The following is an 86,961-nucleotide window of genomic DNA, read 5'->3' on the forward strand; positions in this document are numbered from 1 at the left end:
GTCGGCACCGTGCTCGGCCGTGCCGAGGACCGGGCCGACCACCGCGTGCGAGCCGTCACCGGCGAGGCCGTACCGGCCGGGGCGCAGCGCTGCGAGATCCCGGGTGAGGGTGATCTGCCCGGCGGCGGTGCCGTGCACGGTGAGCCGGGGTTCGGTGGGCAGGGGCCGGCCGGGGGATGCCTTGAGCGCGACGTCGGCGGCGAGCCGGCCGGCGACGACGCTCGCCGCTCCGGCCGCCAGGGCTGCGGTGACGGCGGCGGCCGTTGCTGTGACAGTGCGCATGGGGCCAGTCTCCTGGTGGAGTCCTCGGGCGGCCAGTGGGCGGGCGACGGGGGGTGACGAGCCCCGCCGGGGGCCGCCGGCACGGCCGGGAGCCATGAGTCGGTCCTGCTGCCGATACCCGCGAAGCCGCGGGGTACGCGCCGCATCGGAACACCGGAGGCGGGTTCCGAACCGGAACGGGGAGGGCCGGAGGCCGGAGCCCGGAGCCCGGAGCCCGGAGCCCGGAGCCCGGAGCCCGGAGCCCGGAGCCCGGAGCCGGGGCCCGAAGCCCGGAGCCGGGGGCCCAGAGCCCGGAGCCGGGGCCCGAAGCCCGGAGAGCCCGAAGCCCAGAGCCCGGAGCCGGGACCCGGAGGCCGAAGCCCGGAGAGTCCGCAGGCCGAAGAGCCCGGAGGCCGGGAGAGGCGAGGGCCGCAGCGGCTGAGGGCCTGTGGTCCGTGGCCCCTGAGGCCGCGCGCGGGCAGCCGTTCGGCGGCCGGTGCTCGCGCGGGGTCCTCGGCCCGGGCCCGGCGCCCGGGACGGCCGCCCCGGCGCTGCCGGGGTGGTCGCGGCAGGAGGCGCCGTTCGTCAGCCCCGCTGCCCGTAGCCCCGGAGCCGTTCCGTCACCTCGGCCAGTTGGTGATCCGTCAGCAGTGACGGTGTGCGGCCCGGCAGCGAGGAGGCCGTCAGCCAGAGGTGGCACATCCACTCCAGCTGGGCCGTGCGGTCGTACGCCTGGTCCAGGGAGGCGCCGTAGGTGATCGTGCCGTGGTTCTGGAGGAGGCAGCCGGTGCGGTCGGTGAGGGCGTCGAGCATGTTGCGGGCCAGTTCGCCGGTGCCGTAGGTCGCGTAGGGGGCGACCCGGACCGGGCCGCCGAGCGCGGCGGTCATGTAGTGGACCGGCGGGAGCTCGGGGACGAGGACCGAGACCGCCGTCGCGTGCACGGCGTGGGTGTGGACCACGGCCCGGGCGTCGGTGGCGCGGTACACGGCGAGGTGCATGGGCAGTTCGCTGGTGGGCGCCAGCGTGCCGAGCACCTGCCGCCCGTCCAGGTCGACGCCGGTCATGTCGTCCGGGGCCAGACGGTCGTAGGGGACACCCGTGGGAGTGACCAGCACCGTGTCGTCGACGCGCACCGAGACGTTGCCGGAGGTGCCGACCACCAGCCCGTCCGCCACTGTCCGCCGGGCTGTCGCGACGAGCGCCTCCCAGGCCGCCTCCCTGGCCCGTTCCTCGTCGCCGCGCACCTCTGTGACCCGCGAATACGTCACATTCACCGTCTCCTTCCGGGCCTCGTGAGCCCCCCGCCGCACCGCCGCCGACCGGCCTCGCGGCGATCCTGCCAGGCACGTCTCCGGAGAGCATCGGACCGGGCACACAGAGGGAGGCGGCGGCACCGGTTCCGGTCACCGTGACGCCCTGCCGAGTTCATCTTCCGTTCACTCTGGTTACCTACGTTCGTCCAGCCAATGACCTCGAACGATTGCCTGGGTAAATGGAAAGCTTCTCGCTGATCCTCGCGATTGTGGTGGTAACCGCACTCGCGTTCGATTTCACGAACGGTTTCCACGACACCGCGAACGCGATGGCAACGACCATTTCGACCGGTGCGCTCAAGCCCAAGGTGGCGGTGGCGATGTCCGCCGTCCTCAACCTTGTCGGCGCCTTCCTCTCGGTGGAGGTCGCCAACACGATCTCCAAGGGTCTCGTCGACGAGACCGGCATCCGTCCCGAGGTCATCTTCGCCGCCCTGGTCGGCGCGATCCTCTGGAACCTGCTGACCTGGCTGGTCGGGCTCCCCTCCAGCTCCTCGCACGCCCTGATGGGCGGCCTGATCGGTGCCGCGGTCGCCTCGGCGGGCGTCGGCGCGGTCAACGGCGACGCGCTCGTCACCAAGGTACTGATCCCGGCGATCGCCGCCCCGATCGTCGCGGGCGTCGCGGCGCTGCTCGGCGCACGGCTGACGTACAAGCTCGGCCGCAAGGCCGACGGCAAGGCCGCCGCGAAGGGCTACCGCGCCGGGCAGATCGCCTCCGCCGGGCTGGTCTCACTGGCCCACGGCACCAACGACGCGCAGAAGACGATGGGCATCATCACCCTCGCCCTGGTCGCCGGCGGCTCCCTCGCCCCCGACTCCGACCCGCCCCTGTGGGTCATCCTCTCCGCGGGCGTCGCCATCGCGCTCGGCACCTACCTCGGCGGCTGGCGCATCATCCGCACCATGGGCAAGGGCCTGACCGACCTTCAGCCGCAGCAGGGCTTCGCCGCCCAGACCAGTGCCGCCACGGTCATCCTGGCCTCCTCCCACCTCGGCTTCTCCCTCTCCACCACCCACTCCGTCTCCGGCGCGGTGATGGGGGCGGGCCTCGGCCGCAAGGGCGGCGTGGTGCGCTGGTCCACGGCCACCCGGATGTTCGTCGCCTGGGGTCTGACCCTGCCGGCCGCGGCCCTGGTCGCCGCGATCGCCGAGTGGGTCTGCGGCCTGGGTGACTGGGGCACCGCCCTCGTCGCGGTCTTCCTGATCGCGTCCAGCGCCGCCATCTGGAAGATCTCCCGGCGCGAGGTCGTCGACCACACCAACGTCGTCGCCGAGCCCGAGCCGTCCGGTGTGGTGACCACGGCGATGGCCGCCGTGTCCCCGCCCCCGGCGGGCGTGACCGAGGACCTGGCGGCCGCCGCCCCGTCCTCCGCGTCCGACTCCAAGGCCCCGTCGGCCACCACCACCGTCTGAGCCCGCGCCCCGGGTACGAAGGAAGCGAACCTCCATGAGCATCGACTGGGCAGCTCTCGGCTCCGTCTTCGGGGTCAGCCTCGTGGCCACCGTGGTCCTGGTGGGCCTGTTCACCCTCGGCATCACCGGCCTCTCCCGCCAGGAGCGGGCCGCCGCGCAGGGCGGCTCCGCGACCCTCGCGGTCACCGGCGCGTACGCGTGCTTCGCGGCCTGCGCGGCGGCGGTGGCGTACGGGATCTATCTGATCGTCGCCTGACCCACGAGCATCATCTGGCTCCACGAGCATCACCTGACCCACGAGCATCACCTGGCTCCACGGGCATCACCTGACCCATGAATCTCACCTGGTGCCGTGAGCGCCACTGACCCATGGCGCCACTGACCCATGGCGCCACTGACCCATGGCGCCACTGGTCCCATGAGCGCCACCTGACCCGTGAGCTCAACCGGGCCCATGAGACCCACCTGACCCACCTGACCCACGAGCGTCGTGCGACCCGTGTACGTCACCTGACCACGAACGTCGCACGGCTCTCGGCGCGCAACCTGAGGCGGGGGGGGGGGGGGGGGGGGCCCGCCCCCCCCCCCCCCCCCCCGCCCCCCCCCCCCCCCCCACCCGCGCGGCTGGGGGGGGGCCACCCCACCCCCCCGGCCCCAACCTGGGACGCTCCGCGCCACCACTGGCCGCGGGGCGCGCTGGGGGGGGGGGGGCCCCACAACCGACAAGCCCTGCGCCCCGCGCGGGGCCCCCGGCGCGGGCCTCTCGTATGTCCCGGCAGTCCCTCGCCTCAGTCGCGCAGCAGGTCCGGCACCCCGGCCGCGTCCGGCTCGTCCCGCTCGCAGGAGACGACCGTCAGCTGCTGGGTGGCCCGGGTCAGGGCGACGTACAGCACGCGCAGCCCGGCGGGCGACTCGTCGGCGATCTCGGCCGGGGAGACGACGACCGTGGCGTCGTACTCCAGGCCCTTGGCCTCCAGGCTGCCCAGCGCCACCACGCGGTCGCCGAGCCCGGCCAGCCAGCGCCGGGCCTCCTCGCGGCGGTTCATGGCGACCACGACGCCTACGGTGCCGTCGACGAGGTCCAGCAGCCGGGCCGCCTCCGCCCGGGCCGACTCGGCGAGGGAGTCCCGTACCACCGCGAAACGCGGCTCCACGCCCGTCGAGCGCACCGCCGTCGGGGACTGGGAGCCGGGCATGGCGAGGGCGAGCACCTTGGCCGCCAGCTCGGCGATCTCCGCCGGGTTGCGGTAGTTGACGGTCAGCTCGAAGCGGCGGCGCGGGCGGGTGCCCAGGGCCTCGTCGCGGGCCGCCGCCGCCTCGTCGGGGTCGGACCAGGACGACTGGGCCGGGTCGCCGACGACCGTCCACGTGGCGTGCCGGCCGCGGCGGCCCACCATCCGCCACTGCATCGGGGTGAGGTCCTGGGCCTCGTCGACGATGACGTGCGCGTACTCGGTGCGTTCCTGCGCGAGGCGCTCGGCCCGCTCCCACTGGGTCTCCTCGCGCTGCGGCATCAGCTCGTCCAGGCCCGTGAGCTGGTCCAGCGGGTCCAGCTCACGCCGCTTGCGGGGGCGGGCCGGGGTACCGACGATCGCCTGGAGCTCGTCGAGCAGGGCGATGTCGTGCACGGAGTGGCCCTCGCGGCGCAGCGAACGGGCCACCTTGCGGACCTCGCCCGGGTTGAGCACGCGCCGCGCCCAGCGGCCCAGCCTCCGCTCGTCCGCCATGGCCGCCAGCACGGCGCCCGGGGTGAGCTCCGGCCACCAGGCGTCGAGGAAGGCGGTGAAGGAGTCCTCGGAGCTGACGTCCTCGTCGAAGGAGGAACGCAGTTCGGCGGCGAGCTCGGGGTCGCTGTGCCGGGTTCCGGCGCCCGACTTGGCGTACAGGGCGTCCAGGAGCAGCCGGCGGGCGCGGGGGCGCAGCAGGTTGACGGGGGCGGTGCCGCCGAGGACGGTGCGGCGGATGCCGGCCAGTTCCTCCGCCTCCAGTTCGAGGCGGCGGCCGAAGGCGACGACCCGCAGCAGGGTCGGCGAGTCGCTCGGCTCCAGCGCCCCCCGCGCGGCCCGGCGCAGCACCCTGAGCATCCGGGAGGAGCCCTTGGCGCGTGCGGTGGCCGGGGAGTCGTACAGCGTGGCCCCGGCGCCGTCGACCAGCGAGCCGATCGCGCGGATGGCGACCTGCCCCTCCTCGCCGAGGGAGGGCAGCACGCCCTCGGTGTACGCCACCAGGAGCGGGGTCGGCGAGACGATGAGGATGCCGCCCGCGTACCGGCGCCGGTCCTGGTAGAGCAGGTAGGCGGCCCGGTGCAGGGCGACGGCGGTCTTGCCGGTGCCGGGGCCGCCCTCGACGTAGGTCACGGAGGCGGCGGGGGCGCGGATCACCAGGTCCTGCTCGGCCTGGATGGAGGCCACGATGTCCCGCATGGAGTGCGTACGGGCCTGGCCGAGGGCGGCCATCAGGGCGCCGTCGCCGACGACGGCCAGCTCCTCGCCGTCCAGGCGGGCCGTGATCTCGGGCCGCATGAGGTCGTCCTCGACGCCGAGGACGCGCCGCCCCTTGGAGCGGATCACCCGGCGGCGCACGACCCGGCCCGGATCGACCGGCGTGGACCGGTAGAAGGGGGCCGCGGCGGGCGCCCGCCAGTCGATGACCAGCGGGGCGTAGTCCTCGTCCAGGACGCCGATGCGGCCGATGTGCAGGGTCTCGGCGATGTCGGCGGTGTGGTCGGGCCGCAGGGCGCCCTCGGCGGGCTCGACGGCCGTGTACGCGCCGTCCGGGCCCTTCTTGCCGTCCTTGCCGAGGAGCAGGTCGATGCGGCCGAAGAGGAAGTCCTCGAACTCGTTGTTCAGGCGGTTGAGGTGGATGCCGGCCCGGAAGACCTGCGCGTCGCGCTCGGCCAGCGCGCCGGGCGTGCCGACGTGGCCGCGCTGCGCGGCGTCGTGCATGAGGAACTCGGCCTCGTCGATCTTCTCCTCGAGGCGGCGGTACACCCGGTCCAGGTGTGCCTGTTCCACGCTGATCTCTCGGTCCCGTACGGAGTCGTGCGCGGCTTGTGCCGCGGCGCCGTGAATCGAGTCGACCGCTGAGTCCTGCTGAGCCTGTGCGGCCACCGGGCCCCCTTCTGACGTGCTGGGCAGCCGTCAAAGGTACGCCACGGGGGGCCCGGAAGCCACGGCGCGTGCTTCGGCGGTGCTACGCGTCCACTTCCACCAGACGCTTGCCGTCGAAGGTCAGGACCTCGAAGTGGTCGATCTCGTTGGGGGCGAAGGCGGCGCCGCCCTGGACGTAGAGGGGCTTTCTGCCCTTGTCGGCGGTGGCGTCCGGAATGCCGTAGCCCCAGTCCGGGACCGACCAGGAGGTGACCGTCTCGCGTGCGCCGTTCTTGCCGACGGCGATCAGGGAGCACTTCTCGGGGCCCTTGAGGTTCTTGAGCTCCAGGACCGTACCGGTGCCCCAGGGCTTCTCCTCCAGGGCCACGGTCGCGCTGACCTCGGTGGACGGGTCGGTCGCCGTGACCCGGTCGGGCATGGCGGCGAAGGCGGACTCGGCGGTGCCTGCGGCCGGCTGCGCCGCCTCGGTGCTGCGGCCGGCGCCGTCGTCACCGCCGTCGCCGCCCGTGGTCGCCACGGCGGCGAACGGCCCGCCGATGATGAGCGCGGCCGCGGTGCCCACCAGGTAGAAGTTGCGGCGGCGTTTGCCCGCGCGGCGTTCGGCGACCTCGTCGACGAGCCGCTCCGCCAGCCGCGGGCCCGGCTTCGCCGAAAGCGACTCGGCGATCGCGGGCGTCCCGGTCCCCGGCAGGTCCGCGAGCGCGGCCATCATCGGCTCCATCCCGGCCAGCTCGTCGAGCTGCTGGGCGCACCACTCACAGCCGGCGAGGTGCGCCTCGAAGGCGGTCGCCTCCGCGTCGTCGAGGATGCCGAGGGCGTAGGCGCCGACGGTCTCGTGCTCGTTCGGCGCCGGTGATCCCTGCATGGGGGCAGAATTACCCGGATCACCCGGGCCGAATCCCCCGCCGAGTCCCTGAGCTCCCCCGTACCCGCTCATCACGCCGTCACCCCCCGCTCCTCCAGTGCCAGCTTCATCGAACGCAGGGCGTAGAACACCCGGGAGCGAACGGTGCCGCTGGGTATGCCCAGTGTCTGCGCCGCCTCATTGACGGTACGCCCCTTGAAGTACGTCTCGACGAGGACCTCCCGGTGGGCCGGGGTCAGGTCGTCGAGCGCGTCCGACAGCGTCATCAGCCACAGCGCCTTGTCGATCTCGTCCTCCGCGGGGATGACCTCCAGCGGCGACGGATCGACCTCCTGCGGCCGGGCCTGCCGGCTGCGGTGGCCGTCGATGACGATGCGCCGGGCGACCGTCACCAGCCAGGGGCGTACCGATCCGGTCGCACGGTTGAGCTGACCGGCGTTCTTCCAGGCACGGATGAGCGTCTCCTGGACGACGTCCTCGGCGCGCTGCCGGTCCCCCGCGACCAGTCGCAGCACGTACGCCAGCAAGGGGCCGGCGTGCTCCCGGTACAGGGCGCGCATCAGCTCCTCGTCGGGTTCCGAGGACGACCGGGACATGCGATGTCGGGCCCTCGCACCACGTTCACCGGCCACGACGGAATCCTTGCGCACGCCCACCTCCGATGTCCGGGGGTTCCCCCAGTCGATCGCTCGCCCATTCGGTACGGACGCGAAGTGCGGGGTGTTCAAAGGGAGATGACAGTTTCCCGGAAGCGGCGTGACGAACGGCGCGCGGGCGTACTTATCGGGCGAGGGCGGCGCGGCGGCGGTGCCGGGCGACGCGCTCCCGGTTGCCGCAGAGCTCACTGGAGCACCATCGCCGGCGGCGTCCGCGGGAGGTGTCCACGTACACGATCGGGCAGTTGTCGCCCTCGCACTGGCGCAGACCGGCCCGTGCGACGGGGTCGGTGAGCAGTTCCACGGCGTCCCGGGCGAGGGCTCCGAGCAGTGCCGCGCACTGCGGCGGGCCGGTCAACTCCCGCACCAGTGCGCCGTCCTCGCCGCGGACCGCGCGCGGGGCCGGGGGTGCGGCGACGGCGAGTCCGTTGACGCGGGCGAGCGCGAGGCCGTAGGGGTGGGCGCCGCTCACGGTCCTGGAGCGGATCAGGCGGGCTGTCTGGGCGCGCAGTTCGCGGAAGCCGGCCAGCCAGGAGGCGTCGGCGTGGGCCAGCGGGGTGCCGGGCGGGACGAGCCCGGAGCCGGTGATCCAGGCACGCAGCGCCTCGACGGATCCGAGCCGTTCCATGGGGTGGGTGGTGGCGATGAGGTCCAGGCAGACTCGCCCGGTGTCGAACCGCAGCTCGTACGGGTCGGTGGCCGTACCCAGTGCCATGTTCCTGTCACCGCCTAGGGGTTGCCCGGTGGGGTGCGGGCCGGGGAGGAGAGCGGGTGGACCGCTCCCTCTACAGTGCCTGCCCGCTCCCGTGCCCGGAACCCCTCGTACCGCCTCCGCCCGGAAGCCCGCGTGTGCGCCCGTGCGGCGGCTGTCCGGCGCCGCGTGTCATCCGTCCGTGTACTTGGCGTCCGTGGCCGGGTCCAGGGCCAGGCGGTAGCCGCGTTTCACCACCGTCTGGATCAGCTTCGGCGCGCCGAGGGACGTGCGCAGGCGGGCCATGGCCGTTTCGACGGCGTGTTCGTCACGGCCGGTGCCCGGCAGGGCGCGCAGCAGCTCCGCGCGGGGGACGACCCAGCCCGGCCGCCGGGACAGGGCCCGCAGCAGGGACATCCCGGCGGGCGGCACGGCCTTGAGCGCCCCGTCGACGAGCACCGCGTGCCCGCGGACCTCCAGCCGGTGCCCGGCGACCGGCAGGGCGCGGGCGCGGGCCGGCAGCTCCTGGCACAGCAGCTGGACGAGGGGGCCGAGCCGGAAGCGTTCGGGCTGGGCCGTGTCGACGCCGTGCGCCTGGAGCGGCACCGCGGTGACCGGGCCGACGCAGGCCGGCAGCACGTCGTGCCCGAGGGCGGCGAGCAGTCCGGGCAGCATGCCGCGTTCCTCGGCGCGGGAGAGGAGGGACGCGGCGGCGGGCGCGCTGGTGAACGTCACGGCGTCCACGCCACGCGAGACGGCGGCGTCCAGCAGCCGGTCCACGGGCCCGAGGTCCTCCGGCGGCAGCCACCGGTAGACGGGCACGCCCACGACCTCCGCGCCGCCCGCCCGCAGCGCCTCCACGAACCCCGGCAGCGGCTCACCGTGCAGCTGTACGGCGATCCGGCGGCCGTCGACGCCCTGCTCCAGCAGCCGGTCCAGTACCTCGGCCATCGATTCGGAGGCCGGCGACCACTCCTCCGTCAGTCCGGCGGCCCGGACCGCGCCCTTGACCTTGGGTCCGCGCGCGAGCAGCTCCACCGCGCGCAGCCGCTCCAGCAGGGCCTCGCCGAGTCCCCAGCCGTCGGCGGCCTCGACCCACCCCCGGAAGCCGATCGCGGTGGTGGCCACGACGACGTCCGGCGCCTGGTCGATGAGCTGCTTCGTCGCGGCCAGCAGCTCGCTGTCGTCGGCGAGCGGCACGATCCTGAGCGCCGGCGCGTGCAGGACGGCGGCACCGCGCCGCTGGAGCAGCGCGCCCAGTTCGTCGGCCCGGCGGGCGGCGGTCACGCCCACGGTGAAACCGGCGAGGGGGCCGTGGTCGGGTCGCTGCTGTTCGTCGTCCATCACTCTCGTCCCGATCGTCCCGGTCGTCGTACTGCCTGCACGACGACCGAGCCTGTCAACGGTGCGTGACAGGCTCGGTTCCGCTTCATGTCACCAGTGTTACGTCATACCTCGGCGTAACTGGGCCGCGCCTTCGTCCGTGCCGGACCGGCCGGGTCGTCCGGCGTCCCCGCGGCCGGACGGCGAAGGTATACCGCCCAGGTGACGGCGAAGCAGACCGCGTAGTAGGCGAGGAAGGCGACGAAGGCGCCGGTGCCCGAGCCGACGGAGAGGAAGGACTGCCGGAAGGCGAGGTTGATGGCGACGCCGCCGAGCGCGCCGACCGCGCCGATCAGCCCCATGGAGGCACCGGAGAGCCGCCGCCCGTACGCCACGGCGTCCTCCCCCGTCAGCCCCTTGGCGAGCGCCTTGTTCTGGAAGATGCCCGGGATCATCTTGAACGTCGAGCCGTTGCCGAGCCCGCTGAGCACGAACAGCACCACGAACACGGAGACGAACAGCCCGAGCGACTTCGCCATGCCGGCCGCGACGAGTGCGGCGGTGGCGGCGGCCATCGCGACGAAGTTCCACAGCGTGATCCGCGCGCCGCCGTACCGGTCGGCGAGCCTGCCGCCGAGCGGCCGGATCAGGGAGCCGAGCAGCGGGCCGATGAAGGTGAGGTACGCCGCCTGGAGCGGGCTGCGCCCGAACTGCACCTGCAGCACCTGCCCGAAGGCGAAGCTGTACCCGATGAACGACCCGAACGTGCCGACGTACAGCACGGCCAGGATCCAGGTGTGGGCGTCCCGGGCGGCGTCCTTGGCGGCGCCGGTGTCGTTCTTCACGGAGGCGAGGTTGTCCATGAAGCAGGCGGCGAGGACGGCCGCCACCAGGATCAGCGGGATGTAGATGCCAAGCAGCACCCTCGGCCCGCCGCTCGCCCCGATGATCGCGAGCGCGGCCAGCTGGATGACCGGCACGCCGATGTTCCCGCCCCCCGCGTTGAGACCGAGGGCCCAGCCCTTCTTCCTGAGCGGGAAGTAGGCGTTGATGTTGGTCATGGACGAGGCGAAGTTGCCGCCGCCGATGCCGGCCAGCAGCCCGACGAGGAGGAAGGTCGAGAAGGACGTCCCCGGCTCCATGACCGTGAACGCCGCGACGGTCGGCACCAGCAGCAGCCCGGCCGAGATGATCGTCCAGTTCCGCCCGCCGAAGACCGCGACGGCGAAGGTGTAGGGCACCCGCACGACGGCCCCGACGAGCGTCACCACGGACGTCAGCAGGAACTTGTCGGCCGGCGTCAGCCCGTACTCCGGCCCCATGAAGAGCACCAGCACGGACCACAGCGTCCAGACCGAGAACCCGATGTGCTCGGAGAGGACGGAGAAGAACAGGTTCCGCCGGGCGATCCGTTCCCCCGTCTCCTTCCAGAAGGTCTCGTCCTCCGGATCCCAGTGCTGGATCCAGCGGCCGCCAGGGACAGTCATGACGCCTCCACGCGCTCCGGGGCTCGGTTGCACCGAAGGTAGGAACGACGCGTTTCGGCCCGGTGGGGCTACGGGTGACCGGCAGGGAACGTTGCTCTCACCCGGCGCCGGGGCGAGGTGAGAGGTCACCGCCACGACCGCGGCCCGGCATCCGTGACGCCGACGGCACGGCCCGGGCCGTCGTGGACCGAGGCGGTGCCGGACAGGACGTCACACCGACATCGCAGCGGTGTCGGCGGCCGGTATCCATCCCCCCTCCGGGATACGGAGCCAGCCCTCCTCGGCCGCGACCTGGGACGCCGCCCGGCGCAGCGCGTCGAACGCGGGGTGCACCAGCCCCTTCCGCCAGACCAGCGAGACCGGCGACAGCGGTACGGGGTCGACCAGCGGGCGCACCACGGTCGACCCGATGGCCGGAAAGCTCACCACGGCGAGGATCGGATTGCGCGCCTTGTCCATGATCCGCTGGAACTCCTCCTCCCCGACGGCCAGCGGGGCGGGCGCCGCCACCTCGATGCCGCGCCCCTCGAACAGGCGGTGCGCGAGGTCGGTCCACTCCGGCGTCCGCGGATTGCCGGCCCCGGCGTACACGGTCTCGCCCTCCAGCGCGGCGAGCGGCACCTCCGTCAGCCGGGCCAGCGGATGGTCCTCGGGCAGCAGCACCGCCATGGGCTCGTAGCGGACCGGTTGGTGGCCGAGCCCCGCCCGCAGCGCCGGGGCGAGGCCCACGAACCGGCCGAAGGAGACGTCGAGGCGGCCCGCGAGGAGTTCGGCGGCGGCGCCCGTCAGTCCGCTCTCGTAGCGCGCCATCAGCTCCTGTTCGGGCGCGAGTTCGCGGGCCCGTTCCAGGACCAGGCGGCCGGTGACCAGCCCCGGGGAGTTGAGGTCGACCAGCAGCGGGCGGGCCTGTCCGAAGGCGGCCAGGAGGTCGTCCTGCGCCTGGAGGACACGACGGGCGTACGGCAGCAGCCGCTCGCCGTCGGCCGTCAGGGTCACTTGCCGGGTGGTCCGGACGAACAGCTCGGCGCCCAGCTCCCGTTCCAGGCGCCGCACGTCCCTGCTGAGCGCCTGCTGGGCGACGTACAGGCGGGCGGCGGCGCGGGTGAAGTGCAGCTCCTCGGCGACGGTGACGAAGGCGCGCAGGAGGCGGGGCTCGAGGTGGGCGGGTGCGGGCATCCGACGAACCTACAACGGGAGTGCGTGAACGGGTACGGAGAAGGTGTTGGACCTCCCGATCGCCTCCGGGCGACTGTGAGGGCATGCCGCAACCGACCTACGAACGCCCGTCCCCGCAGAGCACCGTCCTCGCCGTCACCGCCGACGCCCTCGTCACCGCCGACTTCCGTCCGCGCACCCGGCGCCGGCCGCCCGGCCCGTACCGGAGCCTCCTCGCCGTACCCGGCGCCCGGGCGTTCACGGCCGGGAATCTCATGGCGCGGCTGCCCATGGGCATGTTCAGCGTGAGCGCGGTCGTGATGATCGCCGGCACCCGCGGTTCGTACGCCCTGGCCGGCGCGGTCACCGCGACGGGGCTGGCGGCGACCGCGCTGGTCGCCCCGTGGACGGCGCGCCTCGTCGACCGGCACGGGCAGGCCAGGGTGGCCGTGCCCGCCACCCTGGTCGCCGCGCTGGGCTCGCTCGCCCTGCTGCTGTGCGTGCGGTTCGACGCGCCCGCCTGGACCCTGTTCGCCGCGTACGCCGCCACCGCGACGACACCCAACACCGGCGGCATGGCCCGCGCCCGCTGGGCCCACCTGCTGAGGGACGGGAAGGGCCCCGTCGACGCCCTGCACACGGCGAACTCCTTCGAACAGGCCGCGGACGAGCTGTGCTTCATGCTCGGGCCGGTTCTCGCGGCCTTCCTGTGCACGGCGTTGTTCCCGGAAGCGGGCACGCTCGTCGGTGTGGTGCTGCTGGTGAGCGGCATGCTGGTGTTCACCGCCCAGCGTTCGACCGAGCCGCCGGCCCGGCCGCGCCCGACGGCGAGGGCGCCCTTCCGCGTCCCGGGCATCCCGCCGCTGCTGGTCGTGTGCCTGGCGATGGGCGGGGTCTTCGGCGCCATGGAGGTCGTCACCATCGCGTTCGCGGACGCACAGGGACATCGTGCGGCGGCCGGTGTGGTCCTCGCGCTGCAGGCGGCCGGTTCCTGCGCGGCGGGTCTGCTGTACGGCGCGATGAAGCCGGCCGGGCCGGCCGAGCGCCGCCTGCCGTGGTGTGTCGCGGCGATGACGGCGCTGCTGACGCTGCCACTGCTCGCGGCCTCCCTCACCGGCTCCCTGCCGCTGCTGGCGCTCACGCTGCTGGTCGCCGGGGTGGCGACCGCCCCGACGATGGTCACCACCATGACGCTGGTCCAGCACCGCACCCCGCAGGACCGCCTGAACGAGGGCATGACCCTGGCGGTGACCGGCCTGCTCGGCGGCATCGCCTGCGGCAGCGCGGCGGGCGGCTGGACGGTGGAGCACGCCTCACCCACGGCCGCCTACGGCGTACCGGTCACGGCGGCCGCGGTGGCCCTGCTGCTCTCCCTGGCGCCGGCTGGGGGCTCGGCGGGGCGGCCGCGGGCATGACGAAGGCCCCGCCGCTCAGCGCGACGGGGCCTTCGCCCACATGGGAACTGTGGAGATGGCGGGAATCGAACCCGCGTCCAACGGTGCGGAATCAGGGCTTCTCCGTGTGCAGTCCGCTTCGATTTTCTCAGCCCCGGAGATCACGCGGACAAGTCTCCGACGGGCTCAGTCACTGTTTGGTTTCCCTCTTCACCCCGTGACCGGGATCAAGGTTTAGTCCCCTAGCTGATGCCAGGATCCGGGTCGGGAACAGCCCCGGGCTGACACTCCCTTTAGTAGGAGGCTCGCTTCGCTACCTGAGATCAGGCAGCGAGGGCGAAGGCCTGCTGGGAGGAATCGCGCTTGGTGTTGGCGATTATTTTTTTCGGCCTGTGGTTTACGAGATCATGGCCGCTTCCTCGACACGCTTCCCCTGCTTCGACATCCGCTGTCGAAACCGATCATCCCCATGTTGATTTTTCAATCAGCGCACCCGCCCGGGGTGCTTTCACCATCGTACGTGACCAACGCACGCGGGTGCCAGCCTATTCCCCCGAGGGGGAAGCCCGGTCTCGCCCCGGGTCAGGCCCGCTGCTTGCGGCGGATCGCCGAGATCGTCCGCTCCGCCTCGCGGCGGTCCTGCTTCTCCCTCAGGGTCTGGCGCTTGTCGTACTCCTTCTTGCCGCGCGCCAGCGCGATCTCGACCTTGGCCCGGCCGTCCTTGAAGTACAGCGCCAGGGGCACGATCGTGTGACCGGTCTCCTGGGACTTCGACTCCAGCTTGTCGATCTCCACGCGGTGCAGCAGCAGCTTCCGCTTGCGGCGGGCGCTGTGGTTGGTCCAGGTGCCCTGGCTGTACTCCGGCACGTGCACGTTGTGCAGCCACGCCTCGTGCCCGTCCAGCTGCACGAAGCCGTCGGCCAGCGATGCCCGCCCCTGGCGCAGCGACTTCACCTCGGTCCCGGACAGGACCAGGCCGGCCTCGTACGTGTCGAGGATCTGGTAGTCGTGCCGCGCCTTCTTGTTCTGCGCGATCAGCTTGCGCCCTTTTTCCTTAGCCATAGTGCAGCCCATTTTGGCACTACGGAGGGGGTCCGCGGGAAGCCGATTTACGCGGGGTGCCGCTACCGCCCCACTCCGCTCAGCACCGTCCGCGCCCGGTCCAGGGCGGCCGGGTCCGCCGGGTCCACCTCCAGGTCGGGCGTGATGCCGGTGCCGTCGACGCCGCGGCCCGAGGGGGTGCGGTAGTGCCCGACGGTCAGCTCGGCCACCGAGCCGCCGGGCAGCCGGCTCGGCATCTGCACCGAGCCCTTGCCGAAGGTGCGGGACCCCAGGACGACCGCCCGCCCACGGTCCTGGAGGGCTCCGGTGAGGAGTTCCGCCGCGCTCATCGTGCCACCGTCGACGAGCGCGACCAGGGGTCTGGTGGTGTCGCCGCCGGGTTCGGCGTGCAGGGCCCGCTGGGCGCCGTCCACGTCGTACGTGGCGACCAGGCCGCCGTCCAGGAAGGCGGCGGAGGCGGTGACGGCCTCGGCGACCAGACCGCCGGAGTTGCCGCGCAGGTCGAGGACGACGCCGGTGCCGGACGGCAGCCGCTCCACGGCGCCGCGCACCTGTTCGCCGACGCCCTTGGTGAACGAGACGACCTTGACGACGGTGACGCCGTCGGCGAGCGTACGCACGGTCACGGGGTCCGTGGACAGCCGCGCCCGGCGGACGGTCTCGGTCCACGCGCGCGTGCCGCGTTCCAGGCCGAGCCGGACGGCACTGCCGGCGGGCGCCTGCTCGGCGTCGCCGCGCAGTATGGAGACGACCTCGGTGACAGGGCGCCCGTCGACGCGCTCCCCGTCGACGCTGCGCAGCCGGTCGCCCTCGCGGATCCCCGCGTCGGCGGCGGGCGAGCCGGAGCGCACCCTGGTCACCTCGATGCGGCCGTCGCGTTCGCGGCGCGCGGAGAGCCCGACGCCGGTGTACCGGCCGTCGAGGGCGTCCTCCAACTCCTCGTACTCACCCGAGGAGTAGACGGCGCCCCAGCGGTCCCCGCTGCGGCTGACGGCGCGTTCGGCCGCCTCCACCGGGGACTTGCCGTCGGCCAGCGCCTCGGCCGCCGCCCGCGCGACGTCCTCGCGCCCGCCGTGCCGGCCGGCGGGGACGGCCGGACGGGCCGTGTCGGGCGTGGGCTCCCGGTCGGCGTCGGGGAGCGAGCCGGTGGCCGCGCCGGCGACGAGCACGCTCGCGAACACCAAGGTCAGGGCGGCCCCGTGGCGTGTGCGACGGGGCTGACAGAACAGGGCACGACCTGACATGCCGGTGAGTCTAGGACAACGCGTAAGGGCCGCACGGTCGCTCGCCCGTGCGGCCCTCTTGGCATGTGTCACACCTTCAGGTACTTGCGCAACGCGAAGAACGCGGCCAGCGCGGGCATCAGCAGGCTGGTGGCCAGGATGAGCGGCAGCTTCGTCAGCAGGGCGTCCCAGCCGATGAAGTCGATCAGGGCCAGCTTGTCGGCCAGGGCGAGTCCGTGGTCGATGATGAAGTACCGCGCGGTCACCAGGAAGCCGCAGGCGACCACACCGCCGATGAGACCGGCGACCGCCGCCTCCATGATGAACGGCGCCTGGATGTAGAAGCCCGACGCGCCGACCAGCCGCATGATGCCGGTCTCACGCCGCCGGCTGAACGCCGAGACGCGCACCGTGTTGACGATCAGCATCAGGGCGACGACCAGCATGAGCGCCATCACCGCTCGCGCCGCCCAGTTCATGCCGTTGAGGAGTTCGAAGAGGTTGTCCAGGGTCGCGCGCTGGTCCGCCACGGACTGCACGCCGTCCCGGCCGTCGAAGGCGGTCGCGATGACCTGGTACTTCTCCGGGTCCTTCAGCTTGATCCGGTACGACTCCTGCATCTGGTCCGGCGTGAGCGAGCTGGCCAGCGGCGAGTCGCCGAACTCGTCCTTGTAGTGCTTGTACGCCTCGTCCTGCGACTCGTACGTCACCTTGTCCACGACCGACAGCTCTTCGAGGTCGGCGAGGATCTGCTTCTTCTGGTCCTCGGTCACCGCGCCCTTGGCGCAGGCGGGGTCGGACTTCGCGTCGCTCTTGTTGCAGAGGTAGACGGTGACGTTGACCTTGTCGTACCAGTAGCCCTTCATGGTGTTGACCTGGTCGCTCATCAGCAGCGAACCGCCGAACAGGGCCAGGGACAGGGCGACGGACACGATGACGGCGAAGGTCATCGTCAGATTGCGGCGAAGACCGACACCGATCTCCGAGAGCACGAACTGGGCGCGCATGGCGTCTCGTTAAGCCTTTCCGTTCCTCGTCAGTGCTGGTAGCCGTAGACGCCGCGCGCCTGGTCACGGACGAGGCGGCCCTTCTCCAGCTCGATGACGCGCTTGCGCATCTGGTCCACGATGTTCTGGTCGTGGGTCGCCATGATCACGGTGGTGCCCGTCCGGTTGATGCGGTCGAGCAGCTTCATGATGCCGACGGAGGTCTGCGGGTCGAGGTTGCCGGTCGGCTCGTCGGCGATCAGCAGCTTGGGCCGGTTGACGAAGGCGCGCGCGATGGCGACACGCTGCTGCTCACCGCCGGACAGCTCGCCCGGCCTGCGGTCCTCCTTGCCGCCGAGCCCGACGAGGTCGAGCACCTGCGGCACGGACTTGCGGATCTCGCCTCGGGACTTGCCGATGACCTCCTGGGCGAAGGCGACGTTCTCGCCGACCGTCTTGTTCGGCAGCAGGCGGAAGTCCTGGAACACCGTCCCCAGCTGGCGCCGCATCTGCGGCACCTTCCAGTTGGAGAGGCGGGCGAGGTCCTTGCCCAGAACGTGCACCTGTCCGTGGCTGCACCGCTCCTCACGGAGGACCAGCCGCAGGAAGGTGGACTTTCCGGAGCCGGAGGACCCCACGAGGAAGACGAACTCGCCCTTCTCGACCTCCAGGGAGACATCCCTGAGGGCTGGGTGGTTCTGTTTGGGGTAGACCTTGGACACGTTGTCGAATCGGATCACGGATGCACCACGGGTCGCCGGGGGTAGATGTGCGTGACCATACGCGAAGCGGGGAGCGGACCGCAGTCACCGGTCGGGGTTGCGTAGCAGTTGCGCGTTTTGTCCTCACCCGGTCCGGGTCCGCGGCGTGGCCGGTGCCCCGGGATCCCGCCCGGGGGTAAGGCGCGCGGGGCCCTGCGGAACCTGGCACAGTGGAAGGGGGAACGTTCGCGCCGGCGCGGGCGTTGTTCTGACGGAGCCGGCGGCAAGGAGGGCGAGCGCATGACATACGACCGGTTGGTGTGCGCCAACTGCGCGGCGCCCGTTAGTGAGGGCAGGTGCCCGGTGTGCCGGGCGAACCGCGAGCGGCTGCAGCAGGGGAACTTCCTCGCCGGGCTGAATCCGATGACGCTGGTCGCGCTGCTGGCGGTGCTGGTCGCGGCGGTGGCCCTGTTGGCACACCAGACCGCCTGACACCCGTCGAGGGCCCCGCGGGGCCTCCCGGGACGCGGGTGCGAGCACGGACACCGACGCTGACACTGACACTGACACTGACAACGTGAAGGGGCCCGGAGCGTGGTGCGCTCCGGGCCCCTTCACGTGCGTAGCGGTGCGTACGCGGTGCGTACGCGCGCGGCTACCGTCAGGCAGCAGCGCCGCCACGGCCGTTCATCAGGCGCGGCAGGAAGCGGAAGCCGATGCCGCCGGCGATCATCGTGGCGGCGCCGACCAGCAGGAACGTGGTCTGCGCGGCACCGGTCTCGGCCAGCTCCTCACCACCGCCCTGGGCGGTGGTGTCGGAGACCTGGGCCGCCTCACCGGTGTCGGTCAGGGCCGAGGAACCCTGGTCCTGGGTGACGTTGTCGTTGCTGCCGCCGTCGGGGTTGGCGTTGTTGCCACCGCCGTTGCCGCCGCCGTTACCGCCGTTACCGCCGTTGCCACCGTTGCCGCCGCCGTTACCCGGGTCGGTCGGGTCCGTGGGGTCGGTGGGCTCGGTCGGGTCCGTGGGATCCGTCGGGTCCGTGGGATCCGTCGGGTCCGTGGGATCCGTCGGGTCCGTGGGATCCGTCGGGTCCGTGGGATCCGTCGGGTCCGTGGGATCCGTGGGATCCGTCGGGTCCGTCGGGTCCGTGGGATCCGTCGGGTCCGTCGGGTCCGTCGGCTCGTTCGGGTCCGTCGGGATGGTGGGCGGGTCCGACGGCTCCTTGTCGTCGCCTTCGACAGTCACGCCGAGGTCGACATTGGTGTCGCCGACGCCCGCGCTCACACCGAAATCGAGCGCCGAGGCGGCGCCCGCGGCGGTCAGCGAGGCTCCGGCCGCGATCACGGCACCGGCCGCTATGCGTGCGACACGGATCCGCGTCTTCTTCGTCATATGGTTGCTACCCCCAGTAGCCGAATCGTCAGAGAGGCCGCGCTCGGGGCCGTGATCGACGGAGGTGGCTGCGCTGAGGTCCCCCGGTTCACATGCGCCCCAGAAATACGCATGCCGCGCCTCACCCTTACGAATGTTCAAAGCAACGTCAAGGCCATTGCGTACGCGATGTCCGGGTAAGGGACGTATGCCGGACACAAAGGGTGTGAGTGTGATGTAAAACCCAGACATCACCGGCGGATTCGGGGAAGACAAAAGGCAACCGCCGCCGGAAGGGCGGCAGTTGCCTTGTCGACAAAGCTGCGTTTCTGCTTCGCGTTACTTTTCCTGCTGCTTGCGCCAGCGAATGCCGGCCTCCAGGAAACCGTCGATCTCACCGTTGAACACGGATTCGGGGTTGCCCACTTCGTGCTCCGTGCGCAGGTCCTTGACCATCTGGTACGGGTGCAGCACGTACGAACGCATCTGGTTGCCCCAGGAGTTGCCGCCGTCGCCCTTGAGGGCGTCCATCTTGGCCTGGTCCTCCTGGCGGCGCCGCTCCAGCAGCTTGGCCTGGAGGACGTTCATCGCGGTGGCCTTGTTCTGGATCTGGGAGCGCTCGTTCTGGCAGGAGACCACGATGCCGGTGGGGATGTGAGTGAGCCGCACCGCGGAGTCGGTGGTGTTGACGCCCTGGCCGCCGGGCCCGGACGAGCGGTACACGTCCACCCGCAGCTCGGACTCGTCGATCTCGACGTGGTCGGTCTGCTCGACCACGGGGAGGATCTCGACGCCCGCGAAGGAGGTCTGGCGGCGCCCCTGGTTGTCGAACGGCGAGATGCGCACCAGCCGGTGCGTGCCCTGCTCGACGGAGAGCGTGCCGTAGGCGTACGGCGCCTGCACGGCGAAGGTCGTCGACTTGATGCCGGCCTCCTCCGCGTACGACGTCTCGTAGACCTCGGTCTTGTAGCCGCGCTGCTCGGCCCAGCGCATGTACATGCGCTGGAGCTTCTCGGCGAAGTCGGCGGCGTCCACGCCGCCGGCCTCGGCACGGATGTTGACGAGCGCCTCACGGGAGTCGTACTCGCCCGAGAGCAGCGTGCGGACCTCCATCTCGTCCAGCGCCTTCTTGACGGCCGTGAGCTCGGACTCGGCCTCGGCACGGGTGTCCGGGTCGTCCTCCTCCTCGGCCATCTCGAAGAGCACCGCGAGATCGTCGATCCGGCCGCGCAGGGCCTCGGCCTTCCGCACCTCCGCCTGGAGGTGCGAGAGCTTGCTGGTGATCTTCTGCGCCGCCTCCGGGTCGTCCCACAGGGAGGGCGCGGCCGCCTGCTCCTCGAGCACGGCGATGTCTGCCCTCAGCCTGTCGAGGTCCAGGACGGCCTCGATCGACTCCATGGTCGAGGAGAGGGACTTCAGCTCTTCGGATACATCGACGACTGCCACGCATCCAGCGTAACGGCTCCGCCAACCGGCGTTCGCCGGGTCGGTACGGGCCGACGGCCGAGCGGTGTGCCCGGCGTCACGGGAGACGGCGCCGGGCGCGTGGAGAGGCCGGTGCCCGGTTCACGGGGAGGCAGGCGCCGAGTTCCGCGTGTCCTGGGGCCCCGCGCCGTCCTCGTCACCGCTCGTGGCCAGCCACGTACCGACGCCGATCGCCGCCACCAGGGCGACCGCGCCCGCGCCGACAGCCAGCCGGCGGCGGCGCGCGGTGGCGCGGTTGCGGGCCGAGCCGGGGCGCGGGGCGCCGGACGCGCGCGGGGCGCGGGCGGTGCCGCGGGCACCGCCGGCCAGCTCGTCGGGCGCCGGTACGCGCATGGAGGTGTGCGTGTCCCGGTTGGAGTCGGCCGGCTTCGGCCCCGGCACCAGCGGCACCGCTCCCCGGCGCCGTACCGGCTCCCCGGCGGGCGCGGGGGACGCCGGGAGCTCCTCGGGCGTGTCCTCCTCCTGCTCCGCGCCGGGCTCGTCCACGTCCAGCGGGCCCATCCCGGCCAGCATCGGCAGCAGCTCGCGCAGCCGGGCGCCCAGCTCGGAGGCGCGCAGCCGGGAGGCCGGCGCCTTGGCGAGGCACTGCACGAGCAGCTGCCACAGCTCGTCCGGGATGCCGGGGAGGGGGACGACCGTCTCGGTCACATGACGGCGCAGCACCGCGCCGGGGTGGCCGCCGCCGAACGGTGTGAAGCCGGCGAGCAGCTCGTACAGGACCGTGGCCAGGGCGTAGATGTCCACCGACGCGCGCGGGGGCAGGCCCTCGACGATCTCCGGGGCCAGGTAGTCCGGCGTACCGATGATCTTCGTGGCGCGGGTGCGCCGCGGGGTGTCGATGAGCTTGGCCACCCCGAAGTCCGTCAGCAGGGCCGGGTGCGAGCCGCCGGGGCCGAGCGGGCCCCGCATGTCGAGCAGCACGTTCTCGGGCTTGACGTCGCGGTGCACGACCCCGGCGGCGTGCGCGGCGGCCAGGCCGTCGGCGACGTCGGCGACGATGGCCACGGCGGCCTCGGGTGCCAGGCGCCGCTCCCGGTCGAGGCGGGTGCGCAGGTCCGTACCGCGGATCAGGTCCATGACCAGAGCGAGGTCGTTGCCGTCGACCACCAGGTCGCGAACGGAGACGACGTGGGGGTGCTCCAGGCCGAGCAGGGCGGTGCGCTCCTGCACGAAGCGCGAGACGAGCTCCTGGTCCGACGCCAGGTCCTCGCGCAGCAGCTTGATCGCGACGGGTCCCTCGGGCCCCTCGCCCAGCCACACCGTGCCGGCGCTGCCCCGCCCGAGGATCTGGTGGGCGGTGTACCGGCTGCCGATCTTCCGTGCCAAGACTGCTCCTACCGACGCGTGTTGCGCTTAAAAGTACGCGTCCGAGGAGCCGGCCTTCACAGGGGAGGCCGAAATCACCCGCTGGGTGTCGACAAATCTCCAGACTCGTCGTCGGGAACCGTCCCGGAGTCGGGCGGAGCGCGGTCCGTCGGCGGCTCAGTTGCCGGTCGAGGACCCGCCGCCGCCCAAACCGCTTTCGCCGCCGCCGAGCTCCCCGATCCAGTCGGTCGCGGTGGTGAACCAGTCGCTGAGCTGCGCCCAGTAGCCCTTGCCCGTGCCGATCCAGTCCTGCAGCGGGCTCAGCTCCCAGATCAGCCAGCCGGCCACGAACAGGATGACGACCGTGACCAGGCATCCCTTGAGGCAGCCGAGACCGGGGATGCGCATGGGGTTGGCGCTGCGCTGCCGCGGCGGCCGGGGCTCACGACGGGGCGGCTGGGGCTCGGGCGTGGGCGGCGGGGCGTAGCGCTGCGGCTGGGGCCGGGGCGGCCGCTGGGGCTGCTGGGGCTGCGGAGTGGCGTACCGCTGCGGCTGTTGCTGCTGCTGCTGCTGCGGATAGCCGTAGCCGGGCTGCTGGGGCGGCGGGCCCTGCGGAGCCTGGCGGGGCTGCTGCTGCGGGCGGGAGACCTGCCGCTGGGGGCGGCGGCGCAGCGGGTCGTCGTTCGGATCGATGTACTGGACCTGCGTCTGCTCGTTGCGGTCGCGGGCGGCGCGCAGCTGGTTCTGCCACGGGTGCGGGTCCTCGGGTCCCCCGGGCTGCCCCTGCCCCGGCCCGCCCGGCTGTCCCGGCGGCACCGGGGGCATCACGGCGGTCGGGTCGGCCGCGCCGCGGTTCGGGAGTACGGCGGTGGGGTCGGCGGCGCCCGCGGGGCCGCCGGTGTGCGGCAGGACGCTGGTCGCGCCGTTCGGGTCATGGGCGCCGGGCGGGTTCTGCGGGAGGACCTGCGTCGGGTCGGCGGCGCCGGGAGCGCCCGGGACCTGCGCGGGCGCCGGGTCGGGCGCGAGCAGCGCGCCCACGTTCTCGGCGGCGCCGATCTGCGCGCTGTTCGCGTGCACGCCGATGCCCTCGGCGACGACGCGCAGGCCGCGAGCGAGGTTCTCGGCGCTGGGGCGTTCGTCCGGGTTCTTGCGCAGGCAGCGCTCGATGACCGTCCACAGCGGGTCGGGGACGGTCGAGGGGCGGCGCGGTTCGGCGCTCAGGTGCTGGTGCAGCACCTCCAGGGCGGAGCCCCCGCCGAACGGGGGCCGGCCGGTGACCAGCTCGTACAGCAGGATGCCGGCGCCGTAGACGTCGACGGCGGAGGTCTGCGGGCGGCCCTCGGCGGACTCCGGCGCGACGTACGCGGGCGTACCGACGAACTCGTGGGTGCGGGTCAGGCCGGGTGAGTCGGCGAGGCGGGCGATGCCGAAGTCGGTGAGCATCGGGTGCATCTCGCCGCCGGTCTGCTTCAGCAGGACGTTGGCCGGCTTCAGGTCGCGGTGGACGACGCCGTCGGTGTGGCTGGCGGCGAGGGCGTCGGCGATCTGCGCGGTGAGCAGGGCTGCGGCCACCGGGGTGAACGGCCCGTTCTCCCGCAGGTAGCGGTGCAGGTCGGGACCGTCGACGAGGTCCATGACGAGCGCCAGCAGCTCGCCCTCGACGACCAGGTCGCGGACCCGGACGATGTTGGGGTGGGTCAGCCGGAGCAGGACGGAACGCTCCCGCAGGAAGCGCATCACGATGTCGGGGTCGCTCGCGAGCTCCTCCTTGAGGACCTTGATCGCGACGGTCTCGCCGGGCTGTCCGGCCACGGCCGCCTCGGCGCCCGCGGTCTCCCGCTGGCGTGCGCGCCAGACGGTGCCCGTGGCACCGCGACCGAGGGGCTCCTCGAGGAGGTACTTGCTGCCTACCGGCCGCACGTCATGCACTCCCTGTTGCTTGCCGACTGTTCCGCCCCACTGTAGTGCCGCGCTCCCGGCACCGGGCTGTCGTCGTCCTGTGGTTCCCATTGGTCCGCCGGTGTGCCTTACGTTCCGCTTCCGGCGCGCGTTCGAAGGGAAGACGCTCGACCCGGTCCGTTGGTTGCCGGGCCCGGACGTGACCGATCTCAAGCGGACGCCATTCGATCACCGCTGTGTCACCTGTCAGGCACTTTTGCGGGCAGAGCCGACCAATCAAGATCATTTGGCAGCGGGCGACGGGCGCGTTGTCAGTGGCAGGTGCAAGGATGCGTGCAGTACTGGCCGACGTGCTCGTGTGGCGGTGGGGGAAGTCCGCGGTGGGGGACCGTGGTAGACGGCTTCTGTCCCCGGCGCGCGGGCGCCCGCGCGAAGGGACCGCTGACGGCGATGCAGATCCGGCTGACCGTCGTAGACCCGCTGGGCCCGCATGCTTCGGTGGGGGGCCGCGCCGCGAGCTGCGACGTGCTGGTCACCGCGCCGGCCGGCACGGCCCTGGCCGCGGTCGCCTCCGCGCTGGCCGCGGCGCTCCCCGGTGGTGAGGCCCCGGGCTCCGGGCAGGTGGTGCTCTACGCCGGCGCGCAGCGGCTGGACGCCCAGCGCAGCACCCTGGGCGAGCCTCCGCTGATCGACGGCGCCGTGCTCTGCCTGGGCGCCCCGGGCGAGCCCGACCCGCACTCCGAACCGGCCGACGTCCCGGCCCAGCTCCACGTGGTCGCCGGTCCCGACGCGGGCGGCGTCCATCTGCTGCACGGCGGCCAGGTCCGGCTCGGCCGCTCCGCCGACGCCGACGTCGCGCTCGACGACCCGGACGTCTCCCGGACGCACTGTGCCGTGACGGTCGCCTCCGACGGCCGCGTCTCGGTCGCCGACCTCGGCTCCACCAACGGCACCACCCTGGACGGCACCCGAGTGGGCAACCGTCCGGTCCGCTTCGCGCCGGGGGCGTTGCTGCGGATCGGCGAGTCGGCCCTGCGGCTCGTACCGGTCGCCCAGGGGGCGACGGCGCGGGTGGCGACCACACCGGACGGGGAGGGGCACGTACGGCTGTCCGGTGCGGTGACGCCCCCGTCGCGGGGCGCCGGGACGGGCGCCGGGGACGAGTCGGCGCACGCGCGCGTGGCCGACGGGGCGGAGGGCCACGCCGGCGCGGGCGGTTCCACACGCGCGGGCAGTGTCACGGACGGCACCGCACGCCCCGCCGGCGGAACGGACGGCCTCCCGCGGACCGACGGGCCGGCGGACGGCCCGGCACACAGGGCCGACGGGCGGGACGGTTCTCCTCGCGGATCCACCACCGGGACGGCCGGGAGCGACGGGGCCGACTCCGCCGGCCGGCACCGCCCGGCCGGGCGCACGCACCACACCCACGGCATCGGGGGGCCCGGCACCGGCGTGGCGCCGCCCGAGCCGCTCCAGGCCCCCGGGCAGCGCGGCGCACCGCGCGCCGAGAGCCACGGCGCCGGTCCCGCGGCGGGCGTCCCCCGGCCGGCTCCGGCGGGAGACGAGACGCACGGGGGCGCTTTCGGCGCGACCACCTACGGTGCGGGCGCGCTCGGAGCAGGCGCGTCCGGCACCGGCACTCCCGGAGCGGAGGCGTACGGGACGGGCACGCCCGACGCCGGCGCGTACGCGGCGGGCGCCCTGGGAGCGGACACCCACGGACGGGACACCCACGGACGGGACGCCTTCGAGACGGCTCCCTTCGGTGCCCCCGGTGAGACCGCCGGTCCCGCCGGGGGCACCGGCCCGGACGGCGGCACCGGGCGCAAGGGCACGCCCCTGCGCGGCACCGACGTGCCCCCGGGCGTGCGCAGGCGCGGCGGCCTCGGCGCGTGGGCGCGGCGGCTGACCGGGGGCCGCGGCGGCACGCAGGACACCACCGGGTCCGGCGCGTACGCGTACGACGAGGTGCCGGCCGGACCGGCACCGGCGGCCCCGGCCGGCACCTCCCGCGCGCCGGAGACCTGGCCGGATCCCGCCTCGTTGCTGCTGACGGCGCTCGGCCCGGGGCCACGGCTGTGGGAGCGCGGCCCGGGCCACCCGGAGACGCTCACCGTGCGGCTCGGTACGGCTGACCGGGTGGCGCCCGGCGGTGACGTGCCGCTGCCCGCGGTTCCGGTGACCGCCGGACTGCGCGAGGTCGGGGCGCTCGGGCTGGCCGGCCCGCGCGCGCGGCTGGCCGGGCTGGCCCGCGCGGTGCTCGCCCAGCTCGCCGCGCTGCACTCCGCGGACGTCCTGGAGATCGTTCTGATCAGCGCGGACCGCTCCCGTCCGCTCGCCGAGCGGGCCGCCGAGTGGTCGTGGCTGGGCTGGCTGCCGCAGCTGCGCCCGGGACACGGCCAGGACTGCCGCCTGCTGCTCGCCTACGACCGCGAGCAGGCCACGGCCCGCGCCCAGGAACTCCTCCGCCGCCTGGAGGACCACCTGACGGACACCCGGACCGGAGCACGGCCGCCGGCCCCCGCCGGCACGATCCCGGCCCAGCCGACGGCTCCCGCCCAGGACACGCGACAGGACCCACGACAGGCCGCCACGACCGGCGCCCGGCATCCCTCCTGGGCACGGGCCGACGACGGAACCGGCCCGGCGGGCGGCTTCGCCGGGCCGTACACCGTGGTCGTCGTGGACGGGGACCCCGGCGGTGCCGACGTGCGCGAGGCGGTGGCGCGGCTGGCCCTGGAGGGCCCGCGGGCCGGCATCCACGTCCTGTGCCTCGCCGAGACGGCCGCCGCCTCTCCGACGTCCCCGGTGACGGAGACGTACGAGGCCGCCTGCGCGGTGTCGGCCGTGTTCCGGGAGTGCGGTGCCGTGGCGCTGCTCAGCGGAGACGTGGCGACGGCCCTGCGCCTGCTGCGCATCGCGCGCACGGGCGCCCCCCAGGGCGCTCCGGCCGGCCCGGTCGGGCACGGCACCCTCGGCACGGTCGACGCCGTCTCCCTCGCCTGGGCCGAGCGGTTCGCGCGCGCCCTGGCCCCGCTGCGCACCGACGGCGCGGCCGGCGACCGGCACGCGCGCGTGTCCGCGCCGCTGCCCCAGGCGGCCCGGCTCCTCGACGAGCTGGGCCTCGCCCGGGCCACCCCGGCCTCCCTGATGGCCCGGTGGGCCGACGCCGCCGACGACACGGAGGCCCTCGGCGGACGCGCGCAGGGCGTCCTGGGCGCCGGACCGCGCGGCCCCGTCACGTTCGACCTCGCCGCCGAGGGACCGCATCTGCTGATCGAGGGCCCGACCGGCAGCGGCCGCACCGAGCTGCTGCGGGCGCTCGTCGCCTCGCTCGCCTCCGCCGAACGCCCCGACCGCCTCGGAATCGTCCTGATGGACGGCCGGGACAGCGTGAGCTCGGGCGGCGGGCCCGGAGAGGGGCTGCGGGTCTGTACGGACGTACCGCACGTCACCACCCACCTCACCGCCAACGACCCCGTCCGCATGCGGGAGTTCGCGCAGTCCCTGAGCGCCGAGCTGAAGCGGCGCGCCGAACTGCTCGGGCGGTCGGACTTCGCCGAGTGGCACACCGGGCGCGAGGTGTCGGGCCGACTGGTCGCCCAGCGCACGCCGGCGGGCGGGGGCAATCCCGTCCCCGCGGCGATATCCGACACCGGGGACGTCGACTCCCCTCCCAGCTCCACACTGCGGCTGCGACCGGGCGCGGCTCGGCGCCGGGCGGGGGCGGCGCCCCCGCTCCCCCGCCTCGTCGTGGTCGTGGACGACCTCGACACCCTGGTCACTCCCCCGCTCGGCTCACCCGGGCGGCCCGCGGCGGGGTCGGTGATGCGGGCGCTGGAAGCGGTCGCCCGGGAGGGCGAGCGGCTGGGGGTGCACCTGGTGGCGGCCACCACGCCCGGCGGCCGCACGGCCCAGACGGAACCCGCGCTCCGCGCCACCCTGCGCGTCGCTCTCGACACGCCGGCGCCCGGACCGGACGAGCCGATGCCGGGGCGTGGGCGGTTGACCGGGCCGGACGGACGCACCGTGCTGTTCCAGGGCGGCCGGGTCACGGGCCGCATCCCTCGCACGGCGACCCTGCGGCCCACGGTGGTCCCCCTGGAGTGGCACCGCATGGGCGATCCGCCCACCCGGCGGCCCGTGCGCGAGCTGGGGAACGGGCCGACGGATCTGGCCCTGCTGGCGAGCGCGTTGGAGCGGGCGGCGCGGGAGGTCGCGGCGGCGGAGGTGCCGTCACTGCTGTGACGCCGGGCACGGCACTGCCCGTCGGAGGCGCGCCCTCCGCAGGAGCTCGGGGACGAGACCGTTGGCGCCGAGGCCGGCCGGGGTCCGGAAGTGACCGCCCCGGGGCCCGGGACCGGCGGCCCCGGGCCCCGGCCTCGGCAACCCCCGACGACGCCCGCACCAGCACCGCCCACCCGGTCACGACGCGGTCACGATCTCCGTCCTGACGCCGGACGCGCTCTTGCCGCCCTCACCCCCCTGGCGTACACCAGAGCCCACGGGACAGCGCCGGACGTTCGACGAGGAACGAAGAACGGGGCAGTGATGCGCACGAGCAGCACCATGCGGACACGCAGGACCGTCAGGAAAGTCACGAACAGGGCCGCGAACAGGGCCGCGAACAGGACCGTGAACAAGGCCGCGAAGAGGTCCACCCGGGCCGCCGCCGCCCTCGCCGCGGGAGCCCTCGCACTCTCGCTCACCGCGTGCGGCGGCGACGACGACAACGGCAGCGACGACAAGGGCGGCCAGGGCGACGGCGCCAAGCAGCCGGCCGCCACCGTCACCCTGCCCAGGCTGGACGGGGAGAGCCTGGAGGTCGCCGCCGTCTGGACCGGCGCCGAGCAGGAGAACTTCACCAAGGTCCTCGAGGAGTTCGAGAAGCGCACCGGCGCCGAGGTGACCTTCGTGCCCGCCCAGGACCCGATCATCAACTTCCTCGGCTCGAAGATCGCGGGCGGCGCCCCGCCGGACGTGGCGATGCTCCCGCAGCCCGGCGCCATCAAGCAGGCCGTGGAGAAGAGCTGGGCCAAGCCGCTGGGCGCGGAGGCCACCAAGGAGCTGAAGGAGAACTACTCGCAGGGCTGGCAGGACATCGGCAAGGTCGCCGGCAAGCAGTTCGGCGTCTACTACAAGGCCGCCAACAAGTCCCTGATCTGGTACAACGCGCAGGTCTTCGAGAACGCGGGCGCCGCCGAGCCGGGGACCTGGGACGAGCTGCTCACCGCCGCCCAGACGGTCTACGACTCGGGCGTCACGCCGTTCTCCGTCGGCGGCGCGGAAGGCTGGACCCTCACCGACTGGTTCGAGAACGTCTACCTCTCCCAGGCCGGACCGGAGAAGTACGACCAGCTCGCCAGGCACGAGATCAAGTGGACGGACCCCTCCGTGAAGGAGGCCCTGACCACCCTCGCCGAGATCTGGGGCAAGAAGGACTACGTGGCGGGCGGCGCGGCCGGCGCGCTGCAGACCGACTTCCCGGCCTCGGTGACGCAGACCTTCACCGGCGGCGACCAGCCCAAGGCCGGCATGGTCTACGAGGGCGACTTCGTACAGGTCAACATCGGCGGGACGGACGCGAAGGTCGGCACGGACGCGAAGGTGTTCCCGTTCCCGGCGGTCGGCGACACCGCGCCGGTGGTCTCGGGCGGCGACGCGGCGGTGATCCTGGAGGACTCGAAGGCGTCGCAGGCGCTGGTCACCTGGCTGGCCTCCCCGGACGCGGCGGCGATCCACGCGAAGCTCGGCGGCTACCTCTCGCCCAACAAGAGCTTCGACACGTCGGCGTACCCGAACGAGGTGCAGAAGAAGATCGCCGAGGCGCTGATCGCGGCCGGCGACGACTTCCGCTTCGACATGTCGGACCAGGCCCCGCAGGCCTTCGGCGGCACGCCGGGCAAGGGCGAGTGGAAGGCGCTGCAGGACTTCCTGAAGAACCCGAAGGACATCGCGGGCGCGCAGCAGCGGCTGGAGGCGGACGCGGCCGCCGCCTACGGGAACTGACGCGATGGCGTCGGCCACGGCGGCAGGAGCCCCTCGAGGAGCCTCACCGGCCCCTGCCGCCCCCAAGTCGCGCAAGAGCGTGACCGGCACCCGCAAGACCGTGGCGGCCCTGTTCCTGCTGCCCGCCCTGGTGCTGCTCGGCGCGCTCGTGGTCTACCCGATCGGGTACTCGCTGATCCGCAGTTTCTACGACCAGTCCGGCGACTCCTTCGCCGGATTCGACAACTACCAGGCGCTGTTCACCGACGACGGCATCCGCACCGCCCTGAAGAACAACATCATCTGGGTGGTGTTCGCGCCGACGGTCGCCACCGCGCTCGGTCTGATCTTCGCGGTGCTGACCGAGCGGATCCGCTGGGGCACGGCGTTCAAGCTGGTCGTCTTCATGCCGATGGCGATCTCGATGCTGGCGGCCGGCATCATCTTCCGCCTGGTGTACGACCAGGACCCGGACAAGGGCGTCGCGAACGCGGTGTGGGTCGGGGTGCACGACACGTTCGCCGAGTCGTCGGCGTTCCCGAAGGCGCACCCGGGCCGCGAGTCGCCGCTGGAACCGGCCGGCGGGGGCGCGTTCATCACCAAGGAGCCGGTGAGCGCGGGCGGGACCGTCGTCCTCCCCCTCGTCGGCGTCGCCCCGGACCTGATGCCGGACGGCGCGGACAACGCCGTGCGCGCGCAGCCCGAGGACGGGAGGATCACCGGCACCACCTGGCAGGACTTCACCCGCGGCAAGGGCGTCGGGACACTCAACGGCGTCGACGCGGCCGAGCTGGGCTACGCCGGGATGAGGATCGAGGCGGTGAAGGACGGCAAGGTCGTCGCCAGGACCACGGCGGCCGGCGACGGCACCTTCACGCTCCCGGCCGCGGCCGACGGAGCGCGGCTCAGGCTCCCCGCCGGCAACTTCGAGGAGCCGTACAACGGCCTGAGCTGGCTCGGCCCCTCCCTCGTCACCCCGGCCGTCATCGGGTCGTACGTGTGGATGTGGGCGGGCTTCGCGATGGTGCTGATCGCGGCCGGGCTGGCCGGTGTCCCGCGCGAACTCCTCGAAGCCGCCCGGGTCGACGGTGCCAACGAGTGGCAGGTCTTCAGACGGGTTACGGTCCCGCTCCTGGCGCCGGTCCTCGCGGTCGTCGTGGTCACCCTGATGATCAACGTGCTGAAGGTCTTCGACCTGGTCTTCATCATCGCCCCCGGCTCCTCCCAGGACGACGCGAACGTGCTCGCCCTGGAGCTGTACCGCAAGGGCTTCGCCTCGGACCAGCCGGGCATCGCCAGCGCCATCGCGGTGTTCCTGCTGCTCCTCGTGATCCCGGTGATGTGGTTCAACGTACGGCGGCTGCGGCGGGAGGTGCGGCGATGACCACGGACGCGGGCTCCCTCACGAAGACGGTGCCGACGCCACCCGGCACGGCCCTCAAGGCGAAGCGGTCGCTGGGGTCGCGGCTCGCCGAGGGCGTCAGCGGCGGACTGGTCCGGGTGTTCCTGATCGTCGTGGGCCTGTTCTGGCTGGTCCCGACCATCGGCCTGCTGCTGTCCTCGCTGCGCACGCCCCGGGACATGGCGGCGAGCGGCTGGTGGGAGGTCTTCACCAAGCCGTCCCAGCTCACCTTCCAGAGCTACGAGGAACTGCTCGAGAACGGCGACATCACCTCCTCCCTCCTCAACACCGCGCTGATCACGGTCCCGGCGACGGTCCTGGTCGTGGTCATCGGTTCGCTGGCGGCTTACGCCTTCGCGTGGATGGACTTCCCGGGCCGCGACTGGTGGTTCCTGGCCGTGGTGGGGCTGCTCGTGGTGCCCGTCCAGGTCGCGCTGATCCCGATCGCCGAACTCTTCGGCAAGATCGGCCTGTTCGGTTCGGTCCTCGGCGTGATCCTGTTCCACGTCGGCTTCGGCCTGCCCTTCGCGGTGTTCCTGCTGCGGAACTTCTTCGCGGAGATCCCGAGAGAGCTGCTGGAGGCGGCCCGGCTGGACGGCGCGGGTGAACTGCGGCTGTTCGTGCGGGTCGTGATGCCTCTGGGCGGGCCCGCGATCGCGAGCCTCGGCATCTTCCAGTTCCTGTGGGTGTGGAACGACATGCTGGTCGCGCTGATCTTCTCGGACTCCGGGAGCCAGCCGATCACGGTCGCCCTGCAGTCGCAGGTACGGCAGTTCGGCAACAACATCGACGTACTGGCACCGGGGGCGTTCATCTCCATGGTGGTTCCGCTGGCCGTGTTCTTCGCGTTCCAGCGGCAGTTCGTCTCCGGCGTCATGGCGGGCGCCGTCAAGTAGCCGCCGCGACAGCACCCTTGAGGGGCGGGCCGGACACCGGTCCGCCCCTTCCCGCGTACGGGTGCCCGCCGCGCGCGCGGGGTCCCCCGAATGCCGCAGGGAACGTAACCAAGTCACTCCGGCGGCCGTTCCCGGGCCGAACGCCCGCGCCGACCCCGCCGACCCATGGATGTCCCCGTGCCCAGGTTCAGTGTCATCGTTCCCGCGTACCAGGTTCAGGCGTATCTGCACGCGTGCCTGGAGTCGGTGCTGTCCCAGTCGTACCCGGACCTCGAACTGATCGTCGTCGACGACTGCTCACCGGACGCCTGCGGTGCGATCGCGGACGAGTTCGCGGCCCTCGACCCGCGCGTACGCGCCGTGCACCTGCCCGGGAACCAGGGCCTCGGACCCGCCCGCAACGCCGGCATGGAGCGGGCCGGCGGCGACTACCTGGTCTTCCTCGACGGCGACGACACCCTCACCCCCCACGCGCTGCGGGCCGTCGCCGACCGGATCAAGGAGACCGGGGAACCGGACGTCCTGGTCTACGACTACGCGCGTACCCACTGGTCGGGCGAGGCGGTCCGCAACCAGGCCGCCGCGCACCTCACCGAGGAGGGCCCGGCGCCGTTCCGGCTCACCGACCGGCCGGGGCTGCTGCGGCTGCTGATGGTGGCCTGGAACAAGACGGTGCGGCGGGAGTTCGCCGAGCGCGCGGGCCTCACCTTCCCGCCCGGCTACTACGAGGACACCCCGTGGACGTACCCGGTGCTGATGACGGCCCGGTCCATCGCCACCCTGGACCGGGTCTGCGTCCACTACCGGCAGCGCCGGCGGGGCAGCATCCTGGGCACGCCGAGCGAACGGCACCTCGACGTCTTCGCGCAGTACGACCGCGTCTTCGCGTTCCTGGAGTCGGACCCGGAGCTGGCCCGCTGGCGGCCGGTGCTGTTCCGCCGCATGGCCGACCACCTGACGACGGTGTTCACCCGCCCCGACCGCCTCCCGCGCTCCCTGCGCGGCGAGTTCCTGCGCCGGGCCCGCGTCCACTGCCGCCGCTACCGGGTCCCCGGCGCCCCCGCCCCGCTGCCGGTGCGCCTGCGCCACGCGCTGCTCCGGCTCGGCCTGCGCCGCACCTACGAGGCCCTGCGGCTGGCGTCGGCCCTGCGCCACCGGACGGTGAAGGGCACCGCCAGGCTGCTGCGCACCACGCGTGGCATCACCCTCCGCCTGCACTACCGCGTCCAGCGCCGCCTCCCGCTGCGCGCCGACCGTGCCGTCTTCGCCGGTGACGGGGACCGGGGGTACGGCTGCAACCCGGGCGCGCTGGAGGAGGCGTTCCGCAGCTTCGCGCCGCACGTGCGCACGGCGTGGGCCGCCGACCCCGCGCACCACCACACGATCCCGCCCGGCACGCGCCGCCTGGTCCCCGGCACGGCCGCCTACTGGACGGCGCTGGCCCGCTCCCGGTACCTGGTGCACCACACCGGTTTCGACGCCGGCCTGGTCAAGCGCCGGGGCCAGGTGCTGATCCAGACGCAGACCGGGACGCCCCTCAAGCGCATGGGCCTGGACCTTCAGGAACGCCCGGCCGCCGCGGCCGGCACCGACTTCGCCCGACTGCTGCGCGACGTCGACTCCTGGGACTACGTCGTCTCCGCCAACCGCCACTCCACCCTGACCTGGGAACGCGTCCACCCCGGCGGGTACCGCACCCTGGAGTACGGCCAGCCCCGCACCGACGTCCTCCAGCGGGCGACGGCCGCGGACGTGGCGCGGCTGCGCGAGACCCTCGGCATCCCCGCGGGCACGGTCGCGATCCTGTACGCGCCCACCCACCGCGACTACCGCCGCGCCCAGCGCGCCGCCCTGGACCTGGAGCGCGTCGTCACCCGTCTCGGCCCCCGCTTCATGGTGCTGGCCCGCGCCCACCCCCGCCACGGCGGCCCGCTCGCCGAGTCCGGCGGTCGTGTCCTCGACGTCAGTGACCACCCGAGCGTGGAGTCGCTCTGCCTGGCCTCGGACGCCCTCGTCACCGACTACTCGGCACTGATGTTCGACTACGCGGGTCTGGACCGGCCGATCGTGATCCACGCCGACGAGCCGGAGGCGTACGAGGCGACCCACGGCACCTACTTCGACCTGCGCTCCTTCCCGCCGGGCGCGATCGCACGGGACGAGGACGAGCTGATCGGCGTCTTCGCCGACGGCCACTGGTGCGGAATCCGGTCCGACCGGCTCAGGGCCGCCTTCCGCGAGCGGTTCTGCCCGTACGACGACGGCCGCGCCGCGGAGCGCGTCGTACGCCGGGTGGTGCTCGGGGAGACGGACCTGCCGCCCGTCGTGCCGCTCGCCGAGCGCCGGCCGGCACCCTCCTTCCCCGCTCCAGGCCTCGCCCGGGCGGGAGGACCCCCGTCCGCGGCTCTCATCCCCACCCCGCTGGCCACCGTGCCGAAACCCGCTGGGCTCCGCACCGTCACCGACAGCCTCTGATCGCCGTTTGTCCTCTGGGAGTTCGCATGCCCCGCAACTCGTCGCGTCCCACTCCGACCCGGCCGCCCACCTGGCGGCCGACCGGACGGCCGGGCCGCCGGACGGCAGGAGCGGCGGGGGGTGGCTTCGGCCGGACCGGCGGCTCCCGTCCGGCGGGGGGCTTCCGCCGGACGGAGGACTTCCGCCGGACGGACGGCTCCCGTGCGACCAGGAGAACGAGAGAAAGAGCAGTATGCCCCGCTTCAGCATCATCGTCCCGTCCCATGGGGTCGCGGGGCGGCTGTCCCAGGCGCTGGACTCGGTCCTCGCCCAGTCCTTCGGCGACTTCGAGCTGATCCCCGTCCGCGACACCCCGGACCGCGCCGAGGGGGACGTCGTGGAGGAACGCGCCGCGCGGGACTCCCGGGTGGCCCCCGTGCACTCGCCGCCGTCGGCCGGGCTCGCCGGAGCGCGCAACACCGGGATGCGGGCGGCGACCGGCGCCTACCTGCTGTTCCTCGACGGCGACGACGTCCTCGCCCCGGGCGCGCTGGCGGCGCTGGACGCGCGGCTGGCGGACACCGGCGGCGTCGACGTGCTGTACGTCGAACACGAGCGCGTCCCCTGGTGGGAGGGCGAGGCGACCAATCCGGCCGCCCCCCTGCTGGCCAAGGCCCCGGACGGTGTCTTCGCCCCCGGCCACGCCCCGCATCTCACCGGCGTGCTGCTGCCCGCGTGGAGCGCGGTCTACCGCCGCACCTTCCTCACCGAACGCCGGCTGGCCTTCCCCGACGGGCACTTCACGGACGTCGGCTTCGGGGCCCTGGTCGCGGCACGCGCCGAACGCGTGGCCGTGCTGCGTTCCGTGGTCGTACGGCATCTGGTGCGGCGGCAGGGCAACCGGCTGCACCTGCCCGGCGAACACCACGCCGACCTCCTCGACCAGGCCGAACTGGCACTCGCGCACGCCGCCGAGCGGGGGCTGCCGGCCGAGCGGCGCGGTCCGCTGTTCGAGCAGCTCTTCGCCGCGATCCTGAAGACCGCCACGCACCCCCGGCGTCTGACACGCCAGGGCCGCCGCGTCTTCTTCCGCCGGGCGAGCCACCTCTACCGGCGGCACCGCCCCGCCGGTTTCCGGCCCCCGGGCGGCCGGCTCGGCGTGCAGCACCGGCTGCTGGCGTCCGGATCGTACGCCGCCTTCCGCGTGCTGCGCGCCGCGAACCGGGCGGCGACCGGGGTCCTGCGTCGCCTGCCGCGCCCGCACGGACTGCGCACCCGCCTGCGCTACCGCCGCCGGCTGCGCCGCCCGCTGGACGCCGGTCTCGTCGTGTACTGCGCCTACTGGGGCCGCGGCTACGCCTGCAACCCGGCGGCGATCCACGCCAAGGCCCGCGAACTCGCCCCGCACCTGCGGTCGGTGTTCCTGGTCGAGCCGGACCAGGCGCACACGGTCCCCGAGGACGTCGACCACGCCGTCATCGGCAGCGCGCGCTACTGGGAGGTGCTCGCCCGCGCCAAGTACCTGGTCAACAACGCCAACTTCGCCGACGAGGTCGTCAAACGCCCCGGCAGCGTGCACCTGCAGACGCAGCACGGCACCCCGCTGAAGACGATGGGCGTCGACCAGTCGACGTATCCCGTGGTGGCCGCGGCCAGCGGCAGCTTCACCAAGCTGCTGGGCCGCGTGGACCGCTGGGACTACAACCTGTCCTCCAACCGCCACTCCACCCAGATGTGGGAGCGCGCCTTCCCCGGCTCCTACGAGCACCTGGAGTACGGCTATCCGCGCAACGACGTCTTCTGCACGGCGACCGCCGAGGACGTCGCCCGCGTCCGGCGCGAGCTGGGCGTACCCGAGGGGGCGACGGCCGTGCTGTACGCGCCCACGCACCGGGACTACGAGGCCGGCTTCGGCGCCGGCGGCCTGGACCTGGAGGCGTTCTGCGAGGCGGCCGGCGAGGACGTGGTGGTGCTGCTGCGCGCCCACTACTTCTACGACCGGGGCGGCGCGCGGAGCACCGGCCGGATCATCGACGTCACCGCGCACCGCTCCTCCGAGGACGTGTGCCTGGCCGCCGACGCGCTGGTCACCGACTACTCGTCGATCATGTTCGACTACGCCAACCTGGACCGGCCGATCGTCGTGTACGCCGACGACTGGGACGTCTACCGGGAGACCCGCGGCGTCTACTTCGACCTGCTGGCGGCGCCGCCCGGCCCGGTGGCGCGGACGCCCGATGAACTGGCCCGCGTCTTTCGCGACGGCTCGTACGCGGGGCCGGAGTCGGCGGCGCTGCGGGCGGCCTTCCGGGAGCGGTTCTGCGAGTTCGACGACGGCCGGGCCGCCGAACGCGTCGTACGCCGGGTGCTGCTCGGCGAGCCGCCCGAGGCGCTGCCGCCCGTGATCCCGCTCGCCGAGCGCGTCCCCGCCCCCGCCGCCGCCACCTTCGCAAGGAGCTGATTCCGCAGTGCCCCGCTTCAGCGTCATCATCCCCTGCTTCAAGGTGCAGGGCTTCCTGCGCGAGTGCCTCGACTCGGTTCTGGACCAGTCCTACCGGGACATCGAGGTCGTCGCCGTCGACGACTGCTCGCCGGACGGCTCGGGCGCGATCCTCGACGAGTACGCCGCCCGCGACGAGCGGGTGCGCGTGCTGCACCTGGAGGAGAACGTGGGCCTCGGCCGGGCCCGCAACGCCGGGCTGCCGCACGCCACCGGCGACTACCTCTTCTTCCTGGACAGCGACGACACGCTCACCCCGGGCGCCCTGCGCGCGATGGCCGACCGGCTCGCGGAGACGGCCGACCCGGACGTCCTGGTCTTCGACTACGCGCGCACCTACTGGTGGGGCGGCACCCGGCGCAACGTGCTGGCCGGGGTGCTGGCCCAGGCCGGCGACGGCACCTTCACCGCCGCCGAGCACCCCGCGATCCTCGACCTGCTGATGGTGGTGTGGAACAAGGTCTACCGGCGCGACTTCGTGGAGCGGGAGGGCTTCACCTTCCCACCGGGCTACTACGAGGACACGCCCTGGACGTTCCCCGTCATGTTCAGCGCCGGGCGGATCGCCACACTGGACCGCGTCTGCCTCAACTACCGGCAGCGCCGCCAGGGCAACATCCTGTCCACCACCAGCCGCAAGCACTTCGACGTGCACGCGCAGTACGAGCGGGTCTTCGCGTTCCTCGACGCCCGTCCGGAGCTGGCCCGGTGGCGGCCGTTCCTGCACGCCAAGATGGGTGAGCACTGCCTGGACATCCTGTCCAAGCCGGACCGGCTGCCCCGGTCGGACAGGGCCGAGTTCTTCCGCCGCACCGCCGAGATGTTCCGCGCGTACCGGCCGGAGGGCGCCGAGGTCCCGGCCGAGCTGCAGGTGCTGAACGGCGGGGCCCTCGGGTATTCGGCCTACCTGTTGCGGCGGCAGTCCGGGCGGGCCGGCCGGGAGCTGGAGCGGCGGGCACGGCAGGCGCGCGGGGTGGCCGCCGGGCGTGCGGGGCGGCTGCGGACCGTGGTGAACACCCGCCGCGCGCTCGACCCCGACCTCGTCGTCTACTCGGCGTTCTCCCACCGGGGCGTGCTCGGCGACCCCGCGGCGATCCACCGCAGGGCCCGCGAGATCGCCCCGCACCTGCGCGGCGTGTGGGTGGTGCGCGACGAGGAGTGCGCGGCGGACCCGGCCGTGCTGCCGCCGGACACGGAGCACGTGGTCCTCGGCAGCGCGGCCTACCACCGGGTGACCGAGCGGGCCACGTTCTTCGTCAACAACGTCAACTGGCCGGGCGCCGTGGCCAAGCGCCCCGGCAGCGTCCACATCCACACCCACCAGGGCACCCCGCTCAAGTACATGGGCGCCGACCTGCTGGACCGGCCCGGCGCCCGGCACGGGCTGGACGTGCCGCAGATGCTGCGCCGGGCCGACCGCTGGGACCACAGCCTGGTCGCGAGCCGGTACGCGGAGCGGGTGTGGCAGCGGGCGTACCCGTGCCACTTCGCGTCCGTGCGCACCGGCAGCCCGCGCAACGACGTGCTGGTGGGCGCCGGCCCGGAGGACGGCCGCGCGGTCCGTGAGCGGCTCGGCGTCCCGGACGGCCACACCGTCGTGCTGTACGCGCCGACCCGGCGTGAGTACCGGCGGGGCGGGCACGTCGACCGGATCGACCTGGCCCGTCTCGCCTCCGACCTCGGCGACGGCCACACCCTGGTGGTCCGGCTGCACCCGTCCCTCGCCACCGGGCCGGCGCGCGGCATGGGCCTGACCGAGCTGCACCGGCGGGGTGTCCTGGTCGACGCGACCGACGAGCCGCACGTCGAGGACCTGATGCTCGCCTCCGACCTGCTGATCACCGACTACTCCGCCCTGATGTTCGACTACGTGCTCCTGGACCGGCCGATCGTCATCCACGCCGACGACTGGGGCGCCTACGCCGCGAGCCGCGGCGCCTACTTCGACATCACCGCCGAGGCGCCGGGTCACGTCTCCCGCTCCTACCGGGAGCTGGCGTGGCTGCTGGCCTCCGAGGCGTGGCGGGACGAGGAGGCGGCACGACTGCGGTCCGCGTTCCGGGCGCGGTTTTGCGAGTACGACGACGGGCGGGCCGCCGAGCGGGTGGTCCGGACGCTGATGCTGGGCGAGGCGATGCCCGGCCCCGGGTTCCGGGGCATCCCCGGGGCCCGCACCGTCCCGGCCGGACACGATGCGCTGACCTCATCGTGAGGCCGCGCACCTGGGTGCTGGTCCTGGCCGCGGCGTTCGCCCTGCTCCAGCTCGCGAACGTCACCGGCCGGGACACGCCCGACACCAAGAACTACCTGTCGTACGCCCTGAGCCTCGGCGGCGGCAGCGAGCGCGAGGTGGCGACGGCCACGATCGACTACGTGTGCGCGAGCCGGGCGTCGACGGCCCGCCGGGACCAGAGCGTGCACGTGGTCCGCTTCCACCGCCCCGACCCCACCGAACCGGTCATGGCCGAGTGCCGGGAGCGGGAGTGGCGGGCGGTGGAGCCGCGGCTGGCTGCCGGGCCGGCCGGCGGGCACACCGTGCCGTTCATGCCGGAGCGCTTCATGCGGATCTTCGAGGCGCGGCCGGGTTACCCGGTGTTCCTGGTCCCGTTCGTCATGGCCTTCGGGGTGACGTGGGGCCTGTGGGCGGCGAGCGTCGTCATCGTGTGCGCGGGCGGCGTCCTCGTCTTCCTGATCCTGCGCACGCTGTCCGCGGGGGTACCGCTCGCGCTGGCCGGGCAGGCGCTGTACTACGTGCTGCCGTGCGGGACGACGGCCATGCGCCCGATGGCGGAGGGGCTGCTGATGACGCTGACCCTGGCGGCGGTGTGGGGCTGCGCGCTGGTGCTGCGGGCGGGGCGCGCGCGGGCCGGGCTCGCCCTGGTCGCCGGTTCGCTGCTCGCGCTGTTCACGGTCAAGCACTCGCAGGCGCTGTTCCTCGGGCTGTGCCTGGCGGCGGCGGGCGGGTTGATCGCCCTGCGACGGCACCGGCGGGGCCGGCCGCCGGGCCGGTACGTGCCGGCGCTCGCGGCGGTCGGCCTGGCCGGCGTCGTCGTCACGCTGGCCCTGGCGCGGCTGCTGCACTACCCCTCCGAGACCGACAGCCTGCAGGACCTGCTCACCGACCACTTCGCCCGGCCCGACCGGGAGCGGCCGTGGGCGGAGTTCTGGCAGCTGCAGGGCAACTTCTGGGTGGAGTGGCTGCGCCGGCAGGCGCGGGAGCCGCTGTTCGTCGCGGCCCTGGCCGCCGGGGCGTGGGGCGCGCTGCGGCGCGGGGGCGCGGCCGGCGGTTTCCTGGTCGCGGCGGCGTTCACCGGGATCCTCACCCAGGCCGGGCATCCGGACATCAACATCTGGGGCGAGCGGCTGATCGTGCTGGCGTGGCTGCTGCCGGTGGTGGGGGTGCCGCTGCTGCTGGAGCCGGTGGTGCGGGGCCGGGTGGCGCTGCCCGCGCAGGGGCATGCCGACCGGGCTCGGGCGGTCGGCTGAACACCGCCCCGGGCGACCCGCTGAACACCATCCCCGGCGCCCCGCTGAACACCACCCCGGGCGTCACTCGATGAGGTGATCTGAGGTCATGTCGTTGTCCCGGAGGGGAATATACGGCAAATGCCTCGAATGTCCCATCTCGCCTCTCTTCCGTGAGCACCGGCGTCCTCGTCCGGCGGTCCGTGCGCGGCGCGACGGCGCTGCGCGGCGGCCGCTCCTGGCGTCCCACCCCGTACCAGGCCGTCGGTTTCCTGTTCTTCCTGCTGTTGTCGCTGGCGTACTGGGCGGTGCCGCTGTGCTGCGACGCCGGCCAGCACGCGGCCGTCGTCGAGCGCCTGAAGGCCGACCTCCTGCACCCCCGCCACCCGATGGCCGACCTGCCCGGCGCGGGAAGCGCCTACTACTCGCCGTACGCGGTGGCGCAGGGTCTGTTCGCCCGGCTGACCGGGCTGGGCGGCTGGGAGGTGGTGCGGCTGGCCGGGCCCGCGAACCTGCTGGTCCTGCTGACCGGCCTCGGCCGCTTCGTGCGGGTGCTGTCCCCGCGGCCGTGGGCGCCGGTGCTGGCGCTGGGCGCGATGACGCTGCTGTGGGGCACCGAGCGGGCCTGGTGGAGCGGTTACCTCGGGCTGATGTCGATGACGGGCAACCTCGGCTACCCGTCGGCGTTCGCGATCGGGCTGACCTTCTGGGCCTGGGCGCTGACCGGGGCACGGGCGCGGGACGCGCGCCGGGTGCGGTACGTGGGGCCGAGCGGACTGCGCGGCCTGCCCGGGTACGCGGGACTGGGCGCCCTCTACGGCCTGGTCCTCCTCGTCCACCCGATCACGGCGGTGGCGGCGGTGCTCGGCGCGGTGGCGCTGGTGGCCGGATGGCAGCGCGGATGGCGCGGGGCGGTCGCCGGACGGTGGGCGCTGGCGGGCGGCGTGGCGGTGGCGACGGGCGCGGTGTGGCCGTACTTCGACGTGTACGCGCTGGCCGGCGACGACAGTGTGGACGGGATGCACCGGATCCTGTACCTGCACCTGCCCGGGGAGTTCTGGCTGGCGCTGCTCGGGCTGCCGGCGCTGTGGCTGCGCGGACGCCGGTCGCCGCGCGATCCGCTGGTGCTGATGTTCGCGCTGGACTGCGCGGTGGTGGCGTACGGCTGGTTCAGCGGTCACTACACCTACGGCCGCATCCTCGGGCTCACGCTCGTACCGCTCCAGTTCGCCCTGGCCGTGGAGCTGGCGGCGCCCCGGCCGTGGGCGCGGTGGCGCGCGGCGCTGGCCTGGACCACGGCCGCGGGGGCGCTGCTGGGCTTCCTCACGGTCCACGCCGGGGCGGTCGTGCCGCGCCCGCTGGACCCGGTCGGTTTCGAGCAGCCGCCCGACTGGCCGACGTACGAATGGGCGGCCCGGCACATCGGCCCCGGCGAGGTCGTGATCACCGACGGCTACTACGCCGGGCACTCCATCGCCGGGTACGGGCCGAACCTCGCGGCGCCCGCCTGGCCGGACCCGTCGCTGGACGAGCGGGAACGCCGGCGGCGGGTGGCCGACGTCGAGGCGTACCTCGCGCCCGGCTCGACCCGCGCCGAGCGCGCCGCCGTCGTCCGCCGCCACCACGTCCGCTGGCTGCTGCTGACCCGCTGGCGGCCGGTACCCGAGGAGGCGGTGGTGGTGGCGTGGAGCGAACGGACGGGTGAGGTGCTGGCGCGGGTCGGGTGAGCGCCCGTCCGACCGCGGCCGCTCGACGACGAGTCGGCGGCGACGACGGCGACTACTCGATGACGAGGTCGACCGGGATGTTGCCGCGGGTGGCGTTGGAGTAGGGGCAGACCTGGTGGGCCTGCTCGACCAGCTTGCGGCCGGTCTCCTCGTCCACGCCCTCGGGCAGCTCGACCCGGAGGGTGACGGCGAGCGCGAAGCCCTCGCCCTGCTTGCCGATGCCGACCTCGGCGGTCACCGCGGCGTCGCTGACGTCGACCTTCGCCTGCCGGCCGACGAGGCCGAGGGCGCTGCCGAAGCAGGCGGCGTACCCGGCGGCGAACAGCTGCTCGGGGTTGGTGCCCTCCCCGTTGCCGCCCAGCTCCACGGGGGCACCGAGCGCGAGGTCGAGCTTGCCGTCCGAGCTGACGGTGCGGCCGTCGCGGCCGTGGGTGGCGGTGGCGGCGGCGGTGTAGAGCGCGTCCATGGGGAAACCGTCCCTCTTGATCCGAGCGGAAGCGTCGTGGCGACGCCTGACGACGACAAGTAGAGCACGCGATTAAGTTGTGCACAACTTAATTGCGTGCAAAGACCGTCGGTTACCCTGAAGCACATGACCACGCCCGCGACGGACTGGCTCCGCCTGGACCAGCAGATCTGCTTCTCCCTGAACGCCGCCTCGCGCGCCTTCAACGGCGTCTACCGCGTGATCCTCAAGGAACTCGGCCTCACCTACCCGCAGTACCTGGTGATGCTGGTGCTGTGGGAGCACGGGCAGCTGCCGGTGAAGAAGCTCGGCGAGCACCTGCGGCTCGACTCCGGCACGCTCTCGCCCCTGCTCAAGCGGCTGGAGACGGCCGGTCTGGTCCTGCGGGAGCGCAGCGCGCGGGACGAACGCTCGGTGGAGGTGCGGCCGACCGCGCAGGGCGCGGCGCTGCGCGAGCGGGCCGTCGAGGTGCCGCGCCGGATCGCCGCGGCGACCGGCCTGGACCTCGGGGAGGTCCAGGAACTGCGCTCACGTCTCGACCGGCTCACGACCGCCCTGGACGCGTACGCACCCAAGGCCACCGCCGAGTCCTGACGGGTGCGGTGCCCACCGGGCGCCGGATGCCCGATCATGGCTACCGACGACCACTGACGAGGGGACGGCCACACATGACCTGGCTGATCACCGGCGGCGCCGGATACATCGGAGCGCACGTCGTTCGGGCGATGACCGAGGCGGGCGAGCGAGCGGTCGTGTACGACGACCTGTCCACCGGCATCGCCGAGCGCGTACCCGACGGTGTCCCCCTGGTCGTGGGCTCGGTCCTGGACGGCGAGCGGATCGCGCGCGCCCTGACCGACCACGCCGTCACCGGCGTCGTACACCTCGCGGCGAAGAAGCAGGTCGGCGAGTCGGTGGACCTGCCGCTGCACTACTACCGGCAGAACGTCGAGGGCCTGCGCGTCCTGCTGGACACGGTCACGTCGGCCGGCGTCCCGTCCTTCGTCTTCTCCTCCTCCGCGGCCGTGTACGGCATGCCCGACGTCGACCTGGTCACGGAGGAGACACCGTGCCTGCCCATGTCACCGTACGGCGAGACCAAGCTGGCCGGTGAGTGGCTGGTCCGCGCCACCGGCCGGGCGGCAGGCCTGTCCACGGCCGCCCTGCGCTACTTCAACGTGGCGGGCGCGGCGAGCCCGGAACTCGCCGACACCGGCGTCCACAACCTCGTCCCGATGGTCTTCGAGAAGCTGACGGAGGGCGCCGCCCCGCGCGTCTTCGGCGACGACTACGCGACGCCGGACGGCACCTGCGTCCGCGACTACATCCACGTGGTCGACGTGGCCGAGGCCCATGTCGCCGCCGCCCGCGCCCTGGCGGCCTCCCCCGGGCGCGCCCTCACCCTCAACATCGGCCGGGGCGAGGGTGTCTCCGTCCGCGAGATGATCGACCGCATCAACACCGTCACCCGCCACGACCACCCCCCGACGGTCACTCCCCGCCGCCCCGGCGACCCGGCCCGCGTGGTCGCCTCGGCCGACCGCGCCGCCGTCGAACTGGGCTGGAGGGCCAAGTACGACGTCGACGACATGATCACGTCGGCGTGGGCGGGGTGGGTACGGCTGCATCCGGGGTCGGCGCGGGACTGAGACGTCACGGCGATGAACCTTTCCCGCTCCGAACGCGCCCTCGGGGCCGTCATCGGGTCGGCCGTCGGGGACGCCCTGGGCGCGCCCTTCGAGTTCGGCCCGGAGGGCGCCTTCTCCGCCCGCTTCCCCGAGCCGGGCCAGGGTGGCGAGATGTGCGGGGGCGGCGGCTGGGACCCGGGCGAGGCCACGGACGACACCCAGATGGCGGTCCTGGTCGCCGAGTCCCTTCTGGAGCGCGGCGGGCTCGACCTGCCGGACGTCTTCGGGCGGTTCCGGCGCTGGGCCGCCGCCGACCCGAAGGACATCGGCCTGCAGACCGAGGCCGTCCTGGGCTCCGGCGACGCCTGGGACACGGCCGCCGCCCTCCACTTCCAGACCAACGGGCGGGGCGCGGGCAACGGCGCGCTGATGCGGGCCGCCCCGTCCGCCGTCCACTTCGCTCCCCGGGGCCGGGACGCCACCATGGACGCCGCCCGCCGCATCTCCGCGCTCACGCACGGGGACCGCGCGGCCTGGGAGGGCACGGCGGTCTTCCATGAGCTGGTGCGGGTCGCCCTGGCGGGCGACGACCCGCTCACCGCCCTGCCCGGCACCCTGCACGCGGTCCACCCCGACCATCGCGCCCGCTACGCCACCGTCCTCGCCCCCGACTGGCACCCCGACCTGGCGACCGAGTTCAACGGCGCCGTCTGGCCCTGCCTCGGCTCCGCCGTCTGGGCGCTGCGTACGACCACCTCCTACGAGGACGCCGTGCGCGCCGCGATCGACCTCGGCGGCGACACCGACACCGTGGCCGCCGTCACCGGCGGGCTGGCCGGGGCCGTGCACGGCATCACGGCCGTCCCCGCCCACTGGACCGAGGCCCTGCACGTACCGCTGCCGGGGTTCACCGGGCGGGTGCTGCGCACGGCGGAACTGGCCGGTCTCACCCGACTGTTGAGCGGCTGAGAGGCGACGCCCACGATCACCCGGGAGTAAGGACCTGTTCGCGCACGCATTGTGGACCGGGGTTGACATGCGGCCGACCCGCCACGAGGAGAGTGGGCACGGTCTCATTGCCACCGTTGGCTGATCACACCGCTGCTGCTCCAGCCGAGTAGAGCCGCCGGTGACCAACGCCGACGCTCAGACGGACGATTCCCGCTCCACGGGGAAGCGGAATTCGTCGGTGCCCCTCGTAGCCGACCGCGGGTACTGTTCTGGTGTCGAAGCAGAACAGGAGCCAGTATGCACGCTCTGCCTCAAGACCACACCGGCGCCCGGATCGCACGCCTGCGCCGGGAGCGCCACCTCACCCAAAGAGCCCTTTCCGACCTCGCAGGGGTCCCCTACAGCACGCTGACGAAGACGGAACAAGGAGTCCTGCCCGCCACTCCACACATCGTCGCCGCGTGCGCGCGAGCCATGCGAGTGGAGGTCGCGACGGTCATGGGCCAGCCCTACGTGAGTGAGCTGCGCGCGGACGAACTCGACGTCCTGATAAGGCCCATCCGGGAAGCACTGGACGTCTACGACCTCGGCCCCGATCCGGACATCCGCCCCCGCCGTCCCGAGGAGTTGCTGAACGATGCGGAGGCGCTGTGCGCCGCCGTTCGCGCCGGTGAGATCAAGCGGGCCGCGACCGACGTTGCCGGCCTCATCGAGGAGGCAACGACCGCGGCTCACGCCAACGGCACCACAGAGGGCTGGCTCACCCTCGCATCCTTCTACCGGACGGCATACGACGTCGCCGCGAAGCTGGGCTTTCCAGACCTTGCGCAACTGTCTCTGACCCGCGTGGACTGGGCCGCACAGCGCGGGTCCGACGGTGTCCTCGGCGGCATGTACCAGTACCTTCGCGCCCTCACCTACTTGCGAGAGGGCAAGTACCGCACTGGTCAACGGCTCGTGTCACTGGGCCTGTCCACACTGCGGCAGGCGGAGGAGTCCCGGGCGCGGGAGGTCGTCACAGGGCAGTTGCACCTCGGCGCGGCGGTCATGGCCGGCCGGGCGCACAACGAGTACCAGGCTCTCGAGCACCTGGGCGAAGCCGAACGGATCGCCGCCGGGACGGGAGAGTCGGTACAGGTGCACTGGCTCGCCTTCGGACCGACGAACGTGAAGGTCCACCGCGTCTCGGTTTTGACCGAACTAGACAAGTACGGTGAAGCCGTCGAGGCAACGGACGGTCTGTCCATCCCTGGCGACTGGCCCAAGTCGCGCACCAGCCACCACTTCGCCGAAGTCGCCCGCGCCCAGATGTGGACGGGCAAGATCGACGCATCCTTCAAGAGTCTGCTCATGGCCAGGAAAACGGCTCCGCAACAGGCCAAATACCACCCGACTGTGCGGGAGACCTACGCCGGTCTCGAAGCCGCTCACCGTCGGCTTCCCGAGAGCTTCCTCTCGTACGGTGCTTGGCTCGGACCTCTGACGTCACACTGAACAGCCTCAGAACTCACCGTCACCCTTTGGCCCCGACTATCACCAACTCGTGATAGTTGGGGCCTAGTTGTGTCAGCACCATGTCGTCACTGCCCATTTCGACATGGAGCCGACCATGACGACGACACCTGGGGTGGCCCACGAGCGCACCTGTCGACGCGCTCTTGCCGACACTGCCCCCAAGCAGCGAGTCATCACGACCTACCGCCCGGGCGGTGAGGTGATGAACGAGCGATTCAAGGTGGCCCTCCGTCGCGGTGATGAACCGCCCCGTCGTGAGGACGCGTGCCGGGTGGGCGCCATGCGCCGCGTCGCCGCCGCACGGCTGAGGTACTGCGGTCTCCAGGCCATGACGAACGACGTCGTGATCATCGTCTCGGAGCTGCTGACCAACGCACTACTGCACAGCGGTGCCTCGGAGATCAGGCTGACCATCACTTTCGTCAATGATTCGCTGCGCATCGCAGTGCACGACGGCGTGCCTGGACAGGCCACACCGAGAGCGGCGGACCACGACAACGACGAGTCCGGGCGTGGCCTGGTTCTCGTCGACGCTCTGGCGAAGGAATGCGGCGGTGAGTGGGGGACCAGTGACGCCGGCGCAGAGACCTGGTGCCACCTCCCCGTGTCCACCGAGGAGCGGCCGTGACCGCCTTGGCCACCGTGCTCCGGACCCGGTGCGCCCCGCCCTCGGCGGCCGTCAAGGGCATGAAGGAGGCAGCGTGACCGTGCCACCGCTCCCGTACAGCCCGTTCGGGAAGACGAGAGACAAGCGTCCGTTCCTGCACACCTCGTCCGCATACGGCCTGGTCCCCTTCATCACGCAGCGGGAAGGCGAGGAAGAGGCACCGGACAACCTCGTCATCCGTGAACACGCTCCCGGCCGGCGTCGCCTGCATTACACCGACGAGGATCCGGCTCGGGACCGGGACATGCGCGGTGTGCTGGTGGCGCGGTGCTCGTTCAACCCGTGCGACGAGGGCGGACGGATGACGGGCGAGCCTCAGTGGAAGATGATCCACCCGCACCGGCAGATCATGACGATGCAGAACATGCGCTGCCAGGTCTGCGCCGAACCCGCACGGACCCGTCTCGGTTACATCTTCCTCGCCGGCCCCAAGGACCACGACCCGGAAGCGCCGACGGTTCTGACGAACCAGCCGCCGGTCTTCCTGAAACACGCCCGTGCCGCCGCCGTGCTCTGTCCGCACCTCGAAAGAAACCCGATGGTGTTCCTGGCCCGGAGCGCGCCGCTGTACGGAGTCCAGGGCACGCTCTACGGTCCCGGAGCCGACGGGGTGCATGCCGTGGCCCGGCCCGCCGATCCCGTGCCGTACGGGCATCGGAGCCTGTCGACCTTCCTCGCATCGCAAGTGATCCGTCGCCTCGGAGCGTTCCGCGTCGTCGACCTGCGGCAACTGCTCCGCAGTCTGAGGACGGCCTGCTAGTCACCGTCCGAGGGGCGGAGCCTCGGCACGTCTCGAAGCGCCGCCCCGAACCAGCAGCTCGGCACCTGCCTGGCCGAGCTGTATCACGCCCATCACCCACAACCCCCTCCAGGAGCCATAGTGACGACCACTGCAGCGCAACTCACTGCCGTCCGCCCGTGGGGAGCCGGCCGTCTCGCGCCGTACCCGACCACCGTCCGCCGCCCGCACGCCACAGTCGTCATCGACCCGACCACGCAGCTCGGGGTCTTCCGCGACCGCTGCGGACAGGTGGTCGAAATGGGCAAGCACGGCACCAGCTCCGGCACCGAGACCTCCACGACCACGAACTCGGACTCGGCGAACGACCAGGGCCACGACCAGGACAGCCAGCAGGACTGATGGACTTGACCGAGAAGGGACCCGTTCTGGTGGCCACCGAGGCGGACGACATCACCGCTGACATGGTGATCACCGAGCTCAACCGGCGGAACGTCCCAGTGGTCAGGTTCAGCCCTGCCGACATCGGCGCGGGCCTGACGGTCTCGGCCCGGTTCGGCACCTGCCCGGCCCCCGTGGTCGGGCAGGTGCGCACCCGGTCGCGAACCGCCGACCTGACCCAAGTGCGAGCGGTGTACTGGCGCCGCCCCACGTGGCCCGCCTTCCCGCACCACAGTGACGACGATGCGCGGCTCGCGGCTGCCCAGGTCCGATACGGTCTCGGCGGCACGCTCTACTCCCTCGACGGGCCGTTGTGGGTCAACCACCCACTCCGCAACGCCGCCGCCGACTACAAACCCGCTCAACTCGCTGTCGCACAACGGCTTGGACTCCCTGTGCCACCAACGATCGTCACCAACGATCCGGGTGAGGCCCGGCAGTTCATCACCAGCCACGCCGCGGTCATCCACAAGACGCTGCGGTGGACCCCGTATCAGCGAGACGGCGTGCCCGTGACCGCGTGGGCGGAACCGGTCACCGCTGCCGAGATCGACGACAGTGTGAGCGTGACACCACATCTGTTCCAGGCTCGCGTGAACAAGGTGGCCGACGTTCGGGTGTTGGTCGTCGGCTCACGGGTGTTCGCCGTACGGATCGACTCGAGCCTGCTGGACTGGCGCAAGGACTACTCCGCTCTCTCCTACACCGTGGTAGGCCTGCCCGACCACATGGACAAGGCGCTGCGCGCATACCTGGACCACTTCGGGTTGATGTCCGGGAGTTTCGACCTGGCGGTGGACCGGTCGGGTGACCACTGGTGGCTGGAGCTGAACCCGAACGGCCAATGGGCCTGGCTGGAGGAGAAGACCGGACTGGCAATGTCCGCCGCATTCGCCGACCTGCTGACACAAGGAGAAACTCCATGACCGACACCGCGCCCGAGCGTCGAGCCCTCGTCGACCGGCTGGAGAAGGCCGGCATCCTCAGAACCTTCCAGTGGCGGGACGCGGTGGAGGCCGTACCGCGAGAGCTGTTCCTCCACCCTGGCGTGTTCCTGCCTGTGGACGGTGGACGATGGCGGTCAGTCAGCGCGGTCGGAGCCGACCCGATGGAATGGACACGCATCGCCTATCGCGACGAGTCCCTGACCACACAGCTCGACGGCCACCTGACCGCTGATCAGGCCGGTGATCTGGTGTCGGGCGTACCCACGTCGTCATCCACGACCCCGGTCACCGTGGTCGGCATGCTTGAGGAGCTGGACGTGAAGGAGGGGCATCTCGTGCTGGAGATCGGCACGGGTACCGGATACTCCTCGGCCCTGATGTGCCACCGTCTCGGCGAGGACAACGTGACGACCGTCGAGGTGGATCCGGGGGTAGCCGCCCGTGCGGACGCGGCGCTGGAGACGGCCGGATACTCGACGTGGACCGTCACCGGGGATGGGCTCCTCGGCCACCCACGCCGCGCCCCGTACGACCGCGTCATCGCCACCTGCGCCGTCCGCCGCATTCCCCACACCTGGATCAGGCAGACCAGGCCGGGCGGGACCATCCTGGCCACCCTCGGCTCCTGGCCCTACGGCACCGGCCTGGCGAAGGTCACCGTGGGCGAGGGCGGCATCGCCGAGGGGCGGATCATCAGCCGCTCTTCGTTCATGCAGGCGCGCTCGCAGTTCACCGCACCGGTGTCCGGCGACCTGTCCGCGCGGACGGCCTACGCCGACAGCGAGCGGGAGACGAAACTGCCGCCCACGATGCTGGACGAGTGGATGCCCGCCTTCCTCACCCAGCTCGCCGCTCCCGGGGCACAGTTCACCCGCGCAACGACGAGCGACGGCAGACCGCTCCTGTACGTCTTCGACCCGGACCGCGAGTCCTTCGCCGAGTTCGTCGCGAACAACACCGGGTGGGCTGTCCGCCAAGGCGGCCCCGTGGCCCTGTGGGACGACATCGAGCAGACGATCGTCGCATGGCAGGACGCGGGGAGCCCCGACATCAGCGCCGTACGGCTTCGTATCACCGACAGGTCCCACACGTACTGGATCGGCGACCAGCCGGCGCTGCGCTGGCAGCACCGCATCGCCTGACAGCCGTTCGTCTCCGAGCTCGGCGGACCTCACTCGTGCACCGCGTCTGAAGCACCACTGTCAGACCCCGACCCGCCTCACAACGCCTTGAGCCCCTCCGCCGTGGCCCGCGCCAGTGCCCCCAGGTAGCCCTTCGGCGGTTTCGGGCCGCGGACGACCACCGAGCGCCAGTACAGCGGGCCCGAGATCAGGTCGAGGGCCAGGTCGGTGTCGAGGCCGGCGGCGATCTCGCCACGCTGTTCGGCCGCCGCGAGGATCTTGCTGGCGACGCCGTCCTGGCCCTCCCGCAGGGTCTTCTGCATGGCCTCGGCGATGTCGGGATTGCGGGCCGCCTCCGCCTGGAGGTCGGGGATGATCTGCGAGGCCACCGGGTGGCGCAGGGCGCGGGACGTCACCTCGTACAGCAGCCGCAGGTCGCCCTCCAGGGACCCGGTGTCGGGCGCGGGCAGGCCCTGCACGGCGAGCGCGGAGACGATGTCGAGCACCAGGTGCAGCTTGGAGCGCCAGCGCCGGTAGACGGCCGTCTTGCCGACGCCCGCGCGGCGCGCGATGCCCTCGATGGACATCCGCGCGTAGCCGACCGCCGCGAGTTCCTCGAAGACCGCCGCCCGGATGGCCTCCGTCACGTCCTCGCGGAGCACGGCCGCCCCGGCGGGAGCCCGGCGGCGCGGGCGCGGCTGCGGGCCGTCGGCGTTGGTCGTCATGCCAGCCAAGCATAGGGGCGTCACGACGGAACGGTTGCGTTCCGACGTCACCACGCCCTACGCTCACGTCACGACGATACGGTCCCGTCCCGACGTGAATGAACGCGCAAGGTCACTCAGGTGAACGACGGGCGCCGTCCCCCTCCTCCCGAGCTGAAAGCAGCGGATGTGAGCCAGGTCCTCCACACACCGCCCCCCGCACCGGCCCCGGCCGCCGCCGACCACGACCTCGCGGCCCTCGCCGCCCGCCACGGTCTGTCGGTCAGCGGCGCCCGCCCCTCCCTGCCGGCGTACGTCCGTCAGCTGTGGGCGCGCCGGCACTTCATCACCGCCTTCGCCACCGCCAAGCTCACCGCCCAGTACAGCCAGGCGAAACTGGGCCAGGTCTGGCAGGTGATGACACCCCTGCTCAACGCGGCGGTGTACTACTTCATCTTCGGCATGCTGATGAACACCAGCCGGGGCGTGGAGGACTTCGTCCCGTTCCTGGTCACCGGCGTGTTCGTGTGGACGTTCACGCAGAGCTCGATCATGGCGGGCACCAAGGCCATCTCCGGCAACCTCGGCCTCGTACGCGCCCTGCACTTCCCGCGGGCCGCGCTGCCGGTCTCCTTCTGCCTCCAGCAGCTCCAGCAGCTGCTGTTCTCGATGGCCGCGCTGCTCGTCATCCTGCTCGCCTTCGGCGTACCGCCCGCCGCGTCCTGGGTGCTGGCGGTCCCCGCGCTGGTCCTGCAGTTCACGTTCAACACCGGCGTGTCGCTGTTCATGGCCCGGGTCGGGTCCAAGATCCCCGATGCCGCCCAGCTGATGCCGTTCCTGCTGCGCACCTGGATGTACGGCTCGGGCGTCATGTTCAGCATCGACCACATGACCGGCCCGGACAGCGGCCTGCCGTCCTGGGTCGGCACCGTGCTCCAGCTCAACCCCGCCGTCGTCTACATCGACCTCATGCGCTTCGCCCTGATCGACACGTTCGACGGGAGCCACCTGCCGCCCCACGTGTGGGCGCTCGCGGTGGGCTGGGCGCTGGCCGCCGGGATCGGCGGCTTCATCTACTTCTGGAAGGCCGAGGAGACGTACGGTCGTGGCTGACAACACGCACAGCAAGCAGAAGGGCGAGCGCGTCCCCACCGTCGTCGCCGACGGCGTCGACATCGTCTACCGGGTCAACGGCACCGGCGCCGGCCGGGGCTCCGCGACCGCCGCCCTCAACCGCATCCTGCGCGGCAGGAAGGCCGAGCAGGCGGCGGGCGTGCGCCGGGTGCACGCCGTGAAGAACGTGTCCTTCGTGGCGTACCGGGGCGAGGCGATCGGCCTGATCGGCACCAACGGCTCCGGCAAGTCGACCCTGCTCAAGGCGGTCGCCGGCCTCCTCCCGGTGGAGAACGGCCGCATCTACACGGACGGCCAGCCCTCCCTCCTCGGCGTCAACGCCGCCCTGATGAACGACCTCACCGGCGAACGCAACGTGCACCTGGGCGGCCTGGCGATGGGGATGTCCCGCGCGCAGATCAAGGAGCGCTACCAGGAGATCGTCGACTTCTCCGGGATCAACGACAAGGGCGACTTCATCACGCTGCCCATGCGCACGTACTCCTCCGGCATGGCGGCCCGGCTGCGCTTCTCCATCGCCGCGGCCAAGGACCACGACGTCCTCCTCGTCGACGAGGCGCTGGCCACCGGCGACCGCTCCTTCCAGAAGCGCTCCGAGGAACGCATCCGGGAACTGCGCAAGCACGCCGGCACGGTGTTCCTGGTCAGCCACAGCAACAAGTCCATCCGCGACACCTGCGACCGGGTGCTGTGGCTGGAGCGCGGTGAGCTGCGCATGGACGGGCCGACGGAGGAGGTCCTGAGGGAGTACGAGAAGTTCACCTGATTCTCGCGAGGAGGCTCCGGCGTTCACGCCGGGGAGGAATCGCCTCCGGATGGTGCGACGCGGAGCGTCGCCGCGTCCGGTTTCGGGCGCGGGGCTTCGTCGCCCGAGGCCTGAAGCCCCGCCACTGGTCCCCTTCGCCCGGAAGACGCACCCACGGTTAACCCTTTTGCCCGTTTAGTGCCATTATGGCCGGACGGACCGAACAGGAGTACCGGGAGCGACGACGCGAAGGAGTCCCCGCGATGTCCGAGACCCCCGAACTCAGCGTCATCGTCCACGGCCCCAACATCCAGGACCACCTCCCCGCACTCCTCGGCTCCCTGGCCGCCCGCCCCGTCGCCGGCGTCGAGGTGGTCGTCGCCGCCGTCGGGGACTGGGCGCGGGAGACCGCCGAGCGGCACACGCCCGCGTTCACCGTGCTGCCCCTGCCCGGCGGGGCCCGCGACTCGGCGGCCCGCTCGGCCGGGGCGGCGCGTGCGTCGGGCCGGTGGCTGCACTTCGTGCACGCCAAGGACGGGCTGCCCCCGGGCGCCCCGCGCACGATCGCCGAGCACGCCGCGAACCTCCCCGACACCGTGGACGTCCTGCTCTTCGACCACGTCCGCAGCACCTGGCGCGCCTCCGGCCTGCCCTCCCCCGACGGCCCCCGCCTCGCCCGCGCGGGCCGCGCCGGCCTCGCCCTCGACGACCGCGCGGCGCTGCTCGAAGTGAGCCCGCTGCTCGGCAACCGCGCCGTGCGCGCCGGCTTCTGGCGTGCCCACGCACGCCTCCTCACCACCGACGACGAGCCGTTCGCCGCGTACGCCGCGCTGCTGCTCGCCGGTCGCGTCGCCTGTCTGCCCCACCCGGCGTACGAGGACCGCCGGCTGCGCCCGGAGAGCCTCCCGCCCCTCACCCCGGAACGGCGGTACGCCATGGTCGAGCGCTTCGAGACGCTCCTCGACCTGGCCGCCGGCCGCCCGGCCGCCCACGCCGTCCTGTACGAGCTGATGATCCGCGACTGCCTCCGCGCCTTCGCCGGCTCCGGCATGCCGGACGACGTCGCGCGGGAGTTCTTCCACCGGGCGTCCCTGGCCGCCCGGCACCACCGCCCCGACGGCCACCGGCGACCGGCCGGCCTCGAAGGCGTGCGCCGGTCACTGCTGGAGGAGGACGCCTGCGCCGGGTACCGCGCCCTGCGGGCAGCCAACCGCACCCGCCGCAGGGTGCGGTCGGCGGTGCGCGCCGGCAGGCACCGGGCCGGGACGCGGCTGCGCTCCCTCCAGTACCGCGGGGCACTCGCCGGGCCGGTCGATCCCCACCTCGCCGTCTTCTCGGCGTACTGGGCCCGCGGTGTGGCCTGCAACCCCGCCGCGATCGCCGCCAGGCTCGCCGAACTCGCGCCGAGCGTCCACCCGGTGTGGGTGGTCACCTCGGCGGGCGCGGCCCTGCTGCCGCCCGGCACCGACCACGTCGTCCCCGGCACCCGCCGCTACTGGGAGGTGCTGGCCCGCGCCAAGTACCTCGTCAACAACGTCAACTTCCCTGACTCGGTCGTCAAACGCCCCGGCACCGTCCACGTCCAGACCCACCACGGCACCCCGCTCAAACGCATGGGCCTCGACCAGATGCCCTACCCCGCCGCCGCCCGGGGCCTGGACTTCCAGGCCCTGCTGGAGCGCGTCGACCGGTGGGACTTCAGCGTCTCCGCCAACAGCCACTCCACCCGCATGTGGCAGCGGGCGTACCCGTCCCGCCACGTCTCCCTCGACCACGGCTACCCGCGCAACGACGTCTACTACACCGCGGGCGCCGACGACGTCCGCGCCGTCCGCGAGCGCCTCGGCATCGCGCCCGGCCACCGGGCGGTCCTGTACGCGCCGACCCACCGCGACTACGAGGCCGGCTGGACCCCACGCCTGGACCTCGCCGCCCTCGCCGACACACTCGGCGAGGAAACGGTCCTCCTGGTGCGTGCCCACTACTTCTACGAGGGCCCGGCCTCCCCGCACGCCTCCCCGCCGGCCGGCCTGCGCCGCACCGGCCGGGTCATCGACGTCTCCTCCTACGAGCCGGTCGAGGAGCTGTGCCTGGCCGCCGACGCGCTGGTCACGGACTACTCGTCGATCATGTTCGACTACGCCAACCTCGACCGCCCGATCGTGATCCACGCCGACGACTGGGAGACGTACCGCACCACCCGCGGCGTCTACTTCGACCTGACGGCCGAGGCACCGGGCCCGGTCGCCCGCGACCAGGCGGAACTGACGGAGATCCTCACCACGGACGCCTGGCGCGACGAACGCGCGGCGAAGGCGCGGGCCGCCTTCCGGCGCCGGTTCTGCGAGTACGACGACGGCCGCGCCGCCGAACGCGTCGTACGCCGGGTCTTCCTCGGCGAGGACGAACGGACGCTGCCCCCCGTACTGCCGGTCGAGGAACGCACTCCCGCGCCGAGCCCGGAGGAGGCGACCGCGTCATGAGCACGTCCACGGGCTCCCCGACGAGCACCCCCGACGTCACCGTCACGGTCATCGTCTACAACGACGCCGAACGCCTCCCCCGCGCGGTCGCGTCCGTCCTGCGCCAGACCCACGCGAACATCGAGATCGTCATCAGCGACGACCACTCGACGGACGCGACCGAGGACGTGGCCCGCCGCCTCGCGGCCCGCGACCCCCGCGTCGTGTACCTCCGCCTGCCCGAGAACAGCGGCGGCTGCAGCGCCCCGCGCAACCGCGCCCTGGAGATCGCGCGGGCGCCGTACCTGATGTTCCTGGACAGCGACGACGAACTGCCCGAGCGCGCCGTGGAGGTCCTGCTCGCCGCCCACCGCGCACGCGACCTCGACTTCGCGATGGGCGCGGTGCACCGGATACGCGTGGACGGCGGACGCCGCACCACCTGGATGCCCGACCTGGTCGCCGAACGCCGCACGCTCGACGGCATCGAGGCCGACCCACGGCTGTTCTTCGAGCACCTCGCGACCAGCAAGATGTACGCCCGCGCCTTCCTCGACCGGCACGGCCTGCGCTTCCCCGAGGGCATCCACTACGAGGACCAGCTCTTCTCGGCGCAGGCGTACTGCCTGGCCAAGACGTTCACCATCGTCCCGGAGCCCGTCTACCGCTGGTACGTCGCCCCGTACGCCGCCTCCGACGCGGCCTCCATCTCCAACCAGCGGTACAAGCTGACCAACGTCCGCGACCGCGTCCGCGTCCAGCGCCTCATCGACGCGTTCCTGGCCGACAGCGGGTACGAGTCGCTGCGCGAGGACAAGGACTTCAAGTTCCTCAAGCACGACTTCCGGATGTACGCGGGTGACCTGCCGTACCGGGACGACGCGTGGCTCGCGTCCTTCGCGGACATCGTGAACCCGTACCTCGACACGCTGGCCCCGGGCGCCTGTGCCCGCCTCCCCCGCGCCGAACGGGTCGTGCTCCAACTGGTCCGCGACCGCCGGCTGTCCGACGTACGGGAGGCGGCCCGCGGCCTCGGGTACGACGTGGCACCCCGCCGGACCACGGCGGACCCGGCGGACGGCCGCACCTACTGGGGCGAGGAACTCCCACGCTCCGGACAGGCCCGCCGCGAACTGGACCTGACCGGCCTGGACCTGGACACCCGCCCGTTCTTCAGCGCCCGGCTCCGCCACGAGATCACCGGGATCGCGCGCGGCCCCGGCGCCTCGATCGACCTCGCCGTCCGCACCTACGACCCGGCGCTGCGCCTCCCGGTCGGCCCCCAGCGCGCCACCCTCCACCTCTCCCCGGGCCGTCGCCGCCTGACCGTCTCCTTCTGCCTCTCCCCCGTCCGCCCCGGCATTTTCGAGGGCCGCGTGCGCCTGGACCTGGCGTCCGTCCGCCTCCCCCTCCACGGCTTCGAGGGCGTCCGCCACCCCGTACTGCGCCTCCACCACCAGGGCCGGACCCACACGGGCATCCTCCTCGCCCCCCTGTCCTTCCCGGCGCTGACCGCCCGCGTCCCCTACCGGGGCGGCGCGACCCCCCACCGGGTCACGGTGGAACCCGAGGGCCACAACCCGGGGCGCCTCCAGCTCCGCTGGCAGCCGGTGGGCAGTACGGCGACACTGATCCGCCCGACAGCGCGCCGACTGGCCACGCCCCGGGTGAAGCGCGCGGTCCGCCTGGCGGCGAGCCTCCTGCGCTGACCTCGTACGACCGCTGCACCCACCCCACCGCCGCGCCGCGACACCCGACGCCCGCGTCACCCCACCACCGCGTCACCGCGACCCGCCTCACCCCACCACCGCGTCACCGCGGCCCACGTCACCGCGTCACCGCGTCACCGCGTCACCGCGTACAAGACCTCCCCACCCGGCCCCCGAGCCACCACCCTCAGCCCCTCGACCCCCCGAAGCCCCGCCCCCCGGTCCACCACCCACCGCACCCCGTACTCCCGCACGATCCGCGCCCGCACACTCCCCACCGCCCCCTCCGCGAAAAACGCCCGCACCGCCGCCACCCGGGCCCCCTCGTCCCACAGGAAGAAGTCGGGATACCCCGGGGCCACGGTGTACGCCCCGTACGCCGGGATCTGCCGTGCGGGAAACTCCCTCGCCATGACCACGTCCCCGTACCCCACCCATGGCGTGATCCAGTGGTATCCCTCCCACGGCTCCCGGTACTTCTGCTCGACCACCCTCGGCAGCGCCCCCCGCCCGACCACGTACCCGAGCGTCCCCGCCTGCCCCCACGCCCCCACCGCCAGCGCCGCGCCCAGCACGCACGCCCACCCGGCCCGCACCGCCCGGCGCCCGGGCTCCACCGCCTCCAGCGCCACCGCGACCTGCGCCGGGATCAGCGCGGCCGGCAGCACCCGCCCCCACGACCAGTGCCCGCTCACCCCACCCGCCAGGAAGACCACCGCGCCGAGTACGAAGAACAGCACCAGCGCGTCCCGCCGGTCGCGCCACCACCGCATCCCCAGCGCCGCCACCCCCACCAGCACCAGCCAGTACCGCCCGAGCAGGTCCCGGTACAGCGACCGGTGCACCGCGTCCATCCCGTCCCCGGCACCGAGCAGCGCGAAGAAGTCGTAGTACGGCCAGACCCACAGCACCATCACACCCAGCGCCAGCCCCGCCGCCGATCGCCCCCACACCTCCCGCCCGGCCCGCGCCGCCACCACGACGGCGAGCACGCCCAACGACGCGACGACACCCGAGAACTGGTGGACGAGCAGGATCACCGCCCACAGCACCCCGCACCCGAGCCGGACCCCCAACCCGGCCGGCCGCGCCAGCCACGCCCACAGATGGAACGAGAGACCGAGCGCGAGCACGCTCGGATACGCCACCGTCAGGGCGAGCGAGTGGAGCCCGAGGAAGCCGCTCCAGCTGAACTCCGCCGTGCCCCACAGCAGCACCAGGCACAGCAAGGCGAGCAAAGGCGCCGCCGGCCGCGCGCTGAGCACACGTACGTACCGCCACACCCCCGTCACGAGCGTCGCCAGCGCCGCCAGCGCCCCGAGCCGCAGGACGACGAAGACGGAGGCCCCGGTCACCTTCGCCACGCAGCCGAGCAGCACCGTCCACGGCGAGTAGTACGGGCTGGGCGTGTCCGCGTCGACCAGTGGATTGCCGGGGTGGAGCAGGCTGTGCCGCAGGCGTTCGACGGTGGCCGCGTGTATGCCCAGGTCACCGGCCCAGGGCAGCCGGACGACCACCAGGAGCAGCAGTAGCAGGAGGACGAGCGCGGCGACGCGTGTCGTCCAGAGGCGCCCAGTCACGCGGTCACTTTATACGGGACATTCCGGCAACCCGGACATAAAGGCGCCCCGGGCCTTCGCAGGCCCGGGGCGCCTCGTCCGGCTGTGCCGCTACGGCGTCACACCGTCAGGCGTGTGTGCGCAGCAGCGTCCGCATCGTCCGCATCGCCACCGACAGGTTGGCCAGGTCGAAGGCGTCCGAACCGCGGATCTCCTCCAGCGTGGCGCGGGCCCGGCCGAGGATCGCCGCGTTCTTCTGCTCCCACGCCTTGAACCGCTGCTCCGGCGTCGACGTGCCGTTGCCCGCCGCCAGGACGTCGGCGGTGAGCGACGCGTGCGCCGCGTACAGGTCCTCGCGGATCGCCGCGCGGGCCATGGACTGCCAGCGGTCGGTGCGGGGCAGGTCGCTGATGCGGTCCATCAGCTGGGTGACGCCGAGCCGATCGGCGAGGTCGTAGTACACCTCGGCGACCTCCAGCGGCTCCTTGCCCATACGGTCGGCCACCGACACGATGTCCAGCGTCGGGAAGGCCGAGGAGAATCCGGCCACCCGCGTGGCCGGCTCGTCCGGGACGCCGGCTGCGGTCAGCTCGTCGTAGATGTGCTGGTACCACTCCGCGTCCGCGCCGCGCAGCAGCTTGGGCAGCTGCGACCAGACCTGCTCGACGCGCTCGGCGAAGAAGTCGACGGTCTCGGCGAGCTGCAGCGGCTGCGGCCGGTTGTTGAGCAGCCAGCGCGTGCCGCGCTCGACCAGGCGGCGCGAGTGCAGCCGGATGCGGGTCTGCACGCCGGCCTCGACCGTGGTGTCCAGGTCCTCCACCGCGTCCCACACCGGGGCGGCGCGGAAGATCGCCCGGGCCGCGGTCTGCGCCCGCACGATCTCCTCCAGCGACGCGCCGGTCTCCTCCCGCATCCGGTGCAGGTACGTCGTGCCGCCCGTGTTGACCGTGTCGTTGACCAGGACGGTCGTCGTGATCTCGCGGCGCAGCGGGTGGCCGTCGATCCGGTCGGGGAACTGCTCGCGCAGCGCCGTCGGGAAGTAGGCGTGCAGCAGGCCCTTGAGGTACGGGTCGTCGGGCAGCGAGGTGTGCAGCAGCTCCTCGGCGACCGTGATCTTCGTGTATGCCAGCAGCACGGCCGTCTCCGGGCCGGTCAGGCCCTGGCCGGTACCGAGGCGCTCGCGGATCTGGCGGTCCGTGGGCAGGAACTCCAGGGCCCGGTTGAGGTGGCCCTCCCGGACCAGGTGGCGCATGAAGCGCTGCTGGGCGTGGAGCATGTCCTTGGACTGGGCCAGCGCGTTGGCGATCGCGGTGTTCTGCGCGTAGTTGTTACGCAGGACGAGCGCGCCGACCTCGTCGGTCATCTCGGCGAGCAGCTTGTTGCGCTGCTTGACGGTCATGTCGCCGTCCTTGACGAGACCGTTGAGCAGGATCTTGATGTTCACCTCGTGGTCGGAGGTGTCCACGCCCGCGCTGTTGTCGATGGCGTCGGTGTTGACCCGGCCGCCGTGCGTGGCGATCTCGATCCGGCCCAGCTGGGTCAGGCCCAGGTTGCCGCCCTCGCCGACGACCTGGACCCGCAGGTCCTTGCCGTCGACGCGGATGGCGTCGTTGGCCTTGTCGCCGACGTCGCCGTTGGACTCGGTGGACGCTTTGACGTACGTACCGATGCCGCCGTTCCACAGCAGGTCCACCGGCGAGGTCAGGATCGCCTTCATCAGCTCGGCCGGGGTCATCTTGGTGACGCCGGGCTCGATGCCGAGGGCCTCGCGCATGTGGGCGTTGACCGGGATCGACTTGGCCGTGCGCGGGAAGACGCCGCCGCCCGCCGAGAGCAGCGCGGTGTCGTAGTCCGCCCACGACGAGCGCGGCAGCTCGAACAGGCGGCGCCGCTCGGCGTACGAGGTGGCCGCGTCCGGGGTGGGGTCGACGACGATGTGCCGGTGGTCGAAGGCGGCGACCAGGCGGATGTGCTCGCTGAGCAGCATGCCGTTGCCGAACACGTCGCCGGACATGTCGCCGATGCCGACGACGGTGAAGTCCTGGGTCTGGGTGTCCACGCCCAGCTCCCGGAAGTGCCGCTTGACGGACTCCCAGGCGCCGCGGGCGGTGATGCCCATGCCCTTGTGGTCGTAGCCCGCGCTGCCGCCGGAGGCGAAGGCGTCGCCGAGCCAGAAGTTGTAGGACTCGGCGACCTCGTTGGCGATGTCCGAGAACTTCGCGGTGCCCTTGTCCGCGGCGACGACCAGGTAGGTGTCGTCCTCGTCGTGGCGGACGACGTCCGCGGGGTGCACGACCTCGCCGGCCACCATGTTGTCGGTGATGTCGAGCAGCGCCGAGATGAACGTCCGGTAGCTGGCGATGCCCTCGGCCATCCAGGCGTCGCGGTCGACGTTCGGGTCGGGCAGCTGCTTGGCGACGAAGCCGCCCTTGGCGCCGACCGGCACGATGACGGTGTTCTTCACCATCTGCGCCTTGACCAGGCCGAGGATCTCGGTGCGGAAGTCCTCCCTGCGGTCCGACCAGCGCAGACCACCGCGCGCGACCTTGCCGAAGCGCAGGTGCACGCCCTCGACGCGCGGCGAGTACACCCAGATCTCGAACGCCGGGCGCGGCGCGGGCAGGTCGGGGATGGCCTGCGGGTCGAACTTCATGGAGACGTAGTCGTGCGGTTCGCCGTCGCTCGTCTTCTGGAAGAAGTTGGTCCGCAGCGTCGCCTTGATGACGGTGAGGAAGGACCGCAGGATCCGGTCCTCGTCGAGGCTGGCGACCTGGTCGAGGGCCGCGTCGACCTCTTCGAGCAGGGCGTCGACGATCTCGCGCCCGGCCCGCTGCCGTTCGGGGGCCATCCGCGCCTCGAACAGGGAGACGAGCAGCCGCGTGGTGTGGACGTTGTTGCGGAGGGTGTCCTCCATGTAGTCCTGGCTGAACGTCGAACCGGCCTGCCGCAGGTACTTGGCGTACGCGCGCAGCACCATCGCCTGCCGCCAGGTCAGCCCGGCGCTGAGGACGAGGGCGTTGAAGCCGTCGTTCTCCGCCTGGCCGTTCCAGGTGGCGGCGAAGGCCTCCTGGAAGCGCTCGCGGGCGTCGTCACCGAGGTAGTCGGCGCCGCCGGCCACCGACTTCGGCATGCGCAGGCCGAAGTCGTAGATCCAGGCCGTGGTGCGGTCCGCGCAGCGCAGGTCGTACGGCCGCTCGTCGGTGACCTCGACGCCGAGCCGGCTGAGCACCGGCAGCACGGCGGACAGGGAGACCGTGCCGCCCTTCTGGTAGATCTTGAACCGGCGCTCCTCGGGCGCGGCGCCGACCGGCTCGTACAGGCTCAGCGCGAACGTCCTGTCCTCGTCGAGCCGCTCCAGGTGACCGAGGTCGGCGACCGCGGAGCGCGGGCCGTGGTCGGCCTTGTAGCCCTCGGGGAAGGCACTCCCGTAGCGGCGCATCAGCTCCGCGGAGCGCTCCTCGCCGACCTCGGCGGTCAGCGCCTCGGCGAACCCGTCGGCCCAGGAACGGGCGGCCTCGACGAGGCGTGCCTCGATGCGCTCCTTGTCGGCGTCGGACAGCTGCGGCAGCTCGGTGCCCTGCGGGACGCGGACCACGAAGTGCAGCCGGGACAGGATCGACTCGGTGTTCCAGGCCGTGAAGTCGACGCTGGTGCCGCCGAGCTCCTCCTTGAGGATGTCGATGATCCGCAGCCGGACACCGGTGGTGTAGCGGTCGCGGGGGAGGTAGACGAGGGCCGAGTAGTAGCGCCCGTACTCGTCCTGCCGCAGGTAGAGCCGGAGACGGCGCCGCTCCTGGAGGTAGAGCACGGAGGTGACGATCGGCTCCAGCTCCTCGACCGGCATCTGGAACATCTCGTCGCGCGGGTAGGTCTCCAGGATCTGCAGCAGGTCCCGCCCGTCGTGGCTGTTGGGCGAGAAGCCGGCCCGCTCCAGGACCTCCTCCACCTTGCGCCGGACGACCGGCACCCGGCGGACGGACTCGGTGTAGGCGGCGGAGGAGAACAGGCCGAGGAAGCGACGCTCCCCGACGACGTTGCCCTGCTCGTCGAACTTCTTGACGCCGACGTAGTCCAGGTACGACGGCCGGTGCACGGTGGCCCGGCTGTTGGCCTTGGTCAGCACCAGCAGCCGGTGCTCGCGGGCCTTGGCCCGGGCGTCGGCGGGCAGCCGCTCGAAGGACGGGCTGACGGGGTGGCTCTCGTCGGCCGCGTGGTGCGGGTCGGAGCGCAGGATGCCGAGGCCGGTGCCGGCGACGGCGGCGAGTGAGTCGTCGCCGCGCAGCTGGTACTCGCGGTAGCCGAGGAAGGTGAAGTGGTCGTCGGCCAGCCAGCGCAGCAGCTCGCGGGCCTCCTCCAGCTCCCGCGGGGGGAGGTCGCCGGGAGCGGGCTCCGTCGGCAGCTGCTCCGCGATGCGGACGGCCGCGTCCCGCATCTTGCCCCAGTCCTCGACCGTCTCGCGGACGTCGTTCAGGACCCGCAGCAGGTCGGCGGTGATCTGCTTCAGGTCGCCGCGGTCGGTCTCGCGGTCGAACTCGACGTGGATCCAGGACTCGACGTGCGCGTCGTGCGGGAGGTCGGCGGAGGGCCCGCCGGTGAGCACCTCGACGAGCTTGCCGGTCACGTCGCGCCGCACCACGATCAGCGGGTGCACGACGACGTGGATGCCGCGCCCCTGCCGGGTCAGCTCGTTGGTCACGGAGTCGACGAGGAAGGGCATGTCGTCCGTGACCACCTCGACGACGGAGTGGCTGCACGTCCAGCCGTTCTCCTCGACCGTCGGGGTGTGCACCCGCACGTTCGCCGTGCCCTGCGGACGGTTCTCGGCCAGCCGGTAGTGCGAGACGGCGGCTCCGAAGACGTCGACCGGGTCGCGGTCGGCCAGGTCCTCCGGGGCGGTGTGCCGGTAGTAGCGCTGGAGGAACGCGAACACGGATGCGTGGTCCGGGGTGCCCGGGGTGCTCTTGCCCGTCGTCCCGGTCGGTAGGTGCCCCCCGACCGGGCTGTTCTCAGCTACCCGCGCAGCCCTTTCGAGCAGCTCGGCCTTGGCTTCGTCCAGCTTGGTCTGCATTGTCCTCTGACTCCTGTCGCGCGCCGTTGCGTGACGTAGAAGGAAGTACGGTCTCCTGCCTTCCGGCATGACGTCGGGACACGGGGTGTCCGGTCTGTTCCGACGCTATGCCGCAAGGCGCGAAGAGCGGGGGCATATCAGCCAATGTCGCCGCGCCCGCCGGGTGTGACGTCGCTCTCGCCGCCACCGTCCGGGGGGTGCGCGGCGCCGTACCGGGGGCCTTCGATGCCCCGTCCCGCCCGCGAAGACCAGCGACCGCCGCCCGGACACGGATGTCGTCGTCCGTGCGCACCGGGCGCGGGGCGGGGGCACCAGTGCCCCCGCGAGCTATCGCGCTGATCACGCCACAAGGCTATCGCTCCCCGCGGGGCTCCCGTCACGAGCCGTATGTGTACAAAACCAGGGCCGAAACTTTGACGTTTTGCACAGAACCACTCCCCCCGGCCGACGGCGGCTTCACGCCGCCAACCGCTCCGCCTCCGCCACCGCCTCCCCCAGGGTGTCCACCACCGGCACCCCGGCGCCCTCGAGGCTGGCCCGGCTGTGCGATCCCCCGGTGTACAGCACCGCCCCCGCCCCCACGTGCCGCGCGGCGACCGCGTCGTCCGCGGCGTCCCCGATCACCACCGTACGAGCCGGCTCCACCCCGGCCCCCGCCAGCTCCGCGAGATGCCGGACCATGTGCTCGGCCTTGCTGCCACCGGACGGCCCGGTGCGCCCGTCGACGCGTATGAAGTGCGCCTCGATCCCGAACCCCTTGACCAGCGGCACCAGCTCGTCATGGCCGTACATGCTGAGGATCGACTGACTGCGCCCCGCCGACCGCCATCCCGCGAGCAACTCCGCCACCCCCTCGGCGAGCCCGCACCGCACCCGGTGCTCGGTGTAGTGGCGTTGGAAGGTCGCGTCCATGACCTGCCACTCGGCGTCGGTGGGCAGCCGCCCCATCAGCCGCTCGTAGAACTTCGGCACCGGCACGCAGTACAGCGCCCGGTACTGCTCCAGCGTGATCGACGCCAGTCCCAGCTCGGCGAAGGCGGCGTTCGTCGCCCCGATGATCGCGTCGTTGTCGTGGAACAGCGTCCCGTTCCAGTCCCAGACGATGTGCGCCCCTGTCTGCATCCCCATGCCCAGAAACGTACCCGCCGCCACTGACAGTCGAGGCGGGGACCACCGCGGCGGGTCTTCAGCGACCGGTTCCCACCAGGTTCGGGATCTCCTGCGTCGCGTACCACAGCAGCTCGTGGTCCTCCGTCCCCTCCACGACGGACCGGGCGTCGTCGTCCCCGCCGTCCGCCGCGGCGAGGGCCTCGGCCGCCGCGGCCACGTCCGCCTCCGCGTCGGCGGAGTCGACGTGCACCGAGGCCACCTCGGCCAGCCGCAGAGGGCCGGCGAGCAGCACCTCGCCCAGCGACGCCGGGGCGTCCTCGTGCCCCTGGTCCGGGTCGCCCTCGAGCCCCCGGCCCGGGCCGGCCGAGGCCGCGCCGTCGGCCACGTCGGCGGCGACCACGACCCGGCGCCGCGCCGTGTCCGCGTCGGCCGCCAGCTGTCGCAGCGAGGCCAGCGCGGCCCGGTTCAGGGCGGCGTACTCCAGCTCCTCGATGTCGTCCGAGAGGCACCACTCGCGCAGCGCGGGTGTGACGGCGTAGGCGGCCAACGGCCCGGTCCCCAGTTCTCCCGTCCTGTGCGCCTCGGCGAGGCCGGCGAGGGTCAGGGGGACGTAGACGCGCATGGGACTTCCGCTTTCGTGGTCGGGAGCTCCACCGGAGGCCTCGGACGGCCTGGGGTGACGTGGGGTGACGTGGGGTGCCGGGTCGGCCTGGACGAGCTTCAGGATACGTGCGGGTGTCCCCTTTCGGGTCCCCACCCATGGCGTCCGACACGTCCACCCCGGGCCCCGGAAGTCACCCGGTGCACCCGCTGCGTCCCGGGCTCCGCGGCCTCCCTGGTCACTCTGATAGGTGAATCTCCCGACCCCCTCGGCGCGGCCGCCCTCTCCTTGCCGTCGCCCCGCACCACCCCGTACAAGATCACCGACCGCGAAGTTACTGCCCGGTATCGCCCGGGCCGCCGAACGGGGACCCCCAATGCGCAAGGTCATGACCCGGACCCAGCTCCGCCCGAGCAGCCCGCCCCTCCGCACGCCGGACGGCTCACCCGTCCCCGCCCCTCCCCGCGGGGACGGCGGCGATCCCACGTCCCGCCCACCGGGCACGGCGCCGCTGGGCACCCCTGCCGGCGCTCCGTCGTCCCGCGCGGCCGGCGGAGCAGCGGCCCGCACAGCCGCCCACGCCCCGGCCCGCACAGCCGCCGACGCCCCCTCCCGCACGGCCACGGACGCCCCCTCCCGTGCGACCGGCGGTTTGCCGCCCCGTAGGCCCGGCGGGAGCGTCGTGCGGGCCGCGGCGCCCGGTGGCCGGCCGCCTGGCTCCCCGGGCAGGGCCGCGCGGGCCCGTACGAGGCCGGCGGACACCCGCCCGGCCTCGGCCGGCCCGGGCAGGACCACCAGGACGGCTCCCCGCACGGCGGCGGGTGCCCCCCTGACCGGCGGCCCCGCCGCACCGCCCGCCGCACCCTCCGTGCGCGGGACCGCTCCGGCCCCCTCAGCGCCTCTCGTCCCCGCCCGGGCCCCTCGCCGCCCCGTACCGCAGCTCCGCCCCACCGACCGTTTCGCCGAGCTCCTCCTCAACGTCCTGAGCGGCCGGCGCCCCGTCCACTCGATGCTCCGGCACACCGCCGGGCGTGCCTACGACGAACTGGCCCACCTCGCCGAACGCGGTCCCCTGCGCACCCGGGGCACCCTCCCCGTCGTCCGCGACATCGGATACTTCGAGCCCCGGCCGGGCGCCTTGGAGGTCTTCGCCCGTATCGGTGCGGGTGACCAGCTGCGCGCCATGGCCTTCCGGCTGGAGCAGGGCGGCGATCTGCGCTGGCGCTGCACGGCGGTCGAACTGGGCGGCCCCCGCCGCCCGCACACGGACGACGACTGATCCCACCGGCGAGCGGCGCCGACGACCGGCGCCGGTGACGAACCGGCGCCGCCCGCCGGACAGGCCGAAGGGCCGGGCACCCACGGGTGCCCGGCCCTTCCCACCGCTACGGCGCCCGCAGGCACCGCACCGTCACTCCTGCGCGGTCACGTCTGCGCTGTCACTTCTTGCGGCGTCGGCCGCCCTTGGCCTGCTTGCGGCGCTCCGCGCGCGTGAGCCCGTCGGACTGGGACTGCGCGGGCTCGCCGTCGGTGGCGAATTCGCCCTCGACGACACCACCCTCGCCGTCCACGGTCGGCGCGGAGAAGTGCAGGTCCCGGCGCTGCGGGGCGTCGAGCCCCTTGGCGCGGATCTCCGGACGGGCACCCGCCTGGGCCGGGACCGCGTCCTGCGCGCCCTTCTCCAGCGACGGCGCCTTGTCCTCGACCGGGACCTCCTCGACCTGCTGCTCGACCTGGACCTCCAGGTTGAACAGGTAGCCGACGGACTCCTCCTTGATGCCCTCCATCATGGCCTGGAACATGTCGAAGCCCTCGCGCTGGTACTCGACCAGCGGGTCCTTCTGCGCCATCGCGCGCAGGCCGATGCCCTCCTGGAGGTAGTCCATCTCGTAGAGGTGCTCGCGCCACTTGCGGTCCAGGACCGAGAGCACGACCCGGCGCTCCAGCTCACGCATGATCTCCGAGCCCAGCTGCGCCTCACGCGCCTCGTACTGCTCCCGGACGTCGTCCTTGATGGACTCCGCGATGTAGTCGGCGGTCAGCCCGGCCCGGTCGCCGGCCGCCTCCTCCAGCTCCTCGACGGTGACCTTCACCGGGTAGAGCTGCTTGAAGGCGCCCCACAGGCGGTCGAGGTCCCAGTCCTCCGGGAAGCCCTCGGCGGTCTCTGCCTGCACGTACGCGTCGATCGTGTCGTTCGTGAAGTGCTGGATCTGCTCCTGCAGGTCCTCGCCCTCCAGCACGCGGCGCCGCTCGCCGTAGATGACCTCGCGCTGCCGGTTGAGGACCTCGTCGTACTTCAGGACGTTCTTACGGGTCTCGAAGTTCTGCGTCTCGACCTGCGACTGGGCGGACGCGATCGCACGCGTGACCATCTTGTTCTCGATCGGCACGTCGTCCGGGACGTTCGCCATCGACATCACGCGCTCGACCATCTGGGCCTTGAACAGCCGCATCAGGTCGTCGCCCAGGGAGAGGTAGAAACGGGACTCGCCGGGGTCGCCCTGACGGCCGCTGCGACCGCGCAGCTGGTTGTCGATACGCCGCGACTCGTGCCGCTCGGTGCCCAGCACGTAGAGGCCGCCGAGCTCCTTGACCTCCTCGAACTCCGCCTTGACCGCCTGCTCGGCCCGCTCCAATGCGGCGGGCAGGGCCGCGGCCCACTCCTCGATGTGCTCCTCGGGGTCGAGGCCGCGCTGGCGCAGCTCCGCCTCGGCGAGGTCCTCGGGGTTGCCGCCGAGCTTGATGTCCGTACCGCGGCCGGCCATGTTCGTGGCCACCGTCACGGAGCCCTTGCGGCCCGCCTGGGCGACGATCGTCGCCTCCCGGTCGTGCTGCTTGGCGTTCAGCACCTCGTGCTGGACACCGCGCTTGCTGAGCTGCTGCGAGAGGTACTCGGACTTCTCGACCGAGGTGGTGCCGACGAGGATCGGCTGGCCCTTGCGGTGCTTCTCCTCGATGTCGTCGACGACCGCCTCGAACTTGGCGACCTCGGTGCGGTAGATCAGGTCCGACTGGTCCTTGCGCACCATCGGCCGGTTGGTCGGGATGGGCACCACGCCGAGCTTGTAGATCTGGTGGAACTCGGCGGCCTCGGTCATCGCCGTACCGGTCATGCCGGACAGGCCGGGCTGTTCCTTGCCGTCGTGGTCGTGGCGCTTGTAGAGGCGGAAGAAGTTCTGCAGGGTGATCGTGGCGAGCGTCTGGTTCTCGTCCTTGATGTCCACCCCTTCCTTCGCCTCGATCGCCTGGTGCATGCCCTCGTTGTAGCGGCGGCCGGCGAGGATACGGCCGGTGTGCTCGTCGACGATCATGACCTCGCCGTCGAGGACGACGTAGTCCTTGTCCTTCTTGAAGAGTTCCTTGGCCTTGATGGCGTTGTTCAGGTAGCCGACCAGGGGGGTGTTCACCGACTCGTAGAGGTTGTCGATGCCCAGCCAGTCCTCGACCTTGGCGACACCGGACTCGTGGATGGCGACGGTGCGCTTCTTCTCGTCGACCTCGTAGTCACCGGTCTCCTCGATGCCCTTGAGGGTGTTGCCCGCCTCGCCCTTCTTCAGCCGCGTGACCAGCTTGGCGAAGTCGCCGTACCACTTGGTGGCCTGGTCGGCCGGGCCGGAGATGATCAGCGGCGTACGGGCCTCGTCGACGAGGATGGAGTCGACCTCGTCGACGATGGCGAAGTTGTGGCCGCGCTGGACGAGCTCGTCCTTGGACCACGCCATGTTGTCGCGCAGGTAGTCGAAACCGAACTCGTTGTTCGTGCCGTAGGTGATGTCGCAGCCGTACATCTCGCGGCGCTGGGCCGGCGTCTGGTTGGCGAGGATGCAGCCGACGGTCAGGCCGAGGAACTTGTGGACGCGGCCCATCAGCTCGGAGTCGCGCTCGGCCAGGTAGTCGTTGACCGTGACGATGTGCACGCCCTCGCCGGACAGGGCGTTGAGGTAGGCGGGCAGCGTGCCGACGAGGGTCTTGCCCTCGCCGGTCTTCATCTCGGCCACGTACCCCATGTGCAGGGCCGCGCCGCCCATCATCTGCACGTCGTAGTGCCGCTGTCCCAGGACACGCTTGGCGGCCTCCCGGACGGTGGCGAAGGCTTCGGGCAGCAGGTCGTCCAGGCTCTCACCATCGGCGTAGCGCTGCTTGTACTCATCGGTGAGGGCCCGCAGCTCGGCGTCGGAGAGGTCGACGAAGTCCTCTTCGATGGAGTTGACCTGGTCCGCGATGCGGTGCAGCTTGCGCAGGATCTTGCCTTCGCCTGCACGCATGATCTTCGAGAGGACGGACACGGGGGTTGGTCTCCTTGCCGGTCGGGCCTGGGACGGTCGTTTTCCTGTGACGGACTGAGCAACGGCCATCGTATGCGAGGACCCCGTCACCCCGGGAGGCCTGCCGTAACGGGGACCGCGTGCTCCTTCGTCCAGCTTCCGGTCTGCTGTCATCGGGTTCAACGTCCGGGCACCGCGGATGGTGCCGCGCCCGCCGACGAATTGCGCGAAAAGTGACCGCCTGTTCACGCACGGCAAAATGATGGCGTCCGTTGCGGGCCGCCGCGCAGAATCGGCCGATGGAACCCCTCACGCTCACCACCGACCGCCTCGTCCTGCGCACGGTCGGCGCCCGGGACACCGATTCCGTGTACGCCGCATGTCAGGATTCCGACATCCAGCGCTGGACCACGCTCCCCTCGCCCTACCTTCCCGAACACGCGCGCGGCTTCACGGAACAGATGGTCCCCGACGGCTGGGCGAACGCCTCGATGTTCACCTTCGGCCTCTTCCTTCCCACCGGGGACCTCGCGGGGGTCCTCGGCGTCACGATGGTCTCCCTGGGCGTCGGCGAGATCGGTTTCTGGGGCACCAAGGAGCACCGCGGCCGGGGATACGTCACCGAGGCCGCCGTCGCCGTCGCCCGCTGGGCCTTCACCGACCGGGCGATCGACCGCCTGGAGTGGCGCGCCGAGGTCGGCAACACGGCCTCCCGCGCGGTGGCTCAACGGGTGGGCTTCACCATGGAGGGCACATTGCGCTCCGCGATCAGCAACAAGGGCGTACGCCGCGACTGCTGGATCGGCTCCCTCCTCCCCTCGGACCTCGCCCTCCCGTCGACGGCTCCGTACTTGCCGGCGCCCTGACCGGCCCGCCCCGCGTTCCCAACCCCGTTGTCAGACCCACCCCTTATCGTGCGGACGTATGACGACCCTGCCGCTCCCCGCTACGGAACTGTCCGCAGACGAGGCCCGCCGCCTCGCGCTCCGCGCACAGGGTTTCCTCGGCGCCCCCGACCGCCGCGCGGGCGTCCGAGGCGTCCTCCGCCACCTGGGCGCGGTGCAGCTCGACACCATCTCGGTCCTCGCCCGCTCCCACGAACTCATCCCGTACGCCCGCCTGGGCGCGGTGGGCCGCAAGACGGTCGAGGACGCCTATTGGAAGCCCGGCTCCACCGACACACCTCCCGCACGACCGCACGCCTTCGAGTACTGGTCCCACGCCGCCTGCATCCTGCCCATCGAGGAGTGGCCCCACTTCGCCTTCCGCCGCCGCGCCTACCGCAACCGCCCGCACTGGAACCACCACCTCCCCGACGGCACCTACGCCCAGGTCGTCGAGCAGCTCCGCACCGAGGGCCCCCTCACCGCGACGGACCTGGGCGGCGCGAAGAGGACCAGCGAGTGGTGGGACTGGTCCGGCACGAAGGTCGCCGTCGAGCGCGCCCTCATGTACGGCGAGGTGGTGTGCGTCGAGCGCCGCGGCTGGAAGCGGGTGTACGACCTGGCCGAGCGCGCGGTCCCGGCCGAGCTGCTCCACGACGAACTGGACGACGCCGAATGCCTGCGCCGCCTGGTCCGCCTGGCCGGCCAGGCCCTGGGCGTCGGCACACGCGCGGACATCGCGGACTACCACCGTCTCAGGGGCGACCAGGTCGACGCCGTGATCGCCGACTCCGGCCTGGTCCCGGTCACGGTGGAGGGCTGGGGACGGCCTGCCTGGGCGGACCCGGCGGCCTTGGAGACGCCCCCGCGCGGCCGTCACCGCACGACGCTCCTGTCACCCTTCGACTCCCTGGTCTGGGAGCGTGCGCGCACGGAACGGATCTTCGGCTTCACCCACCGCCTGGAGGCCTACGTGCCCAAGCAGAAGCGGGTGCACGGCTACTTCGCGATGCCGGTCCTGGCCGGCGGCCGGCTCGTGGGCCGTGTGGACCCGGCGCGCGAGGGGCGCACTCTGGTCGCCAAGCAGGTCACGCTGGACGGCCCCAAAGCGGCCCCGGCGGTGGCCCGGGCGCTGGTCGAGGCGGCGGGCTGGGTGGACTGCACGGACGTACGCGTGGAACGGGTCGACGCGCCGGACCTGCGCGAGCCCCTGACGACGGAGCTGGCCCGCCTGCTCGCCTGACCAGCGCCGGCCGTGGACCGCCGGTGGGCGTCCCTCGTCCTCGTCCGCCGGCCGTCACCGGATCTCGAGGATCTTCTCCCGCATCGCGTACACCACGGCCTCCATCCTGGAGTGCAACTGCAGTTTCTCCAGGATGTTGCGCACGTGGTTCTTCACGGTGTTCTCGGAAATGAACAGTTCCTTGGCGATGTCCCGGTTGTTCATTCCCGTGGCGACGAGTTTGAGGACCTCCAGCTCGCGATCCGTGAGCCGCGGCGCGGGCACCAGCCGGCGTTCGTCCGTCCGCTGGATCATCGACTTGAACTCGGTGAGCAGTTTCGATGCCATGGACGGACTGATCTGGGACTGTCCGTCGGCCACCGCGCGGATGGCGGTGGCCACCTCGTCCGTCGAGATCTCCTTGAGCAGGTAACCGGTCGCACCCGCCTTGATCGCGTCGTAGAGGTCGGCCTCCTCATCACTGATCGTCAACATGATGATCTTGGCGCTGGGGGCCACCTCCTTGATGGAGGTGCAGGCCTCGATCCCGCCCCGCTTCGGCATCCGCACGTCCATCAGGATGATGTCCGGCAGCAGGTCAGCGGCCTTCTCCACCGCCTCAGCACCGTCACCGGCCTCCCCGACGACCTGGATGTCCTCCTCGGCCGCGAGCACGATCTCCAGGCCGCGGCGGAACAGGGCGTGGTCGTCCACGACCAGAACCCTGATCGGCTCCTTGCGCGCGGAGCCCGCGTCCGGGCCCATGCCGGCAGCGCCGTCCTCGACCCCCCGGTCGACGCCCTCGCCCCGCATCGGTCCGAAACTGTCCGCCATCGTTCCTCCCCCTGAAGGCTGTGGCCTGTGGTCCTGAGCCATCGCCAACCCAGAGCAACGACCCACCGGTTGGGCCGTTGCCGCCATGATTCCATGCCCGGCCGACACCGGGGTGACGAGCGGGCCACGAAGGGGTCGCACACCCTCGCGCACCGTCGCACAACGGTGCCCCTGGGGGCGCACACGCGCTCCAGGGGCACCGGTTCCGCTGTCACCCGGCGTGGTCAGCCACCGAGCGCATCGCCCGCTTCAGGAGCGTGTGCCTGGGTGACCATCGTGTCCGTGGTCAGGTGGATCACGCCGTAGTCGTAGGCGTGCCGCCGGTAGACGACGCTGGGCTCCTTCGTCTCGGAGTCGACGAACAGGTAGAAGTCGTGCCCGACCAGCTCCATCTCGTAGAGCGCCTGGTCGAGGCTCATCGGTGCGGCCACGTGGGTCTTCTCGCGGACGACGAGCGGACCGTCGCCCTGGACCTCGAGCGAGCCGATCTTCTTGGTGGGCACGCCGTCCTGCTTCTCCTGCGGGACGACCTCGCCGCTCCCGTTGAGCGTCGCTGCGCCGGGGACGTGGTCGGCGACCTCGGCCGCCGAGATCCGGCGCGCACCGCGGCGCGAGAAACGCTTGTCGTGCTGCTTGCGCAGCCGGGCACCGAGCTTCTCCGCCGCCAGGTCGAGCGCCGCGTAGGGGTCGCTCGCCGCTGCCTCTGCCCTGATCACCGGACCGCGGGAGCGGAGCGTGATCTCCACTCGGTCACAACGGTCGGCCTGCCGGGGGTTCGGCTCCTTGGACACCTCGACGTCGAGGCTGATCACCTTGCCATCGAGCTTCTGGATCTTCTCCAGCTTCAGCTTCTCGGCCACGTGCTTCCGGAACCGCTCGGGCACCTCGGTCTTGCGGCCCTTGACGACGATGTCCACGCAGAACTCCGTTCCCGGATCGCTCCGCTCTGACGGCGGAGCATCTCCCTTTTGCACCAGGCTCCGGTCCATCCCGAAACCTCGGACTCGGTGACTTCCACCTCCTCCCCCGCGGGCGGGATCTCCACTCCACCGGTGCGGGTGATGACGGCAAAACCCGCAGCACGGCATTCGGATTCGCGAGGTGTGGCCTGCGGCTTTGCCTCTCAACCGAACATATCTCGCCCGGACGGATGTCGTCACCCTCTACCGCGGCGTACCTCCGTTCCGGTGAATTGAATCTCTTATTACCTGCAACGAAGCACGTTCTCAGTCAGTTCCGGTTTATTTCGAAAGAATCTGGTGATGCCGCTACCACTGCCGCGCAGATCGCTTCACGGATCACGCCACCGCCTCCGTTCGGATCCGCCATTCGGGGCCCCGTCTTCCGTTCCTCTCTGCCTTCCCCTGCCGCCGACGGATACACAGCCGATTTCGCCGTCCGGTACGTGGCCGGCCCCCTCCCCCGCTCAGACGCGTCGGGCCTCCCCGCGTCCACCCCCGCCATGACGGCATCGGCCGTCGCCGCGCGCACGGCACGCGCCGCCTCCGTCAGGGAGGCCCCCGTCGTCATCAGGTCGTCGACGAGGACCACCGGCCCTCCGCCACACAGCAGCCGGCCACCGCCGGGAGCCACCGCCAGCGCGCCGGCGAGATTGACCAGCCGCTGCCGGGCGCCGAGCCCCGACTGGTCGGCCACGGGGTGCCGCTGCCGCAGCACGGCCAGCACCCGGGCGGACGCTCCGGCCCGTCGCAGTTCCCCGGCGGCCGCGAGGGCGATCCGCCGCGCCGGATCGTGCCCACGCGTACGCACCGCCCGGCGCGCGGAGGGCACGGGCACGAGCAGCACCGGCCCCCGCGCCCGTACGCCCCCCGCCCCACCGGCGCCCGGCCGCACCTCGCGGAGCCCTGCCCGCACCGCTCCCGCCAGAGCGGCGCCGAGCGGTGCCGTGAGAGCCAGCACGCCCCGCTCCTTGTGGGCCAGCAGGACGGCCCGCACCTCGTCCGCGTACCGGGCGGCCGCGTGCACCACCGGCAGCCCGGGCGGCTCCGGCACCGGCCGCACCCGGCGCGGCGCGGCCCCGCTCAGAGCCGTACGGCACCGCGGGCACAGCACCGTGCGCGCGCTGCCGCAGCCTCCGCACTCGGCCGGCAGCACCAGGTCCGTGAGGTCCTGCCACCATCCCCGCATGGCCACCACTGTGCCAACGCCCGCAGGGCTCGACCAGGCCTGTGGAGAACACTGGAGGGTCGCTGGTGGAAAACTCCGGACAACGAACGCCACACACCACCCACACGAGTGAACGCCCGCGTCGGAACAGCCGGACGCACCCGCCGGCCGGGCGCATCACCCCGGATAGACGGGCGCCGTCCCCTCCGTCACCTTCTGCCACTGCAGCCCGGACGGCAGCCGCACGATCAGGTTCTCCGAGTACGCCACCAGCGGCAGCCGCTCGTCCTCGGTCGCGGCGATCTCCTTCACGCCGGTCAGGGCCGCGGGCACCGACGCCTCCGGTGTGGAGCCGTCGACCTGGACGTATCCGATCTGCTGCACGCCCCCGCGCTCGCGCCCGACCACCACGAGCCGGCTGTCACCGGCCCACGACATGGCCGTCACCTCCTCCAGTTCGGGGGTGGCGGAGCGCAGTCCGAGGACGGTGACCGCGGACGGTTCGCCGGCCTCCCCGTCCCGCTCGATCCGTCCGATGAGCAGTGACCGTTTGCCGTCCTTCTCCACGATGAGCGCGATCCGCACGCCGTCGGCCGCCACCCGCACGGCCTGCACCCTCCCGTCCAGGCCCGGGGTCCGCACCTCCACCGGCTCGCCCTTGCCCTCCTTGAGCAGCAGCAGCCGGGAGTCGGCCGGGTCGCGGTCGGCGATCCACAGGTCTCCCTGCGCGTCCCAGCTGGGCGGCGTCAGCCGGTTCTCCTCCGTCTTGCCCTTGCTGACCAGCACGGGGTCACCGAGCGAACCACCCGACACCAGCGAGCCGACGTACAGCGCCTTGTTGTCGAGACCGATCGCGGCCGCACTGTGCTCGTCCCGCGACACCGCCACCGACCGCAGGCCCACCACGCCCTCGCCCAGCGCCCCGGGAACGCGGTCCGGCCTCGTCCCGTTGCTGCCCGCGGCGATGCGCACCAGGCGGTTCTCGCCACCTATGAAGTACAGGTAGTCGGGCCGCTGGGCCGAACCGCGCGTCGCGACCGCCTCGGCCCGGTCCTCGGTGAGCGAGCACAGCTGCCTGCCGCCCGAGCGCAGCTCGACCTCGTCCACCACCGGCGTGAGGTTCTGCAGCGAGAAGAGGAGCTGGGCCGCCATCTCGTCGCACTTCTCCGAGCCGACTCGGGCGACCCTGTCGTTCAGCGGCACCACCAGCTTGTTGTGCTCGTCGGGCGTCAGCGAGTCGCCGGTCTTCGCCAGTGCCGTACCGGGCGGGAAGCTCGACCTGACCACGGGCCCGAGCCGCCTCGTCGGCCCGCTGATCAGGGAACGCACCACCTGGGTCACGGGGTCCACGAGCCGGCGCACGTAGACGGGGTCGGCGACGGCCGCCGGCTGCGCGCTCGTACCGGCCGGTGTGGTGGCAGCGGTGTTCGAGGCGAAATAGTACTTGTTGACGGACATGTAGGTGCGCTGGAAGTCCGACCTGCCCATGATGACGCCCTGCGGCAGCACGTCGATGCGCCACTGCCCGCTCTTGTTGTCCCGGGTGAGGTGCACCGGTTCGCGGTACTGGCCGTCCGCCGGCGCGTACGACTGCTCCGCGTCCACCGTGGCGACCCTGGTGCCGGTCAGCGTGACCGAGTAGCCGTCGGCGTCGTCGCGGCTTCCCGAGTGGTCGGACTCGGTTCCCGGCCCGCCCGTGAGCACCGTCGTGGACCGCTCGGGCCGCCAGGTCTTCGCGGCCTCACCCGTCAGGTACTTGCGCGCCGTCTCGTACTGCGGCTCGTTGCTGGTCAGTGCCTCCAGGAAGCCCTGCACGATCTCCGTGGGCGAGTCGTCCTCCCGCGGCGGCATGGCGAACACCCGCACCTGCGGGTCCTGCCGGGGCGTGGATTCCACGCCCCGCAGGTCCCCGCTGTCGGGCATGGACGCACACCCGGCCAGCAGTACGACGCCGCAGACGGCGTACGTCACCGCGCGTGCCGGCCCCCGCCGACCGCTCCCCTCGCGGTCAGCGCCCACGAGATGCCTCCCCTTGCGTGTTCGAGTCCTCCGGCCCGGCGTCCGGGCGGCTCTCCGCCTCCGGCACGGTCGCGCCGTCCTGTCTCCGGGCGCCCGACACGGGCCGCGGCACCACACGCGCGCCGTTGCCGGGCAGTGCCGTCGGGTCGGCCGTGGGGGCCGCCGTTGCCGACCGCGGCGGGATCGGCCCCCGCGCGGACACCGCGGTCGCCTGCCCGACCGACGCCTGCGCCGGAACGGTGGCCGCCCGGTCCGCGCCGTGCTGCGGACCGGCGTCGTGGAGGCCCGCGTCGCCCGGCCCGCGATTGCGCCGAGAGTCCGTCGGCTCCAGCGGTATCGGTGAGCCGCGCAGCGGCTCGTCCGCGGTCCTGGGCAGCGTCAGCCGGAACTGCGACCCGCCCCCCGGCTCTCCCCAGGCCTGCAGCCAGCCTCCGTGCAGCCGCGCGTCCTCCAGGGCGATGGACAGCCCCAGACCCGTACCGCCGGTGGTACGCGCGCGTGCCGGGTCGGCCCGCCAGAAGCGACTGAAGACGCGGGTGGCCTCGCCCGGCTTGAGACCGACGCCGTAGTCGCGCACGGCGACGGCGACCGCGCCGCCGGCCGCGGCGAGCTTGACGACGACGTCGTTGCCCTCGCCGTGCTCGACGGCGTTGACGACGAGGTTGCGCAGTACCCGCTCCACTCGCCGGGCGTCCGCCTCGGCGACGACGGGTTGCTGGTCGCCGACGACGCGTATCCGCGTGCCCTTGCGCTCGGCGAGCGGTTCCGCCCCGCCGACGACCCGCCGTACGACCTCCCTGAGATCTATCGGCTCCGCCTCGAGCGCCGCCGCGCCCGCGTCGAAGCGGCTGATCTCCAGCAGGTCCGCGAGCAGGGTCTCGAACCGGTCCAGCTGGTCGGCGAGCAGCTCGGCCGACCGCGCGGTCACCGGATCGAAGTCCACGCGCGCGTCATGGATGACGTCGGCGGCCATCCGCACGGTCGTCAGCGGCGTCCGCAGCTCGTGCGACACGTCGGAGACGAACCGCCGCTGCATCCGCGAGAGGTCCTCCAGCTGGCTGATCTTCAGCTGCAGGTTCTGCGCCATCTTGTTGAAGGCCTCGCCGAGCCGCGCGATGTCGTCCTCGCCGGTGACCTTCATCCGTTCCTGCAGCCGCCCCGCGGACAGCCGCTCCGCGATGCTCGCCGCCATCCGTACGGGCGTGACGACCTGACGCACCACGAGCCAGGCGATGGCCCCGAGCAGCACCACGACGAAGAGCCCGGCCGTCGCCAGCGTGCCTGTGACCAGGCTGAGCGACTTCTCCTCCTGCGTGAGCGGGAAGAGGTAGTAGAGCTGGTACGGCTCACCGTTCGGGTCGTTGACCTGCTTGCCGATGACCAGGCCGGGCTGCGAGGCCTCGTCGGAGTCGTAGACGATCCGGGTGTAGCTCTGCGCCGCCGCCGTGCTGCCGTCGATCCGCTCCCGCAGATCCTCGGGCACGCTGGCCGACCAGTTGACGAAGCCGGAGGCGCGCGGGCCGCGCCCGCTGCCGCTCTCCCCGCCCATGGGGAGGGTGACCACGTCGAAGGCGCCCTGGCCACCGCTGGAGAGCGACTTCACCAGTTCACTCATCCACTGGATGACGTTCTGCGGGGGCCGGCCGTCCACGGGCATCACGGGGACACCGTCGTCGCCGGTCACGCTGGCCGCCTCTTCGGCCTTCTGCTTGGCGACCGCGAAACCGCCGGTGGCCTGGCTCTGGGACGCCTTCACCTTCGCGTCCAGCAGCCCGTTGCGGACCTGTCCGATCACCACGAAACCGAGCAGCAGCACCACGCCCAGCGACATCAGCAGCGTGGTGACGACGACCTTGAGCTGGATGTTGCGCCGCCACAGCCGCATGACGGGCAGCAGCGGACGGCGCACCCAGCGCATGAAAAGACGGAGCACCGGGCTGCCCTGTACCCCGCCGTGCAGCAGCCCGCCCTCCAGCAGACGGCTCCAGCGGGAGCCGGCGGGCGTGTGGCCGACAGGCCGTCCGGCGCGGGCCCCGGAGCGGCCGGGCGCCGAAGCGGCACTGTCCCTGCTCATGTCAGCTCGGCCCGGCCTTGTAACCGACGCCGCGGACGGTCACCACGATCTCCGGCTTCTCCGGGTCCTTCTCGACCTTGGAGCGCAGCCGCTGCACATGCACATTGACCAGCCGGGTGTCGGCCGCGTGCCGGTAGCCCCAGACCTGCTCGAGGAGCACCTCACGCGTGAACACCTGCCACGGCTTGCGGGCCAGCGCCACCAGCAGGTCGAACTCCAGCGGCGTCAGCGCGATCGACTGGCCCTCCCGCTTCACAGAGTGACCGGCCACGTCGATGACCAGGTCGCCTATGGCGAGCTGCTCCGGCGCCGGTTCCTCGGACCTCCTCAGGCGCGCCCGGATACGAGCCACCAACTCCTTCGGCTTGAACGGCTTCACGATGTAGTCGTCGGCACCCGACTCCAGACCCACCACGACGTCGACGGTGTCACTCTTCGCCGTCAGCATCACGATCGGCACACCCGACTCCGCCCTGATCAGGCGGCACACCTCGATGCCGTCCCGGCCGGGCAGCATCAGGTCGAGCAGCACCAGGTCCGGCTTGGTCTCCCGGAAGGCGGCCAGCGCCTTGTCGCCGTCGGCTACGAAAGATGGCTCAAAACCCTCACCACGCAGCACAATGCCGAGCATCTCGGCCAGTGCGGTGTCGTCGTCGACGACAAGGACTCGTCCCTTCATAAACGACATCATCCCATTAGCTAATCGTTACCTGGCGTGACCTGGCACACAGCTCTGCCAGAGCCCCGGTCGTCACGGGCGAAACCGCGCCCTCCTCGGTGACGATCGCCGTCACCAGTTCGGGCGGAGTCACGTCGAACGCCGGGTTGTACGCCTGGGTCCCCAGGGGTGCCACCGGAATCCCGCCTCCCGCTCCTGCCACCGGCACCTGCGGTGCTGTGACCTCGGTCACCTCGTATCCGGGGCGCTGTTCGACCTCGACGGACGCCCCGTCCGGCGTGTCCGGGTCCACCGTCGTGACCGGTGCCACCACGATGAACGGCACATGGTGGTACCGCGCGAGCACGGCGAGCGGATAGCTGCCCACCTTGTTCGCCACCGAACCGTCGGCCGCGATGCGGTCCGCACCGATGAGCACCGCGTCCACCTCACCCGCCGCGAACAGCGAACCGGCCGCGTTGTCGGTGAGCAAGGTGTACGCCATACCGTGGCGGGCCGCCTCGTATGCCGTCAGGCGAGCACCTTGCAGCAAGGGACGCGTTTCGTCCACCCACAGGCGCCGCAGCCGCCCCGACCGGTGCGCCGCGAGCGCCACCGCGAGCGCTGTCCCCTCACCGCCCGACACGAGCGATCCGGTGTTGCAGTGCGTCAGGATCCGGTGCCCGCCGGCGGGCAGCAGCTCGTCCAGCAGCGCCAGCCCGTGCGCGGCCATCCTGGCGCTGGCCTCGGCGTCCTCCCGGTGCAGCGCCCGCGCCGCGGCCAGTGCCGCCGCGGCGGCCCGCTGGGAGTCGCCGGTCCTGGCGAAGGCCTCCTGGTGGGCGGCCTGCGCCCGGCGCACACCGACGGCGAGGTTGACCGCGGTGGGGCGGGCCCCCGCCAGCGCGGTCGCGGCCTCCTGCACGTCGAAGCCCCGGACGGCGGCGAGCGCGACGCCGTAGGCGCCCGCGATGCCGAGCAGCGGTGCCCCGCGCACGGCGAGCGAGCGGATCGCCTCCACGAGCGCGGACGCGTCCGTGCAGACCAGTTCGACCTCATCGGCCGGAAGCCTGGTCTGATCCAGCAGAACCAGCACCGGACCTTCGGGAGGTTCCTCCCAGCGAAGAACCGGTATCCCGGTCGGCCGCTTGTCCTCGCCGCTTTGTGCGTACTGATCAGCCATGCGGTCAGTCTCCCCCTGTCAGGCGGACAATTGAAGGTGCGCAGCCCGTACCGCGCCCGGTCCGCACCCGGCCACCCCATGGCACGATGGCTGCCAACCTGCCGCCGCGACCGCGGACGGGCACCGTGAAGGAGCGACGATGAACGACACTCCGGGCTGGGCCTCGCCCGGATCCGCCCCGTCCGACGGGCGGGAGCCCGGCGCGTCCGGCCCCGCCGAGCCCGCCGGCCGCCCCGGCCCCGGCCCCGATCAGCCGGCGCAGCCCGCGGACCAGCCGGGCGCGGAACCGACGAGTCCCGGCACGAAGTGGTCCAAGGAGCAGCCGCCCCCCGGCCAGTGGTCCGCACCGACCGGCCCCGGCCAGGTCCCGCCTCCCCCACCGCCCGACCCGGGCTGGGGCACCCCGCCCTCCGGCCACCCCGGCTACGGCGGTCCCGGCGGCTACGGCGGCCCGGGCGGCGGCTACGGCCCGCCTGGCGGGCACGGCGGATGGGGCGGCGGATGGGGTGGTCCCCCGCCCGCGGCCAAGCCCGGTGTGATCCCGCTCCGCCCGCTCGGCGTCGGCGAGATCCTCGACGGGGCGGTCTCCACCATGCGCACCTACTGGCGCACGGTCCTCGGCATCTCGCTGACCGTCGCGGTCTTCACGGAGATCATCGTCGTGCTGCTCCAGGGCCTCGTCCTGGACAACACCGGCACCGAAGCCCTCAACGACCCCGATGCCACCCTGAGCGAACTCGGCGACGCCCTGACCGACACCACGATCAACTCGGGTGTCATCTTCGTGATCTCCCTGATCGGCACCGTCCTGGCCACCGCCCTGCTGACGACCGTCACCAGCCGCGCCGTACTCGGCAAGCCGGTGACCATCGGCGAGGCGTGGCGGGACGCCCGCCCTCAGATCCTGAAGCTGTTCGGCCTGATCCTTCTCCTGCTGCTCATCGTCTTCGGCATCGTCATGGCCGGCATGGCACCAGGTCTCCTCGTCACGGCCGCGGGCGGCGGCGACGCGGGCGTGGCCCTGACCGTCCTGGGCTTCCTGGCGGCCGGCGTCGTCACGGTGTGGCTCATGGTCCGCTTCTCGCTGGCGTCGCCCACGCTGATGCTGGAGAAGCAGGGCATCAAGAAGGCGATGAGCCGTTCCATGAAGCTCGTGCGCGGCTCCTGGTGGCGGGTCTTCGGCATCCAGCTGCTCGCGACGATCATCGCGAACGTCGTCGCGTCGATCATCATCATCCCCTTCGCCTTCCTCGCCGCGGCCCTCGGCGGCGACGGTGTCGGCGGCTTCCTGGAGGGCACCGGGGACCTCGGCTGGACGTTCCTCGTCGTCAGCGGCATCGGCTCGGTGATCGGCTCGATGATCACCTTCCCGATCACGGCGGGCGTCGCCGTGCTGCTGTACATCGACCAGCGCATCCGCCGCGAGGCCCTCGACCTCGAACTGGCCCGCGCCGCCGGCCTCCCGGGCTCCGGCACTCCCGGCACCAACCCTGGGAGCTGATGCGGTGAGCCCGGCGGGGGGAGTTCTCACAGACGTGCTGTCACGCACCGCCGTACGGACGTTGTCGCGCACCGGCGACACGCCCGTGCTGTCGCTGTCGCGCTCCGGTGACGAACCGCCGGTGACGATCCCGCGCGATCCGGCGCGGGAGGCCGCACGCCGCGAGCTGTCCAAGCGGATGTACCACGAGAACGACCCCAGCTGGTTCCAGCGGGCCCTGAACGCCTTCTGGGACTGGATCGACGACCTGTTCAGCCGCGCGTCCACCGCGACCCCCGGAGGGACGCTCGGCCTGATCGTCGTCATCGTGGCCGCCGTGGCGGTGCTGGGCGCCCTCTGGTGGCGCCTGGGCACCCCGCGTCGCGGACCGGCCTCCGCCCCCGCCCTGTTCGACGACCGCCCCCGCAGCGCCGCCGACCACCGCGCCGCCGCCGAGGCGCATGCCGCCCGGGGACACTGGAACCAGGCCGTCCAGGAACGCATGCGGGCCGTCGTCCGCGCCCTGGAGGAACGCGCCCTCCTCGACATCCGCCCCGGCCGCACCGCCGACGAGGCGGCCACCGAGGCCGGCCGCGCCCTGCCCGCCCACGCTGGCCGGCTGCACGCCGCCGCCCGGGACTTCGACGACGTCACGTACGGCGGCCGTCCCGGCAGCGAGCAGTCGTACCGGCGCCTCACCGAACTCGACTCGGACCTGGAACGCAGCAAGCCACAGCCGGTGGGCAGCACGGCCGCCGGTACGGCCGGCAGCGCGGACTCGAGCACCCGCCAGGGAGTCTCCGAATGACCACCGAGGCCACGCTCCCCACCACCTCGGCGTCGCCCACCGCCCGCCAGGTGTGGACGCGCGCGCGGGGTGTCGCGCTCGCGCTCGTCGTGCTGCTCGCCGGTGCCGTCGCGATCGCCGTCGTCCGCTCCGACGCCCGGCACGGCGAACTCGACCCGCGCTCCGCCGACCCCTACGGCAGCCGGGCCGTCGCCGAACTCCTCGCCGACCGGGGCGTGTCCACGCGCGTGGTCACCACCCTGGACGAGGCGCGCGCCGCGGCCGGCCCGGACACCACCCTGCTGGTCGCCGCCCCCGACCTCCTGACCGAGCACCAGCAGACGCGGCTGCACTCCGCGGTCGAGGGCTCCGGCGGCCGTACCGTCCTGGTGGCCCCGGGCGGCCCCGCCGTCGAACGACTCGCCCCCGGCGTCACCGCTGACCCCGCGCTCAGCCTCGATTCGACGCTGGCCCCCGCCTGCGACCTGCCCGCCGCCCGGCGCGCGGGCACCGCGGACACGGGCGGCATCCGCTACAGCAGCGCCCACGCCGAAGCCGACGCCTGCTACCCCAGCCGACGCCTGGCCACAATGCTTCGCATCCCCGAGACTTCCGGTGAGGCAGCCCAGGAGGGCACCCCGGGTGACACGGTCCTCCTCGGCGCCCCCGACATCTTCTACAACAACCACCTCGACGAGCACGGCAACGCCTCGCTCGCCCTCCAGCTCCTCGGCTCCCGCGACCACCTGGTCTGGTACCTCCCCTCGCTCTCCGACACCACCGCCCCGGACGACGAGCGCAGCTTCTTCGACCTGCTCCCCTCCGGCTGGCTGTGGGGCACCCTGCAGCTCTTCATCGCCGCCGCCCTCGCGGCCCTGTGGCGGGCACGCCGGCTCGGCCCCCTGGTGCCCGAAAAACTCCCCGTCGCGATCCGCGCCTCCGAGACCGCCGAAGGCCACGCCCGCCTCTACCGCAAGGCGGGCGCCCGCGACCGCGCGGCCACCGCTCTGCGCTCCGCCACCCGCGCCCGCCTCGCCCCCCTCGTAGGCACTCCCGTCACCCAGGCGCACGCGCCTGAGGCTCTGCTCCCCGCCCTGTCCGCCCGCCTACGTGGCGAACACGGCGACGGACAGTCCCTGCACACCCTCCTCTTCGGCCCGCCGCCCGGTGACGACGCGGCCCTCATCTCCCTCGCCGACCAACTCGACGCCCTCGAAAGAGAGGTACGCCGTCCATGATGGACCCGACCACTGACAACGCCGGGCAGACCGGGGACCCGGGCAACGCCCGCGCCGCCCTGGAGTCCCTGCGCGCCGAGATCGCGAAGGCCGTGGTCGGCCAGGACGCCGCCGTGACCGGTCTCGTCGTAGCGCTCCTGTGCCGCGGCCACGTCCTCCTCGAAGGCGTCCCCGGCGTCGCCAAGACCCTCCTCGTCCGCGCCCTGGCCGCAGCCACCGAACTGGACACCAAGCGCGTCCAGTTCACCCCCGACCTGATGCCGAGCGACGTCACCGGCTCCCTGGTCTACGACACACGCACCGCCGAGTTCTCCTTCCAGCCCGGCCCGGCCTTCACCAACCTGCTGCTCGCCGACGAGATCAACCGCACGCCCCCGAAGACCCAGTCGTCCCTCCTCGAAGCCATGGAGGAACGCCAGGTCACGGTCGACGGCACCCCCCGCCCGCTTCCCGAGCCCTTCCTGGTCGCGGCCACCCAGAACCCGGTCGAGTACGAGGGCACCTACCCCCTCCCGGAAGCCCAGCTGGACCGCTTCCTGCTCAAGCTCACCGTCCCTCTCCCGTCCCGGCAGGACGAGATCGACGTCCTCACCCGCCACGCCTCCGGCTTCGATCCGCGCGACCTGCGCGCCGCCGGCGTACGCCCCGTGGCGAACGCCGCCGACCTGGAGGCGGCCCGCGCGGAAGTGGCCAAGACAACGGTCTCCCCCGAGGTCACGGCCTACGTCGTCGACATCTGCCGCGCCACCCGCGAGTCTCCGTCCCTCACCCTCGGCGTCTCCCCGCGCGGGGCCACGGCGCTGCTCTCCGCCTCCCGAGCGTGGGCCTGGCTGACCGGCCGCGACTACGTCATCCCCGACGATGTGAAGGCTCTCGCCCTTCCCACGCTCCGGCATCGCGTCCAGCTCCGCCCGGAGGCCGAGATGGAGGGCGTGACCACGGACTCGGTGATCACCGCGGTCCTCGCCCACGTCCCCGTGCCCCGCTGATGGCATTCACCGGACGCGCCGCCCTTCTCGCGGCTCTGGGCTCCGTCCCCATCGGCATCTGGGATCCCGGCTGGACGGGCATCCTCGCGGTCAACGCCCCGCTGGCCGTGGCCTGCGCCTGCGACTTCGCCCTGGCCGCGCCCGTACGAGGGCTGCGCCTGACCCGCTCCGGCGACACTTCCACGCGCCTGGGCGACACCGCCGACGTCACTCTGACGGTCGCCAATCCGTCCAACCGGCCGCTGCGCGCCCATCTCCGCGACGCCTGGCCGCCCAGCAGCTGGCAGCCCGGCACGGAATCGGCGGCCTCCCGCCACCGCGTGACGGTGCCGGCCGGTGAGCGTCGACGCGTCACCACCCGTCTACGCCCCACCCGCCGCGGCGACCGTCAGTCGGACCGGGTCACGGTCCGCTCGTACGGCCCCCTGGGCCTCTTCACCCGCCAGGGCACCCACCGGGTCCCCTGGTCGGTACGCGTCCTTCCCCCGTTCACGAGCCGCAAGCACCTCCCGTCCAAGCTGTCCCGTCTCCGCGAACTCGACGGCCGCACCAGCGTGCTCACCCGCGGACAGGGCACGGAGTTCGACAGCCTGCGCGAGTACGTTCCCGGTGACGACACCCGTTCCATCGACTGGCGCGCGACAGCCCGCCAGTCCACCGTCGCCATACGTACCTGGCGCCCTGAACGCGACCGGCACATCCTGCTCGTCCTCGACACCGGCCGCACCTCGGCCGGCCGCGTGGGCGACGCTCCCCGCCTCGACGCGTCCATGGACGCCACCTTGCTCCTGGCCGCCCTGGCTTCCCGTGCCGGCGACCGTGTCGATCTCCTCGCGTACGACCGTCGAGTGCGTGCTCTCGTCCAGGGCCGTACGGCGGGCGACGTACTCCCGTCCTTGGTCAGCGCGATGGCGCCCCTCGAACCGGAGCTCGTGGAGACCGATGCCCGCGGCCTCACCGCCACCGCTCTCCGATCCGCCCCCCGCCGTTCCCTGATCGTGCTGCTCACGACACTCGACGCTGCCCCGATCGAGGAAGGGTTGCTGCCCGTCCTGCCGCGACTGACTCAGCGACACGCTGTCGTCCTGGCATCGGTTGCGGATCCGCACATCTCCCGGATGGCCCGGGCCCGCGGTAACGCGGACGCTGTCTACGAGGCCGCGGCGGCGGCCCAGGCTCAGGCGGAACGCCACCGCACTGCGGATCAGCTTCGCCGGCACGGCGTCACAGTCGTCGACGCGGTCCCTGACGAACTGGCCCCGGCACTGGCCGACGCATATCTCGAGCTGAAGGCGGCGGGACGCTTGTGAGGGGTGGGGCCGACTGGCCCCACCCTGTCATCCCGACTGCCCGTTGAACGCAGAAAACCCCGCACCGTTCCCGGTGCGGGGTTTCCTTTGAATGATTGTTCGGCGGCGTCCTACTCTCCCACAGGGTCCCCCCTGCAGTACCATCGGCGCTGTAAGGCTTAGCTTCCGGGTTCGATATGTAACCGGGC

The 86,961-nt window shown here is 72.5% G+C and carries 65 protein-coding genes, 1 rRNA gene and 1 other RNA gene (1 of these 67 cut by a window edge); 34 read left to right on the forward strand and 33 right to left on the reverse strand.

Going from position 1 to position 86,961, the window contains the following annotated elements:
- Together ACH4F2_RS27635 and ACH4F2_RS27640 are read right to left on the reverse strand one after the other, a co-directional pair.
- Positions 1-282: the beginning of an alpha/beta hydrolase gene (locus ACH4F2_RS27635; RefSeq protein ID WP_398135455.1), read on the reverse strand. It extends 846 nt beyond the left edge of the window; only the first 282 of its 1,128 coding nucleotides appear in the window; it begins with the start codon at positions 280-282; its stop codon lies beyond the left edge, outside the window.
- A gap of 564 nt (positions 283-846) precedes the next feature.
- Complete coding sequence (locus ACH4F2_RS27640; protein WP_398135456.1) at positions 847-1,530, reverse strand: class II aldolase/adducin family protein; 684 nt, start codon at positions 1,528-1,530, stop codon at positions 847-849.
- Positions 1,531-1,754: 224 nt separating this feature from the next.
- On the opposite strand from ACH4F2_RS27640, the gene ACH4F2_RS27645 reads away from it, so the two are divergent.
- Both ACH4F2_RS27645 and ACH4F2_RS27650 read left to right on the forward strand, forming a co-directional pair.
- Positions 1,755-2,990, forward strand: coding sequence for an anion permease (locus ACH4F2_RS27645; RefSeq protein ID WP_398135457.1), 1,236 nt, complete (start codon positions 1,755-1,757; stop codon positions 2,988-2,990).
- A 34-nt stretch (positions 2,991-3,024) separates the two neighbouring features.
- Complete coding sequence (locus ACH4F2_RS27650; RefSeq protein WP_398135458.1) at positions 3,025-3,246, forward strand: hypothetical protein; 222 nt, start codon at positions 3,025-3,027, stop codon at positions 3,244-3,246.
- A 532-nt stretch (positions 3,247-3,778) separates the two neighbouring features.
- On the opposite strand, the gene ACH4F2_RS27655 is transcribed toward ACH4F2_RS27650, so the two are convergent.
- The 7 genes from ACH4F2_RS27655 to ACH4F2_RS27685 all read right to left on the reverse strand — a co-directional run bounded on the left by ACH4F2_RS27655 (position 3,779) and on the right by ACH4F2_RS27685 (position 12,298).
- The gene (locus ACH4F2_RS27655) at positions 3,779-6,100 is read right to left on the reverse strand and encodes a HelD family protein (protein WP_398135459.1); all 2,322 of its coding nucleotides are present in this window, start codon (positions 6,098-6,100) and stop codon (positions 3,779-3,781) included.
- An 82-nt stretch (positions 6,101-6,182) separates the two neighbouring features.
- Positions 6,183-6,965, reverse strand: a complete 783-nt coding sequence (locus ACH4F2_RS27660) for a zf-HC2 domain-containing protein (RefSeq protein ID WP_398135460.1) — start codon at positions 6,963-6,965, stop codon at positions 6,183-6,185.
- 71 nt (positions 6,966-7,036) lie between these two features.
- Positions 7,037-7,561, reverse strand: coding sequence for a sigma-70 family RNA polymerase sigma factor (locus ACH4F2_RS27665; protein WP_398135461.1), 525 nt, complete (start codon positions 7,559-7,561; stop codon positions 7,037-7,039).
- A gap of 184 nt (positions 7,562-7,745) precedes the next feature.
- A complete protein-coding gene (locus ACH4F2_RS27670) occupies positions 7,746-8,336 on the reverse strand; it encodes a CGNR zinc finger domain-containing protein (protein ID WP_398135462.1) in 591 nt (196 codons plus the stop codon).
- Between the two features lie 168 nt (positions 8,337-8,504).
- Positions 8,505-9,656: a uroporphyrinogen-III synthase gene (locus ACH4F2_RS27675; RefSeq protein ID WP_398135463.1), complete on the reverse strand. Its 1,152-nt coding sequence runs from the start codon at positions 9,654-9,656 to the stop codon at positions 8,505-8,507.
- Between the two features lie 104 nt (positions 9,657-9,760).
- On the reverse strand, positions 9,761-11,122 hold the full coding sequence (locus tag ACH4F2_RS27680) for a nitrate/nitrite transporter (RefSeq protein WP_398135464.1): 1,362 nt from the start codon (positions 11,120-11,122) through the stop codon (positions 9,761-9,763).
- A gap of 210 nt (positions 11,123-11,332) precedes the next feature.
- Positions 11,333-12,298, reverse strand: a complete 966-nt coding sequence (locus tag ACH4F2_RS27685) for a LysR family transcriptional regulator (protein ID WP_398135465.1) — start codon at positions 12,296-12,298, stop codon at positions 11,333-11,335.
- 83 nt (positions 12,299-12,381) lie between these two features.
- On the opposite strand from ACH4F2_RS27685, the gene ACH4F2_RS27690 reads away from it, so the two are divergent.
- On the forward strand, positions 12,382-13,692 hold the full coding sequence (locus ACH4F2_RS27690; protein ID WP_398135466.1) for an MFS transporter: 1,311 nt from the start codon (positions 12,382-12,384) through the stop codon (positions 13,690-13,692).
- A 47-nt stretch (positions 13,693-13,739) separates the two neighbouring features.
- Here the strand turns inward: ACH4F2_RS27690 and ssrA are convergent.
- The 5 genes from ssrA to ftsE form a co-directional block, all read right to left on the reverse strand.
- Positions 13,740-14,140, reverse strand: a transfer-messenger RNA (tmRNA) gene (gene ssrA / locus ACH4F2_RS27695).
- A 113-nt stretch (positions 14,141-14,253) separates the two neighbouring features.
- Complete coding sequence (gene smpB, locus ACH4F2_RS27700) at positions 14,254-14,733, reverse strand: SsrA-binding protein SmpB (RefSeq protein WP_052841735.1); 480 nt, start codon at positions 14,731-14,733, stop codon at positions 14,254-14,256.
- Positions 14,734-14,795: 62 nt separating this feature from the next.
- On the reverse strand, positions 14,796-15,977 hold the full coding sequence (locus ACH4F2_RS27705; RefSeq protein ID WP_398135467.1) for a S41 family peptidase: 1,182 nt from the start codon (positions 15,975-15,977) through the stop codon (positions 14,796-14,798).
- A 68-nt stretch (positions 15,978-16,045) separates the two neighbouring features.
- Entirely contained in the window at positions 16,046-16,963 is a 918-nt protein-coding gene (gene ftsX / locus ACH4F2_RS27710; protein ID WP_398135468.1) for a permease-like cell division protein FtsX, read from the reverse strand.
- Positions 16,964-16,992: 29 nt separating this feature from the next.
- Positions 16,993-17,682, reverse strand: coding sequence for a cell division ATP-binding protein FtsE (ftsE, locus tag ACH4F2_RS27715; RefSeq protein ID WP_053131878.1), 690 nt, complete (start codon positions 17,680-17,682; stop codon positions 16,993-16,995).
- A gap of 261 nt (positions 17,683-17,943) precedes the next feature.
- Here ftsE and ACH4F2_RS27720 point away from each other — a divergent pair, with 261 nt between their 5' ends.
- Entirely contained in the window at positions 17,944-18,135 is a 192-nt protein-coding gene (locus ACH4F2_RS27720; RefSeq protein ID WP_398135469.1) for a hypothetical protein, read from the forward strand.
- A gap of 169 nt (positions 18,136-18,304) precedes the next feature.
- On the opposite strand, the gene ACH4F2_RS27725 is transcribed toward ACH4F2_RS27720, so the two are convergent.
- From ACH4F2_RS27725 to ACH4F2_RS27740, 4 genes are all read right to left on the reverse strand, one after another.
- Positions 18,305-19,036 carry a hypothetical protein gene (locus ACH4F2_RS27725; protein ID WP_398135470.1) on the reverse strand — a complete coding sequence of 244 codons (732 nt, stop codon included), beginning with the start codon at positions 19,034-19,036 and terminating at the stop codon, positions 18,305-18,307.
- A 318-nt stretch (positions 19,037-19,354) separates the two neighbouring features.
- A complete protein-coding gene (gene prfB, locus ACH4F2_RS27730; protein ID WP_398135471.1) occupies positions 19,355-20,461 on the reverse strand; it encodes a peptide chain release factor 2 in 1,107 nt (368 codons plus the stop codon).
- Positions 20,462-20,581: 120 nt separating this feature from the next.
- Positions 20,582-21,826, reverse strand: coding sequence for a serine/threonine-protein kinase (locus ACH4F2_RS27735; protein ID WP_398135472.1), 1,245 nt, complete (start codon positions 21,824-21,826; stop codon positions 20,582-20,584).
- Between the two features lie 156 nt (positions 21,827-21,982).
- On the reverse strand, positions 21,983-23,725 hold the full coding sequence (locus tag ACH4F2_RS27740) for a serine/threonine-protein kinase (protein ID WP_398135473.1): 1,743 nt from the start codon (positions 23,723-23,725) through the stop codon (positions 21,983-21,985).
- A 429-nt stretch (positions 23,726-24,154) separates the two neighbouring features.
- On the opposite strand from ACH4F2_RS27740, the gene ACH4F2_RS27745 reads away from it, so the two are divergent.
- The 9 genes from ACH4F2_RS27745 (at position 24,155) to ACH4F2_RS27785 (ending at position 42,139) form a co-directional block, all read left to right on the forward strand.
- Entirely contained in the window at positions 24,155-27,955 is a 3,801-nt protein-coding gene (locus tag ACH4F2_RS27745; protein WP_398135474.1) for an FHA domain-containing protein, read from the forward strand.
- A gap of 303 nt (positions 27,956-28,258) precedes the next feature.
- Positions 28,259-29,716, forward strand: a complete 1,458-nt coding sequence (locus tag ACH4F2_RS27750) for an ABC transporter substrate-binding protein (RefSeq protein ID WP_398135475.1) — start codon at positions 28,259-28,261, stop codon at positions 29,714-29,716.
- A gap of 4 nt (positions 29,717-29,720) precedes the next feature.
- A complete protein-coding gene (locus ACH4F2_RS27755) occupies positions 29,721-31,079 on the forward strand; it encodes a carbohydrate ABC transporter permease (protein ID WP_398135476.1) in 1,359 nt (452 codons plus the stop codon).
- Positions 31,076-31,993: a carbohydrate ABC transporter permease gene (locus ACH4F2_RS27760; protein WP_398135477.1), complete on the forward strand. Its 918-nt coding sequence runs from the start codon at positions 31,076-31,078 to the stop codon at positions 31,991-31,993. The genes ACH4F2_RS27755 and ACH4F2_RS27760 overlap by 4 nt, the downstream gene beginning before the upstream one ends.
- A 177-nt stretch (positions 31,994-32,170) precedes the next feature.
- Positions 32,171-34,468, forward strand: coding sequence for a CDP-glycerol glycerophosphotransferase family protein (locus ACH4F2_RS27765; protein WP_398135478.1), 2,298 nt, complete (start codon positions 32,171-32,173; stop codon positions 34,466-34,468).
- 232 nt (positions 34,469-34,700) lie between these two features.
- Positions 34,701-36,908, forward strand: coding sequence for a CDP-glycerol glycerophosphotransferase family protein (locus ACH4F2_RS27770; RefSeq protein WP_398135479.1), 2,208 nt, complete (start codon positions 34,701-34,703; stop codon positions 36,906-36,908).
- Between the two features lie 7 nt (positions 36,909-36,915).
- Positions 36,916-39,159 (forward strand): CDP-glycerol glycerophosphotransferase family protein, encoded by a 2,244-nt coding sequence (locus ACH4F2_RS27775; protein ID WP_398135480.1) that lies wholly within the window; start codon positions 36,916-36,918, stop codon positions 39,157-39,159.
- Complete coding sequence (locus ACH4F2_RS27780) at positions 39,156-40,433, forward strand: hypothetical protein (protein WP_398135481.1); 1,278 nt, start codon at positions 39,156-39,158, stop codon at positions 40,431-40,433. The genes ACH4F2_RS27775 and ACH4F2_RS27780 overlap by 4 nt, the downstream gene beginning before the upstream one ends.
- 152 nt (positions 40,434-40,585) lie before the next feature.
- Positions 40,586-42,139 carry a hypothetical protein gene (locus tag ACH4F2_RS27785; RefSeq protein WP_398135482.1) on the forward strand — a complete coding sequence of 518 codons (1,554 nt, stop codon included), beginning with the start codon at positions 40,586-40,588 and terminating at the stop codon, positions 42,137-42,139.
- Between the two features lie 52 nt (positions 42,140-42,191).
- Here the strand turns inward: ACH4F2_RS27785 and ACH4F2_RS27790 are convergent, their stop codons facing one another.
- Positions 42,192-42,605: an organic hydroperoxide resistance protein gene (locus ACH4F2_RS27790; protein ID WP_398135483.1), complete on the reverse strand. Its 414-nt coding sequence runs from the start codon at positions 42,603-42,605 to the stop codon at positions 42,192-42,194.
- A 126-nt stretch (positions 42,606-42,731) separates the two neighbouring features.
- Between ACH4F2_RS27790 and ACH4F2_RS27795 the strand changes: the two genes are divergently transcribed.
- From ACH4F2_RS27795 to tgmC, 9 genes are all read left to right on the forward strand, one after another.
- Positions 42,732-43,199 (forward strand): MarR family winged helix-turn-helix transcriptional regulator, encoded by a 468-nt coding sequence (locus ACH4F2_RS27795; protein WP_398135484.1) that lies wholly within the window; start codon positions 42,732-42,734, stop codon positions 43,197-43,199.
- Between the two features lie 74 nt (positions 43,200-43,273).
- Entirely contained in the window at positions 43,274-44,254 is a 981-nt protein-coding gene (gene galE / locus ACH4F2_RS27800; RefSeq protein ID WP_398135485.1) for a UDP-glucose 4-epimerase GalE, read from the forward strand.
- A 12-nt stretch (positions 44,255-44,266) separates the two neighbouring features.
- Entirely contained in the window at positions 44,267-45,202 is a 936-nt protein-coding gene (locus ACH4F2_RS27805) for an ADP-ribosylglycohydrolase family protein (RefSeq protein ID WP_398135486.1), read from the forward strand.
- A gap of 279 nt (positions 45,203-45,481) precedes the next feature.
- Positions 45,482-46,678, forward strand: coding sequence for a helix-turn-helix domain-containing protein (locus tag ACH4F2_RS27810; RefSeq protein ID WP_398135487.1), 1,197 nt, complete (start codon positions 45,482-45,484; stop codon positions 46,676-46,678).
- A 115-nt stretch (positions 46,679-46,793) separates the two neighbouring features.
- Positions 46,794-47,327, forward strand: coding sequence for an ATP-binding protein (locus ACH4F2_RS27815; protein WP_398135488.1), 534 nt, complete (start codon positions 46,794-46,796; stop codon positions 47,325-47,327).
- A gap of 73 nt (positions 47,328-47,400) precedes the next feature.
- The gene (locus ACH4F2_RS27820; protein ID WP_398135489.1) at positions 47,401-48,126 is read left to right on the forward strand and encodes a hypothetical protein; all 726 of its coding nucleotides are present in this window, start codon (positions 47,401-47,403) and stop codon (positions 48,124-48,126) included.
- A 120-nt stretch (positions 48,127-48,246) separates the two neighbouring features.
- Positions 48,247-48,507, forward strand: a complete 261-nt coding sequence (tgmA, locus tag ACH4F2_RS27825) for a putative ATP-grasp-modified RiPP (protein ID WP_398135490.1) — start codon at positions 48,247-48,249, stop codon at positions 48,505-48,507.
- A gap of 5 nt (positions 48,508-48,512) precedes the next feature.
- Positions 48,513-49,472 carry an ATP-grasp ribosomal peptide maturase gene (gene tgmB / locus ACH4F2_RS27830; RefSeq protein ID WP_398135514.1) on the forward strand — a complete coding sequence of 320 codons (960 nt, stop codon included), beginning with the start codon at positions 48,513-48,515 and terminating at the stop codon, positions 49,470-49,472.
- Entirely contained in the window at positions 49,469-50,635 is a 1,167-nt protein-coding gene (tgmC, locus tag ACH4F2_RS27835; RefSeq protein ID WP_398135491.1) for an ATP-grasp peptide maturase system methyltransferase, read from the forward strand. Before tgmB ends, tgmC begins: the two co-directional genes overlap by 4 nt.
- 77 nt (positions 50,636-50,712) lie before the next feature.
- On the opposite strand, the gene ACH4F2_RS27840 is transcribed toward tgmC, so the two are convergent.
- On the reverse strand, positions 50,713-51,339 hold the full coding sequence (locus tag ACH4F2_RS27840) for a TetR/AcrR family transcriptional regulator (RefSeq protein WP_398135492.1): 627 nt from the start codon (positions 51,337-51,339) through the stop codon (positions 50,713-50,715).
- A 168-nt stretch (positions 51,340-51,507) separates the two neighbouring features.
- Here ACH4F2_RS27840 and ACH4F2_RS27845 point away from each other — a divergent pair, with 168 nt between their 5' ends.
- The 4 genes from ACH4F2_RS27845 to ACH4F2_RS27860 all read left to right on the forward strand — a co-directional run bounded on the left by ACH4F2_RS27845 (position 51,508) and on the right by ACH4F2_RS27860 (position 57,368).
- A complete protein-coding gene (locus ACH4F2_RS27845) occupies positions 51,508-52,431 on the forward strand; it encodes an ABC transporter permease (protein ID WP_398135493.1) in 924 nt (307 codons plus the stop codon).
- On the forward strand, positions 52,424-53,218 hold the full coding sequence (locus ACH4F2_RS27850) for an ABC transporter ATP-binding protein (protein ID WP_398135494.1): 795 nt from the start codon (positions 52,424-52,426) through the stop codon (positions 53,216-53,218). The genes ACH4F2_RS27845 and ACH4F2_RS27850 overlap by 8 nt, the downstream gene beginning before the upstream one ends.
- 242 nt (positions 53,219-53,460) lie before the next feature.
- Entirely contained in the window at positions 53,461-55,680 is a 2,220-nt protein-coding gene (locus ACH4F2_RS27855; protein ID WP_398135495.1) for a CDP-glycerol glycerophosphotransferase family protein, read from the forward strand.
- Positions 55,677-57,368, forward strand: coding sequence for a glycosyltransferase family 2 protein (locus tag ACH4F2_RS27860; protein WP_398135496.1), 1,692 nt, complete (start codon positions 55,677-55,679; stop codon positions 57,366-57,368). Before ACH4F2_RS27855 ends, ACH4F2_RS27860 begins: the two co-directional genes overlap by 4 nt.
- Before the next feature lie 134 nt (positions 57,369-57,502).
- Here the strand turns inward: ACH4F2_RS27860 and ACH4F2_RS27865 are convergent, their stop codons facing one another.
- From ACH4F2_RS27865 to ACH4F2_RS27880, 4 genes are all read right to left on the reverse strand, one after another.
- Positions 57,503-58,948, reverse strand: coding sequence for a hypothetical protein (locus ACH4F2_RS27865; RefSeq protein ID WP_398135497.1), 1,446 nt, complete (start codon positions 58,946-58,948; stop codon positions 57,503-57,505).
- 106 nt (positions 58,949-59,054) lie between these two features.
- Positions 59,055-63,995 carry an NAD-glutamate dehydrogenase gene (locus tag ACH4F2_RS27870; protein ID WP_398135498.1) on the reverse strand — a complete coding sequence of 1,647 codons (4,941 nt, stop codon included), beginning with the start codon at positions 63,993-63,995 and terminating at the stop codon, positions 59,055-59,057.
- A 456-nt stretch (positions 63,996-64,451) separates the two neighbouring features.
- Positions 64,452-65,123, reverse strand: a complete 672-nt coding sequence (locus tag ACH4F2_RS27875) for an HAD family hydrolase (protein ID WP_398135499.1) — start codon at positions 65,121-65,123, stop codon at positions 64,452-64,454.
- A 58-nt stretch (positions 65,124-65,181) separates the two neighbouring features.
- A complete protein-coding gene (locus ACH4F2_RS27880; protein WP_398135500.1) occupies positions 65,182-65,727 on the reverse strand; it encodes a DUF6912 family protein in 546 nt (181 codons plus the stop codon).
- A 631-nt stretch (positions 65,728-66,358) separates the two neighbouring features.
- On the opposite strand from ACH4F2_RS27880, the gene ACH4F2_RS27885 reads away from it, so the two are divergent.
- Positions 66,359-66,985 carry an Rv3235 family protein gene (locus ACH4F2_RS27885; protein WP_398135515.1) on the forward strand — a complete coding sequence of 209 codons (627 nt, stop codon included), beginning with the start codon at positions 66,359-66,361 and terminating at the stop codon, positions 66,983-66,985.
- A 160-nt stretch (positions 66,986-67,145) separates the two neighbouring features.
- Here ACH4F2_RS27885 and secA read toward each other — a convergent pair whose 3' ends face one another.
- On the reverse strand, positions 67,146-69,992 hold the full coding sequence (secA, locus tag ACH4F2_RS27890; protein ID WP_398135501.1) for a preprotein translocase subunit SecA: 2,847 nt from the start codon (positions 69,990-69,992) through the stop codon (positions 67,146-67,148).
- 278 nt (positions 69,993-70,270) lie between these two features.
- On the opposite strand from secA, the gene ACH4F2_RS27895 reads away from it, so the two are divergent.
- Together ACH4F2_RS27895 and ACH4F2_RS27900 are read left to right on the forward strand one after the other, a co-directional pair.
- Positions 70,271-70,837, forward strand: a complete 567-nt coding sequence (locus tag ACH4F2_RS27895) for a GNAT family N-acetyltransferase (protein ID WP_398135502.1) — start codon at positions 70,271-70,273, stop codon at positions 70,835-70,837.
- Positions 70,838-70,895: 58 nt separating this feature from the next.
- Entirely contained in the window at positions 70,896-72,098 is a 1,203-nt protein-coding gene (locus ACH4F2_RS27900) for a winged helix-turn-helix domain-containing protein (RefSeq protein ID WP_398135503.1), read from the forward strand.
- Positions 72,099-72,152: 54 nt separating this feature from the next.
- Here ACH4F2_RS27900 and ACH4F2_RS27905 read toward each other — a convergent pair whose 3' ends face one another.
- The 7 genes from ACH4F2_RS27905 to mtnA all read right to left on the reverse strand — a co-directional run bounded on the left by ACH4F2_RS27905 (position 72,153) and on the right by mtnA (position 80,969).
- Entirely contained in the window at positions 72,153-72,911 is a 759-nt protein-coding gene (locus ACH4F2_RS27905; RefSeq protein WP_398135504.1) for a response regulator, read from the reverse strand.
- 224 nt (positions 72,912-73,135) lie between these two features.
- Entirely contained in the window at positions 73,136-73,828 is a 693-nt protein-coding gene (hpf, locus tag ACH4F2_RS27910) for a ribosome hibernation-promoting factor, HPF/YfiA family (protein ID WP_398135505.1), read from the reverse strand.
- A 313-nt stretch (positions 73,829-74,141) separates the two neighbouring features.
- On the reverse strand, positions 74,142-75,059 hold the full coding sequence (locus tag ACH4F2_RS27915) for a ComF family protein (protein ID WP_398135506.1): 918 nt from the start codon (positions 75,057-75,059) through the stop codon (positions 74,142-74,144).
- Between the two features lie 156 nt (positions 75,060-75,215).
- On the reverse strand, positions 75,216-77,057 hold the full coding sequence (locus ACH4F2_RS27920) for an LpqB family beta-propeller domain-containing protein (protein ID WP_398135507.1): 1,842 nt from the start codon (positions 77,055-77,057) through the stop codon (positions 75,216-75,218).
- Positions 77,047-79,131: an MtrAB system histidine kinase MtrB gene (mtrB, locus tag ACH4F2_RS27925; protein ID WP_398135508.1), complete on the reverse strand. Its 2,085-nt coding sequence runs from the start codon at positions 79,129-79,131 to the stop codon at positions 77,047-77,049. The genes ACH4F2_RS27920 and mtrB overlap by 11 nt, the downstream gene beginning before the upstream one ends.
- Position 79,132: 1 nt before the next feature.
- Positions 79,133-79,822 (reverse strand): two-component system response regulator MtrA, encoded by a 690-nt coding sequence (gene mtrA, locus ACH4F2_RS27930; RefSeq protein WP_193776289.1) that lies wholly within the window; start codon positions 79,820-79,822, stop codon positions 79,133-79,135.
- Positions 79,823-79,826: 4 nt separating this feature from the next.
- Positions 79,827-80,969 (reverse strand): S-methyl-5-thioribose-1-phosphate isomerase, encoded by a 1,143-nt coding sequence (gene mtnA / locus ACH4F2_RS27935; protein ID WP_398135509.1) that lies wholly within the window; start codon positions 80,967-80,969, stop codon positions 79,827-79,829.
- 139 nt (positions 80,970-81,108) lie between these two features.
- On the opposite strand from mtnA, the gene ACH4F2_RS27940 reads away from it, so the two are divergent.
- From ACH4F2_RS27940 to ACH4F2_RS27960, 5 genes are read left to right on the forward strand one after another with little or no spacing between them, the layout of a single operon-like run.
- Positions 81,109-82,470 carry a glycerophosphoryl diester phosphodiesterase membrane domain-containing protein gene (locus ACH4F2_RS27940; RefSeq protein ID WP_398135510.1) on the forward strand — a complete coding sequence of 454 codons (1,362 nt, stop codon included), beginning with the start codon at positions 81,109-81,111 and terminating at the stop codon, positions 82,468-82,470.
- Positions 82,471-82,474: 4 nt separating this feature from the next.
- Complete coding sequence (locus ACH4F2_RS27945) at positions 82,475-83,257, forward strand: DUF4129 domain-containing protein (RefSeq protein ID WP_398135511.1); 783 nt, start codon at positions 82,475-82,477, stop codon at positions 83,255-83,257.
- Positions 83,254-84,474, forward strand: a complete 1,221-nt coding sequence (locus ACH4F2_RS27950) for a DUF4350 domain-containing protein (RefSeq protein ID WP_398135512.1) — start codon at positions 83,254-83,256, stop codon at positions 84,472-84,474. Before ACH4F2_RS27945 ends, ACH4F2_RS27950 begins: the two co-directional genes overlap by 4 nt.
- Positions 84,474-85,463, forward strand: a complete 990-nt coding sequence (locus tag ACH4F2_RS27955) for an AAA family ATPase (RefSeq protein WP_398135516.1) — start codon at positions 84,474-84,476, stop codon at positions 85,461-85,463. Before ACH4F2_RS27950 ends, ACH4F2_RS27955 begins: the two co-directional genes overlap by 1 nt.
- Positions 85,463-86,773, forward strand: coding sequence for a DUF58 domain-containing protein (locus ACH4F2_RS27960; RefSeq protein WP_398135513.1), 1,311 nt, complete (start codon positions 85,463-85,465; stop codon positions 86,771-86,773). Before ACH4F2_RS27955 ends, ACH4F2_RS27960 begins: the two co-directional genes overlap by 1 nt.
- Before the next feature lie 97 nt (positions 86,774-86,870).
- Here ACH4F2_RS27960 and rrf read toward each other — a convergent pair.
- Positions 86,871-86,961: ribosomal RNA gene (rrf, locus tag ACH4F2_RS27965) — 5S ribosomal RNA — on the reverse strand; the annotation flags it as partial.

The organism is Streptomyces sp. NPDC017890 (assembly GCF_044328675.1).
Taxonomy (GTDB): domain Bacteria; phylum Actinomycetota; class Actinomycetes; order Streptomycetales; family Streptomycetaceae; genus Streptomyces.

Coding starts and splice junctions, on each gene's coding strand:
- ACH4F2_RS27840 (WP_398135492.1), bottom strand. CDS start 51,339: ATGACGACCAACGCCGACGGCCCGCAGCCGCGCCCGCGCCGCCGGGCT.
- ACH4F2_RS27900 (WP_398135503.1), top strand. CDS start 70,896: ATGACGACCCTGCCGCTCCCCGCTACGGAACTGTCCGCAGACGAGGCC.
- ACH4F2_RS27720 (WP_398135469.1), top strand. CDS start 17,944: ATGACATACGACCGGTTGGTGTGCGCCAACTGCGCGGCGCCCGTTAGT.
- ACH4F2_RS27810 (WP_398135487.1), top strand. CDS start 45,482: ATGCACGCTCTGCCTCAAGACCACACCGGCGCCCGGATCGCACGCCTG.
- ACH4F2_RS27770 (WP_398135479.1), top strand. CDS start 34,701: ATGCCCCGCTTCAGCATCATCGTCCCGTCCCATGGGGTCGCGGGGCGG.
- ACH4F2_RS27675 (WP_398135463.1), bottom strand. CDS start 9,656: ATGGACGACGAACAGCAGCGACCCGACCACGGCCCCCTCGCCGGTTTC.
- smpB (WP_052841735.1), bottom strand. CDS start 14,733: ATGGCTAAGGAAAAAGGGCGCAAGCTGATCGCGCAGAACAAGAAGGCG.
- mtrB (WP_398135508.1), bottom strand. CDS start 79,131: ATGAGCAGGGACAGTGCCGCTTCGGCGCCCGGCCGCTCCGGGGCCCGC.
- ftsX (WP_398135468.1), bottom strand. CDS start 16,963: ATGCGCGCCCAGTTCGTGCTCTCGGAGATCGGTGTCGGTCTTCGCCGC.
- tgmC (WP_398135491.1), top strand. CDS start 49,469: ATGACCGACACCGCGCCCGAGCGTCGAGCCCTCGTCGACCGGCTGGAG.
- ACH4F2_RS27915 (WP_398135506.1), bottom strand. CDS start 75,059: ATGCGGGGATGGTGGCAGGACCTCACGGACCTGGTGCTGCCGGCCGAG.
- galE (WP_398135485.1), top strand. CDS start 43,274: ATGACCTGGCTGATCACCGGCGGCGCCGGATACATCGGAGCGCACGTC.
- ACH4F2_RS27905 (WP_398135504.1), bottom strand. CDS start 72,911: ATGGCGGACAGTTTCGGACCGATGCGGGGCGAGGGCGTCGACCGGGGG.
- ACH4F2_RS27685 (WP_398135465.1), bottom strand. CDS start 12,298: ATGCCCGCACCCGCCCACCTCGAGCCCCGCCTCCTGCGCGCCTTCGTC.
- ACH4F2_RS27880 (WP_398135500.1), bottom strand. CDS start 65,727: ATGCGCGTCTACGTCCCCCTGACCCTCGCCGGCCTCGCCGAGGCGCAC.
- ACH4F2_RS27895 (WP_398135502.1), top strand. CDS start 70,271: ATGGAACCCCTCACGCTCACCACCGACCGCCTCGTCCTGCGCACGGTC.
- mtnA (WP_398135509.1), bottom strand. CDS start 80,969: ATGGCTGATCAGTACGCACAAAGCGGCGAGGACAAGCGGCCGACCGGG.
- ACH4F2_RS27760 (WP_398135477.1), top strand. CDS start 31,076: ATGACCACGGACGCGGGCTCCCTCACGAAGACGGTGCCGACGCCACCC.
- ACH4F2_RS27650 (WP_398135458.1), top strand. CDS start 3,025: ATGAGCATCGACTGGGCAGCTCTCGGCTCCGTCTTCGGGGTCAGCCTC.
- ACH4F2_RS27860 (WP_398135496.1), top strand. CDS start 55,677: ATGAGCACGTCCACGGGCTCCCCGACGAGCACCCCCGACGTCACCGTC.
- ACH4F2_RS27805 (WP_398135486.1), top strand. CDS start 44,267: ATGAACCTTTCCCGCTCCGAACGCGCCCTCGGGGCCGTCATCGGGTCG.
- ACH4F2_RS27960 (WP_398135513.1), top strand. CDS start 85,463: ATGGCATTCACCGGACGCGCCGCCCTTCTCGCGGCTCTGGGCTCCGTC.
- ACH4F2_RS27950 (WP_398135512.1), top strand. CDS start 83,254: ATGACCACCGAGGCCACGCTCCCCACCACCTCGGCGTCGCCCACCGCC.
- ACH4F2_RS27795 (WP_398135484.1), top strand. CDS start 42,732: ATGACCACGCCCGCGACGGACTGGCTCCGCCTGGACCAGCAGATCTGC.
- ACH4F2_RS27815 (WP_398135488.1), top strand. CDS start 46,794: ATGACGACGACACCTGGGGTGGCCCACGAGCGCACCTGTCGACGCGCT.
- ACH4F2_RS27670 (WP_398135462.1), bottom strand. CDS start 8,336: ATGGCACTGGGTACGGCCACCGACCCGTACGAGCTGCGGTTCGACACC.
- ACH4F2_RS27955 (WP_398135516.1), top strand. CDS start 84,474: ATGGACCCGACCACTGACAACGCCGGGCAGACCGGGGACCCGGGCAAC.
- ACH4F2_RS27745 (WP_398135474.1), top strand. CDS start 24,155: ATGCAGATCCGGCTGACCGTCGTAGACCCGCTGGGCCCGCATGCTTCG.
- ACH4F2_RS27690 (WP_398135466.1), top strand. CDS start 12,382: ATGCCGCAACCGACCTACGAACGCCCGTCCCCGCAGAGCACCGTCCTC.
- mtrA (WP_193776289.1), bottom strand. CDS start 79,822: ATGATGTCGTTTATGAAGGGACGAGTCCTTGTCGTCGACGACGACACC.
- ACH4F2_RS27680 (WP_398135464.1), bottom strand. CDS start 11,122: ATGACTGTCCCTGGCGGCCGCTGGATCCAGCACTGGGATCCGGAGGAC.
- ACH4F2_RS27870 (WP_398135498.1), bottom strand. CDS start 63,995: ATGCAGACCAAGCTGGACGAAGCCAAGGCCGAGCTGCTCGAAAGGGCT.
- ACH4F2_RS27660 (WP_398135460.1), bottom strand. CDS start 6,965: ATGCAGGGATCACCGGCGCCGAACGAGCACGAGACCGTCGGCGCCTAC.
- ACH4F2_RS27750 (WP_398135475.1), top strand. CDS start 28,259: ATGCGCACGAGCAGCACCATGCGGACACGCAGGACCGTCAGGAAAGTC.
- ACH4F2_RS27790 (WP_398135483.1), bottom strand. CDS start 42,605: ATGGACGCGCTCTACACCGCCGCCGCCACCGCCACCCACGGCCGCGAC.
- ACH4F2_RS27755 (WP_398135476.1), top strand. CDS start 29,721: ATGGCGTCGGCCACGGCGGCAGGAGCCCCTCGAGGAGCCTCACCGGCC.
- ACH4F2_RS27705 (WP_398135467.1), bottom strand. CDS start 15,977: ATGTCAGGTCGTGCCCTGTTCTGTCAGCCCCGTCGCACACGCCACGGG.
- ACH4F2_RS27855 (WP_398135495.1), top strand. CDS start 53,461: ATGTCCGAGACCCCCGAACTCAGCGTCATCGTCCACGGCCCCAACATC.
- ACH4F2_RS27940 (WP_398135510.1), top strand. CDS start 81,109: ATGAACGACACTCCGGGCTGGGCCTCGCCCGGATCCGCCCCGTCCGAC.
- ACH4F2_RS27875 (WP_398135499.1), bottom strand. CDS start 65,123: ATGGGGATGCAGACAGGGGCGCACATCGTCTGGGACTGGAACGGGACG.
- ACH4F2_RS27645 (WP_398135457.1), top strand. CDS start 1,755: ATGGAAAGCTTCTCGCTGATCCTCGCGATTGTGGTGGTAACCGCACTC.
- ACH4F2_RS27725 (WP_398135470.1), bottom strand. CDS start 19,036: ATGACGAAGAAGACGCGGATCCGTGTCGCACGCATAGCGGCCGGTGCC.
- ACH4F2_RS27665 (WP_398135461.1), bottom strand. CDS start 7,561: ATGTCCCGGTCGTCCTCGGAACCCGACGAGGAGCTGATGCGCGCCCTG.